Raw genomic sequence first — 113,229 nt, forward strand, 5'->3', positions numbered from 1 at the left:
GACGAGGGCGAGCATCGTCCAGGCGAGCAGCGAGGGGACGTCCGGTCGGCGCACCCATGCCTCGACCAGCGCCCCGACGAGGAGCGCGGTGTGGAGCACGACCATGAACGGGAAGTGGCCGAGGCCGCTCTCGACGCCTCCGCGCTCGCGGCTCCACGCGGCGTTGCGGACGGACACGACGAGCTCGGCGACGCGCTCGAGCCCGACGAGCGCGACCAGGACCGTGAAGGCGAGCAACGTGGTCATGCGTCCGCCTTCAGCAGCACGAGCTCGGAGCAGAAGCCGGGGCCCATGGCGAGCAGGACGCCGTGGCTGCCGGGCGCGGGCGGGCGCTGGGCCAGCGTGTCCTCGAGGACGTGGAGGACCGAGACCGACGACAGGTTGCCCACGCGCGCGAGCGACTCCCAGGTCAGGCGGACCGCCTCGCGTGGCACCTCGAGCGCCGCCTGCAGCGCCTCGATGACCTTGGGGCCGCCGGGGTGGCACACCCACCAGGCGATGTCGTCGCGGGTGAGGTCGTGGTCGGCGAGGAACGCGTCGACGTCGTCGCGGACGTAACGCTCGACGAGCGTCGGCACCTCGGCGTCCAGGACGATCCGCAGGCCGGAGCCGGCCACGTCGAAGCCCATGGTGCGCTCGCTGTCGGGGTAGAGCCGGCTGCGCGAGTCGAGGACCCGCACGGTGCCGCCGTGGCGCGCGTCGCCGACCGCCACCACGGCCGCGGCGCCGTCGCCGAACAGCCCGCTGGCGACCAAGTTGGGCACGGACGTGTCGTCGCGCTGGAGCGTCAGCGAGCACAGCTCGACGGCCACCAGCACCGCAGTGTGGTCGGGATGGCCCAGCAGGTAGTCGTGCACCCGGGCGATCCCGGCCGCGCCCGCCACGCACCCGAGCCCGACGAGCGGCATCCGGCGGACGTCCTCGCGGAGCCCGACGACGCCTGCTATCCGCGCGTCCAGCGACGGCACGGCGAGCCCGGTGACGGTCGCCGTCACGACGAGGTCGACGTCGGACGGCGTGAGGTCGGCCGCCTTGAGCGCGTCGACCAGCGCCTGCGCGCCGAGCTCGACGGCGTGCTCGATGAAGAGGTCGTTGGCGTGCCCGAAGTCGCCGAGCGTCGCGTAGTCGGCGAGTGGCAGGACGATGTGCCTGCGCTCGACCCCCGCATTGCGGTGGAACCGCCGGAGCAGCGCGTGGTCGAGGCTGCGCTCGGAGATGACCTCGGCGAAGGCCTCGGTGATCTCCGCCTGCGGGTAGGAGTTCGGGGGCAGGGCGCTGCGGGCGGCCAGGATCCTCATGAGGACTTCCTCTGCGATCGGCGTGGGAGGGACGGGAGTCGGAGCGGTACGAGGTCGCGCGCCAGTCCGGCGGCGAGGCGGGGGTCGATGCGGCCGTCGCCGAGGCCGATCTCGACGAGCGTGTCGAAGACGTGGCGGTCCCGCCCGGCCGCGCGGATGCCGGCGTCGACGACGCGCGGCGACTGCGCGAGCCGGGAGGCGACGAAGGTGTGGCGCAGGTGCGAGCCGAGCATGGCGCGTACGACGGTGCGGTACCGGGCGCCCGCGGCCTCGGGTCGGCCGAGCGCGACGGCGCGGGCGGCCGTGCGCCCGGCGGCGATGCCTGTGGCCACGGCGTAGTAGATGCCCTCGCCCGTCATCGGGTTCACCAGACCGGCGGCGTCGCCGACCAGGAGCACCGGCCCGTCGGGCTGGTCCCAGCGCCAGGTGCTGAGCGGGAGGTGGTGGCCGCGCCAGTCGTCACCGGTGCTGGCCGCGCCCGGCACGAGCGCCTCGAGCTGGTCGAGCAGGAGCCTCCGGCTGGGCGCCGTCCCGGACGACTCGCCCGGCAGCAGCTCGCCGTAGCCGACGTTGGCGAGGCCGTCACCGCGGTCGAAGGCCCAGGCGTACGACGGCTGCCGGCGGTCGCCGTAGCGGATGACCTGCCGACCGCGGATCGCGTCGGTGACGGGCGCGTAGCCGCGGATGGCGATGGCACGCGGCTCGCGGCGCCTGCCGAGCAGTGCCTGGCGGACGAGCGAGTGCGCGCCGTCGGCGCCGACCACGACCGAGCCGCGGAGCTCGCCCGAGACGACGGGGCCGCCGGAGTCGACGGCGACCGACCGCGCCCGGTGCCGACGCAGCACGGCGCCCGCGGCGACGGCGCGCTCGACCAGCCGGGCGTCGAGGACCTGGCGCGGCACGACGTGCACCTCGCGGCGCATCGGACCCGCGACCACGACGTCGCCGTGGGACAGCTCGAGCTCGCGGAGCGGCGCCCACCCGTCGACGACGTCGGCCGCGCCGACCTCGGCGAGGGCGTCGAGCACGTGGGGCGCGATGCCGTCACCGCACGACTTGTCGCGCGGGAAGTCGCTGCGGTCGAGCAGCAGGACCCGCAGCGCGGGGTCCGCGGTCAGGGCGCCGAGTGCGGTTGCGGCCCCGGCCGGCCCGGCCCCGACGACCACGAGGTCCCACTGCTCGGCGCTCACCGGGCCACCACCAGGAGCGCGGCGTCGACCAGGGCGATGACGACCGCTGCGACGAAGGGAAGGCGTCCGCTGCCGGCGACCACCACGGCCGCCAGGACGAGGACCGCGACCGCGGCAGGCACCGACACTGCCGGTGCCGGCGAGGCCCCGACCAGCACGACGGCGGTCGCGGCCACCAGCACGGTGGCGGCGACCGGTGCGATCCAGCGCCGCCCGAGCCGGTGCGGCAGGCCACGCACGCCGGTGGCGGCGTCGTCGTCGAGGTCGGGCAGCACGTTGAGCAGGTGGGCGCCCACGCCGAGCAGCGCGGCACCGACCGGCCACCACCACGGTGGCGGCGCGCCGTCGGCGTACGTCACCACGGCGGTGAGCCCGCCGAAGCTGGCCGCGTAGGGGAGCCAGGACCACGCGGTGGCCTTGAGGCCGAGGTTGTAGGCCCACGCCGAGGCGACGCAGCCGAGGTGCAGCAGCCCCGGGACGAGCCCGAGGGAGAAGGACAGGACGACGCAGGCGGCCACGGCGCCGGCGCAGGCGGTGCGGACGACGCCGTACGACGCCTCGCCGGAGGCCAGAGGCTTGTCGGCCCGGCCGGCACGACGGTCCCGTGCGAGGTCGACCAGGTCGTTGCTCCAGCCGATCGAGAGCTGTCCGGCGAGGACGGCCGCCACCACCAGCGCGGCCGTGGCGAGGGAGAGACCCTGGGCCGCCGACAGCAGGCCCGAGAGCACCGTGACCGCGAGCGCGGGCCCGGGGTGGGCGGCAGCGACGACGGACGACAGGCCCGAGCGGGTGGCCGCGTCAGGCGCCGCCCCGGCCGTCACGACGTCTCCCGGGCGGGGCGGGCGGTCCGGCCATCTCGTCGAGCAGCGCCTGCGGTCGCCGGTCCGGTCGCCGGGTGCCCAGCAGGTAGGCGCCGTGCAGTGCCTGCACCGGTCGCCAGGCCCAGCGGGCGAGACGGAGCGTGCGGCTGTCGTGGGGCATCCGGTCGCCTTCCGGGGGCGGTGCATCGCGGGCGACCAGCCGGGGTCGGACCGGGTCGTGGAGTCACCTCGACGTACCCGGTGGCGGGGGCCTCATGCACCGTCATGACCTCCACCTTGCACCCGGTGTCCACGCCGGCCGGATCGCGCGGCCCACGGCCACGCGGGCCACGACCACGGCGAGGACCGCGACGGCCCACCCCGCCAGCACGTCGACGACGTAGTGCTCGCCGGTGTAGACGAGGGTCAACGCCATCGCGACGGCGTACGCCGCCAGCACGACGCGCATGGCCCACGACACCGACGGCCAGAGGAACAGCGCGACGAGCAGGGCCGCGCCGGCGTGCAGGGACGGCATCGCCGCAACGGGGTTGCTGCCGGACTGGCCGGCCTCGGTGAGCCGGCCGACGACGTCGAGGTGCAGGACGTCCCACCCGACGTGCGAGGTGCGGTCGACGTCGCCGATGACGCCTCGCTCGGCGGCGAGCCACGGAGGGGCCGCCGGGTAGGCGACGTAGCCGGCGATGCCGACGACCGACATCGTCAGCGCGGCCACGACCCATTCGCGGAAGCGGTCGCGGAGAGCGAACCACACGACGGCCGTCACGAGGGGGATGACGACGAAGTGCGTGACGTAGACGAGCGCGGCGACCGCGTCCCACCACCGGGGGTCGCCGTCCCACAGGCGCTCCTGGAGCCAGGCCGACGGGGCGGCACCGAGCAGCGCCTCGTCGGCGCGCGCGGGACCGACGACATGCAGCGCGGAGCCGACGCGGTTGGTCGCCTCGCCGTCGCCCGTGCCGAGCGGCGCCGAGACCCACTGGGCGACCGCGTAGGCCACGAGGATCGCGCTCAGCGGCGACCAGGCGATGAGCAGCTGGGCGACGGGCCCGTGCCGGGTGTGCTCGTCGGTCCGCGGCGCCCCGTCGGCGGCGGCCGCCACGTCCACCCGGTGCCGGGTGACCTCGGTGGTCATCGGAGGCTCCCGCGTCGCTCGAGCCGCGCGAGCAGGGGGAGCGTGCGGAACCGGTTGTAGCGCTGGATCACGATGAAGGGCACGTTGACGAGTACCCCGTAGGACACCAGGAGCACGGCGGCGACCGGCGGGTTCCACAGGACGAAGAGCGGAGCGCACGCCATCGCCCACCAGTGGGTCAGCTCGGCGCGACGCGTCTCGCGCACGAAGGTCCGCAGCCCCGCAGCGTCCCGCGCCGGCAGCTCGCGCTTGCTGACCCCGCCCTCGAACAGGGCGCCGGCCTCGGGCAGCCGGTCCTTCCAGCGGTGGATGCGGAGCCGGCGGCGGTACCACCGGCCACCGGACTCGAAGCCGCGGGCGCGCAGCAGCGGACCGTCGTGGTCCAGCCGGTGGTCGGGGAGACGGTGGGCGACGTAGCCCGTCACCGCGTGGAAGAAGCCCCACGCGAGCACGTCGACCACGACGGTCAGCCACGGCGGCACCACGTAGCCCATCAGGCGACCTCGCGGGGCTCGCGGGGCTCGCGGGGCTCGCGGCGCAGGTCGACCGGTCGGCCGCGCCACCGCACCGAGCGTCGTACGACGGTCAGCAGCAGCGACCGCGCGAACACCAGGTCGAAGGCGAGCAGCGGCAGGGGGAAGAGCAGCCACGCCCACCACGCGAACGTGCCCGCCGTGCGGAGGACCGAGCGCAGCTGGAGCGCGACGACGGCCCACGCCGCTGCCCAGGCGAGCAACGGCGTCGTCGGGCCGCCGCGGACCGAGTCGACGGCAGCCCCGGCCGCGCCGAGCGCGACGACGTGGTGGGCGCAGATCCACAGCACGGTGGCGATCGAGGCGAGCGGGTTCGCCGCCGACGCCCCCGAGGCGATGTTCTTGGTCCAGCCGGCGACCAGCTGGGCGGGACCGCCGGGATAGCTGCGCATCGCGACGGCGTCGCCGCCGACGTACGACGTCACGCGGAGCCCGGCGCGGTCGTAGGCCCGGGCGAGGGACACGTCGTCGAGGATCTCGCCGCGCACCGCCCGGTGGCCCCCGGCCCGCTCGTAGTCGTCGCGCGAGGTGATCAGGCACGGGCCGAACGCCATCGGGAACCGACGGCGGGACGCAGCACGACGACGGGTGAAGGCGGCGCTGGCGAGGAGGGCGACGGCGTTGAAGTAGGCCGAGGCCTGCTCGTAGGCGTGGACCACCCGGTGGTGGGGTTGCACCGACACCAGGCCGCCGTGCGTCCCGTGGGCGGCCAGCAGCCGGCCCACGGCGTCGGGGGCGAGCACGGTGTCGGCGTCGAGGAAGAGCAGCACGTCGCGGCTCGCCGCCTCCGCCCCCGTCTGGCAGGCCCAGGCCTTGCCGGTCCAGCCGTCGGGCCGCGACCCCGCCGCGACCACCCGGGCGCCCGCCGCGGCCGCCACGGCCGCGGTGCGGTCGGAGGAGTCGTCGTCGACCACCACGACGTCCAGGGCGCGCGCGTCGAGGGACGCGAGCAGTGCGGGCAGCGTCTGCTCCTCGTCGCGGGCCGGGACCACGATCGAGGCGGCACCCACGTCGGCGCCGGTCGGGATGCGCAACGTGCGCGCGTCGCGCAGCAGCCACAGCGGCACGCACGCGGCGGCGAGGAGGAGCACGACGACGGCCAGGTCAGCCATCGCCGCGCCTGGCGCCTCTGCGCAACGGCGTGAGCTCGAGAGGCATCCCGCCGCGCGGGTGGACGGCGACCTGCGCCTCGGGGGCCGGTCGGCGCCAGTCGTCGGGGAGCCCGACGTGGTGGGTGGCGAGCAGCCGGTCGAGGACGACCACCATCTCGCCGAGGGCGAGCTCGCGGCCGATGCACAGCCGGGGGCCCTGGCCGAAGGGGAGGTAGGCCGTGCGGCCGGCGCCCGGCTCGAGGAACCGCTCGGGCCGGAACACCTCCGGGTCCGCCCACGTGTCCGCCCGGCGGTGCACCAGCCACGGACTGATGATCGCCAACGTGCCGGCAGGGACCTCGACCCCGCCGACGACGTCGTCGCGGTCCGAGCGGCGCGAGATGACCCACGCCGGCGGGAACAGCCGCAGCGCCTCGTCGATGACGGCCCGGGTCCACGGCACGCGGTCGCGGTGGTCGAGCAGCGAGACCGGAGCCGGGAGCGACGCGAGCTCCGCGCGCACGCGCTCCTGGGCCACCTGGTCCTCGGCGAGCAGCATGAGGGTCCAAGTGAGGGAGGCGGCGACGGTCTCGTGCCCGGCGATGACCATGGTGACGAGCTCGTCACGGACCTCGTCGTCGGTGAGGCCGCTGTCCAGGAGCAGGCCGAGCAGGTCGTCGCCGTGCGGGATGCCGCCCGGTGGCGTCGGGCGGCTGCGCCGGTCGGCCATGAGCTGCGCGGTGACCGTGTCCAGTCGTCGCCGCGCGACGCGCAGGCGCAGGTTGGTCGGGGTCGGCAACCACTCGTTGGTCGGGAGGATCGAGCGCCCGAGCCGGACCACGATGTCCGCGGCGGCACTGCTGGCGCGCAGCAGGTCGTCGGCGTGGCCGCCGAGGTCGGCGGCGAAGAGCGCCCGCCCGACCGCGTCGAGGCCGATGTGGTGCATGAGCGAGGAGACGTCGACGACGGTGGGGCCGGGGGACGTGAGCCGGGATCGGATCCCGTCATCGGCAGCTGAGCGCACACGGTCGCTGACGGCGGCGAGCCGCTCGTGGTGGAAGGCGGGGGCGGCCAGGCGCCGGTGCTCGATCCAGCTGGGCTCGGACGAGGCGAGCAGCCCCGGACCCGTCACCCGCCCGAGGGCGGCGTACTGCACCGTGTGCTTGCCCCAGTGGCGCGCGCCGGTCTGCAGGACGTGCCGGACGTCGGCGGGATCGTTGACCAGGAGGGCCGGCGGACCCGGGACGGGGAAGGAGACCAGGTCGCCGTAGTGCTCGCGCACCCGGCCGAGGAAGGTCAGCGGGTCGCGGCGCACCGACCGGAAGGCGCGGGCCATGTCGCCCGATGTCGGACCCGGTACGCCGATCTCGGTGGGCCGCATGGCCTCGAGCCGCTCGGTGACGGTCATGCGGGTGCCCCCGACCGCTGCTCCGAGCGCCGGCCGAGCCAGGTCCACGCGACGCACGACAGCAGCACCAGCCCGAAGCCGAAGAGGAGGTCCTCGACCGGCGCGAAGACGATCCGGCCGTCACCGAGGAACGCCACCCGCCCGGAGCCGAGGATGGTGTCGGGGTCGTAGCGCACGATGCCGCGACCCGTGAGCCAGCCGTTGGTGAGGAGCTGGAAGAAGACGATGATCGCGTAGGCCGACCACCAGTCGCGCGTCGAGGTGAGCCGGGTGCGCGCGACCCAGCGGTCGAGGACCAGCGTGACCACGACGCCGAGGCAGGCGAGCGCGGTGTAGGTCATCGCCGGTCCCCGCTGTCCTGCCCGGCCCGGTCGTCCGCTCGGTCGGGAGCGGCGGGACGACGCAGCCCGTGGCGTCGGACGGTCCGGGTGGCCTCGAGGGTCAGGACCGACACCAGCGGGATCACCACGAAGAACGCCACCTCCTCGTAGGGGAGACCGGCGACACGCATCGGCAGGGTCTGGTCCGCGTCGAACCACCAGTGCCCGGCGTGCGTGGCAAAGAGGTCCCACAGCAGGAACGGCGCCCCCGCCACCAGGATCGTCAGCAGGAGCCGCACCGGCTGGGCCAGCACCCGGAGCCGGAAGGCCGGCACCAGCGGCAGCGTCCCGACCAGGCAGAACGCCAGCATGGCGACGTAGGACCAGTGGAGAAGACTCATACGAGGTCCGACTGGGGCTCCGGCTCCGGCTCCGGGAGCGGGAGGGTCGAGCGGTCGCCCGAGAGCCGCTTCAGCACGAGCTCCGCACTGATCAGGCACATCGGCAGCCCGACGCCCGGGATGGTCGTGGAGCCGGCGTAGAGCAGTCCGTCGACCTTCGACGAGGTGTTGCCCGGTCGCAGGAACGCGCTCTGGCGCAGGGTGTGCTCGAGCCCGAGGGCACCGCCGCGCCACGAGTGGTAGCGCTCGGCGAAGTCGCGGGGGCCGACGGTGTGCCGCACCCGGATGCGGTCGCGGAGGTCGGGGACGCCTGCCCAGTCGGCCACGAGGTCGATCGCGGCGTCGGCGGTGCGCTCGACGGTCGCGGAGCCGGCGCCGTCGTCACCGCCGGCGCCGATGGCCGTGTCCGCCGGGACGGGGACGAGGACGAAGAGGTTCTCCGAGCCGGCCGGGGCGACGGAGTCGTCGGTCTCGGACGGCTTGCAGACGTAGATGGACGCGGGCTCGGGCACCCTGGCGTCGCGACCGAAGATGTCGCCGAAGTTCTGCTTCCAGTCGGCGGTGAAGAACAGCGAGTGGTGCGCGAGCTCGGGCAGCTCGCCCTCGACGCCGAGCATCGCGAGCACCGCACCCGGGCCGGGGGAGCGGCGTCGCCAGGACTGCTCGGGGTGCGTCTGCAGGTGGCGGGGGAGCAGGGCGGTCTCGAGGTGGTGCAGGTCGGCGGCCCCCACGACGACGTCGGCGTCGATCGAGCCCGGGGTGCCGTCGCGGTCGACGTACGTCACGCCGGTGACCGTGGCACGGCGGCGCGGCCCGGATCGGCCGGGTCGGCTGGGGCGGGTGCTGATGCCGGTCACCCGCGCGCCCGTGTGGAGGCGCGCGCCGTGGCGCTCGGCGAGCGAGGCGATGACGTCGATGAGCCGCGTGAACCCGCCCTGCGGGTAGAGCACGCGGTCGCCGAGGTCGAGCCGGCTCATCAGGTGGTAGATGCTGGGCGCGCGGCTCGGCGACGACCCGAGGAAGACGGCGGGGTAGCCCAGCACCTGCTGGATCCGGCGGTCGGAGAACGACGCGGCGACGTGGCTCTCCAGCGACCGGGTCAGCAGCCGGCCGAGGGTCGGCACGCGTCGTACGACGTCGGCGGTGACGAGGGACGTCGGCGAGTCGAAGCTGCTGTAGAGGAAGCGGCGCAGCGCCATGTCGTAGGCGTCGTCGGCCGAGCGGAGGTAGGCGTCGAACCTGTCACCGGCGCCGGGCTCGAGCGCCTCGAAGAGCGCCCGGTTGTGGTCGCGGTCGGGTCGCAGGTCTACCGGGTCGGGGTACCCCTCGAAGAACACGCGGTAGCTCGGATCGAGCACCTGGAGGTCGAGCTCGGCGTCGGCAGTCGTGCCGAGCAGGGAGAAGAAGTGCTCGAAGACCTCGGGCATGAGGTACCACGAGGCGCCGGTGTCGAAGCGGAAGCCGTTGCGCTCGACGCTGCCGACGCGACCACCCAGCTCGTCGTTCTTCTCGAGCAGGTCGACGCTGTGGCCGCGCGAGGCGAGCAGGGCCGCCGTGGCGAGTCCGGCGATCCCGCCGCCGACGACGGCGACGCGCTGTCCGCTCATGCGCGCGCCTCGCGGATGGCGCCGGCGGCGATGCGGAGCTTGACGGGGGCGGGGACGCGCACCCGCGTCGTCCGGATCCGCGCGGCCGGGGTCACGCGCAGCCGGCGGGCGAGCTCGTCGAAGGTGGCGTGGGCGGCGTGGACGGCGCGGCGGCTGCTCGCCGGGAGGTCCGGCACCACCGCGGCCGCGGCGGCCAGGTCGGCGTCGATGTCGTCGAGGATGCGGTCGCGGTCGGTGTCGCAGAACCGGTCCACGTCGAGGCCCGGGAAGTAGTCGCGGCGCAGGACGTCGTGGTCGTCGGCGAGGTCGCGCACGAAGTTGAGCTTCTGGAACGCCGCGCCGAGCCGCCGGGCGCCGGGCGCGAGCCGGTCGTAGGCGCCGGCCCGGTCGGCACCGGCGTCAGGGGCCGCGACGAAGGCCCGCAGGCACATCAGGCCGACGACCTCGGCCGAGCCGTAGACGTAGCGCTCGAAGCTGGCCGGGGTGTGTGCGGTGGTGTCGAGGTCCATGCGCATCGAGGCGAAGAAGGGGGCCACGATCTCGTCGGTGATGCCGACCGCGATCGCCGTACGGGCGAAGGCGTGGACCACGAGGTTGCCGCTCCAGCCGGCGTGCAGGGCGTGACGCGCGTCGTCCTCGAGCCAGTCGAGCATCGTGGCGCGAGCCTCGGTCGAGAGGGACGGGTCGGGGTTGTCGACGATCTCGTCGGCGACGCGGACCAGCGCGTAGATGTTGCGCACCTGGGTGCGGACGGGCTCGCCGAGCAGGCGTGAGGCCAGGCCGAAGGAGCTGGAGTAGCGGTGGATGACGACCGCCGCGCTCGCCTCGGACACGCTGTCGTAGAGGGAGTGCGGGTTGGTACGGCGCAGGTGGAGGCTCATGCGGGGCCCCCGAGGCGTTGTTCGGAGGAGCGGAGCGGGGGAGAAGAACGTCGTGGGGTGTTCATGCGGCCACCTCGTTGCCGTCGGCGAGGGATGCCGGTCGGGCGGTCGCGCCGTCGAGGAGGTCGAGGGAGATCCCGACCGCCGCGACGCCTGCCCGGGCGGCGGCGAGCTGCTCGTCGGCGAGCCCCTCGACGAAGCGGCGCGAACCTGAGGTGGTGAGCAGTGCACGCACCTCGTCGAGCTCGCCCGCCTCGAGGTCGCGGCCGAGGTAGCCGCGGATCGAGCGCCACTCGGGCGTCGAGCGTGCGTGCACGAGCAGTGGCGTCTGCTTGCAGGTCCGGAGGTCGCTGGTGGCGCTCTTGCCGGTGCGCTCGGGGTCGCCGAAGACGCCGAGGAGGTCGTCGACGAGCTGGAAGGCCAGCCCCATCGCCCGGCCGACCTCGCCGAGCCGCGCGGAGGTGGTCGCGTCCGCCCCGGCCAGCGCCGCTCCGGCCCGCAGCGGCAGCTCGAACGAGTACGCGCTGGTCTTCTGCTCCTCCATCGCCAGGCTCTCGGCGAGGGTCGCCGGCGCGTGCCCGAGGGCGAGGCGTACGTCGGCGAGCTCGCCGGCCGCGGTCGTGTGCAGCGCCGTGTCGAACAGGTCGAGCAGCTCGGCCACGGTCCCGGCGTCCGCGCCGCACAGAGCGACGGCCCGTACGGCGGCGGCGAGGGCGAGGTCGCCGGCGAGGATCGCGGCCGTCCGGCCGTAGCCGACGGCGGCCTCGACCCGGGCGCCCCCCGTCTGGGCGTGCGCGCGGAAGGTGCCGCCCACGTTGGGCCGCCCACGCCGCACCTCGTCGCCGTCGATGACGTCGTCGTGGATGACGAAGGCGGTGTGGAGCAGCTCGACGGCGGCGCCCACCTCGTCGGCCGCGGCCGACCGGGTCCCGCCGAGCGCGTCGTGCGTGGCGACCACCAGGGCGGGCCGGAAGCGCTTGCCGCCCTCCGCAGCGTCGGCCAGGGCGTCCCACAGCGCCGCGTGGTGGGGGTCGGTGGCGGCGGCGCGGGCGCGGCCGTCCTCGATCATGCGCGCCAGAGCGGCGTCCGTGCCGGTCGAGCTCATCCGTCCCCCTGGGTCGCGGGTCCTGTTGCCGGGACCAAACCTATGCAACACTTCCAACTAAATCTAGGCATTCCGCATAGGAGTCGCACAGGAGTCCGCCAGTTGTCCGTCCCGTCCGCGCCGCTCACGATCGGCGACCTGGCGCGCCGTACGGCAGTACCCACTACGACGCTGCGTAGCTGGGAATCCCGCTACGGATTTCCGCGCGCGGAGCGCGCCCGGGACGCCGGCCACCGGCGCTACCCCGAGTCGGAGGTCCGGGCGGTGCTCGACGTGCTCGACCTGCGCCGGTCCGGGCTGGCCCTGCACACGGCCGTCCAGCGCGTGACCGAGGCGCCCGTCCGCTCCAGCTCGGTGTTCGCCGAGATCCGCTGGCGCCACCCCGCGCTCGCGCCCCAGGTCCTCTCCCGCCCGACGCTGGTCGCGATGAGCCGGGCCGTCGAGGACGAGTGCTGCGCGCGGGCGGTCGAGCCGGTGCTGTTCGGCGGGTTCCAGCGGGAGACCTTCCTGCGCGGGTCCTACCGGCGCTGGCGCGAGCTGGCGCGGACGGCACGCAGCGCGGTCGTCTTCGCGGACTTCGCCTCGCCCGCCCCGGTCGAGCCCGGCCTGCCGATCGAGGTCGCGCTGCCGCGCGACGCGCAGCTCAACCGCGAGTGGCTGGTCATCTGCGACTCTCCCGACCTGCCTGCCTTCCTCACGGCCGTCGAGCGGCCCGGCCAGGACGCCGCCCGGCCCGACGACCGGGTCTTCGAGGCGCTCTGGTCGGTCGACCCTCGAGTGGTGCGTGACGCCGGGCGCGTCGCCGCGGTGCTGGCCGACCGCTACCGGCCCGGCTGGCGGGAGGACGTCGACGACGTGGTCCCGGCCGGTGACCCGGAGCCGGGATCGCCCGACCTGCACCGCGCCTCCGCGCTCTTCGACCGGATGCTCGGCTACCTCGACGCCGCCCGCTGAGCGTTCACGAGGTGGTGTGCCCGCCCTCGTCCGGCGCCGGCCAGACGTAGGGCAGGTCGTCCGGTACGCCGGGGAAGAGGGGGCCGTAGTGCCCCGGGTCCTTGCGCAGCAGCGCGGACTGGTGCGAGAGGTGGAAGTCCGTGTCGCCGAGCCACCACGGCATCGCACCTGCGGCGACGAGCTCGTGCTCCGACCGGATCGTCGTGACCCCGGCTCCCGAGAGGTCCGCCATCACGGTCGTGGCGCACGTGTCCGCACGGCCACCGGCGGCCCACACGTCGCAGCACGCGAGCGTGTAGCGCCCCAGCGCCTCGAGGTGGCCGCGCCACATCTTCACCGCCGGGTGGTGGCGCCACCCGTAGTCCGCCACCGTCAGGCCACGCACCACCTGCAGGCACTCGACGCGTTGCTTGCCGAGCCGCTTCACGTCCAGGACGCGGGCGGACTCCTCGAAGCCGGGGTAGGGCAGGAAGGTCTGCACGGTCCGACGCTAGGCACGGGCAGCTGGGTCCCGGCACGCTCATCGGGAGGGGTGTGGCGCACGTGTCGGTGGGTACGGGGCCGCATGGACCGCGCCAGCACCCAGACCCACGAGAAGACCGACAAGCCCGACTCCCCGGACGACCTCACGAAGCCGTCGTGGACCTATGTCCTGCGCAAGACGGTGCGCGAGTTCTCCCACGACCAGTGCACCGACCTCGCCGCCGCCCTGACCTACTACGCCGTGCTCGCGATGTTCCCGGCCGCGCTGGCCATGCTGTCGGTCGTCGGGCTGGTCAGCGACGGCCGGAAGACCGTCGAGACCCTCCTCACGATCCTGACGCAGGTCGGGGCCGGCGGCGTGGCCGACACCATCGAGCCCACGCTCGTGCAGCTCAGCCAGAGCTCCGGTGCCGGTCTCGGGCTGGTGATCGGCATCGCGGCCGCGCTCTGGTCGGCGTCCGGATACACCGGTGCGTTCGGGCGCGGCATGAACCGGATCTACGAGGTCGGCGAGGGACGGCCCGTCTGGAAGCTGCGGCCGATGATGCTGCTCGTCACGCTGGTCACGATCGTGCTCGCGGCCGCCGTCGCCGTCGGCCTCGTCATCACCGGCCCCGCCGCGGAGGCGGTCGGGAACGCGATCGGCCTCGGGTCGACGGTGGTCACCGTCTGGAGCATCGCCAAGTGGCCGGTGATGCTCCTCGTCGTCATGCTCATCGTCGGCCTGCTCTACTACGCCACCCCCAACGTCAAGCAGCCGAAGTTCCGCTGGATCAGCGTCGGCGCGGCCGTCGCCATCGTCGTCTGGATCATCGCCTCGGCGCTCTTCGGGCTCTACGTCGCCAACTTCAGCTCGTACGACAAGACCTACGGCTCGCTCGCCGGCGTCATCGTCTTCCTGCTGTGGCTGTGGATCACCAACCTCGCGCTGCTGTTCGGCGGTGAGCTCGACGCCGAGCTGGAGCGCGGGCGCGAGCTGCAGGCGGGCATGAAGGCGGAGGAGGAGATCCAGCTGCCGCCCCGCGACACCCGCAAGCTGGACAAGGCGGCGGAGAAGGAGCGCGAGGACGTCGAGCGCGGCCGCCGGCTGCGCGAGACGGCGGGCCGGGAGTCGGACGTCGACGACGACTCCCGTGCCGGCGAGACGCGCCGGTGACGACGTACGACGGGCCGTTCAGCGAGCGGCGGGTCGTGCCGCGGCCCGACGTCGACCTCGCCGTGTTCGAGGGCGGCGCCCCCGACGGCCCGGTGGTCCTGCACGTCCACGGCTACCCCGACACGCACCGCCTGTGGCGTGGCGTGGCCGACCTGCTCGCCGAGGACCACCGCGTGGTCGCGTACGACACCCGCGGGCAGGGCGACTCGGTCACCGATGCGCCCGACGAGGCCTTCGCCGTGGACGTGCTGGCCGACGACCTCCTGGCCGTGGTCGACGCCGTCAGCCCGGACCGGCCCGTCCACCTGGTCGGGCACGACTGGGGCTCGATCCAGGCGTGGGAGGCCGTCTGCCGCCCCGGTGCCGAGGAACGGATCGCGTCGTTCTGCGCCATCAGCGGCCCGCACCTCGCCCACGTGTCGGCGTGGGTACGGCGCGTCCTCAGGCGCCCCACGCCGCGAGGTGTCCTCGACCTCGTCGGCCAGGCGGTCTCGTCGTCCTACGTCCCGTTCCTCGTCTCGCCGCTGGCGCCGCTCGTGCTGGGCGCCCTGGGGCAGCGGACGATGGTGAGCGGGCTGCGCTACTACCGGGCCAACCTCGGTGCCCGCTCGCGGGATCCGGGCGACCAGCGGACGCGTGTCCCGGTGCTGCAGCTGGTCCCGACTCGCGACGTCGCCCTGCGGCCGGCGACCGCGGCCGCGAGCGACGACTTCGTCGATGCCATCGAGCGGCGACGGATCCCGCACGGCCACTGGGTCGCGCGCACGCATCCCGAGCTGGTCGCCGCCGAGGTCGGTCGCTTCGTCAGGGAAAGGGAACGAGCGGCCGCAGGCCGCCCGGCGCCACCGCGCTGATCCGCAGCTGACGTGGCAGTGTGGGGATCCGGTCGGTCCGCACCGGCCCTGCGGTGAGGGTGAAACCGGTCCGGGCGAGGTGGCGCAGCGTGACGACCAGGAGCGCGGTGGTGACGCCCTCGCCGGGGCACCGGTGACCCTCGAGGCTGCCACCGCCCTGCGGCACGAAGCGGTACTCTCCCGGCTGCTCCTCGAGGAAGCGTGACGGGCGGAACTCGCTCGCCCACGGCCAGGCACCCGGGTGCGTGTTCGTGCCCGGCACGTCGAGGACGATGCGGTCGCCCTCGCGCACCCAGTGCTGCTGGGTGCGGAAGTCGGTCGTGGCGATGCCGGTGAGCGCGGGGACGAACGGCGACGTGCGGCGCACCTCGTCGGCGAACGCGCGCAGGTGCGCGTCCGCGCCGTCGCCCGTGAGGCGGGCTGCCTCGTCGGGGTGCTCGGCGAGCGCCATCGCGGCGAAGGTCCCGAGCCAGCTGACCGCGACCGTCGGCCGCAGGAAGTTGAGCAGGTCGACCGCTGCGACCCGGACCGGGAGGTCCCTGCCCGCGCCACGCGCGAACGTGTGCAGGGCGGTGCCCTCCGCGGGATCGAGCTCGCCGGCACGCGCGTCCCGCACGAGGTCGCGGGCCCAGGCGTCGAGACGGGTGCGGGCGCGCCACGCTCGTGCGTAGGCGGGCGCGCGGAACCCGAAGCCGGCGACGACGTCCGCGAGGTCACGCGAGACGTCCTCGGCCTCACGGCCGGTCACCCCGGTGCCTCCCCAGGCGAGGACGGCCGTTCCGTAGATCCGCACCAGCGCGTCGTGGAGGCACACGTCGGGGGCGAGTGCCCAGTCGTCCAGCGCCCGCTCGAGGCCGTCGTCGACCAGGAGGGCCAGGTCCTCGACGGCGTCGCCGGCCAGGAGCTCGAGGAAGATCTGCTTGCGCGCCCGGTGCTCGGCCCCGTCGAGGCCGTGGACCGCGCCCCTGCCGAAGAGCAGGTCGGCGAGGGGGGGGCCGGGACCGCCCGCGTGCGGCGGATGCGCGACTCGTCGTACAGCAGCTCGGCGCCCTCCTCGCCCCGGACGACGAGGGTGCGGCGTCCGAGCAGCCGGGCACGGAACGCGTCGTCGTGACCGCGACGGGCACGGGCGCGGGGCAGGGCGTCGTACCCGTGCCGGAGCAGGTCGACGGCGAGGTCGGACTTCATGGCACCCGGTGCCCACCGCGACGACGCGGCATTCCCCGTCGGGCGCTGCCATCGGGGTGACCGGCAGCGCATGGTGCCGGGCGGGGAGGGGGTACGGGGCGGCCCGCCACCGACCATCTCGAGGAGTCCCCGTGAGCCCGAAGAAGACCGCCGCGACGAAGCCTGCCGCGGCCGCGAAGAAGGCGGCCGGCAAGGCCGTGAAGGCGGCCGAGGCCGTCGTCGAGGCCGTGTCCATGACCGGCAAGCCCGTGCCCGGCGCTCCCGGCAGCGAGCCGCCGTCGCTGGAGGAGCCCACCGAGCCGCGCGAGGTGCCGCCGCCCAAGCCGGACCAGCAGCAGCCGACGCCGATGTCGCCCACGGGCGCGCCCAGCGCCGACCCGTCGACCGCGGCCGCCCAGCAGGGCACCTACCTGACGACCGCGACCGGGGTCCGGATCGGCGACAGCGACCACTCGCTCAAGGCCGGCCCTCGCGGACCGACGCTGCTCTCGGACCACCACCTGCGCGAGAAGATCATGCACTTCGACCACGAGCGCATCCCCGAGCGTGTCGTGCACGCCCGCGGCGCCGGCGCGCACGGCGTGTTCGTCTCCAACGGCGCTGCGTCGAGGATCAGCAGGGCAGCCGTCTTCGGCAAGGACGAGGAGACGCCGGTGTTCGTGCGGTTCTCGACCGTCCTGGGGTCGCGCGGCTCGGCCGACACGGTCCGCGACACCCGCGGCTTCGCCACGAAGTTCTACACGTCCGAGGGCAACTGGGACCTGGTCGGCAACAACATCCCGGTCTTCTTCATCCAGGACGGCATCAAGTTCCCCGACGTGATCCATGCGGGCAAGCCGCACCCGGACCGGGAGATCCCGCAGGCCCAGAGCGCGCACGACACCTTCTGGGACTTCGTGTCCCTCCACACCGAGGCGCAGCACCACGCGATCTGGAACATGTCCGACCGCGGCATCCCGCGCAGCTATCGCACGATGGAGGGCTTCGGGGTCCACACCTTCCGGTTCGTCGACGCCGACGGCGGCACGACCCTGGTCAAGCTCCACTGGAAGCCGCGGCTCGGCGTGCACTCGCTGGTGTGGGAGGAGGCACAGATGCTCGGCGGGCTCGACCCGGACTTCCACCGCCGCGACCTCTACGACGCCATCGAGTCGGGCGCCTTCCCGTCGTGGGACCTCGGGATCCAGACGTTCCCGGACACGCCGGACCAGATGTTCGAGGGGATCGACCTGCTCGACTCGACCAAGCTCGTGCCCGAGGAGCTCGCGCCGGTGCAGGTGATCGGCACGATGACGCTCAACGGCAACCCGACGAACTTCTTCGCCGAGAGCGAGCAGGTCGCCTTCCACACCGGGCACCTCGTGCCGGGCATCGACGGGACCGACGACCCGCTGCTGATGGCCCGGAACTTCTCCTACCTCGACACCCAGCTCACCCGGCTGGCCGGACCGAACTTCAACCAGATCCCGATCAACCGGCCGCACACCGCCGTCAACGACAACCACCGCGACGGCTTCCACCAGCAGGCCGTGCACGGCGGCGTCGCGCCCTACAAGCCCAACACCCTCGACGCCGGCTGCCCGTTCTTCGCGGGCGCCGACGAGGGGGCGTTCGTCGACGTGCCCGTCGAGGTGCAGGGTGCCAAGGTGCGCGAGAACCCGGCGTCGTACGACGACCACTTCAGCCAGGCGCGGCTGTTCTGGACGAGCATGACGCCGGTCGAGCAGGAGCACATCGTCAACGCCTACGCCTTCGAGCTGGGCAAGTGCTACGAGCAGCCGATCAAGGAGCGCCAGCTGCGCGCGCTCGCCAACATCGACGCCGACCTGTGTGCACGCGTCGCCCTCGGCCTGGGCCTCGCGGCGCCCGATCGGACCGTGGAGTACGACGAGCCGGTCCCCAGCCCGGCGCTGTCGCAGGTCGGCGAGACCTGGCCGACCGACGCCCGGATGATCGGCATCGTCGTCGATCCCGACGGCGACCTCGACGGCGTCGCGGAGGTGCGCGAGGCACTGCTCGCCCAGGGCCTGCTGCCGCTCCTCATCGCTCCGCGGGGCGGCGAGCTGGGCAACGGGCTCGTGGCCCAGCGCACGTTCGCCACCGCGCGGTCCGTCGAGTACGACGCCCTGCTCGTGGCAGGTGCTGCCCCGCCGGCGCCGGACGCGATCATCGCCCGGGACACCAAGGCCGGCGGATCGGCGACGGTTGCGACGGACCCCCGTGTGGGCCTGCTCGTGGAGGAGTGCTTCCGACACAGCAAGGCGATCGCCGGGTTCGGCGAGGGTCGCGCGGCCCTCGAGGAGCTGGGCATCGGCGGCGCCGGTGTCGTCACGGGCGACAGCGGCGGCGACGTCGTGGACGACCTCGTCACGCTGGTGTCCGCCCACCGGGTGTGGGAGCGCTTCGGCACCACCGTGTGACACGGCGGGGCGGTGGCTCACCCGACGGCGAGCCACCGCCCGGCGTCGTCCCGCGACACCAGCCCGCGCTCCTCGAAGGCCTCGAGCCAGCCGAGCATGGGCGTCGTCCCCCAGCGTCGCTGGAAGATCGCGGCGTTGCGGACGATGTCGTCCACGTGCTCGACCGGCGGCCGCGACACGGGGTGCCACTGGTGGTAGGCCCGGGCGTCCCCGACCCAGCCGAGGTCGAGGTCGGACGCCGCGATCGTCCGGGCGAAGTCGGTGTCCTCACCGCCGTAGCCGACGTAGTCCTCGCAGAAGCCGCCGAGGCCGTGCCAGGCCTCCACCGAGCAGGCGAAGGACAGGGACCAGAACAGGTCAGGGTCGGCGCCCCTCGTCCGGACGCCGGGGCCCGGAGCGGGGCGGGCCGGGTGCGGGGAGTCGAGGGCGGCCAGGCGGGAGAGGTCGTATCCGCCGGGCGGCGGCTCCTCGAGGTAGGTCACCGGTCCCGACCACACGATCGTCGGCTCGTCGCGCACCACCTCGCCGTACGCCGTCACGAGACCGGGCGCAGCCAGGCAGTCCACGTCGAGGAACACCAGCACGTCGGCACCGCGCTCGATCGCGACCTCGGCGCCGCGGTTGCGGGCTGCGGCGATGGGCAGGCCGAGCGGATGGGTCGGCAGCTCGGCCGCACACCAGTCGGCGGCCGCCACGACGGGGTCGTCGACGGCGACGACGACGTGCTCGTCGGGCGCACGGGTCGACAGGGCCAGCGAGAGGCGCTGCAGCTCCAGGTGGTCGTGCCGGCCGTGGACGACCGTGACCACCGCGGTGCCGGTCATGCCGCGCGGTCGTCGTCGACGACGCCGCTCACGACGGCCGCCAGCCGCGTCGGCGCGCCGCCGTCGCACCACTCGGCCCAGCCCTCGCCGTCGAGGAACAGCGCCTCGTCGAGCAGGTCGTCCCAGCCGCGGTCCGGGACGCCGTCCACGACGACAGCGGGCCAGCCCTCGGCGAGCACGGACGCGGTGGTGCGCTGCTCGGCGAACGGACGCTCCGCCGGCACCACGATCGCCGGCAGCCGGAGTGCGGCCACCTCGGCGAGCGAGTTCTGGCCGGGGTGCAGCACCGCGACGTCCGCCGTCGCGAGCACGGCGGCGGGGTCCGCGTGCCAGGTGCCGAGGGTGCGGCTGAGGACGGTCCAGTCCCAGCCCGGTGACTGCGCCTGCGCCCGCGCGATCGACGTACGGCTGAAGCCGTCGCCGCCCGTGCCGGCGATCAGCACCGCGTGGGGGCGGCGACCGGTCGGGCGCCGTTGCGCTCGGGCGGGAGCGAACCGCGAGACCGCGCCGATCGCGTGCACGTCCCGCTCGACGCCGGGGAGCATGCGGTGCGACCAGCCCGCCGGCCAGGCCCCGACGACGGCTGAGGCCGTGCCGAAGCCCAGCGTGTGCGCCGCGTCCGTACGACGACCGGGTGCCGTCATCGCCACGACCGGGACGCCGTGGAGGCGGGCCAGCAGGCACACCTCGACGGACTGGTCGACGACCACGGCCGACGGGGCGTGGTCGTCGATCCAGGCGGAGATCGCCGCCATCCGGCCGCTGAGGCCGGCGTCGCCGAGGGGGACCCAGTGCAGCAGTCCCCGTGCCGTCACGTCGGCGCCGGCGTAGGACGGCGCGGAGTCGTCGCGGGGGAGCTGGAGCCACGGACCTGCCCAGGCGTCCGGCCGCGGGAGCGAGGAGATGCCGGCGACCGGCTCCGGGAGATGGGGCGCGACGGTGATGGCGCGGTGGAGGTGCCCGTTGCCGTGGTGGTGGACGTAGTAGCCGATCACGCGGCCAGCCGCCGCCCGACGATGTCGAGGTAGAGGTCTTCGTACCGGTCGACCATCCGGGTCAGCGACAGCTCGTCCTCGGCGTGCCGGCGGCACTGAGCACGGTCCAGTGACAGGGCCGAGGTGATCGCCGCCGCGAGCATGTCGACGTCACCGCCGGTGGCGAGCCGCCCGGTGTCGGCGGAGACCACCTCGGGGAGCCCGCCGCGAGCGTAGGCCGCCACCGGGGTGCCGCAGGCCAGTGCCTCTGCGGCCACGAGGCCGTAGGGCTCGTCCCACGCCGGGGTCACGACCGCGACCGCCGAGCCACCGACGAGGGCGGCGAGGTCGGCCTGCGCCAGGTGGCCGGCGTACGTCGCCTCGGGGCCGAGCAGCGGCTCGACCTCGGTGCGGAAGTAGTCGAGGTCGAGGATCGGTCCAGCCAGCACGATCGGGATGCCCGCCTTGCGAGCCGCGAGGACGGCGTCGTGGGGTGCCTTCTCGGCCACGAGGCGACCCGACCACACGGCCGTGGCGCCGCCGGGTCCGGCCGGCCACTGGTCGACGTCGACACCGTTGAGCACGCACGTGCTCTCGACGATGGGAGCCCACGAGGCCGCGGTGTGGCGCGACACGGCGGCGAACGAGCTGCTCCCGCCGTCCAGCCGCACGGCCGACTCCAGCCACCACAGGGGCGGCGTGTGCAGGGTGGTGAGGACGGGCATCGACAGCGACCGCGCCATCGCGACCGGCAGGTAGTGGAGGCTGTTGTTGTGCATCAGGTCGAACCCCTCGCCCTCCTGACCCGACAGCTGCAGCATCAGGGACAGGTAGGCGTGGTGCTCGGCGACCTCGACGAACGGGGGTGCGCCGAGGTCGTGGCGCCCGGGGTGGTCGGGCATCGGCTCGACGGACAGCTCGACGGCACCGAGGCTCGGATCGGAGCCGGGCGCGGCGAACACGGCGACCTCGTGCCCGCGGCGCACGAGCTCGCTGGCGAGGTGCCAGGTCATCGACTCGAGGCCACCGGTGAACGGCTCGGCGATCGGGAAGCGGCAGTTGGCGACCAGGCAGATGCTCAGCCGCTCGCCGGGGGAGACCAGCGTCACCGGCACACCTCTCGGTAGAGGTCCTCGTGCGCCTGCGCGACGCGGCGGCGCTGCTCGGTGCGCTCGTCGACGGTGGCACCGAAGCGCGGACGCTCGGTGTAGGCGTAGGTCACCGCGTCGCGCAGCGATCCGGCGTCGAAGTCGTCGCCGTCGTTGGTGTAGCTCAGGATCGGGCCCTGGTCGGCGTAGTAGCCGCAGCTCGGTGCGAGCACCGTCGTCTGGAGGTCGCGGCACGCCTCGAGCCAGCCGGAGTGCGTGCCGAAGGTGTAGGGCAGGACCGACAGGTCGAGCGAGGCGAGGTAGCCCCAGAGGTCCTCGTCGGAGAAGTAGTCGTGGACGGAGAGCTCGAGCCGACCGTCGGCCGCCTCGGTGCGGAGCCACTCCGACAGCTCCGCGTCCCGGCGGGCCCCGTCGGTGTCGAGGATGTCGCGGTGGCAGTTGACCTGCAGCACGGCGTCGTCGAGCCCGGCCACCGTCTCGACGAGGGTGGGCAGGATCCGCATCGGGTCCATGTTGGCCCGCAGGCTCTTGAGGTGCAGGCCGACGCGGAACGGCCGGTGCACCCACCGCGGCCGCACCTCGAGCGCCCGCGAGATCGTGGGCAGGTCGACGACGTGCGGGTGCGGGACGACCAGCGGCCGGCGGCCCCAGCGGGACTCGATCTCGTCGGCCGCCCCCGGCGTCAGCGTCACCAGCGCGTCGGCTGCCGGGACGAGCACGTCGAGGTGATCGTCGTGCAGGGCGCGGTCGGTGTGGTGCGGGTTGCGCAGGTCGTGGACGGTGAACACGAACGGCTTGCCGCGTCCGCGCACCACGCGGATCAGCCTGCGCAGCTGGTCCGGCTCGACCGCGTCGAAGCCGAAGTGCAGGTGGAAGACGTCGAAGTCGGCCGTCCTGGCCCACTCGGGGTCGAGCATCACCGGCGGCCACCACGTGGCGCCGGCGGGGCGGTCGGGACGGCTCGGGTCGGGGTCGGGGAGCCGGACGGCGCCGCGGCCGTCGAGCGGTGCGAGGTGACGGACGTACACGTGCCCGGACGGCACCGACGCCACGGTGAGGGCCGGTCGCTGGGTCGCAGCAGCGGCTCGTTCCGGGAAGTGGGCGATCGACATGTCGTGGGAGTACCCCGGTGGCAACGATTCACCGCAGCCTCCACCCCGTGGGGTGGAGGGGAAACCGGGGTGAGCCGGTCCCGGACCGGCCGATAGGCTCGCCGGGTCATCAGTCCCACCTCTCCACCCATCCAGAAGGAGCCCGTCGTGTCCGACATCCAGGTCGTCCGCATCCACGCAGATGAGCGTGCGGAGACCTCGGTGACGACGGGCACCAAGGCATGGGAGCTCTTCCGCGACGACGCGGACGTCGTCGCCGCGCGGGTCGGCGGGTCGCTGAAGGACCTGGCCTACGAGCTCCGGGACGGCGACGAGGTCGAGGCCGTCGAGATCGGCAGCGCCGACGGCCGCGACATCCTGCGCCACTCGACCGCCCACGTGATGGCGCAGGCGGTCCAGCAGCTGTGGCCCGAGGCGAGGCTCGGCATCGGCCCGCCGATCGAGAACGGCTTCTACTACGACTTCGACGTCGACACCCCGTTCGTGCCGGAGGACCTCGCGAGGATCGAGTCCGCGATGCGCAAGATCATCAAGGAGAACCAGCGCTTCGAGCGCCGGGTCACCACCGACGCCGACGCCCTCGACGAGCTGAAGGACGAGCCCTACAAGATCGAGCTGATCGGGCTGAAGGGCGGCTCCGGCACCGAGGGCACCGAGGGTGCCTCGGTCGAGGTCGGGGCCGGCGAGCTCACCATCTACGACAACATCGGCCGCAGCGGCGAGGTGAAGTGGTCCGACCTGTGCCGCGGCCCGCACCTGCCCACCACCAAGCGGATCCCCGCGTTCAAGCTGATGCGGAGTGCCGCGGCCTACTGGCGCGGCGACGAGAAGAACAAGCAGCTCCAGCGCATCTACGGCACTGCGTGGGAGTCGAAGGAGGCGCTCGAGGAGCACCTCCACCGCATCGAGGAGGCCGAGCGCCGCGACCACCGCAAGCTCGGCCGCGAGCTCGACCTCTACTCCTTCCCGGACGAGATCGGCAGCGGCATGGCGGTCTTCCACCCGCGCGGTGGCGTCATCAAGCGCGAGATGGAGGACTACGTCCGCCGCCGGCACCTCGAGGAGGGCTTCGACTACGTCGGCACCCCCCACATCAGCAAGGACGGGCTGTTCCACACCTCGGGGCACCTGCCCTACTACGCGGACACCATGTTCCCGCCGATGGAGATGGAGCACGCCGAGTACCGCCTCAAGGCGATGAACTGCCCGATGCACAACCTCATCTACCGCTCGCGGCAGCGCTCCTACCGCGAGCTGCCGCTGCGGTTCTTCGAGTTCGGGTCGGTCTACCGCTACGAGAAGTCCGGTGTCGTCCACGGGCTCACCCGCGTCCGCGCGATGACCCAGGACGACTCGCACTCCTACGTCACCCCGGAGCAGGCGCCGGCCGAGGTCGAGCACCTGCTGACCTTCGTCACCGGGCTGCTGCGCGACTTCGGACTCGACGACTACTACTTCGAGCTCTCGACCCGCGACGACTCCAAGCCCGACAAGTTCATCGGCTCCGACGAGCAGTGGCAGACCGCGACCGACGTGCTCGAGACCGCTGCCCGCAAGTTCGGCGTGGACCTCGTGCCCGACCCGGGCGGCGCCGCGTTCTACGGCCCGAAGATCTCCGTGCAGGCCAAGGACGCCATCGGCCGCACCTGGCAGATGTCGACCATCCAGTACGACTTCAACCAGCCCGCGGTGGACCGCTTCGACCTCGAGTACGTCGCCGCGGACGGCACCCGCAAGCAGCCGGTGATGATCCACTCCGCGAAGTTCGGCTCGATCGAGCGGTTCATCGGCGTCCTCGTCGAGCACTACGCCGGCGCCTTCCCGCCCTGGCTCGCGCCCGTCCAGGTCCAGGGCATCCCGATCGCCGAGCGCCACAACGACTACCTCTTCGACATCGCCAGGCAGATGAAGGCGCAGGGGCTGCGGGTCGAGGTCGACGAGTCCGACGACCGGATGCAGAAGAAGATCCGCAACGCGCAGCTGCAGAAGGTGCCGTTCATGCTGATCGCCGGCGACGACGACGTCGAGAAGGGCGCGGTCTCCTTCCGCTACCGCGACGGCCGCCAGGACAACGGCGTACCCGTCGCCGAGGCGATCGAGAGGGTGGCCGCAGCGGTCGCGTCCCGCGAGCAGGTCTGATGCCGGGTCCGTCCGAGCGCCGTCCGATCGTCGACCTCACCGACGAGCAGGCACGCCGCGCGCTGCGGCTGAAGTGGGGGAGCGTGCCCGACGACGTGATCCCGGCCTGGGTCGCGGAGATGGACTACGCGGTCGACCCGGTGGTGATGGAGGCGGTGCAGCGGGCGCTCGCCGAGGGCGTGACCGGCTACCCGCTCGAGCGCGAGCCGGCGCTGGGTGAGTCCTACGCCGCCTGGGCTGGACGGCACTTCGGCTGGGCTCCCGCGCCCGACGCCGTACGGCCGGTGGTGGACGTGACAGCGGGGGTGCGCCTCGCCATCGACGTGCTGAGCGGGCCGGGCGGAGTGGTCTTCCCGACCCCGGGCTACAACGCCCAGCACGGACTGGCCGGCGTCACCGGCCGCCAGGAGCTGCTCCTCGACGTGCCGCCGGCGGCCGAGCGCGCCGAGATCGACCTCGATCGCCTCGACCGGCTGTTCGCCGAGGGCGCGCAGACGCTGATCCTCACCCAGCCCCACAACCCGTGGGGCCGCGTCTTCACCCGGGCCGAGCTGGAGGGGGTCCGCGACGTCGTCCTCCGCCACGGCGCGCGGGTCGTGAGCGACGAGATCCACGCGCCGCTGGTGCTGCCCGGTGCGGAGCACGTCTCCTACCTCGCGATCGACGGCACCCACGACCACGCCGTGGCGGTCGTGGCCGCGTCGAAGGCCTTCAACACCGCCGGCCTCAAGTGTGCGCAGCTCGTCGTGCCGTCGGCCGCCGACCGGGCGCTGCTCGACGCCGAGCCGATGTCGCGCAACGACTCATGGTCGCCCCTCGGCGTCATCGCCGCGCGGACGGCGTACGACGACGGGGACCCGTGGCTGGCCTCGCTGGTCGAGCGCCTGGACCAGCAGCGCGCCCTGCTCGGCTCGCTGCTGGCCGAGCACCTGCCCGAGGTGCGGATGCGCCCGGTCGAGGCGACCTACCTCGCCTGGCTCGACGCCTCCGCCTACGGCCACGACGACGCCGCTGCTGTCGCCCTCGAGCGTGGCCGGGTCCAGCTGAGCGACGGCGCCTCCTACGCGCCCGGCTCCACCGGCCACGTCCGCCTCAACTTCGCCACGTCGCCCGAGCGGCTGACGGAGATCGTCCGGCGGCTGGCCACGGCCTGGACCTGATCGCGCGGCGCACTGGACGTCATACGGACGGAGCAAGCGGTTGCCCGCTCCGTATGACGTCCCGAGGATCCGAGACGTCCGAACGCCGATCCGGCAGGGCGTGGCCCCACCGACGTCGCGCTAGCGTCGGGGCATGCAGCTCGGCGTCCACTACGCGAACTTCTCCCACCCCGACTGGCAGCACCGGCTCACCGAGCGACTGACCGCGACGGCGCGGGTGGCCGACCAGGGCGGCATCGCCCAGCTCACCGTGATGGACCACTGGTTCCAGATGGAGCAGCTCGGCGGCCCCGAGGAGCCGATGCTGGAGGGCTACACGACCCTCGGCTACCTCGCTGCCGTGACGGAGTCGCTGCGGCTGGGCCTGCTGGTCACCGGGGTGACCTACCGCCACCCGGGACTGCTGGCCAAGACCGTGACCACGCTGGACGTGCTCTCCGGCGGCCGGGCGATGCTCGGGATCGGCGCTGCCTGGTACGACCGTGAGCACGTCGGCCTCGGCGTGCCGTTCCCGCCGCTGAAGGAGCGCTACGAGCGCCTCGAGGAGACGCTCCGGGTCGCTCGCCAGATGTTCGCCGGCGATCGCACGCCCTACGACGGTACGCATGTGCGGATCGAGGAGCCCACCAACGTCCCCCCGCCGGTCCGCGGCCGGATCCCCATCCTCATCGGGGGCAGCGGCGAGAAGAAGACGCTGCGCCTGGTCGCCCAGTACGCCGACGCGTGCAACCTCTTCGGCGCGCCGCCGGACGAGGTGCGGCACAAGCTCGACGTGCTGCGCGGGCACTGCGAGGACGTGGGCACCGACTACGACGCGATCGAGAAGACCGTCATCCTCGGCACCGACCCGCTCGGCGACACCGACGCGTTCCTGGCCACGGCCGAGGCGTACGCCGCCCTCGGTGTCACCATGGTCGTGACCGGTCCCGCCGGCGACGACCCGGTGGCGTGGACCACCGAGGTCGCCGACCGTGTCGTCCCGCGGCTCGCGTCGATCTAGGCCAGAGCCTTCACGTACCGGCGGCACGGAGACACGAAGGTCCGGCCACCCGCCGTGACCTCGTAGGGCAGGTCGCCCCCGTCGACCCAGCCCTGCCGCTCGTAGAACCGGCGCGCTCGGGCGTTGCCCGCGACCACGGCGAGCCAGGCCGACGAGTGCCCTGCCGCCGCCACGCGGCGCTCGGCCTCGTCCAGCAGCGAGACCGCCACGCCGGTGCCGCGGGCCGCGCGCGCGACGAACACCTGCTCCACCTCGTCGCCGACGACCATCACGAAGCCCAGCAGCTCGCCGGAGTCGGAGACCGCCACCGCGGTGTCACCGACCCGGGCCGGCGTGCGGGCGTGGAAGGCCTGCAGGGTCCGCGCCGCGGTGAGTCCGTCGGGCACGTGCCCGGCGTGGCCGTCGTGCCATCCCTCGTGCCAGAGGTCGGCGACCGCCGCCATCTCGGCGTCCGTGGCCGGCCGGATCGTGGTCATGTGCCCACCCTAGGATCGTGCGCATGAGTGAGAGCGCGGACGGGCTCGAGCGGATCTGGACGCCCCACCGGATGGCCTACGTCCGCACGGCCGTCGACGACGAGGGCTGCCCGTTCTGCGCGATCCCGGGCCACCCCGACGACGAGTCGCTCATCGTGGCCCGGGGCGGGTCGACGTACGCCGTGCTCAACCTGCACCCCTACAACCCGGGCCACCTGATGGTGCTGCCCTACCGCCACGTCGCCGACCTCACCGACCTCACGGCGGAGGAGGCCGGCGAGCTGATGGTGATGACGCAGCAGGCGCTGCGCACGATCCGCGCGGTCAGCAACCCCCACTCCTTCAACGTCGGGCTCAACCTTGGCCGGTCCGCCGGTGGCTCGCTCGCCGACCACCTCCACCAGCACGTCGTGCCGCGGTGGACCGGCGACGCCAACTTCATCACCGTCGTGGGCGGCACCAAGACGCTCCCGCAGCTGCTCGAGGACACCCGCGCGCTGCTCGCCGAGGCGTGGCCCAGTGCCTGACGTCCCTCCCGCAGTGGGCTGGACGATCCTGGCCCTGGTCTTCCTCGACGAGATCCTGCTGGTCGTCGCCGCCTGGGTGGCGGCCGACGCGTGGGGCGGCCCGTTCGCCGGCGTCGCCGCGGCGCTCGTCGTCGTGGCGCTGTGGGCCACCTTCGCCTCGCCCCGGGCGCCGTACGGCGGACGCGTCGCGCGCCCGGTCACCAAGGTCCTGGTCGTCCTCGCGGCCTGCGGCGGGCTCGCGGCGAGCGGCCACGAGGGTGCCGCGGCGGCGCTGCTCGCCTTCTCGGTCGTGATCAACGCGCTCGGGCTGGTCCCGTCCGTGTCGAGGCTGCCGGGCGAGGTGGCCCGGTGACGACCACGCTCGACGACGACGCCCGGCTCGCCGTGGACCTGGTACGTGAGGCAGCCACGCTGGCCGCCCGCATCCGCGAGGACGGCCTCGACGTCGAGCGGAAGACCAGCGGCTCGGACGTCGTGACCCAGGCCGACACGGCAGCGGAGCGGCTCATCGTGGACCGGCTCACCGCCGAGCGGCCCGACGACGCGATCGTGGGGGAGGAGGGCGCCTCGCGGCCCGGCACCTCGGGTCGGACCTGGGTGATCGACCCCGTCGACGGCACCTACAACTTCACCCGCGGCAGCGACTGGTGGTGCTCCGCGCTCGCCCTCCACGACCGGGACGACGTGCTCCTCGGCGCCGTCCACCACGCCGCGCAGGCGCGCAGCTGGGTCGGCGGTCCCGACCTGCCGAGCACCCGCGACGGCGTGCGTCTCGCGCCGCTGCCCGCGACACCGCCCGAGGCGCGCTGCGCCGTCACCTACCTGCACCCGCCCTTCTACGCCTCCGAGGTGGGCCGGGCGTTCGCCCGCGCGCTCCAGCAGGTGGGCACCCTGCGGATGCTCGGTTCCGGGACGATGGACTGCATGGCGGTCGCCGGCGGTCAGTGGGACGTCCTCCTCCAGCACAGCGTCGCCGACTGGGACCGGCTCCCGGGCGCGGCGATCGTGCGCGGCGCGGGCGGCGACTCCGTCGTCGTACGGGCTGCGGGGGTCGACTGGACGGTCACCGGCGCGCCCGCCGCGGTGGCGGACGTCCGCGCCGCGCTGCTCGACGGGTAGCCTGCGGCCCGTGCTCGACAGGTTCAAGCAGTTCTGGCAGGGCGTCATGCTCGCGCCGTTCATCAACCTCTTCATCCGCCTCGGCGTCAGCCCCGACGCGGTGACGCTCGTCGGCACACTCGGCGTCAGCTTCGGCGCCATCTTCTTCTTCAGCCAGGGGTGGGTCTGGCAGGGCGTCCTGTTCATCACCGCCTTCGTCTTCAGCGACCTCGTCGACGGCGCGATGGCCCGCAAGGTGGGCCGCACGGACGACTTCGGCGCCTTCCTCGACTCCACCCTCGACCGGGTGGCCGACGGGGCGCTCTTCGGCGGACTGGCCCTCTTCTTCGCCTGGCACCACGAGAGCCGCCTCTACCTGTCCCTGTGCCTGGTCATCCTCGTCATGGGCGCGGTGACGTCGTACGCCCGCGCCAAGGCCGACGTCCTCGGCTACGACGCCAAGGTCGGCATCGCCGAGCGCCCGGACCGACTCGTCGGGATGCTCGTCCCGGCGTTCTTCGCCGACGTGCTCGACCTCTGGTGGCTGCTCTACGTCGCCCTCTGGGCGCTGGCCGTCGCGGCCACCGTCACCGTCGGCCAGCGCATCTGGGTGGTCCGTCGCCAGGCGCTCCAGCGGGCGGCGGCGCAGGGCTGAGCAGCGGTCTGGTCGGGCCCCTCCCGGTGCATCCTTTGGGATGAGCCCAGACTACGATCTGACCATGTCCGAGCAGACCCCCCAGACGACCACTTCGACGCCTACCGACACCCCCCTCGAGCACGGCACCAGCCGTGTCAAGCGCGGCATGGCCGAGATGCTCAAGGGCGGCGTCATCATGGACGTCGTCACCGCCGAGCAGGCGAAGATCGCCGAGGACGCCGGCGCCGTCGCGGTGATGGCGCTGGAGCGGGTCCCGGCGGACATCCGCGCCCAGGGCGGCGTGTCCCGGATGAGCGACCCCGACATGATCGACGGGATCATCGAGGCGGTCTCGATCCCGGTGATGGCCAAGGCCCGCATCGGCCACTTCGCCGAGGCGCAGGTGCTGCAGTCGCTCGGCGTGGACTACATCGACGAGTCCGAGGTGCTGACTCCGGCCGACTACGCCAACCACATCGACAAGTGGCAGTTCACCGTGCCGTTCGTGTGCGGCGCGACCAATCTCGGCGAGGCCCTGCGCCGCATCACCGAGGGCGCCGCGATGATCCGCTCCAAGGGCGAGGCCGGCACCGGCGACGTCTCCAACGCCGTCATGCACATGCGCACCATCGGCGGCGAGCTGCGCCGTCTCCACAGCCTGTCGGAGGACGAGCTCTACGTCGCGGCCAAGGAGCTGCAGGCGCCCTACGAGCTGGTCAAGGAGGTCGCGGCCGCCGGCAAGCTGCCGGTCGTCCTCTTCACCGCGGGCGGCATCGCCACCCCGGCCGATGCGGCGATGATGATGCAGCTCGGCGCCGAAGGCGTGTTCGTCGGCTCGGGCATCTTCAAGTCCGGCAACCCGGCCCAGCGCGCCGAGGCGATCGTCAAGGCGACCACCTTCCACGACGACCCCGACGTCGTCGCGAAGGTCTCGCGCGGCCTCGGCGAGGCCATGGTCGGCATCAACGTCGACGAGATCCCGCAGCCGCACCGCCTGGCCGAGCGCGGCTGGTGACGCACGGCCCCACCATTGGCGTGCTCGCCCTGCAGGGCGACGTGCGCGAGCACCTCGCCGCCCTGCGGTCGCTGGGAGCCGACCCGGTCTCCGTACGACGACCGCACGAGCTGGCGGCCTGCGACGGCCTCGTCATCCCGGGCGGGGAGTCCACGACGATGGTCAAGCTCGCCACGATCTTCGACCTCCTCGAGCCGCTGCGCGAGGCCGTACGTGGTGGTCTCCCGGCCTTCGGCACGTGCGCCGGGATGATCATGCTGGCCGACCGGATCGAGGACGGCGCGGCCGGGCAGGAGACCATCGGCGGGCTGCACATCACCGTGCGCCGCAACGCCTTCGGGCGCCAGGTCGACTCCTTCGAGGAGGACCTGCAGGTCGACGGCCTGGCCGACCCGGTGCGCGCGGTGTTCATCCGGGCGCCATGGGTCGAGGCGGTCGACGACGACGTCGAGGTGCTGGCGCGGGTCGGGGACGGGCCGGCCGCGGGTAGGATCGTCGCGGTCCGTCAAGGCCCCCTGATGGCGACCTCGTTCCACCCGGAGGTCGGCAGCGACGACCGCGTCCACGGCATGTTCGTGGACCTGGTCCGCTCGGCCTGACGACGTACGCGAACCACGACAGACAGAGGTACTCATGTCCGGCCACTCCAAGTGGGCAACGACCAAGCACAAGAAGGCCGCGATCGACGCCAAGCGCGGCAAGCTCTTCGCCAAGCTGATCAAGAACATCGAGGTCGCGGCGAAGCAGGGCGGCGGCGACCCCGCCGGCAACCCGACGCTCTACGACGCCATCCAGAAGGCGAAGAAGAGCTCGGTCCCCAACAAGAACATCGACTCCGCGGTCAAGCGCGGGTCCGGCGCCGAGTCCGGTGGCGTCGACTACCAGGGCATCTCCTACGAGGTCTACGGCCCGCAGGGCGTCGCGATCCTCGTCGAGTGCCTCACCGACAACAAGAACCGGGCCGCCATGGAGGTCCGCACCGCGGTCACCCGCAACGGCGGCACCATGGCCGACCCCGGCTCGGTGTCGCGGCTGTTCACCCGCAAGGGGATCGTCGTCGTGCCGAAGGCACAGGACCACGACGGCTCGACCCGTGAGGTCTCCGAGGACGACGTCCTCGAGGCGACCCTCGACGCCGGCGCCGAGGAGGTCACCGACCTCGACGACGTCTTCCAGGTGCAGAGCGAGGCCACCGACCTCGTCGCCGTCCGCACCGCCCTGCAGGATGCCGGGATCGACTACGACTCCGCCGACGTGGAGTTCGTCGCGAGCATGGAGATCCCCGTCGACGCCTCCGGCGCCGGCAAGGTGATGCACCTCGTCGATGCCCTCGAGGACCTCGACGACGTCCAGGACGTCTTCACCAACGTCGACGTCCCCGCCGACGTCCTCGCCGAGCTCGAGGCCGCCGACGCCTGACCGCGGCCCCGCCCGCCGCTCTGACTTCACAAGCCCGGCCGGCCCGATGCGCTGTAACGCCGGGTTAGGAGCTGTACCGACTCGCATGCATGGCAGTCGGTACAGGGTCTAACCCGGCGTTACAGCGTCACGGATGTCGGCCAGCGATCGTCCACAAGCCGAATCCGTGCGCCCTTCTCCACAGCATGGGCGCGTCCTCGTGCCCGGCGGTCGGAGGGGCCCCGGATGGTCGTCGCCATGTACCTCCCTGTCGTCGCGCAGCTCCAGGCTCAGCACGGGCTCATCACGGCACGCCAGCTGACGGTCGCGGGTGTCGACCAGAACGGCATCCATCGCCTGGTGTCGGCAGGTCGTCTGGTCCGGCTACGCCGCGGCGTGTACGTCGAGGCTGAGACATGGGCGGACCTCGACCCGTACCGTCAACAGCCGATCCTGCGCATGCGGGCTGCGGGCATGAGCCTGCGGTCGGCGTCGTACGCCTTCAGCCACGACTCCTCGGGGATCGTCCTCGGGATGGGCGCACCTGACCCGCGCACGGCCCTGGTCCACGTGAGCCGGACGAAGGTGCACGGCGACCGTCAGCGGGCTGGCGTGAAGCACCACCTCGCGCCGTACCTCCCTGGCGATGTCGTGGAGATGGACGGCTTGCGGGTGCTCGACCGCCCGCGCACAGCCCTCGACCTGGCGCGCGAGCACGGCCGTGCGCACGGGCTCGCGGCATGCGACGCCGCCATGCGTGAGGGCGTCACCCGGTCGGAGCTCTTCGACGCGCTGGCCCGAATGAAGGACTGGCCGCACAGCCGCTGCATGCGCTGGTGCATCGAGCACGCCGACCCGTTGGCAGAGAGCTACCTCGAGTCCCTCGTGCGCGACTTCGTCCTCGAGCTCGGTATCGGCCGCCCGGAACTGCAGTTCGGCCTCACCGATGGACTCACCACCGCCTACGCAGACATGGCGGTCAAGCGACACCTCTTCGAGGCCGACGGCGGGCTCAAGTACCAGCCCGACAACCCCGCCGCCATCCTTCCCACGGCCGTCCTGCGCAAGGAGAAGAATCGGCAGGACTTCCTGACCGGCTTCAAGCTCGGGATGAGCCGACTGACCTACGCCGACCTGTTTGCCAGCCGTCATGCTGCCTTGGCGCGGGTCGCGCGTGAGTACGCCGACACCTGCGCGCGCTTCGGCGCGGACACCGATGATCTCACGCCTTTTCGCATCAGCCGGCGGCGCTGACCAACCGCTGTAACGCCGGGTTAGGTGCTGTACCGACTCCCATGCATGCCAGTCGGTACAACAACTAAACCGGCGTTACAGCGGCCGAGCGAGGCGAGCTGCGGGGCAGCCGGGAGCGGCACCCCCGCGTGTCGTACGACGACCAGCGGGCGGGGCCGGTTAGCGTGGCCGGACGAACATGTGTTCGGACGATCCGGACAGAGACGACGGCCAGGCGAGAGGTGTGACGCGTGCGGGTGCTCGGCATCGACCCCGGCCTCACGAGGTGCGGGGTCGGGGTGGTGGACGGCAGCGTCGGCCGCCCGCTCTCGATGGTGGACGTGGGCGTCATCCGCACGAGCGCGGACCTGCCGGTCGCCGAGCGCCTGGTCACGATCGAGAAGGGCCTCGACGCCTGGATCGAGGAGCACCGGCCGGACGCCGTCGCGGTCGAGCGGGTCTTCGCCCGCTCCGACTCCAGCACGATCATGGGGACGGCCCAGGCGAGCGGGATCGCGCTCGTGGTCGCGGCGCGGCGCGGGCTCCCCATCGCGATGCACACCCCCAGCGAGGTCAAGGCCGCGGTCTCCGGCAACGGTCGCGCCGACAAGGCCCAGGTCGGCGCGATGGTCGTCCGGATCCTGCGCCTGGCCGAGATGCCGAGGCCGGCCGACGCGGCCGACGCGCTGGCCCTCGCGATCACCCACGTGTGGCGCGGCTCGGCCAGCACCCGCCTCGAGGAGGCGGTGGCGAAGGCCAAGGCACAGGCGCACGCCCAGCGGAAGACACCAGTGAGGACCCGATGATCGCCTTCGTCCGCGGCGAGGTCGCCGCTGTCACGCTCACCAGCGCCGTCCTCGAGGTCGGGGGAGTGGGCCTCGAGCTCATGTGCACCCCCGGCACCCTCGCCACGCTGCGCGTCGGCCGGCCGGCCACGCTACCGACGAGCATGGTCGTGCGCGAGGACAGCCTGACGATCTTCGGCTTCCTCGACGACGACGAGAAGCAGGTGTTCGAGATCGTCCAGACCGCGTCGGGCGTCGGCCCCAAGGTGGCCCAGGCGATCGTCGCGGTGATGAGCCCCGACGACGTACGACGCGCGATCATGGCCGAGGACGTCAAGGCGCTCACCCGCGTGCCGGGCATCGGACAGAAGGGCGCGCAGCGGATCATCCTCGAGCTCAAGGACCGCATCGGCCCGCCGACCGGCGCCCACCCCGCGGCCGTCGACGCCAAGCCCCAGGAGGCGTGGCGCGACCAGGTCCAGCAGGGTCTGGTCGGTCTCGGCTGGTCGGCGAAGGAGTCGGAGAAGGCCGTCGAGGCTGTCGCCCCCGACGCCGGCGAGATGCCCGACGTCGGTGCGCTGATGCGCGCCGCGCTGCGCACCCTGAGCAAGGCGTAGGACATGAACTGGGACGACACGGACGAGGACGTCGAGCTCACCGAGGCCGAGCTCACCCACCTCCAGCGGCTGACCGACGCCGACGCCGACGGCGACGAGCGCGCGGTCGAGGCCGCGCTGCGTCCGAAGACCCTCGACGAGGTCGTCGGCCAGGCGCGGGTGCGCGACCAGCTCGGCCTGGTCCTCGAGGCCGCGCGCCGCAGGGGTCGTGCGCCCGACCACGTCCTGCTCTCCGGGCCGCCCGGGCTCGGCAAGACCACGCTCGCGATGATCATCGCCGCCGAGATGGGTACGCCGCTGCGCCTCACCAGCGGCCCCGCGATCACCCACGCCGGCGACCTCGCCGCCATCCTGTCCGGCCTCAACGAGGGCGACGTCCTCTTCGTCGACGAGATCCACCGCATGTCGCGGCCCGCCGAGGAGCTGCTCTACATGGCGATGGAGGACTTCCGCGTCGACGTCGTCATCGGCAAGGGCCCGGGCGCCACCGCGATCCCGATCGACATCCCGCCGTTCACCCTGGTCGGCGCCACCACCCGCGCCGGGCTGCTTCCCGGCCCGCTCCGCGACCGCTTCGGCTTCACCGCGCACCTCGAGTTCTACGAGCCCGACGAGCTCGACCAGATCGTCCACCGCTCCGCCGGACTGCTCGGGGTCCACCTCACCTCGGAGGGCTCGAGCGAGATCGCGAGCCGCTCGCGCGGCACGCCGCGCATCGCCAACCGCCTGCTGCGCCGCGTCCGCGACTACGCGCAGGTGCGCGCCGACGGCGTGCTCACGCTGCCCGTCGCGCAGGCCGCGCTGGACCTGTTCGAGGTCGACGAGTCGGGCCTCGACCGGCTCGACCGCGCGGTGCTCGACGTGCTGTGCCGTCGCTTCGGCGGGGGACCGGTCGGCATCTCGACGCTCGCGGTGGCGGTCGGCGAGGAGCGCGAGACGGTCGAGGAGGTGGCGGAGCCGTTCCTCGTCCGCACCGGCCTGCTCGCCCGTACGCCCCGGGGCCGGGTGGCGACGCCCGCGGCCTGGCACCACCTCGGCCTGACGCCCCCGCCGATGCCCACGGTCGACTCCACGCTCTTCGACGACGTGTAGGGCGCCGCTAGACTCCACGCGCTCACGCACCCCCTACGTCTGGAGACACGTGAACGACCTCGCCGCCCTTCTTCCCCTGGTCGCCATCCTGGCCCTCTTCTGGTTCATGGTGGTCCGCCCGCAGCAGCGCCGGCAGCGCGAGGTGACCGCGCTGCAGAACAGCATCGAGGTCGGCCAGCGCGTGATGATGTCGTCGGGCATCTACGGCACGATCCGCGCGGTCACCGACGACACGGCCCGCCTCGAGATCGCCCCCGGCACCGAGATCGAGATCGCCCGCGCGGCGATCGCGCGCGTCGACGAGCCGACGGCGCCCGACGGGCCGATCACCGATGCCTGACCGTCGTACGGCCCAGGAGGCGCTCGCCCGCCTCACCGTCGACGTCCCGGACTGGCCGCAGGAGGGCGTGACGTTCAAGGACATCACGCCGGTCCTGGCCGACCACCACGCCTTCTCCGCGATCATCGCCGCGCTCGCCGGGGCCGGTCGCGACGACCACGGCAACGTCGTGGTCGACAAGGTCGTCGGGATGGAGGCCCGCGGGTTCATCCTCGCCGCACCCGTCGCGCTCGCGCTCGGGATCGGCTTCGTGCCCGTTCGCAAGGCGGGCAAGCTCCCGCGCGAGACGCATGCCGTGTCCTACGCCTTGGAGTACGGCGAGGCGACGCTCGAGGTCCACCGCGACGCGATCACGCCGGGCGAGCGGGTGCTGGTGGTCGACGACGTCCTCGCCACCGGTGGCACCGTGGTCGCCACGCGGCAGCTCATCGAGGCCTGCGGCGCCACGGCGACCGGGGTCGCCGTGCTGATGGAGCTCGGCTTCCTCGACCCGCGCGCGAAGACCGGCGACCTGCCGGTCAGCACCCTGCTGACGATCTGACCCCGCGGCCCACTCACTAGACTTGGTGCATGGCGGAGGAGCAGGCACCGGTGCAGGAGGTCAGGGGACCCCTGACCGCGCGCGGCATGCGTGCCCGGCTCGCGCGCGTCGGGACCAAGGCGCCGTCCTCCAACCCGGTCCTCGAGCCGCTCTTCCGCGCCGTACGGGCCAACCACCCCAAGGCCGACCTCGCCCTCCTCGAGCGTGCCTACGCCGAGGCCGACAAGTGGCACACCGGCCAGATGCGCAAGAGCGGCGACCCCTACATCACCCACCCGCTGGCGGTGACCACGATCCTCGCCGACATCGGCATGACGGAGCCGACGCTCGTCGCCGCGCTGCTGCACGACACGGTCGAGGACACGCCCTACACGCTGGAGGCGTTGCGCGCCGACTTCGGTGACGAGGTCGCACTGCTGGTCGACGGCGTGACCAAGCTCGACAAGGTGCAGTACGGCGACTCGGCGCAGGCCGAGACCATCCGCAAGATGATCGTCGCGATGTCGCGCGACATCCGCGTGCTGGTGATCAAGCTCGCCGACCGGCTGCACAACATGCGCACCCTGCGCTACGTCCCGGCCGCCTCCCAGGAGCGCTCGTCGCGCGAGACCCTCGACATCTACGCCCCGCTGGCCCACCGGCTCGGCATGAACACGCTCAAGTGGGAGCTCGAGGACCTCGCCTTCGCGACCCTCCACCCCAAGATCTACGACGAGATCGTCCGGATGGTCGCCGAGCGGGCGCCCTCGCGCGACCAGTTCCTCGCCGAGGTCGTCACCGAGATCGAGCAGGACCTCAAGGCGGCGAAGATCAACGCCAAGGTCACCGGGCGACCCAAGCACTACTACTCGATCTACCAGAAGATGATCGTCGGCGGCCGCGACTTCTCCGACATCTACGACCTGGTCGGCATCCGGATCCTCGTCGACGAGGACCGCGACTGCTACAGCGCGCTCGGCGTGATCCACTCGCGCTGGAACCCGGTCCTGGGGCGGTTCAAGGACTACGTCGCGATGCCGAAGTTCAACATGTACCAGTCGCTCCACACGACGGTCATCGGCCCGGCCGGCAAGCCGGTCGAGGTGCAGATCCGCACCTTCGCCCAGCACCGTCGCGCGGAGTACGGCGTCGCGGCGCACTGGAAGTACAAGGAGAACAGCAAGGCCGGCGTGGACACCGACCGCCTCGGCGACAAGGACGACCTCACCTGGCTGCGCCAGCTCCTCGACTGGCAGAGCGAGGTCGAGGACCCGGGCGAGTTCCTGGAGTCGCTGCGGTTCGAGATGAACCAGCAGCAGGTCTACGTCTTCACGCCCCGCGGCGACGTCATCCCGCTGCCGATGGGTGCCACGCCCGTCGACTTCGCGTACGCCGTCCACACCGAGGTCGGCCACCACACCATCGGGTCGCGGGTCAACGGCCGACTGGTGCCGCTGGAGTCGACCCTCGACAACGGCGACGTGGTTGAGGTGTTCACCTCCAAGTCGCCCACGTCCGGCCCGTCGCGCGACTGGCTCAACTTCGTGCAGTCGCCCCGCGCCCGCTCCAAGATCCGCCAGTGGTTCACCAAGGAGCGGCGCGAGGAGGCGATCGAGCGCGGCAAGGACCAGATCGCCAAGCTGATGCGCAAGGAGGGACTGCCCCTCACGCGCCTGATGACCCACGACGTGCTGACGCTGGTCGCCGAGCACTTCCACCACGCCGACGTCTCCGCGCTCTACGCGGCGGTCGGCGAGGGCAACCTCAGCGCCCAGGCCGTCGTACGCCGCGTCATCGACCTGCACGGCGGCGACGACGGGGCGCAGGAGGACCTCTCCGAGGGCGTCACGATCACGGGGCGGCCGCGGGCCAAGCGCGCACCGACCGACTCCGGCGTCATCGTCAAGGGCGTCGACGACCTGTGGGTCAAGCTCGCCAAGTGCTGCACGCCCGTGCCGCCCGACCCCATCCTCGGCTTCGTCACCAAGGGCGGGGGAGTGTCGGTGCACCGCAAGGACTGCACCAACGCCGCCAGCCTTCTGGGCCAGCCCGAGCGGGTGCTCGAGGTGGAGTGGGCGCCGACCTCGCAGTCGACGTTCCTGGTCAACATCCAGGTCGAGGCCCTCGACCGCGCCCGCCTGCTCTCCGACATCACGATGGCGCTGTCCGACGCCCACGTGAACATCCTCAGCGCGACGCTGTCCACCACGCGTGACCGCGTGGCGAAGAGCCGGTTCTCCTTCGAGATGGCCGACGCGGCCCACCTCGACGGCGTGCTCCGCGCGGTGCGCGCCGTGCCCGGCGTCTTCGACGCCTACCGCGTCACCGCCTGAGACGTCGTCCGGAGGTTGAGGTGCGAGCGTAGCGAGCCTCGAAACCACGTCAGGTCGCGGGTCTCGAGGCTCGTCGCTAGCGCTCCTCGCGCCTCGACCAGCGAGAAGAGACGTCAGCTGAAGTCGGCCGACGCCTTCCGTGCCATGTCGAGGAAGGCCTGCTTGTTGGCGAGCTCGGACTCGAGGTCCTGGGCGCGCTTGGCGTCGCCGGCGGCAGTGGCCTTGTCGAGCTTGGCCTGCGTCTCGGCGATGCCGGCCTCGAGCTTGCCGATCATGTCGTCGGCGCGCGCCGACTTCTCCGGGTCGCTGCGGCTCCACTGCTCGTCCTCGACCGCGCGGATGGCCTGCTCGACCTTCCGCATCCGGGCCTCGAGCTCCTTCATCCGGTCGCGCGGCACCTTGCCGGCCTCGTCCCAGCGGTCGGCGAGCTCGCGGAACGACTTCTTCGCGGCCTCGACATCCGTGACGGGGACGAGCTTCTCGGCCTCGGCGAGGATCTCCTCCTTGACGACCGCGTTGGCGGCGAACTCCTGGTCGAGGGCCGCGTTGGTGGCGTCGCGCGCCCCGAAGAACGTGTCCTGCGCGGCGCGGAAGCGCTGCCACAGCTGGTCGTCGACCTCGCGCGGGGCGGGGCCGGCGGCCTTCCACTCGCGCATGAGGTCGCGGTACTTGCCGGCCGTCGGACCCCACTCGGTCGACGTCGACAGCGCCTCGGCCTCCTTGACCAGCCGCTCCTTGACCACCCGGGCGCCGTCGCGGCGCTCGTGCTCCTCGGCGAAGTGCGCCTTGCGGTGCCGGGTGTACGTCGTCCGCGCCGTGGAGAAGCGTCGCCACAGCGCGTCGTCGGTGGCCCGGTCCAGGCGAGGGAGCTCCTTCCAGGTCGCGAGCAGGTCGCGCAGCCGGTTGGCGCCGTTGCGCCAGTCGGTGCCCTCGGCCAGCTTCTCGGCCTCGGCGACCAGCTTCTCCTTCTCCGCCTTCGACGCCGCGGCCTTCTGCGCGCGCTCCTCCTTGCGGGCGCTGCGCTGGGCCGCGATCGCGGGCAGAAGGGCGTCGAGCCGCGCCGCGAGCGACACCAGGTCACCGACCGCGTGGGCGTCGACGACCTGCTCACGCAGCGCCTTCACCGACGAGCCCGCCTCCTCGGGCGCGAGCCGCCCGGACGCGACCCGCTGCTCGAGCAGGTGCACCTTGCCCTCGAGCTCGTCGAAGCGCTTGGTGAAGAACTCCAGGGCCTCCTTGGGCGTGCCCGCCTCGTAGGACCCGACGGAACGCTCTCCGTCAGCCGTGCGGACGTAGACGGTGCCGTCCTCGGCGACGCGACCCCAGGGGGCGTCGTCCCGTGACTGCTTGTCGGAGCTCATGGTCGCCCATCGTAGTCATGGTCCGGACCGCCCTCGGTAGGCTTCCCACCTGAGCGGATGGGACGATCGTGTCGTCCCCGCGACCACCTCGAGCATCTAGCAAGGACTGACGCCTGTGTTCATCGCTGGCTTCCCCGCCGGACCGTGGGGGACCAACTGCTACGTCGTCGCGACGGGTCCGGGCGCCGAGTGCGTCGTCATCGATCCCGGCAAGGACGCGGCCGACGGCGTCGCCCAGGTCGTCCGCGAGCACAAGCTCAAGCCGGTCTCGGTCCTCGTCACCCACGGGCACGTCGACCACATGTGGTGCGTCGCACCGGTCGCCGGCACCTACGACGCCACCGCGTGGATCCACCCCGCCGACCGCCACCTGCTGAGCGACCCGATGGCGGGGATGAGTCGTGAGACGACGCAGATGCTGCTGGGCGGCGACTACTCGTGGGCCGAGCCCGACGACGTGCGCGAGCTCGACGACCTCGCCGAGCTCGACCTGGCCGGGCTGAGGTTCGTCGTCGACCACACGCCGGGGCACACCGAGGGCTCGGTGACCTTCCGTACGCCCTACGCGCAGCAGGACGTCTCCGAGCTGATGTTCTCCGGCGACCTGCTCTTCGCGGGCTCCATCGGCCGCACCGACCTGCCCGGCGGCGACCACACCACGATGCTGCGCAGCCTCACCGACAAGGTGCTGCCGCTGGCCGACGACATCGTCGTGCTGCCCGGCCACGGCGAGCAGACCTCGATCGGGCGCGAGCGCGCGACCAACCCCTTCCTCCAGGACCTCCGGCAGGACACAGCATGAGCAGGATCGCCCCCCTCAGCGGGTTCCCCGAGCTGCTGCCCGCGCAGCGCGCCGTCGAGCGTGAGGTCATCGCGTCGCTGTCGCGCACCTTCGAGCTGCACGGCTTCGCCAACATCGAGACGCGGGTCGTCGAGCCCATCGACCGCCTGGCCAAGGGCGGCGAGGTCGACAAGGAGATCTACGTCCTCCAGCGCCTGGCCGCCGAGCCGGACGCGAAGGCCGAGCTGGGCATGCACTTCGACCTGACCGTGCCGTTCGCGCGCTACGTCCTCGAGCACGCCGGGCACCTCGAGTTCCCCTTCCGGCGCTTCCAGGTGCAGCCCGCCTGGCGCGGCGAGCGACCCCAGGAGGGCCGCTTCCGGCAGTTCACGCAGGCCGACGTCGACATCGTGGGGCGCGACGAGCTGCCGTTCCACCACGACATCGAGGTGATGTCGGTGATGGTGGACGCGCTCAGCCGCCTCGCGATCCCGCGGCTGTCGTTCCAGTTCAACAACCGCAAGCTCATCCAGGGGTTCTACCGCGGCCTCGGCATCGACGACGTCACCGACGCGATCCGGGTGATCGACAAGCTCGACAAGCTCCCGGCCGACGAGGTCGCGCGGATGCTGGTCGAGCGCGTCGGCACCACGCCCGAGCAGGCCCAGCGCTGCCTCGAGCTGGCGACGATCCGGGTCCCCGACGACTCGTTCGTCGAGCGGGTCCGCGCGCTCGGGGTGAGCGACGAGCTGCTCGACCAGGGCCTCGACGAGCTCGCGGCCGTGGTCCGGGGCTGCCGTGCCGTCGCGGGCGACCGCGTCGACGTCGAGGCCAACCTGCGCATCGCGCGCGGGCTCGACTACTACACCGGCACCGTCGTGGAGGTCTTCATGGCCGGCTACGAGCGGCTCAAGTCCGTCGGCGGCGGAGGACGCTACGACGCCCTCGCCAGCGACGGTCGGACGACCTATCCGGGGGTCGGGGTGTCCTTCGGCGTCTCCCGCACGTTGATCCCGCTCATCACCGACGGCGTGCTGTCCGGCAGCCGCCCGGTGCCGAGCGCCGTCCTGGTCGCCCTCAACACCGAGGACGACCGCGCCGTCAGCACGCAGGTGGCGTCCGCCCTCCGGTCCCGGGAAATCGCTTGCGAGGTGGCCCCGTCACCAGCGAAGTTCGGCAAGCAGATCCGCTTCGCCGAGCGCCGCGGCATCCCCTTCGTCTGGTTCGTCCAGCCGGACGGAAGCCACCAGGTCAAGGACATCCGGTCCGGCGAGCAGGTCGACGCCGACCCGCGCGCCTGGACCCCGCCGGAGGAGGACGTCCGGCCCACCATCATCAGCACCGCCACCCCCAGCAGCACCGCACGTGACACCGAGGAGAACCAGTGATCCGCACCCATGACGCCGGCGCCCTGCGCGCCGAGAACGTCGGCCAGACCGTCACCCTCGCCGGGTGGGTGGCGCGCCGACGTGATCACGGGGGAGTGGCGTTCCTCGACCTCCGCGAGGCCAGCGGCGTGGTCCAGGTCGTCGTCCGTGACGAGGAGGTCGCCCACAGCCTCCGCAGCGAGTTCTGCATCAAGGTCACCGGCGAGGTCGTCGCCCGCAAGGACGGCAACCAGAACCCCAACCTCGCCACGGGCGACATCGAGGTGGTGGCCACCGACCTCGAGGTGCTGTCCACCTCCGACCCGCTGCCGTTCCCGATCGACGACGCCTCCGGCCACAAGGGCGGCGAGGTCGGCGAGGAGGCGCGCCTCAAGCACCGCTACCTCGACCTGCGCCGCTCCGGCCCTGCTGCGGCGCTGCGGCTGCGCTCGAAGATCAACAAGGCCGCCCGCGACGTGCTCGACGCCCGTGACTTCGTCGAGGTCGAGACGCCGACCCTGACCCGCTCGACCCCCGAGGGCGCGCGCGACTTCCTCGTACCGGCCCGGCTCGCCCCCGGCAGCTGGTACGCGCTGCCGCAGAGCCCCCAGCTGTTCAAGCAGCTGCTGATGGTCGGTGGCATGGAGCGCTACTACCAGATCGCGCGCTGCTACCGCGACGAGGACTTCCGCGCCGACCGCCAGCCCGAGTTCACCCAGCTCGACATCGAGATGAGCTTCGTCGACCAGGAGGACGTGCTCACGCTGATGGAGGACGTCCTCGAGGCGATGTGGGCGCAGGCCGGCCACACCATCGAGCGCCCGATCCCGCGGATGACGTACGCCGACGCGATGGCGCGGTTCGGCTCCGACAAGCCCGACCTGCGGATGGGCCTCGAGCTCGTCGACTGCACGGACTACTTCAAGGACACGTCGTTCCGCGTGTTCTCGCCCGACAACGCCGCCTACGTCGGCGCCGTCGTGATGCCCGGCGGCGGCAGCCAGCCCCGGCGCCAGTTCGACGCGTGGCAGGACTGGGCCAAGCAGCGCGGCGCCAAGGGACTGGCGTACGTCACCGTCGCCGAGGACGGGGAGCTCGGGGGACCGGTCGCCAAGAACCTCACCGACGCCGAGCGGTCGGGCCTGGTGGCCCACGTCGGCGCGGCGCCGGGCGACTGCATCTTCTTCGCTGCCGGCCCCGTCAAGAGCAGCCGCGCGCTGCTCGGCGCCGCCCGCCTGGAGATCGGGCGTCGTCTCGACCTCCTCGACGACTCGACGTTCGCCTTCACGTGGGTCGTGGACGCACCGCTCTTCGAGCCGAGCTCCGACGCCGTCGCCAGTGGTGACGTCGCCGTCGGCGCCGGCGCCTGGACCGCGGTGCACCACGCCTTCACCAGCCCGAAGGAGGAGTTCCTCGACACCTTCGACACCGACCCGGGCAGCGCGCTGGCCTACGCCTACGACATCGTCTGCAACGGCAACGAGCTCGGCGGGGGGTCCATCCGTATCCACCGGGGCGACGTGCAGAAGCGTGTCTTCTCCGTGATGGGCCTCGGGGAGGAGGAGGCGCAGGAGAAGTTCGGCTTCCTCCTGGACGCCTTCAAGTTCGGCGCGCCGCCGCACGGCGGCATCGCCGTCGGCATGGACCGGATCGTGGCGCTGCTCGCGGGCAGCGACTCGATCCGCGACGTGATCGCCTTCCCCAAGTCCGGTGGCGGGTACGACCCGCTGACGGCCGCCCCGGCGCCGATCACGCCGGAGCAGCGCAAGGAGGCGGGCGTCGACGCCGTCCCCGGAGGCGACGACGCACCTTCCGCCTCGGCGCACAACTGACCAGAGAACCTCCTGTCGCGCGGGTGATCCCTCGCAACTTCGCCGGTCCTCGGAGCGGCGGCGTGGTGAATGCGTCGTAACTGGATCGTTACGCGCCAGTGATCGTCCGTGCGGCACGGGTCACATACAGTCCTGTCTCGGCACCGACCCCCGGGTGATCCCCGACCGGTGCCGTGGACAGTCCCGAACCAGATGGGGAGAGCATGTCGGCAGACACTGCAGGACCGGAGACGCTGGGCTCGTTGAGCACGGAGCCGGAGCAGCAGGATCCCAACAGCCAGCAGGCCAAGGAGATCTCCGGCAAGTCGCCGCTGCGGATCGCGCTGGGCCGTCTCGCCCGCGACAAGATCGCCGTCATCTGTGCCGTCGTGGTGCTGTTCTTCGTGCTCTGCGCAGTGTTCGCGGGCCCCATCTGCCACCTCTTCGGCGTGAGCCTGGAGACCCCGCTCGCCAGCGAGCGCGTCGACGGCCTCAACCAGGGCCTGCCGAAGCCCTCGATGGGTCCGCCCAACGGTCCCTTCACGTGGGACCACCCGATGGGTGTCGCGCCGCGCACCGGTGAGGACAACCTGGCCTACTGGCTCTACGGGTGCCGCGTCTCGCTCACCATCGCCACCACCGCGACGATCTTCGCCAGCCTCGTCGGCGTGGTCGTCGGGCTGCTCGCCGGCTTCCTCGGCGGGGCGGTCGACAAGGTCCTGTCGTTCTTCATCGACCTGTTCCTCACCATCCCGTTCCTGCTCGCCGCGCTGACCATCGCGCCGATCATCAACGACCGCTACAACCTGTCGGACAACTACTCGACCATCCAGAAGACGGCGCTGATCATGGTGCTCTCGATCTTCGGGTGGATGGGCACGGCGCGCCTGATCCGTGGTGAGGTCATCACCCTGCGCGAGCGCGAGTTCGTGCAGGCGGCCCGCGTGATGGGCATGCCGACGGGGCGCATCCTGTTCAAGGAGCTGCTGCCCAACCTCGCGGCCCCCATCATCATCAGCATCTCCCTGATGCTGCCGACGTTCGTCGCCCTCGAGGCCGGCCTGGCCTTCCTCGGCATCGGCGTCACCGACGGCGTCTCGTGGGGCCAGATGATCCTCAAGGGCACCAACCTGACGTTCTTCCGGGAGTACCCGCAGTACCTGTGGCAGCCCCTGCTGGGCATCGTCGCGCTGGTGCTCTCCCTCAACCTCCTGGGCGACGCGGTCCGCGACGCCCTCGACCCCAAGACCCGCCGCTGAGCCACCCGGCTCGACGAGGGTCCCTGCACGCGCCGGAGACGCCGTCCTCGGTGAGAACAAAAAGGAAAGGCTGGACAGCATGAAGCGGAACAAGCCGCTCGCGCTCGTCGCTGGAGCCGCTCTTCTGACCCTCGCTGCCTGTGGCGGCGGCTCGTCGGACGACGGTGGATCCAACGGCGGGGGCAAGGAAAGGGAGTTCGGCGACCAGACCGGCGGGACCAAGGACGCTGAGCGTCAGGGTCCGGCTGCCGACGTCGAGGGTGCGACCGCCGGTGGGACCATCACGGTCTACCTGCCGGGCGACCCGGGCCCCGACTCGCTCGACCCGACCGGCGGCTGGTCCGTCACGGGCAACTCCATCCAGCAGGCGCTCACGAGCCGCTCGCTGACCCAGTACGTCCGCGACAACGAGACCGGCGACCCCGTCCTGGTCCCCGACCTCGCGACCGACCTGGGCACGCCCAACGACGACTTCACGGAGTGGACCTTCACCATCCGTGACGACGCGACGTGGGAGGACGGCCAGCCCGTCACCGCCGACGAGGTCGCGTTCGGCATCTGCCGCTCGCTCGACTCCGACGCGTTCCCGTCGGGTCCGGGCACCGAGTACTCCAAGACGTACTTCGAGGGTGCTGCGGACTACAAGGGCCCGTACACCGGCAAGGACCCCAAGTGCGAGAAGTGGTCCGGCATCTCGGTCGACGGCCAGGACATCACCATCAAGATGGCCAAGCCGTTCCCGGACATGGACTACTGGGGCGCGTTCATGGCGATGGGTCCGGCTCCGCTGGGCAACGCCTCGAAGCCGCCGAACTACGGCAACAAGCCGCTGTCCAACGGTCCCTACAAGGTCGACAGCTACAAGCCCAACGAGGAGCTCGTGCTGGTCAAGAACGACCAGTGGGCGGCTGACTCGGACCCGGGGCGTCACCAGTACGCCGACGAGTTCGTGTTCAAGTTCAACCAGGACCAGGCCAAGGTCGACGAGATCATGCTCTCGGACAACTCCGACAGCCAGACCGCGATCTCGACGGGCCTCGGTTCGGACAAGTACAACGACGCGAACGGCCAGCTGGGCGACCGCCTGGTGCAGCAGACCTCGCAGTGCGTGTCCACGCTGACGCCCGACTACACCAAGATCACCGACATCAACGTCCGCAAGGCGCTCGCCTACGCGTACCCCTACGAGGACGTCTGGATCGCCGGTGGCGAGGTCCCGGGTGTGACCCGCATCCCCGCCAACTCGGTCATGCCTCCCGGCATGGCGGGCAAGAAGGAGTTCCAGGTCGACGGTGAGCAGATCACCTACGACCCCGAGAAGGCCAAGGCCCTCCTCGAGGAGGCCGGCGTCGAGATGCCGTACCCGATCACGATGGTCTACTACGAGGTCGACCCGCTGGCCGTGGCCACGCAGGAGCAGATCACCAAGGGCTTCGAGGCCAGCGGCTTCAAGGTCAAGGCCATCCCGGTCCAGGACTCGCCCTACAACATCTGGCTCGACCCGGACAACAAGGTCAACAAGACCCTCAACCTCCGTGGCGTGAACTGGTGCTCGGACTGGCCCGCCGGTTCGACGATGATCCCGCCGCTGCTCAAGACGGGCGCTGTCTACAACACCGCCCAGTTCTCCGAGAGCTCGGTCGACGACGAGATGGACAACATCGCGACCATGCCGCTCGAGGACCAGGCCGGCGCCTGGGGCGACCTGGACGAGAAGATCATGACGGAGTACTTCCCGATCATCCCGACCGCGTTCCGCAACGACCTGTTCGTCTTCGGCAGCAAGGTCGGCAACCCGACGGGCGACGGCTCCATCGGCGCCCCGAACTACAAGGACGTCTACGTCATGCAGTGATCCTGGTGCTCTCGCACCACCTGAGAGCACCGCGTAGTTCCCAGCAACACAGTTGACGTGTGGGGGCTCCCTGACCGGGAGCCCCCACACGGCAGCCCGGACCCGGTAGGCTTCCTGCCTCGGGGGGTCCGACTCATCCACCATCCCCGGAGAGTGACCTGCGATGTTCGCGTATGTCGTGAAGCGCCTGATCTCGGGAGTCCTGGTCGTGACCCTGGTCTCGATCGCGATCTTCCTGCTGTTCTGGTACGGACCCTCGAGCCCGGCGCAGCCCATCTGTGACCGAGAGACCAGCAACCGCTGCTCGGCGGCCAAGCTGGAGATCTACGAGCGGACGCTGGGTTACGACAACCCCGTCTACGAGGAGTACGGCAAGTACGTCAAGGGCATCTTCGTCGGACGCACGCTCACGATCGCCTCCAACGAGTACGACTGCAGCGCGCCGTGCTTGGGCCTCAGCTTCCGCACCAAGCAGCCGGTCAAGGAGGAGCTGGTCTCGCGGATCCCCGCGACCTTCTCGATCGCCATCGGAGGAGCGTTCCTCTACCTCCTCTTCGGCGTCCCCATCGGGGTCGCCGCCGCGCGCAGACGCGGCACCGTGGCCGACAAGGCCCTGGTCTCGAGCTTCCTGTTCATCAGCTCGATCCCCTACTACCTCTTCGCCCTGCTGACCTGGCTCTACCTCACGATCACGTTCGAGGTGCCGTTCTTCAGCGACACGGGCTACTTCCCGATCACCCAGGACGGACCGTTCAAGTGGTTCAGCGGGTTGTTCCTGGCGTGGGTGGCCCTCGGCATCTTCGGGTGCACCCAGTACACGCGATTCACGCGAGGTGCGATGGTCGAGGCGCTCAGCGAGGACTACATCCGCACGGCGAAGGCCAAGGGCCTGCCCACGCGGACCATCGTCTACCGGCACGGGCTGCGCGCCGCGCTCGTGCCCGTCGTGACCATCTTCGGCATCGACTTCGGCACCCTGCTGGCCGGCACGATCTTCACCGAGCGGATCTTCGAGGTCCAGGGCATCGGCTGGTGGAGCCTCGAGGCCGTGCAGGGGCGTGACCTGCCCGTCGTCCAGGCGACCGCGCTCTTCAGCGCCGTCGTCCTGATCATCTCCAACCTGCTCGTCGACGTTGTCTACAGCGTCCTCGACCCGAGGGTGAGGCTTTCGTGACCAGCGTTCCCATGACCCAGTCGTCCGCCGCCGATCGCGACGCGCACGACGGGCCCTACCTCCAGGTCGAGGACCTGAAGGTGACGTTCCCGACGCAGGACGGTCCGGTGACCGCCGTGCAGGGGCTGACCTACTCGGTGGAGAAGGGCAAGACCCTCGGCATCGTCGGGGAGTCCGGCTCCGGCAAGTCGGTGTCGAGCATGGCCGTGATGGGCCTGCACGACGCGAAGTCGGCCCAGATCTCGGGCTCGATCCGCGTCGGCGGCACCGAGGTCGTCGGCCTCAGCGAGTCGAAGATGCGTGACCTGCGCGGCAACTCGATGGCGATGATCTTCCAGGACGCCCTGGCCGCGCTGCACCCGTTCTACAAGATCGGCGGACAGCTCGAGGAGGCCTACCTGGTCCACCACTCGAGCGCGTCCAAGCGCGATGCCCGCCGCAAGGCGATCGAGATGCTCGACCGGGTCGGCATCCCGCAGCCGGACCGGCGTGTGGACGACTTCCCGCACCAGTTCTCGGGCGGCATGCGTCAGCGCGCCATGATCGCGATGGGCCTGATCAACGACCCGTCGCTGCTCATCGCGGACGAGCCGACCACCGCCCTCGACGTGACGGTGCAGGCGCAGATCCTGGACCTGCTCCAGGACCTCCAGCGTGAGTTCAACTCCGCGGTCATCATCATCACCCACGACCTCGGCGTGATCGCCGAGATGGCCGACGACGTGCTCGTGATGTACGCCGGTCGCTGCGTGGAGTACGGCACGACGAAGCAGATCCTCACCGCGCCGGAGATGCCCTACACGTGGGGACTGCTCTCCAGCATCCCGGACGTGAGCGCGTCGACCGACGCGCGGCTGATCCCGATCCCGGGCAACCCGCCGAGCCTGCTCCGACCGCCGTCGGGCTGCTCGTTCCACCCGCGCTGCGTGCACTCCGACAAGGTGCCCGGCGACCTCTGCAGCACCCAGCTGCCCGAGCTGCTGCCGGCGAGCTCCGGCACGGCCCACCTCAAGCGCTGCCACCTCGCGGACCCGGTCGGGGTCTACCAGAGCGAGGTGCTTCCCGAGATCGCCCCCGAGCTCGTCGACGAGCTGAGTGAGGAGACCCGATGACGCAGGACCCCAACGCCCGCTCCGAGATCGAGCCGACCGAGGTCGGGGCCAACGCGGCCGAGACCGGCGAGCGGCGCCTCACCGAGGAGCACAGCCCGGAGACCCCGGACACCTACGGCTCGCACGAGATCGGGATCGAGGACCTGGACTTCGCGACGCTCGCCGAGCAGGGGCACACCGCGACCGAGCTCGACCCGGACGCACCGGCGGTGCTCACGGTGGACAACCTGAAGATGTACTTCCCGGTCAAGTCCTCGGGCGTCGTGCGCCGCACGATCGGCCACGTGCAGGCCGTCGACGGGATCTCGTTCGAGGTCCCCAAGGGCGGCTCGCTGGGCCTGGTGGGGGAGTCCGGCTGTGGCAAGTCCACGACCGGCCGCCTGATCACCCGGCTCTACAAGCCGACCGGCGGGTCGATGATGTTCGACGGCCAGGACCTCGCCAAGCTCTCCAGCCGCGAGATGAAGCCGCTGCGCCGTGACGTGCAGATGATCTTCCAGGACCCCTACACCTCGCTGAACCCGCGCCACACGGTCGGCTCGATCGTCGGGGCGCCCCTCGAGGTCCACGACATCGTGCCGAAGAACCAGGTCCTCAAGCGGGTCCAGGAGCTCCTGGAGGTCGTGGGTCTCAACCCCGAGCACTACAACCGCTACCCCAACGAGTTCTCCGGCGGCCAGCGCCAGCGCATCGGCATCGCGCGCGCGCTGACCCTGAACCCGAAGGTCCTGGTCGCCGACGAGCCGGTCTCCGCGCTCGACGTGTCGATCCAGGCGCAGGTCGTCAACCTGCTGCAGGACATCCAGGCCGAGTTCGACGTGGCGTTCCTCTTCATCGCCCACGATCTGGCGATCGTGCGGCACTTCTGTCCCGAGGTCGCGGTGATGTACCTGGGCAAGATCGTCGAGATCGGCGACCGCGAGACGATCTACGGCAAGCCGCACCACCCCTACACCCAGGCGCTCCTGTCCGCCGTGCCCGACGTGAAGCAGGCCGCGGTGGGCGGGCGTCGCGAGCGCATCCGGCTCGAGGGCGACGTCCCGTCCCCGATCAACCCGCCCTCGGGGTGCCGGTTCCGCACGCGGTGCCAGTTCGCCCAGGAGATCTGCGCCAAGGTCGAGCCGCCGCTGCTGCAGATCGGCAAGCGGCACAAGGTCGCCTGCCACTTCGCCGGCGAGCTGGGCTCGCACCCCGCGACACCGATCACCACCGAGCTCCTCGGCGTCGACGACCAGGGTTCCCCGGTGCCGGGGGCCACGCCGACCAACACGCAGCACACGATCCCGGGCTACGAGAAGACCTGGTACGACCTGAGGACGAAGCAGACGACGGGGGTCTGACCTCCGCCGTCCGACCCGCAGGGGATACTCGCCCTCGTGGACGGCCTGTTCGAGATTCCGGGCGCGGGGCAGCCCGCGCCCGGAGCCGTTCCCGGGAGCGGGTCGCTCGGCGCCAACACGCACGCGTCCGCGCCGCTCGCGGTGCGCATGCGACCACGCACCATCGACGAGCTGGTCGGGCAGCAGCAGCTGCGCGCCGCCGGCTCGCCCCTGCGGCGCCTGATCGAGGGCGACCAGTCGATGTCGCTGCTGCTGTGGGGGCCGCCCGGGACGGGCAAGACGACCATCGCCGCGATCGTCAGCCAGCAGACCAGCCGGCGCTTCGTCGAGGTGTCGGCGGTCTCCGCGGGCGTCAAGGAGGTCCGGGCCGCGATCGACGGAGCACGCGCCGAGCTCGTCCGGACCGGCCAGGAGACGGTGCTCTTCGTCGACGAGGTGCACCGCTTCAGCAAGGCCCAGCAGGACGCGCTGCTGCCCGGCGTGGAGAACCGCTGGGTCACGCTCATCGCCGCGACCACCGAGAACCCGTTCTTCTCGGTCATCTCCCCCCTGCTCTCGCGCAGCCTGCTGCTGCGGCTCCAGTCGCTGACCGACGACGACGTCGCCGAGGTCATCGACCTGGCGCTCACCGACGAGCGCGGGCTCGGCGGCGAGACCGGGCTCGACGACGACGCCCGCGCCCACCTCGTACGGCTGGCGGGTGGGGACGCACGGCGGGCGCTGACCTACCTGGAGGCGGCCGCCGGCGCCGCGGCGAGCACCGGGCTCGACACCATCGACCTCGCGACCGCCGAGACCGCGGTCGACCAGGCGGCCGTGCGCTACGACCGCCAGGGCGACCAGCACTACGACGTCATCAGCGCCTTCATCAAGTCGATCCGCGGCTCCGACGTCGACGCCGCCCTGCACTACCTCGCGCGGATGATCGAGGCCGGCGAGGACCCGCGGTTCATCGCGCGCCGGCTCGTCATCAGCGCGAGCGAGGACATCGGCCTCGCCGACCCGACCGCGCTCCCGACCGCGGTCGCGGCGGCGCAGGCCGTCCAGCTGATCGGGATGCCCGAGGCCCGGCTCAACCTCGCGCAGGCGACCATCGCGCTGGCCGTGGCTGCCAAGTCCAACGCGGTGACGACCGCGATCGACGCCGCGCAGGCCGACGTACGCGCCGGCAGGATCGGGCAGGTCCCGCCCCACCTCCGCGACGGGCACTACCCGGGGGCGGCCAGGCTCGGCCACGCGTCCGGCGCGGCGAAGCCCTACGTCTACAGCCACGACGCGCCCTACGGCATCGCCGAGCAGCAGTACGCCCCCGACGAGCTCACCGACGCCACCTACTACCGGCCGACCGCCCTCGGGGCCGAGGCCGCGGTGAAGGAGCGCTGGGAGCGGGTCCGCCGCATCGTCCGGGGCTTGTAGGCTCGCCCGGTGACTTCGGAGCAGGTGTGGCTGGCTGCCGCGGGTGCAGTGGCGCTCGCCGCGCTGGTCCTCGCGCTGCTCGGCCTGCGACGAGCTCGGCGCGCCGAGTCCCTCGTGGCCTCGCTCGCCGAGCGGGTCGCGGCCCTCGATCTGCCTGTCGCCGGGAGCCCGCGGCCGGTGGCCGACAGCGCGGGCGGCGCCGACACGAGCGCGTACGTCATCACCCGCCTGGACGACGGCGGCCGCGAGGTGGCGCCCGAGCAGGTACCGGTAGCGGTGCCCATCGACGGCCGGCTGTTCGTCGACGTCGTCGCCCGCGAGACCGTGGTCAAGGCCGCCTCGTGGACGGCCGGCGTGCGCCGGGCCCTCGCTCCCGAGACCCGCAACCGGATCCGTTTCCACGTGCGCCAGGAGACGAGGCGAGCCGGTCGCGAGCGCCGCGCGGAGACCAAGCAGGCGCTGCGTGAGTTCCGCGCGCGCGAGCGAGCCGCCGCAGCAGCACCGGGGGAGGACGTCGCCTGATGGGTCGCCCACTCTGGTTCGTGGCCGGGGCGGGGGTCGGGGTGTACGCCGCTGCCCGCGCCCGGCGGGTCGCCGAGACGCTGACCGCCGACGGCCTGCGCGACCGCGTCCGGGGGTGGCAGGTCGGCGCGCGGATGTTCGCCGACGAGGTCAACGCCGGTCGCGCCGAACGTGAAACCGAGTTGCGGGAGCAGCTCGGGCTCCGGCCTCATGGTGTACCCGAGCTGACCAGCAAGCCCGACGAGATGAAGGACCCGCACTGATGGACACCGCCGAGATCCGCCGCCGCTTCCTCGCGCACTTCGAGGCCGCCGGACACGCCGTGGTGCCCTCCGCCTCGCTGCTCGCCGACGACCCGAACCTGCTGTTCGTCAACGCCGGCATGGTGCCGTTCAAGCCCTACTTCCTGGGCCAGGAGACGCCGCAGTGGGACCGCGCCACGAGCGTCCAGAAGTGCATCCGCACACCCGACATCGAGGACGTCGGCAAGACGACCCGCCACGGCACGTTCTTCGAGATGTGTGGCAACTTCTCGTTCGGCGACTACTTCAAGGAAGGCGCCATCGAGCTGGCCTGGACGCTGATCACCAAGCCGGTCGACGAGGGTGGCTTCGGCCTGGAGGTGGACCGGCTCTACCCGTCGGTGCTGGTCGGGGACGACGAGGCGATCAGCCTCTGGATGAAGGTCACCGGCCTGCCCGAGGAGCGCATCGTCCAGCTCGGCAACAAGGAGAACTACTGGTCGATGGGCGTGCCCGGCCCCGGCGGGCCGTGCTCGGAGATCCTCTACGACCGCGGCCCGGACTTCGGTCCCGACTTCGACCCGACGACCCTCGGCCCCGACATGCCCGTCGAGCTCGAGGACCGGCTGCTCGAGATCTGGAACCTCGTCTTCATGCAGGACGAGCTCAGCGCCGTACGGTCCAAGTCCGACTTCGACATCTCCGGATCGCTGCCGCGCAAGAACATCGACACCGGCATGGGCCTCGACCGCGTGGCGCTGCTCCTGCAGGGCAAGCAGAACATGTACGAGATCGACGTCATGTACGGCGTGATCGCCAAGGCCGAGGAGATGACCGGGAAGACGTACGGCGCCGACGCAGGCGACGACGTGCGCTTCCGCGTGATCGCCGACCACGTCCGCTCCTCGATGATGCTCATCGGCGACGGCGTGACGCCTGGCAACGACGGGCGCGGCTACGTGCTGCGACGGCTGCTGCGCCGCGCCGTGCGGTCCATGCGCCTGCTGGGCTGCGAGGACCGGGTGCTGCCCGAGCTGATGCCGGTCTCGCGCGACGTGATGGGGCAGACCTACGACAACCTCCTCACCGACTGGCCGCGCATCTCGCAGGTCGCCTTCGCCGAGGAGGACGCCTTCCGCAAGACGCTCCAGTCCGGCACCCAGATCTTCGACACCGCCGCCGCCGAGGTGAAGCAGACGGGTGGGACGACGCTGTCCGGCGAGCGCGCGTTCGCGCTGCACGACACCTACGGCTTCCCGATCGACCTCACCCTCGAGATGGCCGCCGAGGCCGGGCTGACCGTCGACGAGCAGGGCTTCCGCGGCCTGATGGCCGAGCAGCGCGAGCGGGCGAAGGCCGATGCCCGCGCCAAGAAGGGCGCGCACGGCGACACGGCCGTCTACCGCGGGATCCTCGACGAGCACGGCCCGACCGAGTGGCTGGCCTACGAGACCCTCGAGACCGAGTCGCGCCCGCTGGCCGTCCTGAGCGGGGGAGCGGCGACGCAGCGCCTCGCCGAGGGCGAGATCGGCGAGCTGGTGCTCGACCGGACCCCGTTCTACGCCGAGTCCGGTGGCCAGGTCGCCGACGCCGGCGAGATCGTCTTCGACGGCGGCCGCCTCGAGGTCATCGACGTGCAGCGCCCGATCAAGGGCCTCGTCGTCCACCAGGTGCGCGTGCTCGAGGGTGAGCTCGACGCGGGTCGCGAGGTCCACGCCCGCGTCGACCCCGAGTGGCGCATCGGTGCGCGCCAGGCCCACTCCGGCACGCACGTGGTCCACGCCGCGCTGCGTGAGGTGCTCGGCCCCACGGCGCTCCAGTCCGGCTCCTACAACCGTCCCGGCTACCTCCGCCTCGACTTCGGCTGGACGCAGGGCCTGAGCCCGCAGCAGGTCCGCGACATCGAGCAGGTCTCGCAGCAGGCACTGCGCGCCGACCTCGCGGTCTCGTGGGACTACATGACCCTCGACCAGGCCAAGGAGTGGGGCGCCATCGCCCTCTTCGGCGAGACCTACGACAACACCAAGGTGCGCGTCGTCGAGATCGGCGGCCCGTGGTCGCGCGAGCTCTGCGGTGGCACGCACGTCGACCACTCCTCGCAGATCGGCACCGTCGTGGTGACCGGTGAGACGAGCGTCGGCTCGGGCAACCGCCGCATCGAGGCGCTCACCGGCGTCGAGGGCTTCGCCTACCTCGCCCGCGAGCGCGACGTGGTCGCCCAGCTGACCGGCGTCCTCAAGACGCAGCCCGACGACCTCGTCGGTCGCGTGCAGGGCCTGACCGAGCGGCTCAAGGTCGCCGAGAAGGAGCTCGAGAAGGCCCGTCTCGCGCAGCTGCTGGGCGCCAGCGCCGAGCTCGCGGCCCGTGCGGAGCAGGTCGGCCCGGTCAAGGTGGTGGCCCACCGCGCCGACGGCGCCGGCGGGGGCGACGTACGCAACCTGGCGATGGACGTGCGCGGACGCCTGCCGCAGGGCGAGGCGGGCGTGGTCGTCATCATCGGCAGCGCCGACGGCAGGGTGTCCGTCGTCGCCGCGACCAACGACGAGGCCCGCGCGCGCGGCCTGTCCGCGGGCGAGCTCGTGCGTGCCGTCGGTCCGCTGCTCGGCGGCAAGGGTGGTGGCAAGGACGACGTCGCCCAGGGTGGCGGCAGCGACGCCTCGCGCATCGACGAGGCCCTCGCGCTGGTGACCTCCGAGGTCGCCCGGGTGGCGGGCTGAGCATGCGCACCGGGGTCCGGCTGGGGATCGACCCGGGTGACGCCCGGATCGGTGTCGCGAGCAGCGACCCCTCCGGCTTCCTGGCCACCCCGGTCGAGACGGTGCGCCGCGGCGGTGGCGACGTACGGCGTCTCGCCGAGCTCGTCGCCGAGCGGGAGGCGGTGGAGGTGGTCGTCGGGCTCCCGCGCTCCCTCAGCGGCGGTGAAGGACCGGCGGCCGCGAAGGTGCGTGCGTTCGCCGCGCGCCTGGCTCGCCGAGTTGCACCCGTCCCTGTCAGGCTGTGTGATGAACGACTGACCACGGTGTCGGCCGAGCAGGTCCTGCGCGAGCAGGGCCGCAACGGGGCCAAGCGACGCGCCGTGGTGGACCAAGCAGCAGCGGTGCTGATCCTGCAGACTGCGCTCGACAGCGAGCGTCTGCGCGGAGAGCCACCGGGAGAGATCGTCGAGGTGACGGATGAGTGAGCGCGGGACCGACCCCGACGAGGTGGGCTTCGACGACGCCGACCGCGAGGACGACTACGAGTACGTCCTCGGTGGCAAGCGTCGCAAGGGTCGCGGCCTCAAGGGCTGCCTGGCCGTCATCATCGCGCTCGCCGTCCTCGTGGGCGGCTTCTACGTCGGGCTCACCAAGGGCGTCTCGTGGGTCGCCGACCAGTTCCAGGGACCGGAGGACTACCCGGGACCGGGCACGGGCAAGGTCGAGTTCACCGTCAACGAGGGCGACGTCACCGCCCAGATCGGCCGCAACCTCAAGGCCGCCGGCATCACGGCGTCCGTGCAGGCCTTCATCGACGCGTGCAGCGAGGAGTGCAGCGGGATCCAGGTCGGCGACTACGAGCTCCAGAAGCAGATGAGCGCCGCCGACGTCAAGGAGGTCCTCGTCGACCCGGCCAACCTCATCGGCTTCCCGACCGTGACCGTCCCCGAGGGCCTGCGGCTCACCGAGATCTTCTCCACGCTCGCCGAGAACACCGACTTCTCGGAGGGCGCGTTCGAGAAGGCGGCCGAGTCCGGGAAGATCGGCCTGCCCGACTACGCCAACGGCAACGCCGAGGGCTACCTGTTCCCGGCGACCTACGAGGTCAAGCCGGGGATGAAGCCCGTGGCGATCCTCAAGATGATGGTCGCGCGCTGGCAGGAGGCCGCCGACGCGGCCGACCTCGAGACGAAGGCAGCGGAGCTGGGGCACACGCCCGCCGAGCTGATGATCATCGCCTCGCTCATCCAGGCCGAGGGTCGCGGCGACGACATGCCCAAGATCTCGCGGGTCATCTACAACCGCCTCGACGGCCCCGGCGACAAGGGCGGCACCAACGGCACGCTCGGCATCGACGCGTCCATCGCCTACGGCCTCGGGCTCTCGCCCGGCTCGACAGAGCTCACGCCCGACCAGCTGGCCGAGGACACCCCCTACAACACGCGCATCAACGCCGGCCTGCCGCCGACGCCGATCGAGGCGCCGGGCGACGACGCGATCGCGGCGGCCGCCAACCCGGCCGAGGGCAACTGGTACTACTACGTCACGGTCGACCTCTCGACCGGTGAGACCAAGTTCTACGAGGACTACGACGGCTTCCTCGAGGGTCGCGACGAGTACAAGGCCTACTGCGACACCTCGGACCGCTGCTGACGTGGACCGGGCACGGCGCTGCGGGGTCCTCGGCGACCCGGTCGCGCACTCGCTGTCACCGGCGCTGCACCGGGCGGCCTACGCGGAGCTCGGGCTGGACTGGTCCTACGACGCCCACCGGGTGCAGGCGGGCGGGCTGGCGTTTTTCCTGGCCGGCCTCGGGCCGGAGTGGCGGGGGCTGTCGCTGACGATGCCGCTCAAGCGAGAGGCGGTGGCGCTGGCCGACGAGGTCAGCGACCGTGCGCGGCTCGCGGGGGCGGTCAACACGCTCGTCCTCACCGACGGGGTGAGGGTCGGCGACAACACCGACCTCCCCGGCGCGGTCGCCGCCCTTCGGGAGCGTACGACGACGCCGCTGGCGTCCGCGGTCGTCCTCGGTGGCGGCGCGACCGCCACCTCGGTCGGGCTGGCGCTGGTCGAGCTCGGGGTCACGTCGATCCGGGTCGCCGTACGGGACGAGGGGCGGGCCGCCGAGACGCTCACCGCCCTGCGCGCCCACCCGGCTGGGCCGGAGGTCACCGCCGAGCCCCTGGTCGGCGGACGGTGGAGCGGCGAGCCCGACCTACCGGCCGCCGGCTCCACTGTCGACGTCCTGGTCTCCACGATCCCGGCCTCGGCACAGACCACCGCCCTCGTCGAGCGGTGGCGCGACGTCCCCGTCGTCTTCGAGGCGCTCTACGACCCGTGGCCCACCCCGCTGGCCGCGTCGGCGCGGTCGTCCGGCCGGGTCCTCGTCGGCGGGCTCGACCTGCTCGTCCACCAGGCGGCGCTCCAGCTCGAGCTGTTCACCGGCCTCACCGCGCCGCTCGACACGATGCGTGAAACGGGCGAACGCGCCCTCGCGGCCCGCCGTCCCGCTTGAATGACCCCGTGAACGAGACCCTCCTCGCGGCCGTGGTCGGCCTGCTCGTCGCCGGTCTCGGCGGCCTGCTGGTGCCCGCGCTGATCTCGAGCGTGCCGGAGCCCGCGCCGAAGGAGGCCGAGCCCGAGCCGGAGCACGCACCCGAGGAGGACCGGCCGCTCGCGGAACCGGCGGCGGAGGAGCCGCCGAAGATGCTCTACGCCGACATCGCGACCCACCGAGGCCTGCGCTGGCGCAGCGTCCTGGCCTGCGCCGTGGCCGGTGGGCTGATCGGTGCGGCGACCGGGCTGGACTGGTCGCTGGTGTGGTTGCTCCCGCTGACGCCCGTCGCCGTGGCCCTCGCGGTCATCGACTGGCACACCAAGCTGCTGCCCCGTCGGATCGTCGTCCCGGCGACGCTCGCCGCGATCGTCGCGGTGGTCGTCGTGGGTCTCGCCACCGACGAGCGCGACGCACTGGTGCGGGCACTGGTCGCGATGCTCGTCGTCCGGACGTTCTTCTGGGTGCTGTGGTTCGTCCGCTCGGCCGGGATGGGCTTCGGCGACGTCCGGCTCGCGGCCCTCGTCGGACTGGTCCTCGGCTGGGTCGGCTGGGGCGCGGTGGCGATCGGGCTCTGGTCCTCCTTCCTCCTCTTCGCGGTGCCCGCCCTCGTGGTGTTGCTCGCGCGCCGCGACCGGACGCTGCTCAAGCGGTCGTTCCCCTTCGGGCCGTTCATGGTGCTCGGCACGCTCGTGGGTCTCGTCTGGGGGACTCCGCTCGCCGAGCTCATGTGGGGCTGAGAGACTGGGGCCATGCTCCGATGGCTCACGGCGGGCGAGTCCCACGGTCCTTCCCTCGTCGCGATCCTCGAGGGACTTCCCGCGCACGTCCGCGTCACGACCGACGACCTCGCCGACTCCCTGGCTCGCCGCCGGCTCGGCTACGGCCGTGGCGCCCGGATGAAGTTCGAGCAGGACCAGGTGCGCGTGCTCGGCGGCGTCCGCCACGGTGAGACCCAGGGCGGCCCGGTGGCGATCGAGGTCGGCAACACCGAGTGGCCGAAGTGGGAGAAGGTCATGTCGGCCGACCCCGTCGATCCCGTCGAGCTCGAGGCCCTCGCCCGCAACGCCCCGCTGACCCGGCCGCGGCCGGGACACGCCGACCTCGTCGGCATGCAGAAGTACGCCTTCGACGAGGCGCGGCCGATCCTCGAGCGGGCCTCGGCCCGGGAGACCGCGGCCCGCGTCGCGCTCGGCCGCGTGGCGTCCAACTTCCTCGAGCAGGCCGTCGGCGCGCGGATCGTCTCCCACGTGGTCTCGCTCGGTGGCGTCAAGGCGCCCGCGGGCGTCGTACCGCTCCCTGAGGACGTGGCGCGCCTCGACGCCGACGAGGTCCGCTGCCTCGACCCCGGGGCGAGCGCGGCGATGGTGGCGCGGATCGACCAGGCCCACAAGGACGGCGACACCCTCGGCGGCGTCGTCGAGGTCGTCGTCCACGGCCTCCCGCCGGGCCTCGGCTCCCACGTGCACTGGGACCGCCGCCTCGACGCCAAGCTGGCCGAGGCGCTGATGGGGATCCAGGCGATCAAGGGCGTTGAGGTCGGCGACGGCTTCGAGCTCGCCGACACGCCCGGTTCGCTGGCCCACGACGAGATCGTGCCGACCGACGACGGGCTGCGCCGTACGTCTGGTCGCTCCGGCGGCACGGAGGGTGGCATGTCGACCGGCGAGGTGCTGCGCGTCCGTGCGGCGATGAAGCCGATCGCGACGGTGCCGAAGGCGCTGCGCACCGTCGACGTCGCCACGGGCGAGGCGGCGGTCGCGCACCACCAGCGCTCCGACGTGTGTGCGGTCCCGGCCGCCGGCATCGTCGCCGAGGCGATGGTGGCGCTCGTGCTCGCCGACGCCGTCGTGGAGAAGTTCGGCGGCGACTCGGTGCAGGAGACGCGGCGCAACGCCGAGGCGTACCTCGACACCCTCCGGTTCCGATGAGGGTCCGCTGATGCCGCCTCGCGTGGTGCTGGTGGGCCCGATGGGCGCCGGCAAGACGACCGTGGCCGGCCTCCTCGGCGACGCGTGGGGCGTCCCGGTGCGTGACACGGACGCCGACATCGAGGCCGGCACGGGCCGGGAGATCTCCGACATCTTCGTGGAGTCCGGCGAGGACCACTTCCGCGACCTCGAGGCTGCAGCGGTGGCCGCCGCGGTCGCCGAGCACGACGGTGTCCTGGCGCTCGGCGGCGGCGCTGTCCTCCGCGAGGAGACGCGCGCGCTGCTCGCCGACCTGCCCGTCGTGTTCCTCCGGGTGGGGCTCACCGACGCCGTGAAGCGCGTCGGGCTCGGCGTCGGCCGCCCCCTGCTGCTCGGCAACGTCCGCTCCCGGATCAAGGCGCTGCTCGACGAGCGCACCCCCGTCTACGAGTCGGTGGCGACCCACGTCGTCGATACCGACGACCGCACCGCGGACGAGGTGGCCGCGGAGATCGAGGGGCTATTCCGATGACTGACACCGTGCTGCACGTCGGCGGCGCGTCGCCGTACGACGTCGTGGTCGGCCACGACCTGTCCGGCCGGCTGCCCGGCATCCTCGGAGAGTCGGTGGAGCGCGTCGCGGTGCTCTACGCCGGGTCGCTCGGCGCCCTGGCCGACCCGGTCGTCGACGTCCTCGTCGAGCACTACGACGTGCTGGCGCTAGGCCTGCCCGAGGGCGAGCGAGCCAAGACCGCGCCGGTCGCGTCGGACTGCTGGGAGGCGCTCGGCGAGGCCGGCTTCACGCGCTCCGACGCGGTGGTGACGATCGGCGGGGGAGCGACCACCGATCTCGGCGGCTTCGTCGCGGCGTCCTGGCTGCGCGGCGTCCGCGTCGTGCACGTGCCGACGACCCTGCTGGCGATGGTCGATGCCGCGGTCGGGGGCAAGACCGGCATCAACACCGGTGCCGGCAAGAACCTCGTCGGTGCCTTCCACGAGCCGGCGGGCGTCCTGTGTGACCTGTCGCTGCTGGCCTCGCTGCCGCGTGAGGAGCTCGTGGCCGGGCTCGGCGAGGTCGTGAAGTGCGGCTTCGTCGCCGACCCCGAGATCCTCGAGATCGTCGAGCGCACCGACCCGGGCGCCCTCACCCACGACTCGGCCGAGCTGCGCGAGCTCGTCGAGCGGGCGATCCGGGTGAAGATCGGCGTCGTGGTCGACGACCTGCGCGAGAGGGGCGGCGCCGACGGCCACCCCGGCCGCGAGGTGCTCAACTACGGCCACACCCTCGCCCACGCCATCGAGCGCACCAGCGACTACTCCGTCCGCCACGGCGAGGCGGTCGCCATCGGCTGCGTGTACGTCGCCGAGCTGGCCGCGCGTGCCGGATCGCTCGACCGCGTCGTGGTCGAGCGGCACCGCGCCGCGCTGGCGCGCGTCGGGCTGCCGACGTCGTACGACGCCGCGTCCTTCGAGGACCTCCACGCGGCGATGAAGGTCGACAAGAAGGCACGCGGCTCGCTGCTGCGGTTCGTCGTGCTCGACGACCTGGCCTCGCCGCGGATCCTCGCCGGACCGAGCGAGGCGGACCTGCGCGCGGCCTACGCCGCGATAGCCTCCGCCGGGTGAGCGACGCCTCGGGGGACGACACCGCCGTCAGCGAGTCCGGCGGCACCATGCAGCGCCTCTCCGGCGCTGCCGACCCGAGGCCCGTGGACCTCGACGCGCTCGAGGCCGTCCGGCGGGCCGAGGGCGACGGGCCGTGGGTCCCCGCAGGTGGGGGACCGTTCTTCGCCGAGGGCGACGTGGTGCAGTGGCGCTACGCGACGAGGTGCGACCCGATGCGTGTCGTGCGCGACGACGAGCGCGGACTCGTCGCCTGGCTGGCGGCGGACACCGAGCTGCTGTCGACGGCACCCGGGGATGGCCTGAGCCTGCGGGACAAGCCGCTCGCCGAGCGCTTCCTCGGTGAGCGCGTGCCGACCATCGAGCGCTGGCGGGGCGGGGGCATCCTGCGGATCGCGCCGACCGGCCGCCCGTGGTCGGTGTGGATCTTCTGGGAGGACGACGGGTCGCTCGCGGGCCACTACGTCAACCTCGAGCTGCCGCACCGCCGGTGCGGCGACGAGACCAACACCCGCGACCTCATCCTGGACCTGTGGCTCGAGCCCTCCGGCACGCTGTGGCTGAAGGACGCCGACGAGCTCGACGCCGCCGTCGACTCCGGCCACCACACGCGGGCCCACGCCGACGAGATCCGCGCAGCTGGCGAGTGGGCACGCGCCGAGCTCGTCGAGGGACGCGACTGGCCGCTCGACGACGAGTGGGCCACCTGGCGACCTCCGGCCGAGTGGGCGACGCCGGCGCTGCCGGACACTCCACTGGTGCGGGAGGCGCGGCGCCGTACGCTGCCGTCATGACGCGCGTGCTCGTCCTCAACGGCCCCAACCTCGGGCGGCTCGGCCGGCGCCAGCCGGAGATCTACGGCTCGACCACCCACGCGGAGCTCGCCCACCAGTGCGTCGAGTGGGGGAGCGACCTGGGCCTGGACGTCGAGGTGCGCCAGACCAACCACGAGGGCGAGCTGCTCGACTGGCTCAATGCGGCCGCCGACGACGGTGACCGCGTCGTGCTTAACGCAGGAGCCTGGACCCACTACTCGCTGGCCCTCTGGGACGCCTGCGCCCAGCTCACGGCCCCGCTGGTCGAGGTCCACATCTCCGACCCCAAGCAGCGCGCCGAGGAGTTCCGCCACACCTCCGTCGTCGAGCCCCACGCCGTCGCGACGATCGCCGGGCAGGGGATCGACGGGTACCGCCAGGCACTGGAGCTCCTCGCCTCGTCGTGACTCGACGTCGGCCGTGGACCGGGCACACGTGTCCGTGACGTGGCCCCCTGATCCGCGGTGGCGAGGGCCACGTCCCGGACACGTGTCCGTCCCGGCGTCGACGAGGCGTCGAGACGGTGGGCCGCCCACGTCTGATCTGATGGGTGCGTGCTGCCCTTCCGCCAGGTCGATGTCTTCAGCGCCGAGCCCTGGCTCGGCAACCCGCTCGCGGTCGTCCACGACGCCGACGGCCTGAGCGAGGAGCAGATGCGGCGCTTCGCGCGCTGGACCAACCTGTCCGAGACCACCTTCCTCTGCGCGCCCACCGATCCGGCCGCGGACTACCGCGTCCGGATCTGGACGACGGCGGGCGAGCTGCCGTTCGCCGGCCACCCGACGATCGGCAGCGCGCACGCCTGGCTCGAGGCGGGCGGGGTGCCTCGTGGCGAGGCGATCGTGCAGGAGTGCGGCGCCGGCCTGGTCGACGTACGACGGTCACCGCGGCTCGGGTTCGCCGCACCGCCGCTGGTGCGGAGCGGCCCCGTCGAGGACGACCTGCGGGCCAGGGTCGTTAACGGGCTCGACATCGACGACGCCGCCGTCCTCGACATGGCGTGGATCGACAACGGTCCCGGCTGGGTCGGCGTGGACCTGGGCTCCGCCGAGTCGGTGCTGGCGGTCGTCCCGGACGTCGCCGCCTTCACCGACCTCAAGGTCACCGTGCTCGGCCGGTGGGGCGAGGTCCACGCGGCCGAGCTGGGCGCCGACGTCGAGGTGCGCGCCTTCTTCGCCGACGGTCGCGACTTCGCCGAGGACCCGGTGACCGGCTCGGCCAACGCCGGTCTGGCGCAGTGGCTGACCGGGTCCGGCGCGCTGCCGGCGTCGTACACCTCGCGGCAGGGGAGCGTCATCGGCCGGGAGGGCCGGGTGCGGATCGAGGCGGACGGCGACCGCGTGTGGGTCTCGGGCGACGCGGTCACCCGCATCGCCGGCGAGGTCGACCTGCCGTGAGCCTCACATGTCGGCCCCGATGAAGGCCGGGTCACCGCCCTTCGGCTTGAAGGGTCCGAGCGGTGTACACGTGCCGGACGGGACCTCGCAGTCGTGGACGGTGTAGCGCGGGTACGTCCCATCGGGCGCGATCACGAGCACCGAGCCGTCGGTGTCGACTGACCAGAAGCCGAGGCTCCCGTCCGTCGGTCCCACGTCGAGCCGCACCGGGTCCGCCCTGGGATCGATGGGCGCGAGGAGGCTCGACCACCCGACGACGTACGCCCCGTCGAAGGTCAGCTCGCTGTCGATGGCCCCCTCCACGAACGTCCAGTCGCGGGTGCCGGAGGGCGCCGGCGTGGGTTCCACCCCCGAGTAGAGGACCGTCCCGTTGCGGACGTCCGCCACGCGCACCCCAGCGCCGAGGTCGACCACCTCCTCCGAGAGCATGTCGACCGCGAGGGTCGTGCCGGACGTCCGCACGAAGAGCACGCCGTCGTCGTAGGCATCGATCACCAGGTCCGTGCACCGGCCGCAGGAGGTAGACCAGGAGTGCACGTCTTCGTCGGTGTCGAGGTCACGGACAGTCACGACGGCCTCTCCGTCGTCGAGCACGGCGAACGCGACCTCGTCCGAGACGGAGTCCGCCTTGGCCGTCGGGTGGAAGCCCGCGTCGCGGTCGACGGAACCGTCCACCAAGGCCTCGACCACGCCGTCGTCGCGCAGCAGCATCGGGCGGTTGTCGTCGTAGAAGACGATCCCGTGGGGCGTGGCGATGGCATCGGTGTCGAGGGATCCGAGGTCCGTCGCGTCGTACGTCGACCCGCCGAGGTGGACCGCGACGTCCGGGTCGGCGTAGGCCCGCAGACCGCCCGAGGCGTCCATCGGGGCGAAGCGTGCGTAGTGGTCGGCGGCTCGCTCACCAGCAGTCGGGATGGCGGCTGTCGCCCCCACCCAGATCGCGGCGAGCACGGCCACCACGGTGACGGTGGCCATCGCCCGACGGCGTCGTCGCACGCCGCGGCCACGGCGGACGACGGCGGCGAGGTCGCCCGGTGGCGGCTCGACGTCGAGGTGCGACCGCAGCACGGCGGCCAGCTGGTCGGTCATCGGGGCGCTCCTTCCCCGGTCAGCGCGGAGAAGGAGTCGGTGCGCAGGTTCCTCAGCGCTGCCGACGCCTGCGACTTGACCGTGCCGCGCGAGCAGCCCAGCACGTCGGCGATCTCCGCCTCGGAGAGGTCCTCGTAGTAGCGGAGCACGATCACGGCCCGCTGTCGCACGGGCAGGCCCTGGACCGCCGCCCAGACCGCGTCGCGGTCGACCACAGCGCCCTCGGGAGAGGCGCTCGCCGCTCCGGCGTCGGGCTCGGCGGTCGACCGCTCGCGCCGGAACCAGGCCGAACGACGGCTGCTGATGATCTCGTTGACGACCATCCGTCGCACGTAGGCCTCGGGGTGGTGGGCTGCCGACACGCGGGACCAGGAGGCGTACGCCTTCGCGAAGGCCGTCTGCAGCGCGTCCTCGGCCGATGCCCGGTCACCAGCGATTCCGACAGCCATCGGGTAGAGCCGACGCCAGGACGTGTGGAAGAAGTCGTCGAAGTCGAGGTGGTCGGCCACGCGCAGCAGGCTGTCGAGGCCCGCGCCCTCGGCCTCGTCCGCACGCCACGCCTCCGTCATGCCCTCTAGACGACGCGGGCGGCGCGCAGGTTGTGCGACGAAGGTCGGATATCCGTAGGACTGCCGATGCGGCGCGTCCTCGCGCGGCTGCAGACTCCTCAGCAGGCACCGCATCCTGAGCGGGGCCGGGGAGGGAACCATGCGTACGGTGCTGAGCAGGAGCGCCCACGCGGACCAGCTGGAGGCGGAGGTCCGCGACGCGACGTGCTGCGTCGCGACCGACCGCTGCTGGTCGTGCGAGGTGAAGCTGGGGGAGGTCCGCGCCATCCGGCGCGACGCGCTCCTGCACTCGATCAGCACCATCCGCCCGCGGAGGGCCGTCCGATGATGGTCCGCGACGGAGCAGCGGGAGCCGGCAGTGGGGGCCGGGTCCCGTCGGTGATCGGCATCAGCCGGCGGGAGCGTCGTGACGCCGACCGCGGACGGGCGTCGCTCGAGTTCGGGCAGGACGCCGCTGCGGCGCTGGACCTGCTCGACCTGCTCGAGCTCGCCTGGCACGACACCCACGGCGACGCGACGCCTCCGCCCGACGTCGTCGAGGACGTGTGGACCGCCGCCGAGGGCGACCTCGCGCAGTTGGCCTCGGCCTCCCGGCTCGCCGTCATCGACTGGCGCGACCTCCGGGTCGCTGCCGACGAGATCCGGTCCCGCCGGCGCGAGGAGCGCGCCTGACGGCTCCCGTCAGAGCGACGAGAGCCACTCGTCGATGGGGACGTCCCCGTCACCGAAGACCAGGGTGCGGCGCGTCGCCCGGTCGTCGGCGAGCGCGGCGACGACCACGTCGGCCACGAGCTCGCGGGAGGTGGTGTCGCCGTCGCCCGAGGTCGCCGCGGGGTTGACGCGGCCGGTCGACGGCTCGGTCGTCAGTGAGCCCGGACCGAGGACCGTCCACGAGAGGTTCGTACCCCTCAGGTGCTCGTCGGCGGCGATCTTCGCCTCCTGGTAGTGCCGGAAGGGGTTGTCCTCGAGCACGAGCATCTCTCGCGTGGACCCGCTGAACGACACCATCACGTAGCGATCGACACCCGCGGCGACCGCGGCGTCCATCGAGCGGATCGCCGCGTCGCGGTCGACGGCGTACGTCCGCTCCGGGTCGCCCCCGCCGGCGCCGGCCGACCACACGACGGCTTCGAATCCCTCGAGCTGCGAGGTGAGTGCCTCGACGTCGGCGTCCTCGACGGACGAGACGAGCGCGGTGGCGCCGGTGGCCTCCACGTCGTCGACGTGGTCGGGGTTGCGGACGACCGACGTGACCTGGTGGCCGGCCTCGACCAGCTTGGGTGCGAGCAAGAGTGCGATCTTGCCGTGACCGCCGAAGATGGTGATGCGCATGTGTGCCACCGTAGCCGGGTGCAGACCTCCACCCACGCGCTGACCATCGGCGCTGGTGAGGTGCGCAAGGAGTTCCGGGACGACCACGACGCCGAGGCGGAGCGCGAGTGGGCCATCCTCGGGCTGCTCGCCGAGCACGCACCGGGACTCGCCCCTCGACCACTGCGTCGGGAGGACGCGGAGACCCCGGTCATCGTGATGGAGCGGCTCCGTGGCGAGCCGCTCGCCCCGCGACCGTTGGACGCGACGCAGACGCAGGCCCTCGGTGCGTCGCTGCGCCGGCTGTACGACGTACCGTTCGAGGCGGTGTCCGCCTCCGGGGTCGGCGCGCGGCGCCACGGCGCCCGTGAGCACGTGGCGATCCTGGTGGAGTGGCTCGGGAGGGCGCACGACCTGTCGGACTGCGCGGACCCGGCGCTGGTCGCGGAGGCGCTCGCGGCCGCCCGCGCCTTCGTCGCCGCGCCCGCCCTGCCGGAGCCGCGGCTGACCGCCCTCGGCATCGCCGACCTGAACCCGGCCAACGTGGTGTGGGACGGTCGCGTCGCCCGGCTGGTCGACTTCGAGGACGGTGGCCTGAGCGACCCGGCGTACGAGCTCGCCGACCACGTCGAGCACCTCGGCAGCCGCCTCCCGGGGGTGTACGACGTCCACGCGCTGCCGGTCGCCGCGGGCCTCGATGGAGAGGATCGCGAGCGGATGGAGGCCTACCGTCCGTTGTTCGCCGCCTTCTGGCTGGCGATGCTGCTGCCCGGCAACGGCGCATGGCGGCGCAACCCGCCCGGGACCACCGAGGCGCACGCCGCGCATTTCATGGCTCTGCTCGGTCGCCACTAGACTCATCGGTCGGCGCTCGCGCCGTGATCTTGAAAACTCGACGAAGGCGGACAGACTCACATGGCAACCACCAACGACCTCAAGAACGGCATGGTCCTGCGGATCGAGGGACAGCTCTGGGCCGTCGTCGAGTTCCAGCACGTCAAGCCCGGCAAGGGCCCGGCGTTCGTGCGCACCAAGCTCCGCAACGTCGAGTCGGGCAAGAACGTCGACAAGACCTTCAACGCCGGCACCAAGGTCGAGACGGCCAACGTCGACAAGCGCACGATGCAGTACCTCTACAACGACGGCTCGTCCTACGTCTTCATGGACACCAGCACCTACGAGCAGCTCGAGGTCGCTCCCGAGATCGTCGGTGACGCCAAGAACTTCATGCTGGAGAACCAGGAGGCGATCGTCGCCACCAACGACGGCCGCGTGCTCTTCATCGAGCTCCCCGCCTCCGTCGAGCTGCTGATCGCTGAGACCGAGCCGGGCCTCCAGGGCGACCGCTCCACCGGCGGCACCAAGCCCGCCACCCTCGAGACCGGCCACCAGATCCAGGTCCCGCTGTTCCTCACGACCGGCGAGAAGATCAAGGTCGACACGCGCGACTCGTCCTACCTCGGCCGCGTCAAGGCCTGAGCGCGCCACGTGGCTGCCCGTTCCAAGGCGCGCAAGCGCGCGCTGGACATCCTGTTCGCCTCCGAGCTCCGCTCCGAGGACCCCGTGGCGGCGCTCGACCGCGCCATCGAGGCCGGTGAGGGACCCACCAACGACTACACCGCCACGCTCGTGCGCGGTGTGGTCGAGCACCAGTCCCGCATCGACGAGGTGCTGACCACCTACAGCAAGAGCTGGACGCTCGCGCGGATGCCCGCGGTCGACCGCAACGTGCTGCGGATCGGCGTCTACGAGCTGCTGTGGGGCGACGCCGACGTACCGGAGTCGGTGGCGGTCAGCGAGGCGCTCAACCTGGTGCAGGACCTCTCCACCGACGACTCGCCGGCCTTCGTCAACGGCTTGCTCGGCTCCGTCATGAGGGACCGCGCCAGCCTGGTCTGATCCGCCCATTCGCAGGGGTGGTCCCGTCTCGCGAGTGAACGGTCGTACGTCCTAGGTTGGCGCCATGAGCAACCCTGTCGACACCGCCGAGTCCGTGCACCAGAGCAAGTGGATGGACATCGCCATCCGCATCGGCCTGGTCACCTACGGCGTCGTGCACCTGCTCGTCGGCTGGCTCGCTCTCCAGCTCGCGTTCGGCGAGAAGGAGGACCAGGCGTCGAGCTCCGGCGCCATGCACTACCTCTCGCAGCAGCCGCTCGGCGGCTTCCTGGTCTGGGCGATCGCGATCGGCATGCTCTTCCTCGTGATCTGGCGCCTGCTGGAGTTCGCCTTCGGCTACCCGGAGGAGTCCGACGACAAGAAGCGCTGGCGCAAGCGGGGGACGTCGCTGCTCAAGGCCGTCCTCTATGGCGCGATCGCCTACAGCGCGTTCAAGACCGCCACCGGCAACGGCGGCGGCAAGGGCGGCTCGGACTCGATGACGGCCAAGCTCATGCAGATGACGGGCGGCCAGCTCATCGTCGGCATCATCGGCCTGGCGATCATCGGCTACGGCATCTCGCTCATCGTGCGCGGCTGGACCGAGAAGTTCCGCGAGAACCTCGACGCCCAGGGCCAGTCCGGCGAGGACGGGTCGGCGTACGTGCTGGCCGGCAAGATCGGCTACATCGCCAAGGGCGTCGCCATCGCCATCGTGGGTGGCCTGTTCGGTTACGCCGCCATCACGCACAATGCCAAGAAGTCCGGCGGGCTCGACCAGGCCCTTCAGAAGGTGCTCGAGTTCCCCTTCGGTCAGGTGCTGCTGGCCGCCATCGCGGTGGGTATCGCGGCCTACGGCGTGTTCTGCTTCGCGCGGGCCAAGCACCTCTCGCGCTGAGCCCTACGGCGCGGTCGGCGCCCCCGCGGTGAGCGCGAGTGCGGTGGCGACCATGTGGTCGCGCACCTGCTCGGCGCTCACCCGGCTGATGCGGGGCACGCCGGGCGCCTCCTCGCTGACCAGCATGGCCACGCGGCCGAGCTGGAGGGTTCCTAGCCCGCTGGCGTAGAGCATGTTGGCCAGCACCTGCGGGTCCTCGACGTGGAAGTCGCCGCTCGTGTCGCCGGCCTCGATGGTGCGGGTCAGCACCGACAGGCAGCCGCCGATCGCCTGTCCGAGCCGGTACATCGCGCCCTCGCTGACCTCCTCGAGGAGGTCCCCGCCCGGACGCCGCATGATCGACTGCGCGCAGTCGACGAAGGCCGGGTGCGCGAGTCCGTAGGTCACGAACGCCTCGACGAGCGCGACCAGCTGCGCCCGCGGCTCGTCGGTGGTCTCCGCGGCCTCCTCGAGCGCGACGCGGAGCTCGTCGAGGTACTGCACCAGCGTGAGGCTGAAGAGCTCCTCCTTGCCGGTGAAGTGCCGGTAGATGATGGCCCGGTTGATCCCGACCGCACGCGCGATGTCCTCGATCTGCGCGTCGCGCACGCCTCGCTCGTCGAAGAGCCGGCGGGTCGCCGAGATGATCTCGGCCTCACGCAACCGGCGCCGGGCCGCCGTGCCGCCGCCGGCCGTCTGCTGGGCGGGCTCGGTGCTCATGGCGGTCAGTCTAGGGACGCGCGACGCCGCGCTAGCCGAGTGCTCCACCCCGGCGCGCGCGAGTGGTGCCTCAGCCGGTCATGTGGCTCCGCACGTGCTCGATGGTGTCGGCCTCGGCCGCGGTCTTGTCGTCGCGGTAGCGGACGACGCGCGCGAAGCGGAGGGCAAGCCCGCCGGGATAGCGGGTCGAGCGCTGGAGGCCGTCGAAGGCGATCTCGACGACCTGCTCGGGGCGGACGTGGACGACGTAGGAGCTGCGGTCGACCGGTGAGGTGGCGAGCTCGGTGAACCGCTCGGTCTGCCAGGCAAGCATCTCGTCCTACATTCTCGAACCTTGAAGGTCGGGCATTCTGACCTGCGGCGACGCGTTGGAAGTGAAACCTTCAAAGCTGGAATGACCCGACCTTGTTGGTAAATGCGAACCGGGTTGTAGCCCTTAGACCTGTCTTGGCGCGGTCACGTCCGCGTGCGAGGCCATAGACGGACTTCGCTGGTGCGCGCACACTGCAGACATGACGGTTCGTGTGCAGTGGGTCGTCGAACCGCTGCACCTAACTCGCAAGCAGGAGTACCGCTGCTCTGCGCACTCGCAGTCTTCGACGAAAGAAGCCGTCTACTGAAACTAGGCATGGATTGGGAGACCGTCCAAGCCTTGACGTGGACCTTTGCCGGCTTCGAGGCAGCAGATGGGTCGCCGACCGAACCGGTCAACCGCCGCACCCTGTAAGCGTCGCGCTAGAGCCTCGCTTGGAAAGACGTCATACCTTGTAGGAGAGGACGCGCTCCTGACGAACGGGGCACGCCCTTCGCGCGAAGCGCGATGGGGGCGAGTTGGGACCGGCGGGCGGACTCAGTAGGTCGTCCGAGGCTCCGACTGCACGAAGTTGTAGTCGTCCGATGCCCACCTAACAGCCCACTGACCGCAGTGCTCCCTTAGAAGTTCGCGCACAAACTTCCTGTCACTGGTCGTTGCCGACGGAACCGCATTCGGTATGTACTCCAAATCTGAGTCGGCGCGCGCGACCTGCTCACGACCCCCAACGAGCGCGGCGAAGGGAAATCCAAAGGCTTCCGTTATCACCTCGGCGAACTCGTCATATCGACCGTGGATCTCCCACCAGATCATCACTGCCGTTAGCGCGATCTTCATTCCCGCGCTAACGATGCGATGTTCTGAACGCGTGTCCAAGGAGTTTGTAACGGCTCCGGCGACAACGTAAGCATCGCCAAAGGACAGTTGATTCGGACGCCGCTGCGCGTTGAAGGCGCCAACTATGTCGTCGAACTCACCAACCCCACCGGTCCGAATCACTTCGATCGCAGCCATCGAATACGGCCCATACGCCGGTCGAGACTCTCGTCGCCATACCCAGGTCAGTTCGTCAGTCGGAATCGCTATACGCTCGTGACGAAAGAAGCGCGAGTAGTATCTGATCCAGCGGTCCGTGCTTTGACCGTCGAGCAAGTACTGCTCCCAGCAGGATTCAAGTACAGCACTCCACTCGTGGCCCCGAGGTGACTCGCCAGTCGTGAGCTGGTGCTCCACCCAAGCGCGAAGTAAAACGTCCTGCCGCTTGCGGACGATTGCGTCATCGTGAGGCAGATTTAGCGCAGCAGGATCGAGCACGAACGCTTCGACTCTTGCTCGCGGGTTTCGGGGCAGTCGAAACAGCGCTTCAGCGACTTCAATGGACAGCGCATCCCAGTCGCCTCCCATGGTCTCGAATGCTTCAACCATGAGCAGATCGAAATGTCGTGGCTGAAGATTCAGGACGGAGGCTATCCTTAAGCGCAGAGGGAGGAAACGGCCGTCCCCCTTCCCGCCGATAAGCTTCTCTTTGGACTTGATCTCTTCTAGGAGATCTCTGACTCTACCCCGAGTTCCTGCTTCGGCTGCCATCACAATTAGGTCGGGCAGAACGGACGCAGGGTTCTTCTGATACTCGCGAATGATGACGTCCGCCAAAGACGAGGCATCCGAGTTCGTACGAACCATGCCTTCGGCTGCAAAGTACTCCATGAAAGTCCGATGCGTAAAGCTGAAGATCCGTTCGCCACCTTGTGTGCCGTCCACCCCAAGGAGCCAAGCGCGACCAGCGCAGAAGTCGAGAAATTGTTTTGCGCGGAATTTTGCAGGCGCAGGCAGAACGCCAGCCGAGTCAACCAGGTAACCAGCAATGATGTCCCGTAGCTGCCTCTCCTGAACGCCGCTTTGGGCCTCTTGGCTCTTGAAGAAGAACAGTGCGACTTCTTCCATCAGGTCTTCGCCGTGCTCGACGTGATCGGTGGGCTGCTCGATGTCGCGCATGGAGTCCCAACGACGAAAGAGCAGGTCTGCGCAATCCTTGTATACGGCGCGGCGGTTCCGCGGTATGTAGCCCCTATTCCGGTACAGGATGCAGAGTAGCGACAGCATCAAAGGATTTTGAACCAGCTCCTCTACAGGTTGTGAGTCGCGAAGAAACGACGTCGCCAAGGCGGGCCCATCTGGATCGAGCGCGAACCATTTCTTCGAGTACTCCTCGACTTGCTCCATCGTGAAAGGAAGCAACTTGTACTTCGAGAACAGTTTGGAAGAAAACGGGGCGTCCTCGTAGCCACTTTCTCGGCTCGTTGCGAGAATGGTGCAGAGGGGGTACTGGTGGGCGAACGCCTCAATCTTTGCGACAAATGCCTGCCGCTTAGCCTTGTCAAGGATTTCGTCGAGGCCATCAAATATCACCACCGCCCGGCCGAGGGTCAGCAGATCCTCGATGTGGGACGTCTGAATAAGCGAGTCCTGAAACAGCCTTCGAATCGAGTCAGTGAGTTCGTCAGCTAGAAGCGCTGAATCGAGGTCGGATTCTCGTGCGCGCAAAAGCAGGGGAACCTGGCCTGCGCTTGAGGACGCCAGTGTTGCAATGAGGTGTTGAGTGAGTGTACTTTTGCCGTTGCCTGGTGGGCCGGTAACAACGAGGCGCCTGCGTCGAGTTTGCGCCAGTATTTCGTCTGAGGTTGAGAGATCGCCATCAACGGATTGAAGAGTGCGATGAATGTAGAGCGATTCCAAGGCTCGCCCGTCAGACGCGTCTGGCGAGTGACGAAGCTCCAGATTCCCGAACTTGTTGAGCGCCTGCCGTTTAACCTCTTCGCCGCGAATCTTCAGTGTGACGAGTCGGTCGCGGTCTGTCGCTAGACCAAGCATTTCGACCAGCCAACTAGGGAGTTTGGACGCCTTGTCGCGGTCGACTTTCAGCGCGCTGTCCGCCCCCAGGAGTTGGTTCCGTTCGTCTGCCGTTAGTGTTTCGCGGAGATCTTCGCCGAGGATGCGGTCCAGTTGAAGCTGCAGCATGTTCCAGATCAGTCGCGCAGTAGAACGCGGAATGTTGGACTCTGCTAGAAGGCTCTCTGAAAGGTCAAGAAACTTGGACTCGATCTGCTCGTTTGCGATACTTACTCGATTCGAGTTCTCAAGCACAATGCGACTAAGGCATGACGCTTCGATCAACGGGCTCATCCGTGGGTCGTCGAGTAGTTGGTTGACCGTCGCGACCTGGTCGCCGCTCAGAACGAGAGGCTCGGCGTGCTCGTCTTCCACGTAATAGTGCAGATCCGCGACGACAGCCTCGCCGGGGCGACCCGCGAGCCTGAGGGCCCCTGCAACTCCGTCCGCGATGAGTTGCCCGAGGGCGCTACTTAACATTGATGACGTAAACGGGTCCACGTTTCCTCGATCGACGGCACGGATGTTTGGTGCGAGCCTAGAAGGTCCTCCCTGTGACTCGGACGGACGCGCCACTCGACAGGCAGGTGACTCATATTCTGGGTTGCGCCCACGCGAGGCGTCGCAGCTTGCGCAACCCGTTGTCGCGGCTCATGAGAGGTGGCTTCTAACAGTTTGGAGGTCGTCGGCCTCGGGAGCTGCCTTGTCCTCTCGATAGCGCAAGACGCGAGCGAAACGCAGGGCCACGCCGCCCGGATAGCGGGTCGAGCGCTGCAGGCCGTCAAAGGCGATCTCCACGACCTGCTCGGGTCGGACGTAGACGACATGCTTGTTCCGGTGTGTCTCCAGTTCGAGGAACCGTTTCGTTTGCCACTCAAGCGCTTCGTCGGTCATGCCCTTGAAGGTCTTGCCGAGCATCACGAACCCGGACTCGGACGTCTCGTCGCGAGCGCCGAGGTGGATGTTGGACAGCCAGCCCTCGCGCCTGCCCGAGCCCCACTCGACGGCGAGCACGACGAGGTCGAGCGTGTGGACGGGTTTCACCTTGACCCACGCAGAGCCGCGTCTGCCGGCGGCGTAGGGGGCCGAGAGGTCCTTGAGCACCACGCCCTCGTGGCCAGCGGCCACGGTCTCTGCCGCGAACGCGTCGGCGGCCGCTGGGTCGGACGTGACGAGCCGCCGGACGCGGTGCTGCTCCGGCACTAGGGCGTCGAGGGCGGCGAGGCGCTCGTGGCCGGGGGAGTCGAGCAGGTCGCGGCCGTCGACGTGGAGCAGGTCGAAGAAGTGGGGCGTGACCGCGACGCCCGTGTCCTGCGCGGTGCGGCTCGCCGTGTCCTGGAACGCCATCGGCCGGCCGTCGTCGGTCAGGGCGAGGGCCTCCCCGTCGAGCACGAACCGGTCCGCCGGCAGCGAGCGGGCCACCTCGACGACCTCGGGCAGGCGCCCGGTGATGTCGTCGAGGCTGCGGGTCACCACGAGCACCTCGTCGCCGTCGCGGTGCACCTGGATGCGGATGCCGTCGAGCTTGGCGTCGACAGCGACGTCGGTGCTGCCGTCGGGGGAGAGCCCGGCCATCGCGGCGGCGACGTCGGGCGCGCTCGAGGCGAGCATCGGCATGATCGGACGACCGACCTCGAGGCCGATCGCGGCGAGCGCCGCCTCGCCCTCGAACGCCGCCCCGGCCGCCGCGACCGTCGAGCCGGCCAGCATCGCGGCGCGTCGTACGGCTGCAAGCGGCACGTCGGCCACCTGGGCGACCGCCTCCTGGGTGACGGCGTCGAGCGCGCCCTGGCGGAGGTTGCCGGTGACGACGGCACGCAGCCAGGACTGCTCGGCCGCGGTGGCGCGACCGAAGAGGGCGTCCACGGCCTGCTTGCGGGCGAGCTGCGAACCCGAGCCGGACAGCTGGGACATCGCCTCGAAGGCCTCGTCGACCTCGAGGACGCCGAGGGACCGCTCGTCGGCGGGGTCGGGCAGGTCGGAGACGCCGCGCCAGCCCAGTCCCGTACGGCGTTGGCGCAGCGCGCCGCCGAGGTAGGACACGACGACCTCGAGCTCGTCGGCCTCGACGCGGCCGAGCAGCTCGGCGAGCAGGGCGACCTTGGACTTGCGGGACCTGGTGGCGGCGACCTCCTCGGAGGTGGCGACGAGCTCGGCGAGCAGCATGCGTCCATCCTGCCGCCCGCCACCGACACCCGCCTGACGCCAACGGGCAGGATGGGTCCGTGCCCGAGTCCTCGCTCTACGTCCCGCGGTTCAACGTGATGGACGCCGACGACGTACGCCCGTTCGTCGACGCCGTCGCGACCGCGCAGCTGGTGACGGTGGGGGAGGACGGCGTGCCCGATGCGACGTTCCTGCCCGTCCTGTGGGAGGGCGACCGGCTGGTCGGCCACCTGGCGCGCGCCAATGCCCACTGGCGGCGGATCGTCGACGGCTCCCCGGCCCTGGCGATCGTGACGGGGCCGGACACGTACGTCTCGCCCGGTTGGTACGCCACCAAGGCCGAGCACGGCAAGGTCGTGCCGACGTGGAACTACTCCGTCGTCCACCTGCGCGGGTCGGTCACCGTCCACGACGACCCAGCGTGGGTACGCGGGTTGGTGACCCGCCTGACCGACCGGCACGAGGCGACCCGCCCCACACCGTGGGCGGTGGCCGACGCACCCGCCGACTACATCGACAAGAACCTCCGCCCCATCGTGGGCGTCGAGCTCGTCGTGGCGTCGGTCGAGGCGAAGGCCAAGCTCAGCCAGAACCGCTCGGACGAGGACCGCGCAGGAGTCGCCGCGGGTCTCGCCGCGGACGGTCGCGACCCCGCGGGCCTGGTGGCTGAGTGAGGCCGGACCGGCTGCGCGAGCGCTTCACCGGCCGGATCGCCGGCGTCGGGAGCACGTCGGGCGTCCGCGTCGTCGTCGGGCGCTGGGACGACGGACCATGGGGCTCCTTCGCCGACGTGATGCTCGAGGACGCCTCGGGCCACCGCGTCCTCCTCGCACCGTCCGAGCGGGTGCGCGACTTCGTCGCTGCGACCTACTCGTTCCACGAGGAGGTCATCGAGCCGGTCTCCGTGGTGGACACGGCGGGCGGCTGGCAGGTCACCACGCCGTCCCTGTCGCTGCGACTGGTGCTGGGTCGTCGTACGCCGCTGGGCTCCCTGCTGTCCGTCGTGCCCGCACGTCTCGCCACGTCACCTGCCTGGTGCAGCCTGGTCGACCCCGTCGCCCGCCTCGTGCTGCGCGGCGTACGGACCCGTGGGACCGCCGGCAACGACCGCCGCGAGTGGTACGGCGCCACCTCGGTCGTCGCGGTCACCTCGCTGACGGGTGCGTGGCGGGGGACCGACCTCGGTGCGATCGCACCGGTCGACCCGCCCTGCCGGTTCGGATTCTCCTCGACGCCGAGGCGGCCGTCGGTCACGAGCGTCGTGACGACGATCGAGCGGCGCCGGGCGCCCGGCTGAGCTCGGCAGGGTAGGAAGGGACGCATGGACCCTCGCCACGCCGGACGTACCGCCCGCCTGCTGGAGCCGCTGCACGCGCTGGGCTACTTCGCCCCCGAGGTCGAGACGGAGGTGACCGGCCTCGGTGTGCGCAAGGGCCGCGCCACCTACTTCGCAGCGCGCGCAGCGGCGATGGGGCGCGTCGGCGCCGGCCCCGTGGCCGCGACGTTCTACGTCTTCAACTCCTCGCTGGTCGCGCACTTCATCCCGGCGGCATGGGAGTCGGCCTCGCCGGAGGACGTGGTCGCGGCCCGCTACCGCGGCGTCTCGGCAGCCTGGGCCCGGCTGCTCGGCGAGGAGGCGCTGGCGTCCAGCGAGGTGGCGGAGGCCGCGGACCTCGCCCGTACGGCGTCCGACGGGTGCACCGTCGCCGGCCGGCCCCTTTACGCCGCGCACGCCGACCTGCCCTGGCCTGACGAATCGCACATGGTCCTCTTCCACGCCCTCACCCTGCTCCGCGAGCACCGCGGGGACGGTCACGTCGCCGCACTGACCGGTGCCGACCTCAGCGGGATCGAGGCGCTGGTCACGCACACGGCGACGGGCAGGGGCTTCACCCAGCCCGCCGCCCAGGCGACCCGCGGGTGGTCCGACGAGGAGTGGTCGGCAGCGGCGGCGGGACTCTCGGCGCGCGGGCTGATGACGTCCGACGGGCTGCTCACCGACGAAGGTGCCGCCCTCCGGACCGCGGTCGAGCGTCGTACCGAGGAGGGCGCGTTCGCGCCGTGGAAGCACCTGGGCGAGGCAGGTACGGCGCGGCTCACCGAGCTCTGCCGACCGCTGGTCACCACGGCGCTGACCAACGGCGCCTTCCCGGCCGGGGTGTTCGCCTGACCGCCGAGAGCGGCTCGGTGGCTGCCCGTTGGTCGAGTAGTCCGCGAGGGACGAGCGGGCGTACCGGGACCCGGGTCCACTGTCGGTGGGTCCGTCTAGAGTCGGAGACACGATTCGAGCCAGCGAGCTCGGGCCCTCCGGATGGCCGATCATCGGCCGCACACACCTCATGACACAGGCCGCTCCACCTGTTGTCGACGCGCCCTCGCGGCGTGGGGAGGTCTGGGTCCTGTGAGTGCGGTGTGGCTCGTTCCGGGCGACGGTTCGTCGTCGGTCGTCGACGCGCTCCTCGGGCGTCTCGACGGCGTGCTGGACGATTTCGCCGCCCTGTCGCCGGGTGGGTTGGTGAACGCCGATGTCGTGCGGCTGCTGGATGCGGCGACCGTGGCAGCGAACCGGGTCGCGTCGTTGCAGTGCCGGACCGTCGCGGAGGCTGACCGGCGGCGGCTCGGTGACGCGATCGGTGAACGTCACACGCATCAGTGGTGGGCGGGTCGGAGTCGGTTGACGCGGTCCGAGGCCGGGCGGCTCACGAAGCTGGGGGTCGCCCTCGACGAGCCTCGGCACGCCGACGTGGCGCGCCGGTTGGCGGACGGGATGCTGTGCGTCGAGCAGGCGCGGGCGATCGTCGAGGCAGTCGAGGCGCTGCCACCCGTCGTGGACGACGAGGTGCGCGACCGGGCCGAGGACGCGCTGCTGGAGCTCGCTCGCCAGCACGACGCACGTGACCTGAAGCAGCTGGGCAAGCGGATCCTGGACGCGGTGGCACCCGAGGTTGGCGAGTCCCACGAGGCGAAGCGGCTCGAGGACGAGGAGCGTCGAGCGGCCGAGGCCTCGGACTTCACCTTGTACGACGACGGTGAGGGCAGGTGCCACGGCTGGTTCACGGTGCCGACACATGTGGGGACGATCTTGCGGCGCACGCTCCTCGCGCTAGCGAACCCTGCACGGCACGGCGCTGCCGACCTACGTGACGCGTCGGGGGAGTGGAAGCCGTCCCGTCGCCGGATGGGGGAGGCGTTCATCGAGTACGTCGAGCGCTACCCACTCGATGCGATGCCGCAGACCGCGGGGGTGAACGCCACCGTCGTGGTCACCATGACTCTGCAGGACCTGCTGGGCGAGCACGCGACAGCACTGTTGGACGACGGCTCGCGGATGTCGGCCGCTCAGGCACGGAGATTGGCGTGCGAGGCCGGCATCATCCCAGCGGTGCTCGGTGGGAAGTCCCAGCCGCTCGACCTGGGCCGCGCCCGTCGGCTCTTCAACAAGGCCCAGCGCATCGCCCTCGGTGTCCGTGACCGTCGCTGCACCGCGAAGGGCTGCGAGACCACCGCCTCAGGCTGCCACGCCCATCACGACGACCCTTGGTCCCGCGGCGGCCGGACCGATCTGGTCAACGGGCGACTCCTCTGCCCTCACCACCATCGGCTCGCGCACGACCCCCGCTATGCGATGACCGTCCACACCGACAACAAGGTGACCTTCGTGATGCGGACGTAGGAGTGGCGCCCTTGGTTGTTCACGTGACCGGCGTCGAACCGCCCAGGATGACGCGGCGCCGGCCCCGCTAGCCCACGCGCGGAGGCGAGATGAAGGACAAGTCATCCCCGCCCAGGCTCGTCCTTTGCCGAATCCGAGTTGGCGGGCTTACGTCTCGCACGATCGCTGGGTGCGGGCCTGGGCACGTCGAGGACTACAGCGCTCACGCGGATCTGCTCGGAGGATGCCTCGTGTGCTCGGCGTTGTAGTTCGGCCGCGACTTCGGTGCGGCTCAGTCGGTTGGCATGGATGCGTCGCGGATCGTTCTCGTAAGACCACTGGTCTGGCGGAAACCACGCACACACATAGATGCCCCTGTGCGCGCGGAGCGCGGGAAGGTAGTCCGCTACGAGCTGGGAGCTCAGGTCGGTCAGCAATCCGCTGTTCCAGCAGCCCTTCACTTCAATTGGGATGGCCACGACGGCTCCGTCTGAGGCTGTGCCTCCGATGAGAACGTCAACTGCGAGACCGTGGCCCTTGCTCGAGGTCTGGCGGACCTGCACTTCGCGGTTGACTACGACGTCTTTGCGAAGGTCTTGTTGAAGGTGGTCGCGCAACAACGCTGACACATCAGGCTCGTACTTCGGCGCCCAGAGACGCCCGCTGACTTTTCCGTCTACGTCGCGCTGCGCTGACTCGTTCCAAAGAAGTTGTCCGACCTCGCGAAGACGGACCTGAGACCGCTCAATAGCCGCAAGCACTGCATGGTAGAGATCGTCCTCGTCAAGCACGACAGTTGCCCTCGCGTTTTGCATCAACGTGTGAAACTCGGCCGGCGTTGGGCCAACCCATGACGTATCGCGCTGGCGCTCTTCGGCGTCAGCGACGTGCTCTCGAATTCCACCAAGGCTCGCGTGATCGGTAGCAATCCGCTGCAGCTCCCGCAGCGACGCGTCGGTCGCCCTCTCGGCGAGCAGGCGAATCAGACCGTCCCGCCAGTCGCGGATGCTGTCCTCAAGCGTCCCGCGTTCCCAGTCGACCGGGTTGTCGCCCCAACCCTCGCATAGCCAGCTCACCAAGCGCCCAATTTGGCTCTCACTTAACGTATTCCAGCGCGTTGAATCCCTGAGCGATGCAGCTTCCTCAGCGAACGCTGCCCCAAGATCGTCACGCGCAAGAGCGAGATCAAGGAGGCCGTCGACGTTCGTCGCAACTGCGCACAACGACACGGCTCCGATGGCCCAAACGATCGGGGCGTCGTGCGTAGTCAGGACAGCGAGTTCGGGAAGCAATCCATGTTCGTGGGCGTGAGGGGCCAGGAAGGCGGTCAGGGATCGCAGGCTTCGCTGCGCTGTCGCTGTTGCCTGACTGGCGGCCGAGCCGCCGTCGTCGGATGTTGCGTCCCCATCTGGAGCGACCGACGCAGCATCACTTAGGACAGGTAGGAGCCGGCATAGCGATACCGCAAGCTCTCGATCAAGTACGGAATCGAGCGGTGTGAGGTCTGGGAGCGAGCGTCCAGCTTCTGCCGAAGTTCGAATCCAGTGCAGGTACACCGCCTTGTAGGACTCCGGCACTCGACGCTTGAGTTCCAAGTCCAAGGCCGCGTGGTCCTCGTCGTTGACGTCGACGAACGAAAAGTAACCGCAGCGGACGATCGCCGGGGCCCATCTGTCCCAATCGTCATCGGTGAGAACTGACAGGGCGGTGATTGCTCCTGCGGCGCGGTGCAGTTCGAGGAGCACGCGATAACCCACGAGTGCCAGGTACGAGACGGAGTCGGGCTTGGCCAACCAGTCACCTTGACGCGAATCACTCGACTGCAGAAAGGCAATCGCGGCTTCCAAGTAGGCGATCTGATCGAACGCAATCAGGCGGGCACTCGGCCAGTCGCTGAGGGCACCGGCGCGGAAGTCAAGGTGTCCGGTCTCGGGCTCAGTCCACAGTCTGAGCGTGAGGCCGACAAAAGCCTCGGAGTCACGCTCACGGACCCTTTCCCAGGCGTCGGCGAGCGCCTTGGGGTGATCGTCAGCCCCCTCCCAGGTCAGCCGCTCTGTCGCCATCTTCTGAAGTTCGCGCGACCGGCGGGCCTCCTCACTGTCCAGAGGAACCGCCCGGAACCACCAAGCAAGCGACTGTGCGAACAGTGGGTGCTCACGGTGCTCCCACGCGATCTGCTGTTGCACCGAATCTCGGGGGTCGAAGACTGCACCAAGCAGCGCCGTCGCGTGCGCGGCGTAGCGTTCATCGGAGCCAAGTTCGAACAGCCACGCCAGATCGTCGCCGGTGAGAAGCCTGGCGGCGCTGGCGTCGAGAGGATCGGCGGCCGACGGCTTCCACATCCACAGTAAGAGGGGTGCCTCCTGCGGGCTCAGGTAGTCCAAGCTTCCTTGGATCAGACGGTGCCGCTGCGCTCGGCGATCGACGAGTTCGCCGACGTCCCCGCCGATGGGCCCGGGGAGACTCTGTACACGACCGTGCGCTTTAGCGCACTGAGCGAGCGCCCAAGCGACCTGACGCTCATATCGATCCAGATCATTACTGACGAGGAGGCGCTCGACGATTTCGATCAGCAAGTTCGGAACTCGGCCGTGGTCCCGGTCCGCACGAAACGCGCCGTGGCGGCCGCTGCCGTTCATCGTGAGGTCGCCCCCCACATCGCGGAGGACGTCGAGCACTTCTGCCAATCGGCCCTCTGCGGTTGTGTCGGCGAAACTGCGCAGGAACATCGAGTACGAACCGATGAAGTTGTCTCGCTTTGGTGCCGTCATGGCGGCGACTAACTCCGCGGCACTGAGGTAGTTGGGCCAGCAAACCGACAGGGCCTGACCTCGAAGCTCATCGTCCGGATCATGTTCTGGGCTTTGCTGAACTTCGGTGAGCACCGGACGCAGCACGGCTGCCGCCTGTTTAGAGTCAAGTTCCGACAGTGCGAAGGCCGCACTGGCTCGAAGGACGGGGTTGAGCCCGGACCGGGCAACCAAATCTACGATGTCCGGAACGGCCTCGCGGAGCAGGGAACTGCGGGCTATCAGAACGGCGGTATGTGCGCGCCTTGCGGTCGGGTCGCCAAGGTGGCGCCCACAGTCGCCGCGGAGCGCGGCGCGCATAGGACCGTGTAGTTGTTCAGCTAGGCCGGGGTAGGTGAGCCGCCAACGCCTGCGCGACAGTCTGGTGCCCGCGGCAGGCTGGCCGAGCAGATAGTCGACGAGCTCTCGACGAAGCGCTGGATCGGCGATGACGCCGGCGTGGGCAATTACACCCGCCGGGTCGGTGTGGACCAGCCAGCTGTTGCGACCAGGCGCCATCGCCACCGTCCATGCCGCCACCTCACGGAGCGGACTGGGGATACTCGTTCGGCCCAGACTGTTCGTCCTGGTCAGTAATGCTCTCAGTTGATGCTCCGGAACTTCGTGGGTGATGAGGTAGCGAGCCGCAAGGAACGCTGCGAAGCTCGCGTGCGCAATGCCCAAGCGGCCCTCGCCCGAACCAGTGAAGAGCGCGGTCGACAGCGTGCTGGAGATCAGGCCCGAAGTCACCGCGACAGCACCGGCAGGGAGGGGTTCGTCGCCTCCCACTAACTCGCCAACGCCGATGGTCGGGGGTGCGGCGACGTCCCTGAGTGCGATTGAACTTCGCGCACACAAAAGCATGGTGGCTGCGATGCGCGCGGCAACGGACAGACGTTCGGCGTGGTTCCCGGCGGGCGTTCGGTCCTTCGCGCGCCCGGTGTCGGGCTCATCCACGAGTGCCAGGAGTCCGCTCTCATACACTCCTGAGATTTCATGAGGGAAGCCGCCGTCGCTGGCAAAGAGCCGCAGGAGGAGGTCCAAGGTCAAGGGGATGCTGGCCAGCGAGCCGAGCGAGCGGTCGCGTACTTCCTGCAGGAAAGTAGGTGCGTCTACGCCTCTTTCGTGGGCCAACCGCTCGATGTCGTGAATGGACAACGGTAGGAGTTCGAGGACTTCAAACGCACCGAGGCGCTGCATGAGGGATTCGCTTAGTGGCTGATACCACTCCGAGGTGCGGCAACCGATTAGAACGCGGACAGGACGCCGGCCCGCAAGAAAGTCGGACAAGGTTCTGGTCAACGTTTTCGGGGGTAGTGGGCACTCGTCGAGACCGTCAAGTACAAGGGTTCGATACCCGAGTCGCTCGTCGTCCAACCGTTCCAAATGCTCCCGCAGCGACCGGACATCAGTGACTTCGTCTAGCTCGACGACCAGGGAGGTGTCGGCATCCGCTAGGTAATTGAGCGCTGCGCTCTTCCCGATGCCTGGCTCGCCCAGCAGGGCGCATGAAACCCTCGAACCGCCAAGATCATCGAGCGAGACTGTGGAGCCCGATTGCCACCCGGCGACAGGCCGTAGACCGTCCTCGTCCATGTGGTAGTCGTCTCCTTGTCGCACGGCATGCCGAGACAGGACGGTGGAGAAGCGCACCGGAACATAATGGACCGCCCGATCGTCGACGCCGCGCAATTGGCACCGCGCAGGCACATGTCGCCGTACTTCACTGGTGCCTGTATTCGCAGCCTGCAGCGACGAGTCGTAGCCGACTGTGGCGGTGTTAGACCGGCGCCATTGAGGCGCTTAGGAGGCCGCGACCGCCTTGGCCTCGTCCGCGGTCAGGCACCAGGGGCCGTCGGCGTAGTCGATGCGCCCGGGATCGTCGTTGCTCACCTTGCCAGCGAGTGCGGTCGTGACCTTGGCGATACGGGGATAGGCCTCGACAACCCAAAATTCAGTCCGACGCATGACATCGGCAAGCGAGCAGCCAAGCCCTCGCTGCAAGTCCGTCTGAATCGCTTCGCCATCGACTCCCGCCACGCCGGCACCGCGCGCCCACATGCGCATGTCACCCACGTAACCACCCGTCAAGCCAGTGGCCCATCCACCCCTCTCTGCGATCACACCGGCGAGAGCCATCTCAAGACCAGCGTTTGCATCTGAAGTAGTGGTCCAAGACGGCGGAGCAACGAGGTGTACACCGCCAAGCATCAACTCACCGCTGTGGTTGGCTTGCCATAGGTCCGGAGCAGGAATTTGGACGTGCGTGAAGTCGATGCCCCGATCTATCAGCGACTGTATGCGCTGCTTCATGAAGGAAGACGTGACTCATCCACCCGTGCGTTGTGCAAAACGGATCTCCGGCCAGCAGAAGTTTGAGCTCATTAAGCTGACTCATCACTCAAGTGTGGCGTAAAGGGGACGCCCTCGGCGCCACCGAAAGGTTTGAGCCGATCTAGCACGCGAGTGGCGTGCCTCTGGATTAGTAGCGACGGGCGACGACTTCAGGGCGCCGTTGGCTCGGCACCACCGTCAATCCGCCGCGTGGCGGCTGTCGCCCCAAGCGGCGGTTCGACAGACCGCTCGAACTCACGCGCTGAGAATGGCTTGTGCCTCGACCCGTCCCTCGCGGGTATACGGGATGTCGTCGCTCGCGTAGCCGAAGAGCGCGTACAACTGCTCCAAGAGGTGAAAGGCCACCACTGCTCCGTCGTCGGAGCCGCCGATCTCTCTTAGCCATTCGTCGCTAGAAGCTGGCTGAGCAGCCCGGCTCGAGAAGTACTGCTGGTGTTGACCTCGTTCCAGCCGCACGTTGGCGCTTTGTAGACCGAACGCAGCAAGGCGCCAACTGAACGCGTTGAGCGCAACGGAGTTCCTGGCACCGAGCGCCTCGCAAAGCCTCACACTCTCAAAGACGAACTCGACGACGGCTAGCGGGTTCAACAGGATGGGATCGCCACCGGCTCGACCGCGATTCAGTCCCCAGCCCAAGAAGTCGGGCGTGGCCGCCCCCAAGGCGCAAAAGGTGCCGTCTGGACTGGCCCGAACTATCGCGTCCTCGCGTCCGACGACGAATGCCCCCTCATCGACCCGGACCTGGCCTAGGTGCGACAGATTGAATCCATGGGGCCGGGTGGCGGGCGGCGCCTCCAGCAGTGCTCGTGTTCCGCCGCTGGCCCGATAGAACTCCTTAAAGGGCGACCCATCCGAAGTCGCGCTCACCACCCCGAGCCACGACTCAACACCGGGACCGTCGATCGTCTCTAGCATGGTTGCCAGCGCTTGATCGAGACGCTCGCTAGCTCCGCCTGAAGCTGGAGATACCGGTAGGGACTCCACCATTCGACCTGTCGTCATCTGCGCGTGCAGACGCTCGATCGGAGTCGGTTCGCATCTATCGCCGTCGCGCTCGTGGACGATCCACGCTGGGATCGCCCGCCCGTCACCGTCGAGTGATCTGCGCACCATAAAAGGTTTGAGGTTTGGTGGCTGCGGTGGGATCTCAATAACGAAAACCCCTCGCGAAGCGGTGTGCTCAGGAGGGAACCACGACATCCGTACTCCGACAACGTGTGGGTATACCCACTCGCGCAGAACCTTCGCATACGCATCAAAATCGACGAGGGCCTTGGGGATCGGTGTGACCTGCGACGCCTCTTCGACCATCGCGTTCTCCGGTTTCGCAGTACCAAAGCCGAAGACGATCAAGCCTCCAGCACTATTGGCGAAGCACGCGACATCCTTGGCGAGGTCCCACTTGCCCCGGTCCGACAGTCGCCCACCCTCGTGCGCGTAGGGCGCACTTTTGAAGTCGACCCACGAGTCCTCTGCCGTTCCGAGGACCGCCGGCAGATCGCCACGCGCGAGAGCTGCAATGAGTTCACCTGCGGACGCTACGGACACTGCCTCACCGTAGCCAAGTCCCTCCGCTCCAACGCTTGTTCGTGGCGTGTGTTCTGGGGCGCATCCTTTCGCCGCGTGCCATCCCGGGGCGCGTCAGGGCGCCGCAACTGCTCGGCGTCAATTCCGCACCTCATCCCGACGTCACCATCGACTCAAGGGGGAAGTGGTAGAACCGCGACGTGGCTTCTAAGCGCAGCAAGGGCAGCAATCGCGCACGCCGCTCGTCCCGAAGCGGCGGGAGGGCGAAGAGCGGCAGTGCGAAAACGGTTCCGCCTTCGCCACCCGTCAATGCCTTCAAGGACGACAATAAGGCCGGCGCGGGTTCACTAGTTGCGCTGCTGAACCAACCAGCCGCCACCGCCACTGCGACCGCTGCATCATTGGTGGGACTTGTCCTTGCGCTGGCGCCCCTAGGCGGGTCAGCCACGGTTCTCGCCCTTGTCGGCATACCCATGCTTGCCTGGGGCATCTTCCAAATCGTGTTCAGGAACCGGCCTCGCAGGGTCCGAATCGTCGGCGCGATCTTCGCGGTACCACTCGCAGCATCTTCGGTTCTGGTGGTTGCGGAGCCAATCGTCGAGCCAGAAACACTGAGCTTCTTTTACGACGGCTCCCTGCAGTACGCGGAGCAGGACTCACCTCTGCATAACGTGTCTTTCCCGCCTCTTACGGACGACCCAGCTAGTGGCCAAGAAGTAGACGCAGTCATGGAGGCAACGGATCTGGAGGTCTCGTGCTGGGTGCACGGTCGCTACAAGGGCCAGGAACTCGAGTGGGCCGCCATCGTTGACGGCGATTACACGTCCCTCTGGATACCTCTCGCGAGTCTGAATGTCATGGGTAGCGGGGCTGTCCGAACGCTGCTCCCATGCTCGAACTGGCGATGGCGGATGAGCCGGGCGCTCTAGAGCAGCCTTAAGCGGAAGCAGCGTCATTCCGCCGCGTAATTGTGTGGCGACGATCCTTCACAGTTCGTTGAGGATAGATTCTTCTTCCTGTAAGCCGAACTCGTGGCGACACCAAAACGCGGAGCGGTTCTCGCTCCGGACACACAACGTCCCAGGGGTGTCTCGGCGCCACTCGAGCCCGGACGCATCCTTGAACCTCAGTCTAATCACTACCCGATTGAGCGGGGTGCTGTGCAGATTAACGAATTCGTCGAGGCGAACTGAAAGCAGCGTCTGCATCCTCACCTCGTGCGGCTCACCCTCGGACGGTGGAAGCACGGGGATCGTACGGAGATCGCCAAACGGCTTGAGTACCCCCGGTTCCAACTCAAACAGGATGGCCACCTTCACCTCTGTCACGGGAAGGGCGCTTGCGTTGCGAAGGTTAATGGTGACGACGTCGAGTTCCGGCTCGCCCGAAAGGCTCGTCAGCAGCCGATCGGTGACATCGGAAACCCATACGGCAACGGTTGAGGCGTGTGCCTGACGGCGCTCAGCCTCAAGGACGCCGTCCCTACGGCGTTCGACCGTAAGTGTTGACCACGCCGCCCAGGCGGCCCCGGACGCCGCAAGCAACGCCCCCACAGCTCCTAATGCACTGAGCCAGTCGGAAAGGGACGACCCTGCTCCGTCGGCGATACCTTCCGCGCGGGTGATCGCGGCAACGATCGCAGTCGCGTACACGATGAGACCAATGAGCGTCAGTCCGATAAACGCCTCGCCAGACTCGATCGGGCGTCCCTGGGCGCGAGTGGGCGCGTCGACGTCTAGCGGATGGGTGTCGTGCATGGCTCTGGAGGCGTTCACTTCTGCAGACTAAGCAGCACTCGTGACAGCGGTCCCAGTCGCCCCTATTCGCGCACATGCTTTGTGCCGTCGCGTGACGGGGCCCGCCTGCGTCCTTCCGCCGCAATTGACGCTGCCGAGCACGGGGGTGGCTGCTGCTGGCCGTCAGTCGGCCCGCGGACTCGAGGCAGGCTCAGACCTCCGGGTGCAACCGCGCGTCAGGCGCCGTCGTACGCCATGCGGTGAAGTGGATCGTCAACCCGGCGCGGGTAGGCGCGCAGCAGTACGGCCCTGCGGTGACGTCTGCGTCCGCGTCCAGGGGCGCGACACGGACAAGCCGCCACGGTTCGTCGTCGACACGTGCGCGGACGGTGAGGGCGTCTCCCGACCAGCTGCCACGAACGGTCACCAGGCGCCCCACCCAGTCCGGCACGGGGGAGAGGGACCAGTCCGATCGACCGCGTGTGACGACAGCGCCGAGACTCGCCTCTCCGTCGCTGACCTCGACGCCGGCCTTGATCCACGACTCGTCGTCGACCTTGACGAAGATGCCGGCCTGGTCGAACTGGTCTGCGTAGTCGAGGCGGAACTGCACCTCGAGGGCGGACTCGGGCTCCAGCGTGGTCAGCAGCGCGTGTTCGGTGGAGTGGATGAAGCCGTAGGACGTGATCCGCCACGCGTCACTGCCCTGGCGGGCCGTGACGTGCAGGCCGCCGGCATGCGACCTGACGTCGACGGGTTGGTTCGTCCACGTCCCGTCGGTCCAGGGAACGATGTGGCCCATGGTCGCCTTTCGATGGTGGCTACGGCAGCCGAGGGGAACAGCCTCACGCCGTGTGAGCGGCCGTCCCCGTGCTGTCCGCCACCAGCTCGTCGCGCAGGGCAACCAGCTCGTCGACCGCGGCGAGGAAGCGGGTCGTGCTGTCACCGACGTGGAGGTCGTCGAAGTAGTGATGGCGCATGGCGATGCGGGCGAAGTGGTGCTCGTCGTGGGTCAGGCGGTCGGTGACCAGGGATGCCAGGGTGTCGACGTTGGTCTCGTCGACGACGTCGGCGCACCGGCTGATCGGGACGTCGCGACGCAAGGCATCGGCGTCGCCGTGCCGGTCGGTGAGGAGGATCGGCTTGTCCGTGCGCAGGTAGAGCCAGTCGAGGCCCACCGATGACACGTCGGTGATGATGGCGTCGCAGCCGGGCATCACGGCGAGGATGTCCCCGCTGAGCACCTGCGCGTGGCCGGCGTCCGGGTCGACGCGGGCGGCCTCGGCGACGGTGCGGACGATGGCGTCGTGCGCCTCGGCGATCGCTGCAGTGAGGCTGGTCGTCACCTTGGGGTGCGGCTTGTAGACGAGGCGTACGTCGGGAACGGCGAGCACCGCCCGGACGATGGTCTCGCCGAGGACGTCGACCGAGGTGTAGTCGTTGTAGTCGGCGTCGCCCTCCCATGTCGGCGCGTAGAGGACCGTACGACGCTGCGTCGGTGGCAGCAGCGGCGTCCGGGGCAGGTCGAGCTGGGGCCGCCCGACGCGCACCAGCCGGGACGAATCGAAGTCGAGCAACCCGCTCACGTAGCGCTCGACGGCCGCGCCGCCCGCGACGAAGACCCGGTCGTAGGCCTTGGCGTTGTTGCTCGCCATGGACTGCTTGTCGCTCTCGCCGTGATTGATGTGGACGTGCAGCATCCGGGTGTCGACGAGCGACTGGAAGTTCTCCATCGAGTTGTTGCAGTAGAGGACGACCTTGGCGTCGAGCTCGGCGTACAGCTCGGTGAGCTCGGGGAACGTCGGCGCGGTGAGGACCGGCAACGTCGTCCGCGAGCTGATCAGCGCGGCCGACCCGGGGTCGCGCAGGACCAGCCCGACGGGGTGGACCTCGTCGAGCACCTCGAGGACCTCCAGCCACTGGGCGAGCTGATAGGTACGGGTCGGGTCGCCGGCGAAGTAGGCGATCACGCGGAGGTCGTTCACGAAGAGATTCTAGTCGGGCGGACGCGGTCGGTCAGGCGGATGTCCGCCGGGCCTTGAACCGCCCCGCGACGAGGCCGACGACAGGAGCCAGCAGTGCGCATGCCGCGACGGTCGCGGCTCCCTGGATGGACGTCCCCAACGAGACGATCCACGACACGATCGCGACGGCGACGAGCCAGACGGGCGCCGCGAGCAGTCCCACCAACGCCCCGGACCATCGGACCCGGATCGGCCGGGCGGTGATGAGCACGGCGGTGAGGAGGACCAGCAGCCCCGCAGCCCACAGCCACCACGCCGTGCGCCATCGATCGGGGTCCTCGATCGTGCCGCAGGGCGCGACCTCGCAGGCGGCGCCGTCCTGCAGCAGCTCCGGCTGTGCCGGCGCGTACAGGCTGGCGACGACCATGGCGGCGACGCCCAGCCCGGCGACGGTGAACGCGAACGGCCGGGGCACGGTGGTCAGTCTGCCCGGACTCAGTTGATGATCTCGGCGCGCTCGTCGTGGAGCAGGACCTCGAGGCGGTCGCGCCATGCCTGCAGCGCCTCCGGGCTCAGGCGGGGCCAGTCCTCGACCTCGGCCACGATGCGGAGCGGCTCGGTGCTGCGGTAGGACCGCGTCGGGTTCCCCGGGAACTTCTTGTCCGTGACGTTGGGGTCGTCCTCGAACGACCCCGTCGGCTCGACCTCGTAGACGCGCGGGGCGGCGTTGCCGGCAGCGAGCTCCGCAGCGAGGCCCGCGCCGTCCTTCAGCGCGGTGAAGTAGACGTGGTTCATCACGACCTCGGGGCGGTAGTTCGAGCGGAACCCTGCCGACAGCAGGTCGCCGACCCGGAGGTCGGCCTTGGTGCCGTGGAAGAAGGGTCCGTCGTCGCCCGGCTCACTCATCGCAACCGCCGAAGCCCGACGCGCGGCGGTGCAGCTCCCGGAGCTCCTCGGCCAGCTCGGGCGCGGGGCCGGACACCGGGATGCCGGGTGCGACGGCGTTGATCGTCAGGGGAGTGACCGGGCCTGCGGCAAGACCCCACGAGGAGCGCCACTCGAGCAGCTGCGCAGTCGACCCCGCGTACACGATCCGGCCGAGGCCGACCCACGCGTGCGCGGCCGAGCACATCGCGCAGTGCTCACCCGAGGTGTAGACCGTGCAGCGGGGGCGTACAGCCTCCGCGACGTTGGTGGCCGCCCACCGGGCGAGCTCGATCTCCGGGTGCCGGGTCTGGTCGCCCCCGCCCTCCTCGTTGCGCTCCTCGCGCAGCACCGTCCCGTCCGGGGACACCAGCACGGAGCCGAAGGGAGCGTTGCCGGCCTCCAGCGCCTCGCGCGCGAGCGCGACGCAACGGCGCAGGTGGTCGAGGTCGTCGGGGGTCAGGTCGTCCATGGGCAGACCCTAGGCAACACCGGGGAAGATCGCTCCCGAGAGATCACGAGGAACTTCCCCTCTCACCCGTCCTGCCGCGGACGGCTGGCGTCGACGGGGAACCCGAAGTCCGTGTGCACGCCGGGGCTGAAGCCGACGTGGTCGGGCTCGCGGTCGGCCAGGCCGGGGAGGCCGACGGAGGCCATCAGGCCGTCGTCGAGGGCGAGCACCTCCGCGTCGTGGACGGGCCAGGGGGCGTGGTGGTTGGGGACGTAGAGCGTGCGGCCGGCCCACCTGGTGTGCAGGCCCCAGCGGGCGCTGAGGAAGTGGTCGAGGTCGGTGGGCACGCGCGCCGCGCCCGGACGTACGACGACGTGGCTCGACGCGCGCGTGCCCGGCCAGCGCAGCCGGGCGTCGTACGTGTGGGCCGCGCCGTCTCGGCGGTGGCGCATCCGCGCCCAGCGGTAGGGCACGCCGAAGCCCAGCCGGGCACCGGCGACGACGATCGCTCGGTCGGTGTCGAGGCTGAGGAAGACGATGCCGCGGCGGCCGGTGTCGTCGACGGAGTAGAGGCGCACGTTGGTCTCGAGGAAGGTCCCGGCCCAGGGGACCGCCGGACCGCGGCCGAACCCGGCGTCGACCATCCGGAAGGGGATCAGCCCGACGTAGGTGCGGCCCTCGAAGACGTCGGGCCGCACGCCCGGCGGCATCCGGTCCGCGACGAGCGCCGGGTCGACGGCCCAGTGCAGGAAGGTGAGGTCGTGCCAGTCCTGGCTCATCAGCACCCGCCCGCGGAGCGGCGGGGCCTCGGGCGAGACGGGCTCGATCATGCGTCCAGCCTAGGCAGCGAGTGACAGCCCACGCGTCGGGACGCGGTGCCGGCTGTCGGGCCCTCGACCTAGGCTCGGCTCATGACGGAGTTCCAGGTGACCCGGTGGCGCGAGCTGCCGTCGATGGTCACTGCTCGCTCGGGCGACGAGACGGCGAAGGTGCAGCTCGCACCGAGGTTCCAGGAGGCGATCGACGAGGCCGCGATGCGGCTCGGCGACACCGGCGCGACCGACTACCTCGAGGGCTGGGACCGATCCGCCTGGACGGAGGCCGAGGGGTCGCCCGCGGAGGTCCTCGACCGCGTGGCCGCCGAGCTCGACCGCGAGTGGCCCGCGGACCGCATCACCGACTACCTGGACGGACTCACCTCATGAACCGCCTCGCAACCCTCCTGGGCGACCACCGGCCCGTGCTGCTCGACGGCGCGATGGGCACCCTGCTCCAGGACAGCGGCCTCGAGGACGGCGCTCCGGGTGAGCTGTGGAACCTCGAGAACCACGACGCGGTCCGCGCCGCCCACGCGGCCTACGCCGAGGCGGGCTCGCGCGTGCTGACCACCAACACGTTCGGCGGCACCCGGCCGCGGCTCGACATGCACGGGCTCGGCGACCAGCTGGCCGAGGTCAACCGCAACGCCGCGCGCATCGCCCGGTCCGTCGCGGACGAGCGCGGGCTGCTGGTCGCCGGCGACCTCGGTCCGACCGGCGAGCTGATGGCCCCGCTCGGCACGCTCACGGCGGAGGAGACGCAGGCGCTGTTCGCCGAGCAGGTCGCCGCGCTGGTCGAGGGTGGGATCGACCTCGTCCTCATCGAGACGCTGAGCGACCTCGCCGAGGCGGATGCCGCGATCGCGGCCGCGCACGAGGTCGCGCCCGACCTGCCCGTCGTGGTGACGATGAGCTTCGACACCAACCTCCGCACGATGATGGGGGTCCGCCCCGGCGACGCCGTGGCCCACCTGTCGGCCGCCGGTGCCGACGCGGTCGGCGCCAACTGCGGTCGCGGCCCCGAGGAGATGGAGGTCATCGCCGCGGAGATGGTGGCGGCGCGCCCCGACGGCCTGCTGCTCGTCGCCCAGTCCAACGCCGGCCTGCCGCAGGTGGTGGGTGACCACTTCGAGTACGACGCCAGCCCGGACGACCTCGCTGCCCACGCAGGTCGACTGGCCGAGCTCGGCGTCGACCTCGTCGGCGGGTGCTGCGGGTCCACGCCCGGTCACATCGCCGCGATCTCCGCCGCGCTCGGCCGGGCCGGCGCGCGCTGATTCCGCTGGCCGGCCGGGCCGGTCAGGCGTCGCGACGCGGGTCGTCGAGCACCTCGCGCCAGGTGTGCTGCGGGTCGAAGCCGACCAGCTCGCGCGCCTTGTCGATGGAGTAGAACGTCTCGTCGCGCCCCATCGCGCGGCGCACCTCGACCCCGTCGTAGAACCGATCGATGATCTCGTCGGTGGTCGCGGCGACCGACATGTCGGGGTTGGCCACGTTGAAGACCTCGAAGCCGAGGCCGTCGGTCAGCAGGCACCGCTGGACCATGTGGCCGAGGTCGCGCACGTCGATGTAGGCGAAGATGTTGCGCCGCCGCAGCGCCGGGTCCTCGAGGAACGGCGGGAACATCTCGGCGTACTCGTGCGGCTCGATGACGTTGTTGATCCGCAGGCCGTAGATGTCGGCGCCCGAGCGCGCGTGGAACGACCGCGCCGTCACCTCGTTGGCAACCTTCGACATGGCGTAGGAGTCCTCCGGGACCGTCGGGTGCTCCTCGTCGACGGGCACGTAGAGCGGCTTGCGCTCGCCCTGCGCGAAGCAGATGCCGTACGTCGTCTCGGACGAGGCGAAGACGACCTTCGCGATGCCGAGCCGGGTAGCGGCCTCGAGGACGTGGTAGGTGCTGAGGACGTTGGTGGCGTAGGTCGCGGCGTCCGGCTGCTTGAGGATCGCCGGGATCGCGGCGAGGTGCACGACCGCGTCGTACGTCGGCTTCTCGGGCAGGTCGAGCTCGGCGTGGGTCGCCAGCCCCGCGAGCGCGGAGTAGACCTCGCCGGCATCGGTGAGGTCGACCCGGAGGTCGATGACGTCGGGGTGGTCCAGCGGGACGAGGTCGGCGTTGGTGACCTGGTGGCCCTGCGAGGCGAGGTAGGGGGCGACGTGCCGCCCGGCCTTGCCGCTGCCACCGGTGAGGAAGATGCGCATGCCTCCTTCCTACCGGGTCCGCCCTCACGGAGCGTGCGGACGGCTCGCCGAAAGGTTCGTCTGTTCCCGCCACCTGATCTAGGGTCGTGAGGCGTGACGCACTCCATGATCTCGGCGCGCGGACTGCGGAAGTCCTACGGCGACTTCGAAGCGGTGAAGGGCATCGACGTCGACGTCCGCCAGGGCGAGGCCTTCGGCTTCCTCGGGCCCAACGGTGCGGGGAAGTCCAGCACGATGCGGATGATCGCCTCGGTGAGCCCGGTCTCGGCCGGCGAGCTGCGGATCCTCGGGATGGACCCGGCCACGGACGGCCCCGCCATCCGGGGCCGGCTGGGCGTCTGCCCGCAGGAGGACACGCTCGACAACGAGCTCAACGTCTTCGACAACCTCTACATCTACGGCCGCTACTTCGGCATCGACCGCGCCACCTGTCGCGAGCGGGCCAACGAGCTGCTCGAGTTCGCGCAGATCACCGACAAGGCGAAGGCCAAGGTCGAGGACCTGTCGGGCGGCATGAAGCGCCGGCTCACGATCGCGCGCAGCCTGATCAACAACCCCGACGTCCTGCTGCTCGACGAGCCCACCACGGGCCTGGACCCCCAGGCGCGCCACGTGCTGTGGGACCAGCTCTTCCGGCTCAAGCAGGCCGGCGTCACCCTCGTGATCACCACGCACTACATGGACGAGGCCGAGCAGCTGTGCGACCGGCTGGTCGTGATGGACAAGGGCGTCATCGCCGCCGAGGGCTCGCCGCGCGAGCTGATCGAGGCGCACTCGACCCGCGAGGTCGCCGAGCTGCGCTTCGGGGTGGGCGAGCACGAGGTCCTCGCGGGCAAGGTCGAGGACCTCGGCGACCGCGTCGAGGTGCTGCCCGACCGGCTGCTCGTCTACAGCGACCACGGCGAGGACGTCGTGACCGCCGTGATCGACCGCGGACTGCAGCCCATCGCGACGCTCGTACGACGCTCCACGCTCGAGGACGTGTTCCTGCGCCTCACCGGCCGGAGCCTGGCCGACTGATGACCACCACGCAGTCGACCCGCACCGAGCGGCCCACGGGCAGCCTCTCCGCCTGGGAGGGCATGACCCGTCAGCTCGACTACTGGGTGACGGTCTACAAGCGCACCTGGCGCGGGGGAGTCATCAGCTCCTTCGCCGCTCCGCTGTTCTACGTCGTCGCGATGGGGGTGCTGCTCGGCGGCTTCATCCAGGCCGACCCCGACAGGCTCGAGGGCGCGACGTCCTACCTCGCCTTCATCGTCCCCGGCCTGGTCGCGGCGCACGCGATGCAGATCGCGGTCAGCGAGTCGACGTACCCCGTCATGGGTGCCATCAAATGGCACAAGACGTTCTTCGCCCAGCTCGCGACGCCGCTCGCCGTGCGCGACCTCGTCAACGCGTTCATCGCCTTCGTGGTCTTCCGGATCGCCTCGGCGTGTGCGGTGTTCATGCTGGTCCTGGCGCCGTTCGGCGTCTTCGAGAGCTGGTGGGGCCCGGTCCTCGCCTGGCTGGCGCAGGTGCTCGTCGGCACCGCCTTCGCCCTGCTGACCTTCGGCTACTCCGCGCGACTGAAGTCCGAGGAGGGCTTCGGCGTCCTGTTCCGGCTCGGAGTGATGCCGCTGACGCTCTTCTCGGGAGCGTTCTTCCCGATCTCGAACCTCGGACCGGTCCTCGAGTGGGCCGCTCGGCTGACCCCGCTGTGGCACGGCGTCTCGCTGTCGCGGATGTTCTGCCTCGACACGGTCGACTGGTCGCTCGCTGCGGTCAACGCGGGCGTCCTGGTCGTGCTGTGCCTGATCGGCTGGCGCTGGGCGGTCACCGGTCTCGACAAGCGGCTGGAGGTCTGATGGCCGTCCTCGACCGGGTCGCGATCCCGGCCCCGCTGACGCCGACCAGCGCGACCCGGCTGCTCGTGCTGCGCAACTTCATCGTCTACAAGTCGGCGTGGAAGCTCTTCCTCACCGGCTTCCTCGAGCCGGTGCTCTACCTGTTCTCGATCGGCATCGGGGTCGGCCAGCTCATCGACGGCTTCACGTTCCACGGCGAGGAGGTGTCCTACGCCGCCTTCGTGGCACCGGCCATGCTCGCCACGTCCGCCTTCAACGGCGCGCTGATGGACAGCACGTTCAACGTGTTCTTCAAGCTCAAGTACGAAAAGTTGTACGACCAGATGCTCGCGACGCCGTTGACCACCGGCGACATCGCGCGCGGTGAGATCGCGTGGGGGCTGATCCGCGGGTCCGTCTACTCGGCCGCGTTCCTGCTCGTGATGCTGGCGATGGGGCTCGTCGAGTCGTGGTGGGCCGTCCTGGCGCTGCCGGCCGCGGTACTAGTTGCGTTCGCCTTCTCCGCGGTCTGCATGGCACTGACCACGTGGATGACGTCCTGGCAGGACTTCGACAAGATCACCCTCGCCCAGATGCCGCTGTTCCTCTTCTCGGCCACGTTCTTCCCCGTCGAGGCGTTCGGCGACAGCGTGCTGCGCTGGGTGGTGGAGGCCACGCCGCTCTACCGGGGCGTCGTCCTCTGTCGCGAGCTCACCACCGGGATCGTCACCTGGGAGTCGGCGGTGTCGGTCGTCTACCTCGCCGTGATGGGCGTGGTCGGCCTGCTCGTCGTACGGCGCCGGCTCGACAAGCTGCTGCTCACCTGAGGGCCTCGCACCCCGTGGTGGTGCGATGTCGCAGCGCGGCACTAGCATGACGCACGTCACATCGGTCTGGCCTCGGGAGCTGCTGTGCGACCCCACATCCGTCGATCCACCACCCTGCTCGCTGCCCTGACGACCTCGGTCGTCACGCTGGCGGGCACCGCCCTCACCGCGGGCGTCGTCGCGACGACCGCTGCCCCCGCGGCGGGCGCTCCGCCCGATCGCGTCACCGTGATGGGCAGCCTCATGGACGAGCTCGGGTGTGCGAGCGAGTGGGACGAGTCCTGCACCGCCACCGACATGACCGACGAGGGCGACGCGTGGGTCCTCGAGGCCGAGGTGCCGGCCGGCACCTACGAGTGGAAGGTCCGGATCAACGGATCCTGGGACGAGAGCTACGGCGAGGACGGCGGCCAGTCCAACGCGTCCTTCGTCCTGCAGGCTCCGGCGCGCCTGCGGTTCACCTACGACCCCGAGAGCCACGACATCGCCGTGGCGCCGGCCGACGCTGCGGCGCCGCTGTCGCGCGCGGACCGGAAGCTGGCCGGCGACAGCCTGCGCAACGACCTCACGCGCGAGCGCCTCTACTTCGTGATGGCCGACCGCTTCGAGAACGGCGACCGCAGCAACGACGACGCGGGGCTCGGCGCCGACCGGTTGGTCTCCGGCTTCGACCCCACCGACAAGGGGTTCTACCACGGTGGCGACCTGCAGGGCGTGATCGACCGGCTCGACTACATCCAGGGCCTCGGCACCACCGCCATCTGGCTGACACCGTCGTTCACGAACAAGCCGGTGCAGGGCGCCCCGGGCAGCGAGTCGGCCGGCTACCACGGCTACTGGATCACCGACTTCACTCGGATCGACCCCCACCTCGGCACCAACGCCGACATGGCCCGGCTCGTCCGCCTCGCGCACAAGCGCGGCATCAAGGTGTTCTTCGACATCATCACCAACCACACCGCCGACGTGATCACCTACGAGGACTCCGCCTACGGGGCGGACGGCAACCTGCCCTACGTCAGCACGCAGGACCAGCCCTACGTCGACGCCTCCGGCGAGCCCTTCGACGACCGGGACTTCGCCGACGGCTCCGAGCCGTTTCCCGCCGTCGACCTGGACTCGTTCCCCTACCGGCCCGAGGTGCCGGCGGGCGAGGAGGACGCCAAGGTCCCCGCCTGGCTCAACGACCCCACGCTCTACCACAACCGCGGCACCTCGACCTTCGCCGGAGAGTCCAACACCTACGGCGACTTCCCGTCCGGTGCGTACTCGTCCCTCGACGACCTGTGGACCGAGCACCCCAGGGTCGTGCGCGGGATGACCGACATCTACGAGAAGTGGGTCGACGAGGTCGGCATCGACGGGTTCCGCATCGACACCGTCAAGCACGTCAACATGGAGTTCTGGCAGCAGTTCTCACCTGCGCTGATCGACCACGCAGCCGACCGGGGCAACGACGACTTCTTCATGTTCGGCGAGGTCTACGACGCCAGCCCCGAGTTCATGTCCCGCTACACGACCGAGGGCAGGCTGCAGGCCACCGTCGACTTCGGGTTCCAGGCCGCCGGCTCCGGGTTCGCGCAGGGTGCGCCGACGACCAAGCTCCGCGACTTCTTCGCCTCCGACGACTGGTACACCGACACCGACTCCAACGTCTACGAGGCCCCCACCTTCCTCGGCAACCACGACATGGGACGGATCGGCAGCTTCCTGCGCGCCAATGCCGCGAACTACGGAGAGGGCGAGCTGCTCAAGCGCGACGAGCTCGCCCATGCCCTGATGTACCTGAGCCGCGGCCAGCCGGTCGTCTACTACGGCGACGAGCAGGGGTTCTCCGCACCCCGCGGCGTCAAGGACGGTATCGGTGACCAGCGGGCCCGTGAGGACATGTTCCCCAGCAAGGTGGCCCTCTACAACGGCTACGACCTGATCGGCAACGACGCGACCACGGCCGACTCCAACTTCGACCGCTCCACGCCGCTCTACCGTCGCATCAGCGGCCTGGCCGCACTGCGCGAGCGCTACCCGGCGCTGGCCGACGGGGCCCAGGTCCACCGGGTCGCGAGCGACACGGCAGGGATCTACGCCTTCAGCCGCGTCTCCGCCCAGGGCCGTGAGTTCGTGGTGGCGCTCAACAACGACACCGCGGCCCACTCCGCGACGATCCCCACCTTCGCGCCGGGGACCACCTACCGCGAGGTCTATGCCCTCGGCCAGGGTGGCGGGTCCGCTGCGAAGGGCGCGCCCGGATCCGTGCACAGCGACGACGAGGGTCGGGTGGACGTGAGCGTCCCTGCACTGGGCGTGCGCGTCTGGCGGGCCGACCGTCCCATTCCTCGGAGCCGGACCGCGCCGCGCCCCACGTTCGAGAGCCCGACCGCTGGGGGCATCGTCGGGGGTCGCGCCGAGATCGGCGTCGGGCTGCCCGGTGACGAGCTCACCCAGATCACGTTCGCCTGGCGACCGGTCGGCGGTACGGACTGGCGCACGCTCGGCACCGACGACAATGCGCCCTACCGGGTCTTCCACGACGTCAGGGACCTGCCCGAGGGGACCCTCGTCGAGTACCGGGCGGTCGCCCGCGACGCCGACGGGGACCTCGGGGTCGCCCAGACCCACGCCCAGGTGGGCACGCCCGCCGACGACGGCGACCCCGGCACGGACGGTCCCGTGACCCAGCCGGACGCCGTGTCGGTGCCCGGCACGTTCCAGGACGCCGTCGGCTGCGGCAGCGAGTGGGACCCCGGCTGCCCCGACATCGACCTCGCTCTGGACGCCGACGACCTGGTCTGGTCGCGGACCTTCAGCTCGCCGTCGATCCCCGCCGGCACCTACGCCTACAAAGTCGCGATCAACGACACGTGGGACGAGAACTACGGAGCCGGCGGGGTGCCCAACGGCGACAACATCCCGCTCGCCGCGACCGGTGACCCGGTCACGTTCTGGTACAGCCACCAGACCCACTGGGTGACCAACAGCATCGAGACGCCCCACCTCTTCACGGCTGCCGGCAGCTTCCAGTCCGAGCTGGGGTGCCCGGCCGACTGGGCGCCGGGCTGCCTGCGGTCGTGGCTCCAGGACCCCGACGGTGACGGAGTGTGGACCTTCCGCACCACGCAGGTGCCGCCCGGCAGCTACGAGGTGAAGGTCGCCCAGGACGAGGCCTGGGACGTCAACTGGGGTGCGGGCGGCGTCCCGGACGGACCCAACATCGCGTTCTCGGTGGAGGCTGGTGAAGGCGTCCAGCTCTCCTTCGACGAGCAGACCAAGGAGCTGACGGTCTCGACCTACGCCACCGGGACCACTCCCTGACGCCGCCTCTGGCCGGGCCGTCGCGCGCGTCGTAGGTTGCTGGACATGGACTCCTACGCACAGGGCGAGGCCGCTCCGGCGCTGCTGGAGGAGACGATCGGGGCCAACCTCGAGCGGACCGTGGCGTCGTACGGCGACCGCGAGGCGCTCGTCGAGTGCGCCACCGGGCGACGGTGGACCTGGTCCGAGCTGGACCGGGACGTCGACCTCGTCGCCCGTGGCCTGGTCGGGGCGGGGATCGAGAAGGGCGACCGGGTCGGGATCTGGGGACCCAACAGCGCGGAGTGGACGCTCGTCCAGCTCGCGACCGCCAAGGTCGGGGCGATCCTGGTCAACGTCAACCCGTCCTACCGGACCCACGAGCTCGCCTACGTCGTCAACCAGAGCGGGATGCGGCTGCTCGTCAGCGCGACATCGTTCAAGAGCAGCGACTACCGCTCGATGGTGGAGGAGACGAGGGGCCAGAGCGACGCGCTCGAGCGTGTGGTCTACCTCGACGACGAGCACAGCTGGGACGGCCTGCTGTCCGAGGGCTCGCAGGTCTCCGCGGACGACCTGCGTGCCCGGGCGTCGTCCCTCGAGCCGCACGACCCGATCAACATCCAGTACACGTCGGGCACCACCGGCTTCCCGAAGGGCGCGACCCTCAGCCACCGCAACATCCTCAACAACGGCTACCTCGTCGGAGAGACGTGCCGCTACACCGAGCAGGACCGCGTCTGCATCCCGGTGCCCTTCTACCACTGCTTCGGGATGGTCATGGGCAACCTCGCGTGCACCTCGCACGGCGCCACGATGGTCATCCCCGCGCCCGGTTTCGACCCGGCCCTGACCCTGCGTGCGGTCTCCGACGAGCGGTGCACGTCGCTCTACGGCGTGCCGACGATGTTCATCGCGGAGTGGGCGTTGCCGGACCTCGACTCCTACGACCTCTCGTCCGTGCGCACCGGGATCATGGCGGGCTCGCCCTGCCCCGAGGAGATGATGAAGAAGCTCATCGACGCGGGCATCGACGAGATGACGATCGCCTACGGGATGACCGAGACCTCCCCGGTCTCGACCCAGACGCACACCGACGACTCGCTCGAGCGCAAGGTCGGCACCGTCGGCCGCGTCGCGCCGCACCTCGAGGTCAAGATCATCGACCCGGTCAGCGGTGACACGCTCCCGCGCGGCGAGGCGGGGGAGTTCTGCACCCGCGGGTACTCGGTGATGCTCGGCTACTGGGACGACCCGGAGAAGACCGCCGAGGCGGTGGACGCCGACGGGTGGATGCACACCGGCGACCTCGGCGTGATGGACGAGGACGGCTACGTCCGGATCACCGGGCGGATCAAGGACATGGTCATCCGCGGTGGCGAGAACATCTACCCGCGCGAGATCGAGGAGTTCCTCTACACCCACCCCGACATCGAGGACGTCCAGGTCGTCGGCGTCCCGGATGCGAAGTACGGCGAGGAGCTGTGCGCGTGGCTGCGGATGCGGCCGGGCACCGAACCGCTCGACGCCGCCGCCGTGCGGGCCTACGCCGACGGCCGGCTGGCGCACTACAAGATCCCGCGCTACGTGATGGTCGTCGAGGAGTTCCCGATGACCGTGACCGGCAAGGTGCGCAAGGTCGAGATGCGCGAGGTGTCGACGCGCGAGCTGGGGCTTGCCTAGCCCAGCACCTTCTGCAGCCAGGTGACGTCGATCCACCGGCCGTGCTTCCGGCCGACCTCGCGCATGGTGCCGACGACCTCGAAGCCGCAGGCCCGGTGCAGCGCCATGCTCGCGTCGTTGGGCTGGGCGACCCCGGCCACCGCGAGGTGCACGCCGTCGTCGACGAGCAGCGCGAGGAGGGCGTCGTACAGCTGCCGGCCGGTGCCGAGTCCCTGGTGGCCCGGCGCGACGTAGATCGTGGTCTCCCGCGTGTGGACGTAGGCGGGCTTGGGGCGGAAGGGCGACGACGTCGCGTAGCCGACGACCAGTCCGTCGTGCTCGGCCACGAGGAAGTGGTCGTCGCCGGCGATCTTCTCCTCCCAGAGCTCCATCGAACGGCCCTCGTGGTCGAAGGTCGCGTGTCCCTCGCGAGCCTCGTGCGCGTAGATCTCGGAGACGGGCTCGAGGTCGGCGGGAAGTGCGCGGCGGATGTCCATTCCCCGCATTGTCCCCGGTGCCGGGGCTGGTTGGATGACCGACATGAGCGACGCGATCGTCCCGGACACCAAGGACTGGACCTGGGTGCTGGAGCGCTCGTGCGCGGAGTGCGGCTTCGACCCCACCGCGCAGGGCCTCGCCGACCTGCCGCGCCTGGTGCACGACACCGCGATGAGCTGGGCCCAGGTGCTCGAGCGTGGGGACGTCGGGGAGCGTCCCGAGCCGCACGTCTGGTCGGCCCTCGAGTACGGGTGCCACGTCCGGGACGTGCACGTCCTGTTCGCCAAGCGCCTCCGGCTGATGCTCGAGGAGGACGAGCCGACGTTCGCCAACTGGGACCAGGACGCCACGGCGGTCGAGCGCGACTACGCCAACGAGGACGCGGCGATCGTGTCGGTCGCCCTCGTGGAGGCCGCCGCCGACGTCGGGGCGGTCTACGCCTCGGTCACCGACGCCACCAAGGACCGCCCCGGCGTGCGGTCCAACGGGGACCGCTTCACCGTCGAGACACTCGGCACCTACCACCTGCACGACGTCGTCCACCACCTGCACGACGTGGGCGCCGGATGACGGACCAGCAGGCGACCGTCCACGCCTACGACCTCGACGCGCGGGCGTACGCCGACAGCGGGCCGGTCGTCCCCGACTCGGTCCGCGCGGACATCGAGGAACTCGTCGACCGGCTCGGGGCGGGCGCGAGGGTGCTCGAGATCGGGTCCGGCGGTGGGCGGGACGCGCGGCTGATGGAGTCGCTCGGCCTGCGAGCGCGGCGTACGGACATCACGCCGGGCTTCGTCGCCCTCCTGCGCGAGCAGGGCCACGCGGCCGACGTCCTCGACCCGTTGGTCGACGACCTCTCCTCGCCGGACGGGCCGTACGACGGCGTGTGGGCAAACGCCTCGCTGCTGCACGTGCGGCGCGCAGACCTGCCGACCGTCCTGGCGCGGCTGGCCGAGGTGACCCGCTCCGGCGGCGTGCTGCGCGCGTCGCTCAAGGAGGGCGCCGGCGAGGGGTGGTCGACCCACGGGTCGATCAGCCGGCCGCGACACTTCACGTACTGGCAGGCCTCCGACCTGCAGGCGGTGGTGGCTGCCTCGGGGTGGTCGGACGTCGCCGTCCGGTCGGGCGTGGCGGGCTCGCGCGGGGAGACCTGGCTCGAGGTGTCGGCGGTCCGTGATGAGGTGTCCTCGTGAGGCACACGGAGTTCTGGGCGCGGCTCGACGACGTCCTGGGCCGCAGCTACTCGCGCACCTGGGCGGAGCTGACGGTCGTGCGCGACCTCGACGGCCGCACCACGCAGGAGGCGCTCGACGCCGGCATGCCGCCCAAGGAGGTATGGGCGGCAGTGCGCCGTCAGCTCGAGCTGCCCGAGAGCGAGCGGTGAGCAGCTCCCACGCCCTCGTGGCGGCCGACCTCGACGTGGCGGTCGTCCAGCGTCACACCGTCCGCACGCTGCTGGTCTCCCAGGCGGTCGGTGCGGTCGGGGTGACCATCGGTGTCACGACGTCGTCGCTGCTGGCCCGCGACATCACGGGCAGCGACACGATGGCCGGGCTGGCGCAGACCTTCCAGGTGCTCGGCACCGCGGCGTCGGCCTACGGGCTGGCGCGGGTGATGGGGCGGCGCGGGCGCCGCGTCGGCCTCGTCACCGGCTACCTCCTCGGTGCCAGCGGCGCCGTGCTCGCGGTGGTCGCGGGCGTCATGGACTCGATGCCGGTCCTGCTGCTCGGGTCCGTGCTCCTGGGCGCGACCACGGCCGTCAACACTGGTTCACGCTACGCCGCGACGGACCTGGCGACCGAGGAGCACCGCGCGCGGGCACTCTCGATGGTCGTGTGGGCCAGCACGATCGGCGCGGTGGCCGGCCCCAACCTGATCGGCGTGGGCGGGGCGGCCGGACGCTCGCTCGGCATCCCCGAGCTCACCGGTGGGTTCGCCATCGGCGCCGTGGTGCTCGCCGTCACCGCGGGCTGGGTGTGGTGGCGACTGCGGCCCGACCCGCTCCTCCTCGCGCAGGCTGCTGCCGGGCTCACACCGTCGTCCGGTGCCGAGCCGCGTGGACGCTCGTGGGGGCGCTTCGTCGACGTGGTGCGTGCCGTGCCGGTGGTCGGCGCGGCGGTCGTCGCGATGGCCTGCGCGCACGCGGCGATGGTCACCGTGATGATCATGACCCCGCTCCACATGGAGCACGGTGGCGCGCAGCTCGAGGTGATCGGCTTCGTCATCTCCGTGCACGTGGCCGGGATGTTCGCCTTCTCGCCGGTCGTCGGGTGGGCCACGGACCGGTTCGGTCGCAGCGCCGTGCTCGTCGCGGGCGGGGTGCTGCTGCTGGTGGCGCTCACGCTGTGCGCCGTGTCGCCGACCGGGACGTCGTGGGAGATCACCTCCGGACTCTTCCTCCTCGGCCTGGGGTGGTCGTGCGCCACCGTGGCCTCCTCGACCGTCATCGCCGACCGCACGCCGATCGCCGCCCGCACCGACGTGCAGGGCACGTCCGACATGGCCATGGCGCTGACGGCTGCCGGCGGGGGAGCCCTGGCCGGTGTCGTCGTGGGGTGGTGGGGCTACTCCGCGCTGTCCGTCGTCGCCGAGCTCCTCGCGCTCGCCGTGGTGGCCGCGGGCGTGCTGGTCCGCGCACGGGACTGACGTCGCACACCGTCCGCGACACGCCGCGCTCGAACACGGCATCGAACACCTGTTCGGGCTACTGTGCATCCACAGGTACGACGCCGGGCGAGGTCGTCCACAGCGATCGACCGTCCTGATCAGGGATTGTCAGTGGCTCGCCCTAGCGTCGCAGACGTACCTCACACAACGACGAGAGAACGGGACACAGCAATGGCTGGTGCAGACCGCGAGAAGGCCCTCGACGCCGCGCTCGCACAGGTGGAGAAGCAGTTCGGCAAGGGCTCGGTCATGCGACTGGGCGACGAGACGCGTGCCCCGCTCGAGGTGATCCCCACCGGGTCGATCGCCCTCGACGTGGCCCTCGGCCTGGGCGGCCTGCCGCGCGGTCGCGTGGTCGAGATCTACGGTCCGGAGTCCTCCGGAAAGACGACGGTCGCCCTCCACGCGGTGGCCAGCGCCCAGGCGGCCGGCGGCATCGTCGCCTTCATCGACGCCGAGCACGCGCTCGACCCCGACTACGCCAAGGCCCTCGGCGTCGACACCGACGCCCTCCTGGTCTCCCAGCCCGACTCCGGCGAGCAAGCCCTCGAGATCGCCGACATGCTGATCCGTTCCGGTGCCCTCTCGCTGATCGTCATCGACTCCGTCGCGGCGCTCGTCCCCCGCGCCGAGATCGAGGGCGAGATGGGTGACAGCCACGTCGGCCTCCAGGCCCGCCTGATGAGCCAGGCGCTGCGCAAGATGACCGGTGCCCTCAACAACTCCGGCACCACCGCCATCTTCATCAACCAGCTGCGCGAGAAGATCGGCGTGATGTTCGGCTCGCCCGAGACCACGACCGGTGGTCGCGCGCTGAAGTTCTACTCCTCGGTGCGTCTCGACGTGCGCCGCATCGAGACGCTCAAGGACGGCACCGACATGGTCGGCAACCGCACCCGCGTCAAGGTCGTCAAGAACAAGGTGGCCCCGCCGTTCAAGCAGGCCGAGTTCGACATCATGTACGGCAAGGGCATCAGCCGTGAGGGCGGCCTGATCGACGTCGGCGTCGAGGCGGGCATCATCCGCAAGGCCGGCGCCTGGTACACCTACGAGGGCGACCAGCTCGGTCAGGGCAAGGAGAACTCCCGCAACTTCCTCAAGGACAACCCCGACCTCGCCAACGAGATCGAGAAGCTGATCCTGGAGAAGCTCGGCGTGATCCCGGCCGTCGACAAGCCTGCCGACGACCTGAGCGACGAGCCCATCGGGGTCAACGACTTCTGAGTCGACGTCCGACCAGATGTCTGCCGACGAGCACCGACCGCCGCCCGACTGGGTCGGCGACGTCAGCCTCGGTGTGAGGGCGTGGGTGGGGGACACCCCACCCACGCCTCACCCGGAGCGGTCGTCCGGTGAGCAGTCCTCCGAGCGCTCACCCGCCGGGCGCCGCACCGCGAAGACCGGGCGCCGCGGCCAGGGACGCTCGCGCACGAAGACGTGGGAGGAGCGCAAGGCCGCCCGGATCGCCCGCGAGGAGGCCGCGGCCGCCGAGGTCGAGGCCGATCCCGAGTCGGTGGCGCGCACGATCCTGCTCGACTCGCTCACCGGGCAGGCGCGCACCCGCAAGGAGCTCGCCGACAAGCTGGCCAAGCGAGGTGTCCCCGACGAGCTGGCGTCGTCACTCCTCGACCGGTTCACCGAGGTCGGGCTGATCGACGACTCGGCCTACGCCCGCCAGTGGGTGGAGAGCCGCCACCGCAGCCGGGGGCTCGCCCCTCGGGCGCTGGCGCAGGAGCTGCGCCGCAAGGGCGTGGGCGACGAGGAGGCCAAGGAGGCGCTCGAGCAGATAGGCGAGGACGACCAGCGGGCCGCCGCCCGCGCCCTCGTCGACCGCAAGCTCCGCTCGATGTCCGGCCTCGACCCGCAGGTCGCGACCCGTCGCCTCGCCGGCCTGCTTGCCCGCAAGGGCTACGCGGCCGGTCTCGCGTTCTCGGTCGTGCGTGAGGCCCTCGCCGAGCAGGACGCCGACCTCGACGAGCCGCACCCGGACTTCTGAGCTCCGCCACGCTTCCCTGTCCGGCTGCGCGCGGGAGTGTCACGCGAAGCCGCACGCATGGGTGCGGGTCCAGCTGACGTGAGTGGCGCCCGTCCCGGTGTGCTGTGGTGACGGTCGTCATCGACCAGCGCGACGACAGGTGGTGGGATGGCCCCGTGAGCAACGAGCGCGAGGTCCTGACCTACGAGATGTTCGGCACCGCCACCCAGCAGCTGGCGCAGGAGGTGGCGGACTCGGGGTTCGTGCCCGACATGATCCTGTCGATCGCGCGCGGCGGGCTCGGCCTCGGCATGGGGCTTGGCTACGCCCTCGGCGTGAAGAACCTGTCGGTGGTCAACGTCGAGTTCTACACCGGTGTCGACCAGCGCCTCGAGGTGCCGATCATGCTGCCGCCCACGCCGGCGCGGGTGGACCTGTCCGGCCTGAAGGTGCTGATCGCCGACGACGTGGCCGACACGGGCCGCACGCTCGAGCTCGTCCACGAGTTCTGCGAGGGGCACGTCGCCGAGGCGCGCACGGTCGTCATCTACGAGAAGCCGCAGTCCGTCATCAAGCCCGACTACGCCTGGCGGCGCACCGAGCAGTGGATCGACTTCCCGTGGTCGGTCCTGCCGCCGGTCGTCCCGGGCGCGCTCGCGCACTGACGTGCCGGACCCCGTTGCGGTCGTCGTACGGCACCACGGGCGGGACCTGAGCGGCACGACACTCCCGGGCGAGTCCTGGGCGGCCGCGGCCGAGCGGGTGGCCGGAGCGTCCTCCGTCGACCCGACCGCGGTGGACCTGTCGGGCGAGGTCAAGCGCTTCGATGTCACGCCCGACCGGGTCGTCACGCTGCGCGCGATGACCCTCGGTGACCTCGACCTCGTCACCCGCTGGCGCGACGGAGCCGCCGTACGACAGTGGTGGCAGGTGGGTGCCGAGCAGACGCTCGAGCAGATCCGGGAGATGTACGCCGAGCGCATCGCGGGACGCAGCCCGACGCGGATGTGGATCATCGAGGTCAACGGACGGTCCGTCGGGTTCGTGCAGGACTACGTGCTCCGCGACTACCCCGACTACGCCGTGCTCACCCCGGACCCGGAGGCCGTGGGCGTGGACTACGCGATCGGGGCGGACGAGTGGCGGGGGAGAGGACTCGGACCGGCCGTCCTCTGGAGCTGGATGCGACAGACCCGGCAGCTACGACCGGAGGCGATCACCTACTTCTCGGCCCCCGACCACCGCAACCGCGCCTCGCTGCGGGTGCTGGCGAAGGCGGGCTTCGCCGCCGGGACCTGGTTCGACGACCCGCAGTCCGACGGCTCGGTGCACACGGTGGTCGGGTGCACGCTCGACGTCCGCCGCGTGCTGGGCTGATCGGGCACCGGGCGTGGGCCATGATGTGCCCATGACGACCTCCGCCATCGCCGACGCCCTCCGCCTGCCGCCGGGACCGGTCGACCTGACCTCGATCGAGACGGACGCGGCACCGGGCTTCGACGGCAAGAAGGCCGACGGGCAGGCCGCCCTCCACGCGATGGGCGACGAGCTGGCCGACCTGCAGGAGCGGCTGTGGGCCCAGCGGACGGTCGGGACCGATCGCCGCGTGCTCCTGGTGCTGCAGGGCATGGACACCAGCGGCAAGGGCGGGGTGCTGCGGCACACGATCGGCCTCGTCGACCCCCAGGGCGTGCGGATCACCAGCTTCAAGGCGCCGACCGAGGAGGAGCGCGCGCACGACTTCCTGTGGCGCATCGAGAAGGGTCTGCCACCGGCCGGCTACATCGGCGTCTTCGACCGCTCGCACTACGAGGACGTGCTCATCGGCAAGGTCCGCGCCTTGGCCGACGACGACGAGATCGAGCGCAGGTACGGCGCCATCAACGACTTCGAGGCACGCCTCTCCGGCGAGGGGTTCACGATCGTCAAGTGCATGCTCCACATCAGCCCCCAGGAGCAGAAGTCACGCCTCGAGGAGCGCCTCGCCAACCCCGAGAAGTACTGGAAGTACAACCCGGGGGACCTCGACGAGCGCGCGCTGTGGCCTGCCTACCGCGAGGCCTACGAGACCGTGCTCGAGCGCACCAGCACCCAGGTCGCGCCGTGGCACGTGATCCCGTCCGACAAGAAGTGGTACCGCAACCTGGCCATCGCGCAGCTGCTCCTCGACACGCTGCGCGGACTGGACCTGCAGTGGCCCGAGGCCGACTTCGAGGTCGAGACGGAGAAGAAGCGGCTCGCCGAGGAGTCCCCGGTCCAGTGACCTCCCCCGGATTGCCCGTCGTCACGGTCACGCGCTATGTCACACCCCTGCGCGAGGGCGGCAGCCTGCCCGGGGTCGTCGAGGGCGACGACCTCGGGACCTACGTCTGCAAGTTCCGGGGAGCCGGGCAGGGCGCCAAGGTGCTCGTCGCGGAGGTCATCGTCAGCGGACTGGCCACCCGCCTGGGCCTGCGCACGCCGCGCCTCGTCGAGCTCGACCTCGATCCCGAGCTCGCGCGCTACGAGGCCGACGAGGAGGTGCAGGACCTCCTCAACGCCAGCGTGGGGGCGAACCTCGGCATCGACTTCCTCCCGGGCTCGTTCGGCGTCGACGGGCAGGTGAGCAACCCCGATGACGAGGGCGCGCGCGTGCTCTGGCTCGACGCCTTCACGGCCAACGTCGACCGATCGTGGCGCAACCCCAACCTCCTGGTCTGGCACGGCGACCTCTGGGTCATCGACCACGGCGCCTCGCTCTACTTCCACCACGGGTGGGCAGGCGGCGTGACCGACCCGGCACGGTTCGCCGCGCAGCCGTGGGACCCGAGCGGCCACGTCTTCGAGACCTGCGCGGATCGCGCCCGTGAGCTGGACGCGGACATCGCGGCGTCGCTGGGCCGGGACGTGTTCGTCGAGGTCCTCGCCGACGTGCCCGACGTCTGGCTCGAGCCCGTGCCCGGCCGCGACGGCGCGGACCCGCTCGGTCCGGACGCGCTGCGGGCGGCCTACGTCGACTTCCTGGACGCGCGCCTCGGCACCCGCCAGTGGCTGCCGGGAGGTGCCGGATGAGGCACGCCTACCAGTACGTCGTGCTGCGCTGCGTCCCACGCCCGGAGCGCGAGGAGTTCCTCAACGTCGGCGTCGTGCTCCACTGCCAGGGCGCCGACTACCTCGACGTCGCCTGCCACGTCGACGCCGAGCGGCTGCGGGCCCTCCACGCCGGCATCGATGCCGGGCAGGTGCGCGAGGCGCTGGCGTTCGTGGACCTCGTGTGCCGCGGTGACGAGCGGGCGGGGGAGGCGGCCCGGCAGTCGCTCGGTCAGCGGTTCGGTTTCCTCAAGGCGCCGCGCAGCACCGTCCTGCAGCCGGGGCCGGTCCACGGCGGCGTCACCGAGGACCCCGGCCGCCAGCTCGAGCACCTGCGCGAGCGGTTGATCGGTTGACGCTCTGGTGAGGATGCGATGACGTACGTCGCCGCCGTCCGCGCCGCACTCGCCGAGTCCGGCGACCCCGAGCGCGCGGCGCAGCAGCAGGCATACATGAAGTCCGAGCTGCCCTACGTCGGGCTGGGTGCGCCCGCGCTGCGGGCGCTGCTGCGGCCGATCCTGGTCGAGCACCGCTTCGCCGACCGCGCTCAGTGGGAGGCAGCGGCGCTGGAGCTGGTCGAGGACGCGACCCATCGCGAGGAGTGGTACAGCGCGGTCGCCCTGCTGCGGCACAGGTCCTACCGGACGTGGCTCGACCCGGACGTCCTGCCGCTCCTCGAGGAGGTCGTCCGCACGGCTGCGTGGTGGGACGTCGTCGACGAGGTGGCCGGCCACCTCGTGGGCCAGGTGCTGCTCGACCATCGTGACGGCACGACGCCGGTGATGGACGGGTGGTCGGTGGACCCGGACAGCCTGTGGGTCCGGCGTACGGCGATGCTGTCCCAGCTGCGCCACGAGGAGCAGACGGACACCGACCTGCTGGCCCGGGTGCTGGTCGCCAACCTCGACGACACGGCGTACGGCCGGGACTTCTTCGTGCGCAAGGCGCTCGGCTGGGCGCTGCGCCAGCACGCGCGCACGGACGCGGCGTGGGTCCGGGCGTTCGTCTCGACCCACGCCGGCCGATTGAGCGGGCTGTCACGCCGCGAGGCGCTCAAGCACCTCCCGGCCTGAGCCGGCCCGCTCAGGTTTCAGATGGCTGGCCCGTCAGACCGGGACGAGCTCGACGGCACCGACGGCGTAGCGGGCGAGGATCGCGCGGGCAACCGCCGGGTGGGCGCCGAGCGGGTCGGACACGGCGACGGCGCCGGCCTCGAGGGCGAGCTCGGAGGCCCGGTCGGGCAGCCGGCCCGGTGCGAGGAAGAAGGACGCGACCGCGATGTGGCGCTTGCCCTCCGCGCGCAGCGCTCGGACGGCCTCCCCGGTCGCCGGCGGCGTCGCCGACGCGAAGGCCGCCGTGACGGGGAGCTTGTGGCGCGCGGCCCAGGTGCGGGCGATGCGGGCCACCGACTGGTTGGCGAGCGGGTCCGACGACCCGGCGGCGGCCAGCACGAGGGCGTCGAGCTCGCGGACGCGCGCGGTCTTGAGGGCCTCGCGCAGGCGGACGTCGAGCACCTCGAGGAAGGCGGCCTCCATGCCGAGGATGCGGCTGGCCTGGATCCGCACGCCCTCGTGGCGCGCCATCGCCGAGGCGATCACCTCGGGGACGTCGACCTTGGCGTGGTAGGCCTCGGTGAGGAGGAGCGGCACGACGACGATCTCGTCGAAGCCGGCCTTCACCAGGCGGTCGACCACCGTGTCGAAGGACGGCTTGGCCAGGTCGAGGAACGCCGTCTCGACGCGCAGGTCGGGGCGCATCGCCTTGACCTCGGCGACCAGCGCCTTGATCGTCGCGGCGGAGCGGGGGTCGCGGCTTCCGTGAGCCAGGGCAACCAGAGCAGGAGCAGCCATCAGGGGTGCCTCCGATCGTGTGTGGTGGTGCGGTGCAACAGGGTGGTGGGAGCGACGGCGCTGTCGCGGAGAAGAACGTCGTGGGATGAGCTAGGCATGGATCCCGCACTCCGTCTTGGTGGTGCCGGCCCAGCGGCCGCTGCGGGGGTCGTCGCCCGGGGCGACGCGGCGGGTGCACGGCCAGCAGCCGATGCTCGGGTAGCCGTCGTGCACGAGCGGGTTGACCAGCACGCCGTTCTCGGCGATGTAGGCGTCCACCTGCTCGTCGCTCCAGCGGGCGAGCGGCGAGACCTTGACCTTGCCCTTGCGGGCGTCCCAGCCGACGACCGGGGCGATCACGCGGTTGTGGGTCTCGGCGCGGCGCAGGCCGGTGGCCCAGGCGTCGTACTCCGCGAGGGTGTCGTTGAGCGGCTGCACCTTGCGGAGCGCGCAGCAGAGGTCGGGGTCGGTCTTGTAGAGGTCCTTGCCGTACTGCGCGTCCTGCTCGGCGATCGTCAGCGACGTGCTGACCGTGCGGAGGTTGACCGGCAGCGTCGCCTCGACGGCGTCGCGGGTGCCGATCGTCTCGATGAAGTGGTAGCCGGTGTCGAGGAAGACGACGTCGACGCCGGGCGCGACCTTGGACGCGAGGTGGGCGAGGACGGCGTCGCCCATCGACGACGTGATGGCGAACCGGTCACCGAAGGTGGCCACGGCCCACTCGATGATCACCTCGGCCGGGGCGAGCTCGAGCTCGGCGCCGACGTGGGAGACGAGCTCGCGCAGCTCCTCGGGCGTACGTCCCTCGGTGTGGGTGCCCTTGAAGTCGCGGGCGGCCTGCGTGGAGGCGCTCATGACGGGACACCTCCTCCCGGCCGGATCATCC

The 113,229-nt window shown here is 70.9% G+C and carries 117 protein-coding genes (2 of these 117 running past the window's edge); 73 read left to right on the plus strand and 44 right to left on the minus strand.

Annotation, left to right across the window (positions count from 1 at the left end; all coding sequences use genetic code 11):
* From L2K70_RS07195 to L2K70_RS07260, 14 genes are all read right to left on the minus strand, one after another.
* A protein-coding gene (locus L2K70_RS07195; protein ID WP_236400795.1) for an isoprenylcysteine carboxyl methyltransferase family protein crosses the window boundary here: on the minus strand, positions 1-246 show its 5' portion. The gene continues 300 nt to the left of window position 1, outside the view; only the first 246 of its 546 coding nucleotides appear in the window; its start codon is at positions 244-246; its stop codon lies off the left edge, out of view.
* Positions 243-1,298 (minus strand): type III polyketide synthase, encoded by a 1,056-nt coding sequence (locus L2K70_RS07200; protein WP_236400797.1) that lies wholly within the window; start codon positions 1,296-1,298, stop codon positions 243-245. The genes L2K70_RS07195 and L2K70_RS07200 overlap by 4 nt, the downstream gene beginning before the upstream one ends.
* Complete coding sequence (locus L2K70_RS07205) at positions 1,295-2,488, minus strand: NAD(P)/FAD-dependent oxidoreductase (RefSeq protein WP_236400799.1); 1,194 nt, start codon at positions 2,486-2,488, stop codon at positions 1,295-1,297. The genes L2K70_RS07200 and L2K70_RS07205 overlap by 4 nt, the downstream gene beginning before the upstream one ends.
* Positions 2,485-3,309 (minus strand): UbiA family prenyltransferase, encoded by an 825-nt coding sequence (locus tag L2K70_RS07210; RefSeq protein WP_236400801.1) that lies wholly within the window; start codon positions 3,307-3,309, stop codon positions 2,485-2,487. The genes L2K70_RS07205 and L2K70_RS07210 overlap by 4 nt, the downstream gene beginning before the upstream one ends.
* Positions 3,287-3,469, minus strand: a complete 183-nt coding sequence (locus tag L2K70_RS07215) for a hypothetical protein (protein ID WP_236400803.1) — start codon at positions 3,467-3,469, stop codon at positions 3,287-3,289. The genes L2K70_RS07210 and L2K70_RS07215 overlap by 23 nt, the downstream gene beginning before the upstream one ends.
* Before the next feature lie 102 nt (positions 3,470-3,571).
* Positions 3,572-4,444 (minus strand): phosphatase PAP2 family protein, encoded by an 873-nt coding sequence (locus tag L2K70_RS07220; RefSeq protein ID WP_236400804.1) that lies wholly within the window; start codon positions 4,442-4,444, stop codon positions 3,572-3,574.
* A complete protein-coding gene (locus L2K70_RS07225) occupies positions 4,441-4,938 on the minus strand; it encodes a glycosyl-4,4'-diaponeurosporenoate acyltransferase CrtO family protein (RefSeq protein ID WP_236400805.1) in 498 nt (165 codons plus the stop codon). Before L2K70_RS07225 ends, L2K70_RS07220 begins: the two co-directional genes overlap by 4 nt.
* Complete coding sequence (locus tag L2K70_RS07230; RefSeq protein ID WP_236400807.1) at positions 4,938-6,089, minus strand: glycosyltransferase family 2 protein; 1,152 nt, start codon at positions 6,087-6,089, stop codon at positions 4,938-4,940. Before L2K70_RS07230 ends, L2K70_RS07225 begins: the two co-directional genes overlap by 1 nt.
* Entirely contained in the window at positions 6,082-7,476 is a 1,395-nt protein-coding gene (locus L2K70_RS07235; RefSeq protein ID WP_236400809.1) for a cytochrome P450, read from the minus strand. Before L2K70_RS07235 ends, L2K70_RS07230 begins: the two co-directional genes overlap by 8 nt.
* On the minus strand, positions 7,473-7,817 hold the full coding sequence (locus L2K70_RS07240; protein WP_236400811.1) for a lycopene cyclase domain-containing protein: 345 nt from the start codon (positions 7,815-7,817) through the stop codon (positions 7,473-7,475). Before L2K70_RS07240 ends, L2K70_RS07235 begins: the two co-directional genes overlap by 4 nt.
* The gene (locus tag L2K70_RS07245) at positions 7,814-8,197 is read right to left on the minus strand and encodes a lycopene cyclase domain-containing protein (protein ID WP_236400813.1); all 384 of its coding nucleotides are present in this window, start codon (positions 8,195-8,197) and stop codon (positions 7,814-7,816) included. Before L2K70_RS07245 ends, L2K70_RS07240 begins: the two co-directional genes overlap by 4 nt.
* Positions 8,194-9,804: a phytoene desaturase family protein gene (gene crtI, locus L2K70_RS07250; RefSeq protein WP_236400815.1), complete on the minus strand. Its 1,611-nt coding sequence runs from the start codon at positions 9,802-9,804 to the stop codon at positions 8,194-8,196. The genes L2K70_RS07245 and crtI overlap by 4 nt, the downstream gene beginning before the upstream one ends.
* Positions 9,801-10,685: a phytoene/squalene synthase family protein gene (locus tag L2K70_RS07255; protein ID WP_236400817.1), complete on the minus strand. Its 885-nt coding sequence runs from the start codon at positions 10,683-10,685 to the stop codon at positions 9,801-9,803. Before L2K70_RS07255 ends, crtI begins: the two co-directional genes overlap by 4 nt.
* Positions 10,686-10,746: 61 nt before the next feature.
* Complete coding sequence (locus tag L2K70_RS07260; RefSeq protein WP_236400819.1) at positions 10,747-11,790, minus strand: polyprenyl synthetase family protein; 1,044 nt, start codon at positions 11,788-11,790, stop codon at positions 10,747-10,749.
* A gap of 102 nt (positions 11,791-11,892) precedes the next feature.
* On the opposite strand from L2K70_RS07260, the gene L2K70_RS07265 reads away from it, so the two are divergent.
* Positions 11,893-12,744, plus strand: coding sequence for a DICT sensory domain-containing protein (locus L2K70_RS07265; protein WP_236400821.1), 852 nt, complete (start codon positions 11,893-11,895; stop codon positions 12,742-12,744).
* A 4-nt stretch (positions 12,745-12,748) separates the two neighbouring features.
* On the opposite strand, the gene L2K70_RS07270 is transcribed toward L2K70_RS07265, so the two are convergent.
* Positions 12,749-13,225 carry an MSMEG_6728 family protein gene (locus L2K70_RS07270; RefSeq protein WP_236400823.1) on the minus strand — a complete coding sequence of 159 codons (477 nt, stop codon included), beginning with the start codon at positions 13,223-13,225 and terminating at the stop codon, positions 12,749-12,751.
* Between the two features lie 84 nt (positions 13,226-13,309).
* Between L2K70_RS07270 and L2K70_RS07275 the strand changes: the two genes are divergently transcribed.
* On the plus strand, positions 13,310-14,383 hold the full coding sequence (locus tag L2K70_RS07275) for a YihY/virulence factor BrkB family protein (protein WP_236400825.1): 1,074 nt from the start codon (positions 13,310-13,312) through the stop codon (positions 14,381-14,383).
* Positions 14,380-15,237, plus strand: a complete 858-nt coding sequence (locus L2K70_RS07280; protein WP_236400827.1) for an alpha/beta fold hydrolase — start codon at positions 14,380-14,382, stop codon at positions 15,235-15,237. The genes L2K70_RS07275 and L2K70_RS07280 overlap by 4 nt, the downstream gene beginning before the upstream one ends.
* Here the strand turns inward: L2K70_RS07280 and L2K70_RS21595 are convergent.
* The gene (locus tag L2K70_RS21595) at positions 15,188-16,030 is read right to left on the minus strand and encodes a cytochrome P450 (RefSeq protein WP_236400829.1); all 843 of its coding nucleotides are present in this window, start codon (positions 16,028-16,030) and stop codon (positions 15,188-15,190) included. The genes L2K70_RS07280 and L2K70_RS21595 overlap by 50 nt on opposite strands.
* 9 nt (positions 16,031-16,039) lie before the next feature.
* Between L2K70_RS21595 and L2K70_RS07290 the strand changes: the two genes are divergently transcribed.
* Both L2K70_RS07290 and L2K70_RS07295 read left to right on the plus strand, forming a co-directional pair.
* Positions 16,040-16,351: a hypothetical protein gene (locus L2K70_RS07290; RefSeq protein WP_236400831.1), complete on the plus strand. Its 312-nt coding sequence runs from the start codon at positions 16,040-16,042 to the stop codon at positions 16,349-16,351.
* 205 nt (positions 16,352-16,556) lie between these two features.
* Positions 16,557-18,845 carry a catalase gene (locus L2K70_RS07295; protein WP_308195749.1) on the plus strand — a complete coding sequence of 763 codons (2,289 nt, stop codon included), beginning with the start codon at positions 16,557-16,559 and terminating at the stop codon, positions 18,843-18,845.
* A 17-nt stretch (positions 18,846-18,862) separates the two neighbouring features.
* Here the strand turns inward: L2K70_RS07295 and L2K70_RS07300 are convergent, their stop codons facing one another.
* From L2K70_RS07300 to L2K70_RS07315, 4 genes are read right to left on the minus strand one after another with little or no spacing between them, the layout of a single operon-like run.
* Positions 18,863-19,669: a glycosyltransferase family 2 protein gene (locus L2K70_RS07300; RefSeq protein WP_236400835.1), complete on the minus strand. Its 807-nt coding sequence runs from the start codon at positions 19,667-19,669 to the stop codon at positions 18,863-18,865.
* On the minus strand, positions 19,666-20,664 hold the full coding sequence (locus tag L2K70_RS07305; protein ID WP_236400837.1) for a glycosyltransferase family 28 protein: 999 nt from the start codon (positions 20,662-20,664) through the stop codon (positions 19,666-19,668). The genes L2K70_RS07300 and L2K70_RS07305 overlap by 4 nt, the downstream gene beginning before the upstream one ends.
* The gene (locus tag L2K70_RS07310) at positions 20,661-21,752 is read right to left on the minus strand and encodes a glycosyltransferase family 4 protein (RefSeq protein WP_236400839.1); all 1,092 of its coding nucleotides are present in this window, start codon (positions 21,750-21,752) and stop codon (positions 20,661-20,663) included. The genes L2K70_RS07305 and L2K70_RS07310 overlap by 4 nt, the downstream gene beginning before the upstream one ends.
* Positions 21,749-22,864, minus strand: a complete 1,116-nt coding sequence (locus L2K70_RS07315; RefSeq protein WP_236400841.1) for a glycosyltransferase family protein — start codon at positions 22,862-22,864, stop codon at positions 21,749-21,751. The genes L2K70_RS07310 and L2K70_RS07315 overlap by 4 nt, the downstream gene beginning before the upstream one ends.
* A 147-nt stretch (positions 22,865-23,011) precedes the next feature.
* Between L2K70_RS07315 and thrS the strand changes: the two genes are divergently transcribed.
* The 3 genes from thrS to L2K70_RS07330 all read left to right on the plus strand — a co-directional run bounded on the left by thrS (position 23,012) and on the right by L2K70_RS07330 (position 27,163).
* Positions 23,012-25,003: a threonine--tRNA ligase gene (gene thrS / locus L2K70_RS07320; protein ID WP_372477474.1), complete on the plus strand. Its 1,992-nt coding sequence runs from the start codon at positions 23,012-23,014 to the stop codon at positions 25,001-25,003.
* Positions 25,003-26,163 carry a MalY/PatB family protein gene (locus tag L2K70_RS07325; protein WP_236400843.1) on the plus strand — a complete coding sequence of 387 codons (1,161 nt, stop codon included), beginning with the start codon at positions 25,003-25,005 and terminating at the stop codon, positions 26,161-26,163. Before thrS ends, L2K70_RS07325 begins: the two co-directional genes overlap by 1 nt.
* Before the next feature lie 133 nt (positions 26,164-26,296).
* Complete coding sequence (locus tag L2K70_RS07330) at positions 26,297-27,163, plus strand: LLM class F420-dependent oxidoreductase (protein WP_236400845.1); 867 nt, start codon at positions 26,297-26,299, stop codon at positions 27,161-27,163.
* Here L2K70_RS07330 and L2K70_RS07335 read toward each other — a convergent pair.
* Positions 27,160-27,639, minus strand: coding sequence for a GNAT family N-acetyltransferase (locus L2K70_RS07335; RefSeq protein WP_236400848.1), 480 nt, complete (start codon positions 27,637-27,639; stop codon positions 27,160-27,162). The two genes, L2K70_RS07330 and L2K70_RS07335, sit on opposite strands and share 4 nt — an antisense overlap.
* A gap of 23 nt (positions 27,640-27,662) precedes the next feature.
* On the opposite strand from L2K70_RS07335, the gene L2K70_RS07340 reads away from it, so the two are divergent.
* From L2K70_RS07340 to L2K70_RS07405, 14 genes are all read left to right on the plus strand, one after another.
* The gene (locus tag L2K70_RS07340; protein ID WP_236400850.1) at positions 27,663-28,166 is read left to right on the plus strand and encodes an HIT family protein; all 504 of its coding nucleotides are present in this window, start codon (positions 27,663-27,665) and stop codon (positions 28,164-28,166) included.
* Positions 28,159-28,518 (plus strand): DUF2568 domain-containing protein, encoded by a 360-nt coding sequence (locus L2K70_RS07345; RefSeq protein ID WP_236400852.1) that lies wholly within the window; start codon positions 28,159-28,161, stop codon positions 28,516-28,518. The genes L2K70_RS07340 and L2K70_RS07345 overlap by 8 nt, the downstream gene beginning before the upstream one ends.
* Positions 28,515-29,285, plus strand: coding sequence for an inositol monophosphatase family protein (locus L2K70_RS07350; RefSeq protein WP_236400854.1), 771 nt, complete (start codon positions 28,515-28,517; stop codon positions 29,283-29,285). The genes L2K70_RS07345 and L2K70_RS07350 overlap by 4 nt, the downstream gene beginning before the upstream one ends.
* A 10-nt stretch (positions 29,286-29,295) precedes the next feature.
* Positions 29,296-29,919, plus strand: coding sequence for a phosphatidylinositol phosphate synthase (gene pgsA / locus L2K70_RS07355; RefSeq protein ID WP_236400856.1), 624 nt, complete (start codon positions 29,296-29,298; stop codon positions 29,917-29,919).
* Between the two features lie 64 nt (positions 29,920-29,983).
* Positions 29,984-30,916, plus strand: coding sequence for a pyridoxal 5'-phosphate synthase lyase subunit PdxS (gene pdxS / locus L2K70_RS07360; protein WP_236400857.1), 933 nt, complete (start codon positions 29,984-29,986; stop codon positions 30,914-30,916).
* A gap of 20 nt (positions 30,917-30,936) precedes the next feature.
* Entirely contained in the window at positions 30,937-31,515 is a 579-nt protein-coding gene (pdxT, locus tag L2K70_RS07365; protein WP_308195752.1) for a pyridoxal 5'-phosphate synthase glutaminase subunit PdxT, read from the plus strand.
* 34 nt (positions 31,516-31,549) lie between these two features.
* Positions 31,550-32,335 carry a YebC/PmpR family DNA-binding transcriptional regulator gene (locus tag L2K70_RS07370; RefSeq protein WP_236400862.1) on the plus strand — a complete coding sequence of 262 codons (786 nt, stop codon included), beginning with the start codon at positions 31,550-31,552 and terminating at the stop codon, positions 32,333-32,335.
* A gap of 237 nt (positions 32,336-32,572) precedes the next feature.
* Positions 32,573-33,568, plus strand: coding sequence for a type IV toxin-antitoxin system AbiEi family antitoxin domain-containing protein (locus L2K70_RS07375; RefSeq protein ID WP_236400864.1), 996 nt, complete (start codon positions 32,573-32,575; stop codon positions 33,566-33,568).
* Between the two features lie 230 nt (positions 33,569-33,798).
* Positions 33,799-34,353 (plus strand): crossover junction endodeoxyribonuclease RuvC, encoded by a 555-nt coding sequence (gene ruvC / locus L2K70_RS07380; RefSeq protein WP_236400866.1) that lies wholly within the window; start codon positions 33,799-33,801, stop codon positions 34,351-34,353.
* Positions 34,350-34,949, plus strand: coding sequence for a Holliday junction branch migration protein RuvA (ruvA, locus tag L2K70_RS07385; RefSeq protein ID WP_236400868.1), 600 nt, complete (start codon positions 34,350-34,352; stop codon positions 34,947-34,949). The genes ruvC and ruvA overlap by 4 nt, the downstream gene beginning before the upstream one ends.
* Before the next feature lie 3 nt (positions 34,950-34,952).
* Positions 34,953-36,041 (plus strand): Holliday junction branch migration DNA helicase RuvB, encoded by a 1,089-nt coding sequence (gene ruvB, locus L2K70_RS07390; RefSeq protein ID WP_236400870.1) that lies wholly within the window; start codon positions 34,953-34,955, stop codon positions 36,039-36,041.
* Positions 36,042-36,090: 49 nt separating this feature from the next.
* Positions 36,091-36,381, plus strand: a complete 291-nt coding sequence (gene yajC / locus L2K70_RS07395) for a preprotein translocase subunit YajC (protein ID WP_236400872.1) — start codon at positions 36,091-36,093, stop codon at positions 36,379-36,381.
* Positions 36,374-36,922, plus strand: a complete 549-nt coding sequence (locus L2K70_RS07400; RefSeq protein WP_236400874.1) for an adenine phosphoribosyltransferase — start codon at positions 36,374-36,376, stop codon at positions 36,920-36,922. Before yajC ends, L2K70_RS07400 begins: the two co-directional genes overlap by 8 nt.
* 29 nt (positions 36,923-36,951) lie before the next feature.
* A complete protein-coding gene (locus tag L2K70_RS07405; protein WP_236400876.1) occupies positions 36,952-39,234 on the plus strand; it encodes a RelA/SpoT family protein in 2,283 nt (760 codons plus the stop codon).
* A gap of 113 nt (positions 39,235-39,347) precedes the next feature.
* Here the strand turns inward: L2K70_RS07405 and L2K70_RS07410 are convergent, their stop codons facing one another.
* Complete coding sequence (locus L2K70_RS07410) at positions 39,348-40,595, minus strand: DUF349 domain-containing protein (protein ID WP_236400878.1); 1,248 nt, start codon at positions 40,593-40,595, stop codon at positions 39,348-39,350.
* A 115-nt stretch (positions 40,596-40,710) separates the two neighbouring features.
* Here L2K70_RS07410 and L2K70_RS07415 point away from each other — a divergent pair, with 115 nt between their 5' ends.
* The 22 genes from L2K70_RS07415 to L2K70_RS07520 all read left to right on the plus strand — a co-directional run bounded on the left by L2K70_RS07415 (position 40,711) and on the right by L2K70_RS07520 (position 64,469).
* Positions 40,711-41,397, plus strand: coding sequence for an MBL fold metallo-hydrolase (locus tag L2K70_RS07415; protein ID WP_236400880.1), 687 nt, complete (start codon positions 40,711-40,713; stop codon positions 41,395-41,397).
* Positions 41,394-42,764 carry a histidine--tRNA ligase gene (hisS, locus tag L2K70_RS07420; protein ID WP_236400882.1) on the plus strand — a complete coding sequence of 457 codons (1,371 nt, stop codon included), beginning with the start codon at positions 41,394-41,396 and terminating at the stop codon, positions 42,762-42,764. The genes L2K70_RS07415 and hisS overlap by 4 nt, the downstream gene beginning before the upstream one ends.
* On the plus strand, positions 42,761-44,575 hold the full coding sequence (aspS, locus tag L2K70_RS07425) for an aspartate--tRNA ligase (protein ID WP_236400884.1): 1,815 nt from the start codon (positions 42,761-42,763) through the stop codon (positions 44,573-44,575). The genes hisS and aspS overlap by 4 nt, the downstream gene beginning before the upstream one ends.
* A 242-nt stretch (positions 44,576-44,817) precedes the next feature.
* Entirely contained in the window at positions 44,818-45,813 is a 996-nt protein-coding gene (locus tag L2K70_RS07430; RefSeq protein ID WP_236400886.1) for an ABC transporter permease, read from the plus strand.
* Positions 45,814-45,892: 79 nt separating this feature from the next.
* Positions 45,893-47,668, plus strand: a complete 1,776-nt coding sequence (locus L2K70_RS07435; protein ID WP_236400887.1) for an ABC transporter substrate-binding protein — start codon at positions 45,893-45,895, stop codon at positions 47,666-47,668.
* 163 nt (positions 47,669-47,831) lie between these two features.
* A complete protein-coding gene (locus L2K70_RS07440) occupies positions 47,832-48,842 on the plus strand; it encodes an ABC transporter permease (RefSeq protein ID WP_236400888.1) in 1,011 nt (336 codons plus the stop codon).
* Between the two features lie 11 nt (positions 48,843-48,853).
* A complete protein-coding gene (locus tag L2K70_RS07445; RefSeq protein WP_236400890.1) occupies positions 48,854-49,954 on the plus strand; it encodes an ABC transporter ATP-binding protein in 1,101 nt (366 codons plus the stop codon).
* Entirely contained in the window at positions 49,951-51,294 is a 1,344-nt protein-coding gene (locus tag L2K70_RS07450; protein ID WP_303645852.1) for an ABC transporter ATP-binding protein, read from the plus strand. Before L2K70_RS07445 ends, L2K70_RS07450 begins: the two co-directional genes overlap by 4 nt.
* Before the next feature lie 36 nt (positions 51,295-51,330).
* Positions 51,331-52,710 (plus strand): replication-associated recombination protein A, encoded by a 1,380-nt coding sequence (locus tag L2K70_RS07455; RefSeq protein ID WP_372477475.1) that lies wholly within the window; start codon positions 51,331-51,333, stop codon positions 52,708-52,710.
* Positions 52,711-52,719: 9 nt separating this feature from the next.
* Positions 52,720-53,232 (plus strand): hypothetical protein, encoded by a 513-nt coding sequence (locus tag L2K70_RS07460; RefSeq protein ID WP_236400892.1) that lies wholly within the window; start codon positions 52,720-52,722, stop codon positions 53,230-53,232.
* Positions 53,232-53,495 (plus strand): DUF6167 family protein, encoded by a 264-nt coding sequence (locus L2K70_RS07465; RefSeq protein WP_236400895.1) that lies wholly within the window; start codon positions 53,232-53,234, stop codon positions 53,493-53,495. Before L2K70_RS07460 ends, L2K70_RS07465 begins: the two co-directional genes overlap by 1 nt.
* The gene (alaS, locus tag L2K70_RS07470) at positions 53,495-56,191 is read left to right on the plus strand and encodes an alanine--tRNA ligase (protein ID WP_236400897.1); all 2,697 of its coding nucleotides are present in this window, start codon (positions 53,495-53,497) and stop codon (positions 56,189-56,191) included. Before L2K70_RS07465 ends, alaS begins: the two co-directional genes overlap by 1 nt.
* A 2-nt stretch (positions 56,192-56,193) precedes the next feature.
* Positions 56,194-56,655: a Holliday junction resolvase RuvX gene (gene ruvX / locus L2K70_RS07475; RefSeq protein ID WP_236400899.1), complete on the plus strand. Its 462-nt coding sequence runs from the start codon at positions 56,194-56,196 to the stop codon at positions 56,653-56,655.
* Positions 56,648-57,823 (plus strand): endolytic transglycosylase MltG, encoded by a 1,176-nt coding sequence (gene mltG, locus L2K70_RS07480; protein WP_236400901.1) that lies wholly within the window; start codon positions 56,648-56,650, stop codon positions 57,821-57,823. Before ruvX ends, mltG begins: the two co-directional genes overlap by 8 nt.
* Before the next feature lies 1 nt (position 57,824).
* Entirely contained in the window at positions 57,825-58,685 is an 861-nt protein-coding gene (locus L2K70_RS07485; protein ID WP_236400903.1) for a shikimate dehydrogenase, read from the plus strand.
* 8 nt (positions 58,686-58,693) lie between these two features.
* Positions 58,694-59,464: a prepilin peptidase gene (locus L2K70_RS07490; protein ID WP_236400905.1), complete on the plus strand. Its 771-nt coding sequence runs from the start codon at positions 58,694-58,696 to the stop codon at positions 59,462-59,464.
* Positions 59,465-59,476: 12 nt separating this feature from the next.
* Complete coding sequence (aroC, locus tag L2K70_RS07495) at positions 59,477-60,655, plus strand: chorismate synthase (RefSeq protein ID WP_236400907.1); 1,179 nt, start codon at positions 59,477-59,479, stop codon at positions 60,653-60,655.
* 10 nt (positions 60,656-60,665) lie between these two features.
* Positions 60,666-61,166 carry a shikimate kinase gene (locus tag L2K70_RS07500; RefSeq protein ID WP_236400909.1) on the plus strand — a complete coding sequence of 167 codons (501 nt, stop codon included), beginning with the start codon at positions 60,666-60,668 and terminating at the stop codon, positions 61,164-61,166.
* Positions 61,163-62,260, plus strand: a complete 1,098-nt coding sequence (gene aroB, locus L2K70_RS07505) for a 3-dehydroquinate synthase (protein ID WP_236400911.1) — start codon at positions 61,163-61,165, stop codon at positions 62,258-62,260. Before L2K70_RS07500 ends, aroB begins: the two co-directional genes overlap by 4 nt.
* Positions 62,257-63,051: a ribonuclease FAU-1 family protein gene (locus L2K70_RS07510; protein WP_236400913.1), complete on the plus strand. Its 795-nt coding sequence runs from the start codon at positions 62,257-62,259 to the stop codon at positions 63,049-63,051. The genes aroB and L2K70_RS07510 overlap by 4 nt, the downstream gene beginning before the upstream one ends.
* Positions 63,048-63,479, plus strand: a complete 432-nt coding sequence (locus L2K70_RS07515) for a type II 3-dehydroquinate dehydratase (protein WP_236400914.1) — start codon at positions 63,048-63,050, stop codon at positions 63,477-63,479. Before L2K70_RS07510 ends, L2K70_RS07515 begins: the two co-directional genes overlap by 4 nt.
* Positions 63,480-63,626: 147 nt before the next feature.
* Positions 63,627-64,469, plus strand: coding sequence for a PhzF family phenazine biosynthesis protein (locus L2K70_RS07520; RefSeq protein ID WP_236400916.1), 843 nt, complete (start codon positions 63,627-63,629; stop codon positions 64,467-64,469).
* Positions 64,470-64,472: 3 nt separating this feature from the next.
* Here the strand turns inward: L2K70_RS07520 and L2K70_RS07525 are convergent, their stop codons facing one another.
* Together L2K70_RS07525 and L2K70_RS07530 are read right to left on the minus strand one after the other, a co-directional pair.
* Positions 64,473-65,558 (minus strand): hypothetical protein, encoded by a 1,086-nt coding sequence (locus L2K70_RS07525; RefSeq protein WP_236400918.1) that lies wholly within the window; start codon positions 65,556-65,558, stop codon positions 64,473-64,475.
* Positions 65,555-66,127 (minus strand): SigE family RNA polymerase sigma factor, encoded by a 573-nt coding sequence (locus L2K70_RS07530; protein ID WP_236400919.1) that lies wholly within the window; start codon positions 66,125-66,127, stop codon positions 65,555-65,557. Before L2K70_RS07530 ends, L2K70_RS07525 begins: the two co-directional genes overlap by 4 nt.
* A gap of 139 nt (positions 66,128-66,266) precedes the next feature.
* Between L2K70_RS07530 and L2K70_RS07535 the strand changes: the two genes are divergently transcribed.
* The gene (locus L2K70_RS07535; RefSeq protein WP_236400920.1) at positions 66,267-66,455 is read left to right on the plus strand and encodes a hypothetical protein; all 189 of its coding nucleotides are present in this window, start codon (positions 66,267-66,269) and stop codon (positions 66,453-66,455) included.
* Complete coding sequence (locus L2K70_RS07540) at positions 66,452-66,799, plus strand: hypothetical protein (protein WP_236400921.1); 348 nt, start codon at positions 66,452-66,454, stop codon at positions 66,797-66,799. Before L2K70_RS07535 ends, L2K70_RS07540 begins: the two co-directional genes overlap by 4 nt.
* 9 nt (positions 66,800-66,808) lie before the next feature.
* Here the strand turns inward: L2K70_RS07540 and L2K70_RS07545 are convergent, their stop codons facing one another.
* Positions 66,809-67,459, minus strand: a complete 651-nt coding sequence (locus L2K70_RS07545; protein WP_236400922.1) for an SDR family oxidoreductase — start codon at positions 67,457-67,459, stop codon at positions 66,809-66,811.
* An 18-nt stretch (positions 67,460-67,477) separates the two neighbouring features.
* Here L2K70_RS07545 and L2K70_RS07550 point away from each other — a divergent pair, with 18 nt between their 5' ends.
* From L2K70_RS07550 to L2K70_RS07565, 4 genes are all read left to right on the plus strand, one after another.
* Positions 67,478-68,293 carry an aminoglycoside phosphotransferase family protein gene (locus L2K70_RS07550; protein ID WP_236400923.1) on the plus strand — a complete coding sequence of 272 codons (816 nt, stop codon included), beginning with the start codon at positions 67,478-67,480 and terminating at the stop codon, positions 68,291-68,293.
* Between the two features lie 60 nt (positions 68,294-68,353).
* A complete protein-coding gene (efp, locus tag L2K70_RS07555) occupies positions 68,354-68,917 on the plus strand; it encodes an elongation factor P (RefSeq protein WP_236400924.1) in 564 nt (187 codons plus the stop codon).
* A 9-nt stretch (positions 68,918-68,926) separates the two neighbouring features.
* A complete protein-coding gene (gene nusB, locus L2K70_RS07560; RefSeq protein WP_236400925.1) occupies positions 68,927-69,337 on the plus strand; it encodes a transcription antitermination factor NusB in 411 nt (136 codons plus the stop codon).
* A 64-nt stretch (positions 69,338-69,401) separates the two neighbouring features.
* Positions 69,402-70,214 carry a DUF1206 domain-containing protein gene (locus tag L2K70_RS07565; RefSeq protein ID WP_236400926.1) on the plus strand — a complete coding sequence of 271 codons (813 nt, stop codon included), beginning with the start codon at positions 69,402-69,404 and terminating at the stop codon, positions 70,212-70,214.
* Positions 70,215-70,217: 3 nt separating this feature from the next.
* On the opposite strand, the gene L2K70_RS07570 is transcribed toward L2K70_RS07565, so the two are convergent.
* The 4 genes from L2K70_RS07570 to L2K70_RS07585 all read right to left on the minus strand — a co-directional run bounded on the left by L2K70_RS07570 (position 70,218) and on the right by L2K70_RS07585 (position 76,281).
* On the minus strand, positions 70,218-70,913 hold the full coding sequence (locus L2K70_RS07570; RefSeq protein WP_236400927.1) for a TetR/AcrR family transcriptional regulator: 696 nt from the start codon (positions 70,911-70,913) through the stop codon (positions 70,218-70,220).
* A 70-nt stretch (positions 70,914-70,983) separates the two neighbouring features.
* Positions 70,984-71,226 carry an ATP dependent DNA ligase gene (locus tag L2K70_RS07575; protein WP_236400928.1) on the minus strand — a complete coding sequence of 81 codons (243 nt, stop codon included), beginning with the start codon at positions 71,224-71,226 and terminating at the stop codon, positions 70,984-70,986.
* 537 nt (positions 71,227-71,763) lie between these two features.
* Positions 71,764-74,490 carry an NACHT domain-containing protein gene (locus tag L2K70_RS07580; RefSeq protein WP_236400930.1) on the minus strand — a complete coding sequence of 909 codons (2,727 nt, stop codon included), beginning with the start codon at positions 74,488-74,490 and terminating at the stop codon, positions 71,764-71,766.
* 276 nt (positions 74,491-74,766) lie between these two features.
* On the minus strand, positions 74,767-76,281 hold the full coding sequence (locus tag L2K70_RS07585; protein WP_236400932.1) for an ATP-dependent DNA ligase: 1,515 nt from the start codon (positions 76,279-76,281) through the stop codon (positions 74,767-74,769).
* A 59-nt stretch (positions 76,282-76,340) separates the two neighbouring features.
* Between L2K70_RS07585 and L2K70_RS07590 the strand changes: the two genes are divergently transcribed.
* From L2K70_RS07590 to L2K70_RS07605, 4 genes are all read left to right on the plus strand, one after another.
* Positions 76,341-76,955, plus strand: coding sequence for an FMN-binding negative transcriptional regulator (locus L2K70_RS07590; protein ID WP_236400934.1), 615 nt, complete (start codon positions 76,341-76,343; stop codon positions 76,953-76,955).
* Positions 76,952-77,578 (plus strand): hypothetical protein, encoded by a 627-nt coding sequence (locus L2K70_RS07595; protein WP_236400935.1) that lies wholly within the window; start codon positions 76,952-76,954, stop codon positions 77,576-77,578. The genes L2K70_RS07590 and L2K70_RS07595 overlap by 4 nt, the downstream gene beginning before the upstream one ends.
* Positions 77,579-77,602: 24 nt before the next feature.
* On the plus strand, positions 77,603-78,451 hold the full coding sequence (locus tag L2K70_RS07600; RefSeq protein WP_236400937.1) for an SCO6745 family protein: 849 nt from the start codon (positions 77,603-77,605) through the stop codon (positions 78,449-78,451).
* A gap of 141 nt (positions 78,452-78,592) precedes the next feature.
* Positions 78,593-79,954 (plus strand): HNH endonuclease signature motif containing protein, encoded by a 1,362-nt coding sequence (locus tag L2K70_RS07605; RefSeq protein WP_236400940.1) that lies wholly within the window; start codon positions 78,593-78,595, stop codon positions 79,952-79,954.
* A gap of 101 nt (positions 79,955-80,055) precedes the next feature.
* Here L2K70_RS07605 and L2K70_RS07610 read toward each other — a convergent pair whose 3' ends face one another.
* The 10 genes from L2K70_RS07610 to L2K70_RS07655 form a co-directional block, all read right to left on the minus strand.
* Positions 80,056-84,375 carry an NACHT domain-containing protein gene (locus L2K70_RS07610; protein ID WP_236400941.1) on the minus strand — a complete coding sequence of 1,440 codons (4,320 nt, stop codon included), beginning with the start codon at positions 84,373-84,375 and terminating at the stop codon, positions 80,056-80,058.
* 150 nt (positions 84,376-84,525) lie between these two features.
* Complete coding sequence (locus L2K70_RS07615) at positions 84,526-84,798, minus strand: hypothetical protein (RefSeq protein ID WP_236400943.1); 273 nt, start codon at positions 84,796-84,798, stop codon at positions 84,526-84,528.
* Between the two features lie 513 nt (positions 84,799-85,311).
* A complete protein-coding gene (locus tag L2K70_RS07620) occupies positions 85,312-86,625 on the minus strand; it encodes an AlbA family DNA-binding domain-containing protein (RefSeq protein WP_236400945.1) in 1,314 nt (437 codons plus the stop codon).
* A 965-nt stretch (positions 86,626-87,590) separates the two neighbouring features.
* Entirely contained in the window at positions 87,591-88,379 is a 789-nt protein-coding gene (locus L2K70_RS07625; RefSeq protein WP_236400947.1) for a hypothetical protein, read from the minus strand.
* A gap of 172 nt (positions 88,380-88,551) precedes the next feature.
* A complete protein-coding gene (locus L2K70_RS07630; RefSeq protein ID WP_236400949.1) occupies positions 88,552-89,142 on the minus strand; it encodes a DUF1349 domain-containing protein in 591 nt (196 codons plus the stop codon).
* Between the two features lie 43 nt (positions 89,143-89,185).
* Positions 89,186-90,325, minus strand: a complete 1,140-nt coding sequence (locus tag L2K70_RS07635) for a CDP-glycerol glycerophosphotransferase family protein (RefSeq protein ID WP_236400951.1) — start codon at positions 90,323-90,325, stop codon at positions 89,186-89,188.
* A 31-nt stretch (positions 90,326-90,356) separates the two neighbouring features.
* Complete coding sequence (locus L2K70_RS07640; RefSeq protein ID WP_236400953.1) at positions 90,357-90,779, minus strand: hypothetical protein; 423 nt, start codon at positions 90,777-90,779, stop codon at positions 90,357-90,359.
* Positions 90,780-90,799: 20 nt separating this feature from the next.
* Positions 90,800-91,210, minus strand: a complete 411-nt coding sequence (gene arr, locus L2K70_RS07645; protein ID WP_236400955.1) for an NAD(+)--rifampin ADP-ribosyltransferase — start codon at positions 91,208-91,210, stop codon at positions 90,800-90,802.
* Positions 91,203-91,700: a nucleoside deaminase gene (locus L2K70_RS07650; RefSeq protein WP_236400957.1), complete on the minus strand. Its 498-nt coding sequence runs from the start codon at positions 91,698-91,700 to the stop codon at positions 91,203-91,205. Before L2K70_RS07650 ends, arr begins: the two co-directional genes overlap by 8 nt.
* 62 nt (positions 91,701-91,762) lie before the next feature.
* A complete protein-coding gene (locus L2K70_RS07655) occupies positions 91,763-92,509 on the minus strand; it encodes a YqjF family protein (protein WP_236400959.1) in 747 nt (248 codons plus the stop codon).
* An 81-nt stretch (positions 92,510-92,590) separates the two neighbouring features.
* Between L2K70_RS07655 and L2K70_RS07660 the strand changes: the two genes are divergently transcribed.
* Together L2K70_RS07660 and L2K70_RS07665 are read left to right on the plus strand one after the other, a co-directional pair.
* Entirely contained in the window at positions 92,591-92,884 is a 294-nt protein-coding gene (locus L2K70_RS07660; protein WP_236400961.1) for a virulence factor, read from the plus strand.
* Complete coding sequence (locus L2K70_RS07665) at positions 92,881-93,774, plus strand: homocysteine S-methyltransferase family protein (protein ID WP_236400963.1); 894 nt, start codon at positions 92,881-92,883, stop codon at positions 93,772-93,774. Before L2K70_RS07660 ends, L2K70_RS07665 begins: the two co-directional genes overlap by 4 nt.
* 22 nt (positions 93,775-93,796) lie before the next feature.
* Here L2K70_RS07665 and L2K70_RS07670 read toward each other — a convergent pair whose 3' ends face one another.
* Entirely contained in the window at positions 93,797-94,699 is a 903-nt protein-coding gene (locus L2K70_RS07670; RefSeq protein ID WP_236400965.1) for an NAD-dependent epimerase/dehydratase family protein, read from the minus strand.
* Between the two features lie 93 nt (positions 94,700-94,792).
* Here L2K70_RS07670 and L2K70_RS07675 point away from each other — a divergent pair, with 93 nt between their 5' ends.
* From L2K70_RS07675 to L2K70_RS07695, 5 genes are all read left to right on the plus strand, one after another.
* Positions 94,793-95,719 carry an ABC transporter ATP-binding protein gene (locus L2K70_RS07675; protein WP_443689280.1) on the plus strand — a complete coding sequence of 309 codons (927 nt, stop codon included), beginning with the start codon at positions 94,793-94,795 and terminating at the stop codon, positions 95,717-95,719.
* Entirely contained in the window at positions 95,719-96,546 is an 828-nt protein-coding gene (locus tag L2K70_RS07680) for an ABC transporter permease (RefSeq protein WP_236400967.1), read from the plus strand. Before L2K70_RS07675 ends, L2K70_RS07680 begins: the two co-directional genes overlap by 1 nt.
* A complete protein-coding gene (locus L2K70_RS07685) occupies positions 96,546-97,352 on the plus strand; it encodes an ABC transporter permease (protein WP_236400969.1) in 807 nt (268 codons plus the stop codon). The genes L2K70_RS07680 and L2K70_RS07685 overlap by 1 nt, the downstream gene beginning before the upstream one ends.
* An 84-nt stretch (positions 97,353-97,436) precedes the next feature.
* Positions 97,437-100,664, plus strand: coding sequence for an alpha-amylase family glycosyl hydrolase (locus tag L2K70_RS07690; RefSeq protein WP_236400971.1), 3,228 nt, complete (start codon positions 97,437-97,439; stop codon positions 100,662-100,664).
* A 45-nt stretch (positions 100,665-100,709) separates the two neighbouring features.
* A complete protein-coding gene (locus tag L2K70_RS07695) occupies positions 100,710-102,326 on the plus strand; it encodes an AMP-binding protein (protein WP_236400973.1) in 1,617 nt (538 codons plus the stop codon).
* On the opposite strand, the gene L2K70_RS07700 is transcribed toward L2K70_RS07695, so the two are convergent.
* The gene (locus L2K70_RS07700; RefSeq protein ID WP_236400974.1) at positions 102,323-102,802 is read right to left on the minus strand and encodes a GNAT family N-acetyltransferase; all 480 of its coding nucleotides are present in this window, start codon (positions 102,800-102,802) and stop codon (positions 102,323-102,325) included. The two genes, L2K70_RS07695 and L2K70_RS07700, sit on opposite strands and share 4 nt — an antisense overlap.
* A 43-nt stretch (positions 102,803-102,845) precedes the next feature.
* On the opposite strand from L2K70_RS07700, the gene L2K70_RS07705 reads away from it, so the two are divergent.
* From L2K70_RS07705 to L2K70_RS07760, 12 genes are all read left to right on the plus strand, one after another.
* Positions 102,846-103,373: a DinB family protein gene (locus L2K70_RS07705; RefSeq protein WP_236400977.1), complete on the plus strand. Its 528-nt coding sequence runs from the start codon at positions 102,846-102,848 to the stop codon at positions 103,371-103,373.
* Positions 103,370-103,996 carry a class I SAM-dependent methyltransferase gene (locus L2K70_RS07710; protein WP_236400978.1) on the plus strand — a complete coding sequence of 209 codons (627 nt, stop codon included), beginning with the start codon at positions 103,370-103,372 and terminating at the stop codon, positions 103,994-103,996. Before L2K70_RS07705 ends, L2K70_RS07710 begins: the two co-directional genes overlap by 4 nt.
* Positions 103,993-104,187 carry a DUF3046 domain-containing protein gene (locus tag L2K70_RS07715; protein ID WP_236400980.1) on the plus strand — a complete coding sequence of 65 codons (195 nt, stop codon included), beginning with the start codon at positions 103,993-103,995 and terminating at the stop codon, positions 104,185-104,187. The genes L2K70_RS07710 and L2K70_RS07715 overlap by 4 nt, the downstream gene beginning before the upstream one ends.
* On the plus strand, positions 104,184-105,449 hold the full coding sequence (locus L2K70_RS07720) for an MFS transporter (protein WP_236400982.1): 1,266 nt from the start codon (positions 104,184-104,186) through the stop codon (positions 105,447-105,449). Before L2K70_RS07715 ends, L2K70_RS07720 begins: the two co-directional genes overlap by 4 nt.
* Positions 105,450-105,641: 192 nt before the next feature.
* Positions 105,642-106,694 (plus strand): recombinase RecA, encoded by a 1,053-nt coding sequence (gene recA / locus L2K70_RS07725; RefSeq protein WP_135839969.1) that lies wholly within the window; start codon positions 105,642-105,644, stop codon positions 106,692-106,694.
* 16 nt (positions 106,695-106,710) lie between these two features.
* Positions 106,711-107,466 (plus strand): regulatory protein RecX, encoded by a 756-nt coding sequence (locus tag L2K70_RS07730; RefSeq protein ID WP_236400984.1) that lies wholly within the window; start codon positions 106,711-106,713, stop codon positions 107,464-107,466.
* A 155-nt stretch (positions 107,467-107,621) separates the two neighbouring features.
* Complete coding sequence (locus L2K70_RS07735) at positions 107,622-108,110, plus strand: phosphoribosyltransferase (RefSeq protein ID WP_236400986.1); 489 nt, start codon at positions 107,622-107,624, stop codon at positions 108,108-108,110.
* Position 108,111: 1 nt separating this feature from the next.
* Positions 108,112-108,822 carry a GNAT family N-acetyltransferase gene (locus tag L2K70_RS07740; RefSeq protein WP_236400988.1) on the plus strand — a complete coding sequence of 237 codons (711 nt, stop codon included), beginning with the start codon at positions 108,112-108,114 and terminating at the stop codon, positions 108,820-108,822.
* Between the two features lie 31 nt (positions 108,823-108,853).
* Entirely contained in the window at positions 108,854-109,708 is an 855-nt protein-coding gene (locus tag L2K70_RS07745; protein ID WP_236400990.1) for a polyphosphate kinase 2 family protein, read from the plus strand.
* The gene (locus L2K70_RS07750) at positions 109,705-110,496 is read left to right on the plus strand and encodes a HipA family kinase (RefSeq protein ID WP_236400992.1); all 792 of its coding nucleotides are present in this window, start codon (positions 109,705-109,707) and stop codon (positions 110,494-110,496) included. Before L2K70_RS07745 ends, L2K70_RS07750 begins: the two co-directional genes overlap by 4 nt.
* Positions 110,493-110,870 (plus strand): DUF3037 domain-containing protein, encoded by a 378-nt coding sequence (locus L2K70_RS07755; protein ID WP_236400993.1) that lies wholly within the window; start codon positions 110,493-110,495, stop codon positions 110,868-110,870. Before L2K70_RS07750 ends, L2K70_RS07755 begins: the two co-directional genes overlap by 4 nt.
* An 18-nt stretch (positions 110,871-110,888) precedes the next feature.
* Positions 110,889-111,587: a DNA alkylation repair protein gene (locus L2K70_RS07760; RefSeq protein ID WP_236400995.1), complete on the plus strand. Its 699-nt coding sequence runs from the start codon at positions 110,889-110,891 to the stop codon at positions 111,585-111,587.
* Positions 111,588-111,620: 33 nt separating this feature from the next.
* Here the strand turns inward: L2K70_RS07760 and L2K70_RS07765 are convergent, their stop codons facing one another.
* From L2K70_RS07765 to L2K70_RS07775, 3 genes are all read right to left on the minus strand, one after another.
* Entirely contained in the window at positions 111,621-112,364 is a 744-nt protein-coding gene (locus L2K70_RS07765) for a sirohydrochlorin chelatase (RefSeq protein WP_236400997.1), read from the minus strand.
* A 90-nt stretch (positions 112,365-112,454) separates the two neighbouring features.
* Positions 112,455-113,198: a phosphoadenylyl-sulfate reductase gene (locus tag L2K70_RS07770; RefSeq protein WP_236400999.1), complete on the minus strand. Its 744-nt coding sequence runs from the start codon at positions 113,196-113,198 to the stop codon at positions 112,455-112,457.
* Positions 113,195-113,229: the 3' end of a hypothetical protein gene (locus tag L2K70_RS07775; protein ID WP_236401000.1), read on the minus strand. It continues 124 nt past the right edge of the window; only the last 35 of its 159 coding nucleotides appear in the window; the start codon falls outside the window, past its right edge; it ends in the stop codon at positions 113,195-113,197. Before L2K70_RS07775 ends, L2K70_RS07770 begins: the two co-directional genes overlap by 4 nt.

The organism is Nocardioides potassii (assembly GCF_021648885.1).
GTDB lineage: Bacteria > Actinomycetota > Actinomycetes > Propionibacteriales > Nocardioidaceae > Nocardioides > Nocardioides potassii.

Coding starts and splice junctions, on each gene's coding strand:
- L2K70_RS07665 (WP_236400963.1), top strand. CDS start 92,881: ATGAACCGCCTCGCAACCCTCCTGGGCGACCACCGGCCCGTGCTGCTC.
- alaS (WP_236400897.1), top strand. CDS start 53,495: ATGGACACCGCCGAGATCCGCCGCCGCTTCCTCGCGCACTTCGAGGCC.
- L2K70_RS07375 (WP_236400864.1), top strand. CDS start 32,573: ATGTACCTCCCTGTCGTCGCGCAGCTCCAGGCTCAGCACGGGCTCATC.
- L2K70_RS07260 (WP_236400819.1), bottom strand. CDS start 11,790: ATGAGCTCGACCGGCACGGACGCCGCTCTGGCGCGCATGATCGAGGAC.
- aroC (WP_236400907.1), top strand. CDS start 59,477: ATGCTCCGATGGCTCACGGCGGGCGAGTCCCACGGTCCTTCCCTCGTC.
- L2K70_RS07695 (WP_236400973.1), top strand. CDS start 100,710: ATGGACTCCTACGCACAGGGCGAGGCCGCTCCGGCGCTGCTGGAGGAG.
- L2K70_RS07710 (WP_236400978.1), top strand. CDS start 103,370: ATGACGGACCAGCAGGCGACCGTCCACGCCTACGACCTCGACGCGCGG.
- L2K70_RS07770 (WP_236400999.1), bottom strand. CDS start 113,198: ATGAGCGCCTCCACGCAGGCCGCCCGCGACTTCAAGGGCACCCACACC.
- L2K70_RS07275 (WP_236400825.1), top strand. CDS start 13,310: ATGGACCGCGCCAGCACCCAGACCCACGAGAAGACCGACAAGCCCGAC.
- L2K70_RS07245 (WP_236400813.1), bottom strand. CDS start 8,197: ATGAGTCTTCTCCACTGGTCCTACGTCGCCATGCTGGCGTTCTGCCTG.
- L2K70_RS07745 (WP_236400990.1), top strand. CDS start 108,854: ATGACGACCTCCGCCATCGCCGACGCCCTCCGCCTGCCGCCGGGACCG.
- L2K70_RS07700 (WP_236400974.1), bottom strand. CDS start 102,802: ATGGACATCCGCCGCGCACTTCCCGCCGACCTCGAGCCCGTCTCCGAG.
- L2K70_RS07575 (WP_236400928.1), bottom strand. CDS start 71,226: ATGCTTGCCTGGCAGACCGAGCGGTTCACCGAGCTCGCCACCTCACCG.
- L2K70_RS07400 (WP_236400874.1), top strand. CDS start 36,374: ATGCCTGACCGTCGTACGGCCCAGGAGGCGCTCGCCCGCCTCACCGTC.
- L2K70_RS07765 (WP_236400997.1), bottom strand. CDS start 112,364: ATGGCTGCTCCTGCTCTGGTTGCCCTGGCTCACGGAAGCCGCGACCCC.
- recA (WP_135839969.1), top strand. CDS start 105,642: ATGGCTGGTGCAGACCGCGAGAAGGCCCTCGACGCCGCGCTCGCACAG.
- L2K70_RS07670 (WP_236400965.1), bottom strand. CDS start 94,699: ATGCGCATCTTCCTCACCGGTGGCAGCGGCAAGGCCGGGCGGCACGTC.
- L2K70_RS07755 (WP_236400993.1), top strand. CDS start 110,493: ATGAGGCACGCCTACCAGTACGTCGTGCTGCGCTGCGTCCCACGCCCG.
- L2K70_RS07370 (WP_236400862.1), top strand. CDS start 31,550: ATGTCCGGCCACTCCAAGTGGGCAACGACCAAGCACAAGAAGGCCGCG.
- L2K70_RS07565 (WP_236400926.1), top strand. CDS start 69,402: ATGAGCAACCCTGTCGACACCGCCGAGTCCGTGCACCAGAGCAAGTGG.
- L2K70_RS07585 (WP_236400932.1), bottom strand. CDS start 76,281: ATGCTGCTCGCCGAGCTCGTCGCCACCTCCGAGGAGGTCGCCGCCACC.
- L2K70_RS07325 (WP_236400843.1), top strand. CDS start 25,003: ATGCCGGGTCCGTCCGAGCGCCGTCCGATCGTCGACCTCACCGACGAG.
- pdxS (WP_236400857.1), top strand. CDS start 29,984: ATGTCCGAGCAGACCCCCCAGACGACCACTTCGACGCCTACCGACACC.
- L2K70_RS07545 (WP_236400922.1), bottom strand. CDS start 67,459: ATGCGCATCACCATCTTCGGCGGTCACGGCAAGATCGCACTCTTGCTC.
- L2K70_RS07330 (WP_236400845.1), top strand. CDS start 26,297: ATGCAGCTCGGCGTCCACTACGCGAACTTCTCCCACCCCGACTGGCAG.
- L2K70_RS07535 (WP_236400920.1), top strand. CDS start 66,267: ATGCGTACGGTGCTGAGCAGGAGCGCCCACGCGGACCAGCTGGAGGCG.
- ruvX (WP_236400899.1), top strand. CDS start 56,194: ATGCGCACCGGGGTCCGGCTGGGGATCGACCCGGGTGACGCCCGGATC.
- L2K70_RS07655 (WP_236400959.1), bottom strand. CDS start 92,509: ATGATCGAGCCCGTCTCGCCCGAGGCCCCGCCGCTCCGCGGGCGGGTG.
- L2K70_RS07465 (WP_236400895.1), top strand. CDS start 53,232: ATGGGTCGCCCACTCTGGTTCGTGGCCGGGGCGGGGGTCGGGGTGTAC.
- L2K70_RS07255 (WP_236400817.1), bottom strand. CDS start 10,685: ATGAGCCTCCACCTGCGCCGTACCAACCCGCACTCCCTCTACGACAGC.
- L2K70_RS07530 (WP_236400919.1), bottom strand. CDS start 66,127: ATGACGGAGGCGTGGCGTGCGGACGAGGCCGAGGGCGCGGGCCTCGAC.
- L2K70_RS07525 (WP_236400918.1), bottom strand. CDS start 65,558: ATGACCGACCAGCTGGCCGCCGTGCTGCGGTCGCACCTCGACGTCGAG.
- L2K70_RS07515 (WP_236400914.1), top strand. CDS start 63,048: ATGACGCGCGTGCTCGTCCTCAACGGCCCCAACCTCGGGCGGCTCGGC.
- L2K70_RS07300 (WP_236400835.1), bottom strand. CDS start 19,669: ATGACCGGCACCGCGGTGGTCACGGTCGTCCACGGCCGGCACGACCAC.
- L2K70_RS07230 (WP_236400807.1), bottom strand. CDS start 6,089: ATGGCTGACCTGGCCGTCGTCGTGCTCCTCCTCGCCGCCGCGTGCGTG.
- L2K70_RS07500 (WP_236400909.1), top strand. CDS start 60,666: ATGCCGCCTCGCGTGGTGCTGGTGGGCCCGATGGGCGCCGGCAAGACG.
- L2K70_RS07570 (WP_236400927.1), bottom strand. CDS start 70,913: ATGAGCACCGAGCCCGCCCAGCAGACGGCCGGCGGCGGCACGGCGGCC.
- L2K70_RS07335 (WP_236400848.1), bottom strand. CDS start 27,639: ATGACCACGATCCGGCCGGCCACGGACGCCGAGATGGCGGCGGTCGCC.
- L2K70_RS07410 (WP_236400878.1), bottom strand. CDS start 40,595: ATGAGCTCCGACAAGCAGTCACGGGACGACGCCCCCTGGGGTCGCGTC.
- L2K70_RS07235 (WP_236400809.1), bottom strand. CDS start 7,476: ATGACCGTCACCGAGCGGCTCGAGGCCATGCGGCCCACCGAGATCGGC.
- L2K70_RS07540 (WP_236400921.1), top strand. CDS start 66,452: ATGATGGTCCGCGACGGAGCAGCGGGAGCCGGCAGTGGGGGCCGGGTC.
- aroB (WP_236400911.1), top strand. CDS start 61,163: ATGACTGACACCGTGCTGCACGTCGGCGGCGCGTCGCCGTACGACGTC.
- L2K70_RS07435 (WP_236400887.1), top strand. CDS start 45,893: ATGAAGCGGAACAAGCCGCTCGCGCTCGTCGCTGGAGCCGCTCTTCTG.
- L2K70_RS07215 (WP_236400803.1), bottom strand. CDS start 3,469: ATGCCCCACGACAGCCGCACGCTCCGTCTCGCCCGCTGGGCCTGGCGA.
- L2K70_RS07630 (WP_236400949.1), bottom strand. CDS start 89,142: ATGGGCCACATCGTTCCCTGGACCGACGGGACGTGGACGAACCAACCC.
- L2K70_RS07760 (WP_236400995.1), top strand. CDS start 110,889: ATGACGTACGTCGCCGCCGTCCGCGCCGCACTCGCCGAGTCCGGCGAC.
- L2K70_RS07405 (WP_236400876.1), top strand. CDS start 36,952: ATGGCGGAGGAGCAGGCACCGGTGCAGGAGGTCAGGGGACCCCTGACC.
- L2K70_RS07685 (WP_236400969.1), top strand. CDS start 96,546: ATGGCCGTCCTCGACCGGGTCGCGATCCCGGCCCCGCTGACGCCGACC.
- ruvA (WP_236400868.1), top strand. CDS start 34,350: ATGATCGCCTTCGTCCGCGGCGAGGTCGCCGCTGTCACGCTCACCAGC.
- L2K70_RS07240 (WP_236400811.1), bottom strand. CDS start 7,817: ATGACCTACACCGCGCTCGCCTGCCTCGGCGTCGTGGTCACGCTGGTC.
- L2K70_RS07225 (WP_236400805.1), bottom strand. CDS start 4,938: ATGGGCTACGTGGTGCCGCCGTGGCTGACCGTCGTGGTCGACGTGCTC.
- efp (WP_236400924.1), top strand. CDS start 68,354: ATGGCAACCACCAACGACCTCAAGAACGGCATGGTCCTGCGGATCGAG.
- L2K70_RS07680 (WP_236400967.1), top strand. CDS start 95,719: ATGACCACCACGCAGTCGACCCGCACCGAGCGGCCCACGGGCAGCCTC.
- L2K70_RS07220 (WP_236400804.1), bottom strand. CDS start 4,444: ATGACCACCGAGGTCACCCGGCACCGGGTGGACGTGGCGGCCGCCGCC.
- L2K70_RS07600 (WP_236400937.1), top strand. CDS start 77,603: ATGGACCCTCGCCACGCCGGACGTACCGCCCGCCTGCTGGAGCCGCTG.
- L2K70_RS07440 (WP_236400888.1), top strand. CDS start 47,832: ATGTTCGCGTATGTCGTGAAGCGCCTGATCTCGGGAGTCCTGGTCGTG.
- L2K70_RS07660 (WP_236400961.1), top strand. CDS start 92,591: ATGACGGAGTTCCAGGTGACCCGGTGGCGCGAGCTGCCGTCGATGGTC.
- L2K70_RS07605 (WP_236400940.1), top strand. CDS start 78,593: ATGGCCGATCATCGGCCGCACACACCTCATGACACAGGCCGCTCCACC.
- L2K70_RS07450 (WP_303645852.1), top strand. CDS start 49,951: ATGACGCAGGACCCCAACGCCCGCTCCGAGATCGAGCCGACCGAGGTC.
- L2K70_RS07340 (WP_236400850.1), top strand. CDS start 27,663: ATGAGTGAGAGCGCGGACGGGCTCGAGCGGATCTGGACGCCCCACCGG.
- L2K70_RS07445 (WP_236400890.1), top strand. CDS start 48,854: ATGACCCAGTCGTCCGCCGCCGATCGCGACGCGCACGACGGGCCCTAC.
- L2K70_RS07705 (WP_236400977.1), top strand. CDS start 102,846: ATGAGCGACGCGATCGTCCCGGACACCAAGGACTGGACCTGGGTGCTG.
- L2K70_RS07650 (WP_236400957.1), bottom strand. CDS start 91,700: ATGGACGACCTGACCCCCGACGACCTCGACCACCTGCGCCGTTGCGTC.
- arr (WP_236400955.1), bottom strand. CDS start 91,210: ATGAGTGAGCCGGGCGACGACGGACCCTTCTTCCACGGCACCAAGGCC.
- L2K70_RS07315 (WP_236400841.1), bottom strand. CDS start 22,864: ATGTCGATCGCCCACTTCCCGGAACGAGCCGCTGCTGCGACCCAGCGA.
- L2K70_RS07200 (WP_236400797.1), bottom strand. CDS start 1,298: ATGAGGATCCTGGCCGCCCGCAGCGCCCTGCCCCCGAACTCCTACCCG.
- crtI (WP_236400815.1), bottom strand. CDS start 9,804: ATGAGCGGACAGCGCGTCGCCGTCGTCGGCGGCGGGATCGCCGGACTC.
- mltG (WP_236400901.1), top strand. CDS start 56,648: ATGAGTGAGCGCGGGACCGACCCCGACGAGGTGGGCTTCGACGACGCC.
- ruvB (WP_236400870.1), top strand. CDS start 34,953: ATGAACTGGGACGACACGGACGAGGACGTCGAGCTCACCGAGGCCGAG.
- hisS (WP_236400882.1), top strand. CDS start 41,394: ATGAGCAGGATCGCCCCCCTCAGCGGGTTCCCCGAGCTGCTGCCCGCG.
- L2K70_RS07730 (WP_236400984.1), top strand. CDS start 106,711: ATGTCTGCCGACGAGCACCGACCGCCGCCCGACTGGGTCGGCGACGTC.